This is a genomic window from Burkholderia sp. BCC1998 (assembly GCF_905339875.1).
Lineage (GTDB): Bacteria > Pseudomonadota > Gammaproteobacteria > Burkholderiales > Burkholderiaceae > Burkholderia.
Genome location: NZ_CAJPHE010000004.1, coordinates 340519 through 447180 on the forward strand (window position 1 = coordinate 340519; position 106662 = coordinate 447180).

Annotated in this window: 101 protein-coding genes (1 of these 101 only partly in view); 50 read left to right on the forward strand and 51 right to left on the reverse strand. The window is 68.7% G+C overall.

Translation table 11 applies throughout. The features are described 5' to 3' along the window. On the forward strand, positions 1 to 369 hold the 3' portion of the coding sequence (kdsB, locus tag U5A56_RS10165) for a 3-deoxy-manno-octulosonate cytidylyltransferase (RefSeq protein WP_044848576.1). 423 nt of this gene lie to the left of the window's left edge; the window shows 369 of its 792 coding nt (coding positions 424-792); its start codon lies off the left edge, out of view; the stop codon is at positions 367 to 369. Between the two features lie 208 nt (positions 370 to 577). After that, positions 578 to 1240 carry an adenylate kinase gene (gene adk, locus U5A56_RS10170; RefSeq protein WP_044848575.1) on the forward strand — a complete coding sequence of 221 codons (663 nt, stop codon included), beginning with the start codon at positions 578 to 580 and terminating at the stop codon, positions 1238 to 1240. A gap of 135 nt (positions 1241 to 1375) precedes the next feature. On the opposite strand, the gene U5A56_RS10175 is transcribed toward adk, so the two are convergent. Next, positions 1376 to 2227 (reverse strand): LysR substrate-binding domain-containing protein, encoded by an 852-nt coding sequence (locus U5A56_RS10175; RefSeq protein ID WP_044848574.1) that lies wholly within the window; start codon positions 2225 to 2227, stop codon positions 1376 to 1378. Positions 2228 to 2340: 113 nt separating this feature from the next. On the opposite strand from U5A56_RS10175, the gene U5A56_RS10180 reads away from it, so the two are divergent. Further along, positions 2341 to 2997, forward strand: coding sequence for an FMN-dependent NADH-azoreductase (locus U5A56_RS10180; RefSeq protein ID WP_124666029.1), 657 nt, complete (start codon positions 2341 to 2343; stop codon positions 2995 to 2997). A 237-nt stretch (positions 2998 to 3234) separates the two neighbouring features. Beyond that, entirely contained in the window at positions 3235 to 3993 is a 759-nt protein-coding gene (locus U5A56_RS10185) for an SDR family NAD(P)-dependent oxidoreductase (protein ID WP_321809397.1), read from the forward strand. A 79-nt stretch (positions 3994 to 4072) separates the two neighbouring features. Here the strand turns inward: U5A56_RS10185 and U5A56_RS10190 are convergent, their stop codons facing one another. Further along, complete coding sequence (locus U5A56_RS10190; protein WP_044848584.1) at positions 4073 to 4915, reverse strand: SirB1 family protein; 843 nt, start codon at positions 4913 to 4915, stop codon at positions 4073 to 4075. An 8-nt stretch (positions 4916 to 4923) separates the two neighbouring features. Continuing rightward, positions 4924 to 6474, reverse strand: coding sequence for a murein biosynthesis integral membrane protein MurJ (gene murJ, locus U5A56_RS10195; protein WP_044848571.1), 1551 nt, complete (start codon positions 6472 to 6474; stop codon positions 4924 to 4926). A gap of 304 nt (positions 6475 to 6778) precedes the next feature. On the opposite strand from murJ, the gene rpsT reads away from it, so the two are divergent. Further along, positions 6779 to 7051, forward strand: coding sequence for a 30S ribosomal protein S20 (rpsT, locus tag U5A56_RS10200; RefSeq protein WP_006482211.1), 273 nt, complete (start codon positions 6779 to 6781; stop codon positions 7049 to 7051). 147 nt (positions 7052 to 7198) lie between these two features. Here rpsT and U5A56_RS10205 read toward each other — a convergent pair whose 3' ends face one another. Next, complete coding sequence (locus U5A56_RS10205; RefSeq protein WP_321922099.1) at positions 7199 to 7519, reverse strand: DUF3579 domain-containing protein; 321 nt, start codon at positions 7517 to 7519, stop codon at positions 7199 to 7201. A gap of 415 nt (positions 7520 to 7934) precedes the next feature. On the opposite strand from U5A56_RS10205, the gene argF reads away from it, so the two are divergent. After that, positions 7935 to 8864: an ornithine carbamoyltransferase gene (argF, locus tag U5A56_RS10210; protein ID WP_124486968.1), complete on the forward strand. Its 930-nt coding sequence runs from the start codon at positions 7935 to 7937 to the stop codon at positions 8862 to 8864. A 129-nt stretch (positions 8865 to 8993) separates the two neighbouring features. On the opposite strand, the gene murB is transcribed toward argF, so the two are convergent. Next, on the reverse strand, positions 8994 to 10043 hold the full coding sequence (gene murB / locus U5A56_RS10215) for a UDP-N-acetylmuramate dehydrogenase (RefSeq protein WP_321922100.1): 1050 nt from the start codon (positions 10041 to 10043) through the stop codon (positions 8994 to 8996). Positions 10044 to 10179: 136 nt separating this feature from the next. Between murB and U5A56_RS10220 the strand changes: the two genes are divergently transcribed. Further along, positions 10180 to 10665, forward strand: a complete 486-nt coding sequence (locus U5A56_RS10220) for a YajQ family cyclic di-GMP-binding protein (protein WP_014896235.1) — start codon at positions 10180 to 10182, stop codon at positions 10663 to 10665. Between the two features lie 118 nt (positions 10666 to 10783). Here U5A56_RS10220 and plsY read toward each other — a convergent pair whose 3' ends face one another. From plsY to U5A56_RS10235, 3 genes are all read right to left on the reverse strand, one after another. Further along, positions 10784 to 11422: a glycerol-3-phosphate 1-O-acyltransferase PlsY gene (gene plsY, locus U5A56_RS10225; RefSeq protein ID WP_044848567.1), complete on the reverse strand. Its 639-nt coding sequence runs from the start codon at positions 11420 to 11422 to the stop codon at positions 10784 to 10786. 182 nt (positions 11423 to 11604) lie between these two features. Continuing rightward, positions 11605 to 12096 (reverse strand): Cys-tRNA(Pro) deacylase, encoded by a 492-nt coding sequence (ybaK, locus tag U5A56_RS10230; protein ID WP_124892273.1) that lies wholly within the window; start codon positions 12094 to 12096, stop codon positions 11605 to 11607. A gap of 9 nt (positions 12097 to 12105) precedes the next feature. After that, entirely contained in the window at positions 12106 to 12438 is a 333-nt protein-coding gene (locus U5A56_RS10235; protein ID WP_321922104.1) for a hypothetical protein, read from the reverse strand. On the opposite strand from U5A56_RS10235, the gene U5A56_RS10240 reads away from it, so the two are divergent. Beyond that, positions 12437 to 13999, forward strand: coding sequence for a class I adenylate-forming enzyme family protein (locus U5A56_RS10240; RefSeq protein WP_321922105.1), 1563 nt, complete (start codon positions 12437 to 12439; stop codon positions 13997 to 13999). The two genes, U5A56_RS10235 and U5A56_RS10240, sit on opposite strands and share 2 nt — an antisense overlap. Before the next feature lie 46 nt (positions 14000 to 14045). On the opposite strand, the gene xerD is transcribed toward U5A56_RS10240, so the two are convergent. The 3 genes from xerD to queG form a co-directional block, all read right to left on the reverse strand. Next, complete coding sequence (gene xerD, locus U5A56_RS10245; RefSeq protein ID WP_321922106.1) at positions 14046 to 15020, reverse strand: site-specific tyrosine recombinase XerD; 975 nt, start codon at positions 15018 to 15020, stop codon at positions 14046 to 14048. Then, positions 15020 to 15487, reverse strand: a complete 468-nt coding sequence (locus tag U5A56_RS10250) for a methylated-DNA--[protein]-cysteine S-methyltransferase (protein ID WP_321922108.1) — start codon at positions 15485 to 15487, stop codon at positions 15020 to 15022. Before U5A56_RS10250 ends, xerD begins: the two co-directional genes overlap by 1 nt. A gap of 63 nt (positions 15488 to 15550) precedes the next feature. Then, the gene (gene queG / locus U5A56_RS10255) at positions 15551 to 16786 is read right to left on the reverse strand and encodes a tRNA epoxyqueuosine(34) reductase QueG (RefSeq protein ID WP_321922110.1); all 1236 of its coding nucleotides are present in this window, start codon (positions 16784 to 16786) and stop codon (positions 15551 to 15553) included. A gap of 17 nt (positions 16787 to 16803) precedes the next feature. Here queG and tsaE point away from each other — a divergent pair, with 17 nt between their 5' ends. Both tsaE and U5A56_RS10265 read left to right on the forward strand, forming a co-directional pair. After that, a complete protein-coding gene (tsaE, locus tag U5A56_RS10260) occupies positions 16804 to 17355 on the forward strand; it encodes a tRNA (adenosine(37)-N6)-threonylcarbamoyltransferase complex ATPase subunit type 1 TsaE (protein WP_044848561.1) in 552 nt (183 codons plus the stop codon). Then, positions 17337 to 18872, forward strand: coding sequence for an N-acetylmuramoyl-L-alanine amidase (locus tag U5A56_RS10265; protein ID WP_044848560.1), 1536 nt, complete (start codon positions 17337 to 17339; stop codon positions 18870 to 18872). The genes tsaE and U5A56_RS10265 overlap by 19 nt, the downstream gene beginning before the upstream one ends. Positions 18873 to 18917: 45 nt before the next feature. Here U5A56_RS10265 and U5A56_RS10270 read toward each other — a convergent pair whose 3' ends face one another. Beyond that, the gene (locus U5A56_RS10270; RefSeq protein WP_185640843.1) at positions 18918 to 19796 is read right to left on the reverse strand and encodes an EamA family transporter; all 879 of its coding nucleotides are present in this window, start codon (positions 19794 to 19796) and stop codon (positions 18918 to 18920) included. Positions 19797 to 20048: 252 nt separating this feature from the next. On the opposite strand from U5A56_RS10270, the gene U5A56_RS10275 reads away from it, so the two are divergent. Both U5A56_RS10275 and trxA read left to right on the forward strand, forming a co-directional pair. Further along, positions 20049 to 20930: a pirin family protein gene (locus U5A56_RS10275; RefSeq protein WP_044848558.1), complete on the forward strand. Its 882-nt coding sequence runs from the start codon at positions 20049 to 20051 to the stop codon at positions 20928 to 20930. Positions 20931 to 20982: 52 nt separating this feature from the next. Continuing rightward, positions 20983 to 21831 (forward strand): thioredoxin, encoded by an 849-nt coding sequence (trxA, locus tag U5A56_RS10280; protein ID WP_044848557.1) that lies wholly within the window; start codon positions 20983 to 20985, stop codon positions 21829 to 21831. A 102-nt stretch (positions 21832 to 21933) separates the two neighbouring features. Here trxA and tcdA read toward each other — a convergent pair whose 3' ends face one another. Then, the gene (gene tcdA, locus U5A56_RS10285; RefSeq protein WP_044848556.1) at positions 21934 to 22791 is read right to left on the reverse strand and encodes a tRNA cyclic N6-threonylcarbamoyladenosine(37) synthase TcdA; all 858 of its coding nucleotides are present in this window, start codon (positions 22789 to 22791) and stop codon (positions 21934 to 21936) included. 128 nt (positions 22792 to 22919) lie between these two features. Here tcdA and pdxH point away from each other — a divergent pair, with 128 nt between their 5' ends. From pdxH to U5A56_RS10300, 3 genes are all read left to right on the forward strand, one after another. Next, complete coding sequence (gene pdxH, locus U5A56_RS10290; RefSeq protein WP_044848555.1) at positions 22920 to 23564, forward strand: pyridoxamine 5'-phosphate oxidase; 645 nt, start codon at positions 22920 to 22922, stop codon at positions 23562 to 23564. A 130-nt stretch (positions 23565 to 23694) separates the two neighbouring features. Continuing rightward, positions 23695 to 24915 (forward strand): SAM-dependent methyltransferase, encoded by a 1221-nt coding sequence (locus U5A56_RS10295; RefSeq protein WP_124486959.1) that lies wholly within the window; start codon positions 23695 to 23697, stop codon positions 24913 to 24915. 23 nt (positions 24916 to 24938) lie between these two features. Then, positions 24939 to 26264: a DUF72 domain-containing protein gene (locus U5A56_RS10300; RefSeq protein WP_321922114.1), complete on the forward strand. Its 1326-nt coding sequence runs from the start codon at positions 24939 to 24941 to the stop codon at positions 26262 to 26264. Positions 26265 to 26309: 45 nt separating this feature from the next. Here U5A56_RS10300 and msrA read toward each other — a convergent pair whose 3' ends face one another. Further along, positions 26310 to 26870: a peptide-methionine (S)-S-oxide reductase MsrA gene (gene msrA, locus U5A56_RS10305; RefSeq protein ID WP_044844456.1), complete on the reverse strand. Its 561-nt coding sequence runs from the start codon at positions 26868 to 26870 to the stop codon at positions 26310 to 26312. 563 nt (positions 26871 to 27433) lie between these two features. Between msrA and U5A56_RS10310 the strand changes: the two genes are divergently transcribed. The 3 genes from U5A56_RS10310 (at position 27434) to U5A56_RS10320 (ending at position 30340) form a co-directional block, all read left to right on the forward strand. Further along, positions 27434 to 28840, forward strand: coding sequence for a selenium-binding protein SBP56-related protein (locus U5A56_RS10310; RefSeq protein ID WP_321922116.1), 1407 nt, complete (start codon positions 27434 to 27436; stop codon positions 28838 to 28840). Continuing rightward, positions 28837 to 29502, forward strand: coding sequence for a hypothetical protein (locus U5A56_RS10315; RefSeq protein ID WP_321922119.1), 666 nt, complete (start codon positions 28837 to 28839; stop codon positions 29500 to 29502). The genes U5A56_RS10310 and U5A56_RS10315 overlap by 4 nt, the downstream gene beginning before the upstream one ends. Before the next feature lie 328 nt (positions 29503 to 29830). Beyond that, positions 29831 to 30340 (forward strand): flavin reductase family protein, encoded by a 510-nt coding sequence (locus U5A56_RS10320; protein WP_044844459.1) that lies wholly within the window; start codon positions 29831 to 29833, stop codon positions 30338 to 30340. On the opposite strand, the gene U5A56_RS10325 is transcribed toward U5A56_RS10320, so the two are convergent. Beyond that, the gene (locus U5A56_RS10325; RefSeq protein ID WP_044844460.1) at positions 30327 to 30827 is read right to left on the reverse strand and encodes an Lrp/AsnC family transcriptional regulator; all 501 of its coding nucleotides are present in this window, start codon (positions 30825 to 30827) and stop codon (positions 30327 to 30329) included. The two genes, U5A56_RS10320 and U5A56_RS10325, sit on opposite strands and share 14 nt — an antisense overlap. A gap of 130 nt (positions 30828 to 30957) precedes the next feature. Here U5A56_RS10325 and kynB point away from each other — a divergent pair, with 130 nt between their 5' ends. The 6 genes from kynB (at position 30958) to U5A56_RS10355 (ending at position 38641) form a co-directional block, all read left to right on the forward strand. After that, the gene (gene kynB / locus U5A56_RS10330) at positions 30958 to 31599 is read left to right on the forward strand and encodes an arylformamidase (protein ID WP_321922121.1); all 642 of its coding nucleotides are present in this window, start codon (positions 30958 to 30960) and stop codon (positions 31597 to 31599) included. A 55-nt stretch (positions 31600 to 31654) separates the two neighbouring features. Further along, positions 31655 to 32911, forward strand: a complete 1257-nt coding sequence (kynU, locus tag U5A56_RS10335; protein ID WP_415749112.1) for a kynureninase — start codon at positions 31655 to 31657, stop codon at positions 32909 to 32911. Positions 32912 to 33003: 92 nt separating this feature from the next. After that, entirely contained in the window at positions 33004 to 33930 is a 927-nt protein-coding gene (gene kynA / locus U5A56_RS10340) for a tryptophan 2,3-dioxygenase (protein WP_257775616.1), read from the forward strand. A gap of 634 nt (positions 33931 to 34564) precedes the next feature. Further along, positions 34565 to 35959: a D-arabinitol 4-dehydrogenase gene (gene dalD, locus U5A56_RS10345; protein ID WP_321922122.1), complete on the forward strand. Its 1395-nt coding sequence runs from the start codon at positions 34565 to 34567 to the stop codon at positions 35957 to 35959. A gap of 127 nt (positions 35960 to 36086) precedes the next feature. Next, on the forward strand, positions 36087 to 37568 hold the full coding sequence (gene xylB / locus U5A56_RS10350; RefSeq protein WP_044844465.1) for a xylulokinase: 1482 nt from the start codon (positions 36087 to 36089) through the stop codon (positions 37566 to 37568). Between the two features lie 116 nt (positions 37569 to 37684). Further along, positions 37685 to 38641: a sugar-binding transcriptional regulator gene (locus tag U5A56_RS10355; protein WP_044844466.1), complete on the forward strand. Its 957-nt coding sequence runs from the start codon at positions 37685 to 37687 to the stop codon at positions 38639 to 38641. A 13-nt stretch (positions 38642 to 38654) separates the two neighbouring features. On the opposite strand, the gene U5A56_RS10360 is transcribed toward U5A56_RS10355, so the two are convergent. Both U5A56_RS10360 and U5A56_RS10365 read right to left on the reverse strand, forming a co-directional pair. Beyond that, positions 38655 to 39893 carry an MFS transporter gene (locus U5A56_RS10360; protein WP_321922125.1) on the reverse strand — a complete coding sequence of 413 codons (1239 nt, stop codon included), beginning with the start codon at positions 39891 to 39893 and terminating at the stop codon, positions 38655 to 38657. Further along, a complete protein-coding gene (locus U5A56_RS10365; protein WP_321922127.1) occupies positions 39890 to 41092 on the reverse strand; it encodes a serine hydrolase domain-containing protein in 1203 nt (400 codons plus the stop codon). The genes U5A56_RS10360 and U5A56_RS10365 overlap by 4 nt, the downstream gene beginning before the upstream one ends. A gap of 113 nt (positions 41093 to 41205) precedes the next feature. Here U5A56_RS10365 and U5A56_RS10370 point away from each other — a divergent pair, with 113 nt between their 5' ends. Further along, complete coding sequence (locus U5A56_RS10370) at positions 41206 to 42090, forward strand: LysR family transcriptional regulator (protein WP_321922130.1); 885 nt, start codon at positions 41206 to 41208, stop codon at positions 42088 to 42090. Positions 42091 to 42103: 13 nt separating this feature from the next. Here U5A56_RS10370 and U5A56_RS10375 read toward each other — a convergent pair whose 3' ends face one another. The 8 genes from U5A56_RS10375 to U5A56_RS10410 all read right to left on the reverse strand — a co-directional run bounded on the left by U5A56_RS10375 (position 42104) and on the right by U5A56_RS10410 (position 50466). Continuing rightward, on the reverse strand, positions 42104 to 43213 hold the full coding sequence (locus U5A56_RS10375; protein ID WP_257773774.1) for an ABC transporter ATP-binding protein: 1110 nt from the start codon (positions 43211 to 43213) through the stop codon (positions 42104 to 42106). Positions 43214 to 43275: 62 nt separating this feature from the next. After that, on the reverse strand, positions 43276 to 44004 hold the full coding sequence (locus tag U5A56_RS10380; RefSeq protein ID WP_321820306.1) for an HAD family phosphatase: 729 nt from the start codon (positions 44002 to 44004) through the stop codon (positions 43276 to 43278). Next, positions 44001 to 44852 carry a carbohydrate ABC transporter permease gene (locus U5A56_RS10385; RefSeq protein WP_044844472.1) on the reverse strand — a complete coding sequence of 284 codons (852 nt, stop codon included), beginning with the start codon at positions 44850 to 44852 and terminating at the stop codon, positions 44001 to 44003. The genes U5A56_RS10380 and U5A56_RS10385 overlap by 4 nt, the downstream gene beginning before the upstream one ends. Beyond that, positions 44849 to 45796, reverse strand: a complete 948-nt coding sequence (locus U5A56_RS10390) for a carbohydrate ABC transporter permease (RefSeq protein ID WP_044844473.1) — start codon at positions 45794 to 45796, stop codon at positions 44849 to 44851. Before U5A56_RS10390 ends, U5A56_RS10385 begins: the two co-directional genes overlap by 4 nt. 102 nt (positions 45797 to 45898) lie before the next feature. Beyond that, positions 45899 to 47224 carry an ABC transporter substrate-binding protein gene (locus tag U5A56_RS10395; RefSeq protein WP_044844474.1) on the reverse strand — a complete coding sequence of 442 codons (1326 nt, stop codon included), beginning with the start codon at positions 47222 to 47224 and terminating at the stop codon, positions 45899 to 45901. 96 nt (positions 47225 to 47320) lie between these two features. Then, positions 47321 to 48673 (reverse strand): D-tagatose-bisphosphate aldolase, class II, non-catalytic subunit, encoded by a 1353-nt coding sequence (locus tag U5A56_RS10400; protein WP_321922133.1) that lies wholly within the window; start codon positions 48671 to 48673, stop codon positions 47321 to 47323. Next, positions 48661 to 49617: a sugar kinase gene (locus tag U5A56_RS10405; protein ID WP_321820342.1), complete on the reverse strand. Its 957-nt coding sequence runs from the start codon at positions 49615 to 49617 to the stop codon at positions 48661 to 48663. The genes U5A56_RS10400 and U5A56_RS10405 overlap by 13 nt, the downstream gene beginning before the upstream one ends. Before the next feature lie 72 nt (positions 49618 to 49689). After that, positions 49690 to 50466: an L-iditol 2-dehydrogenase gene (locus U5A56_RS10410; RefSeq protein ID WP_321809379.1), complete on the reverse strand. Its 777-nt coding sequence runs from the start codon at positions 50464 to 50466 to the stop codon at positions 49690 to 49692. Between the two features lie 328 nt (positions 50467 to 50794). On the opposite strand from U5A56_RS10410, the gene U5A56_RS10415 reads away from it, so the two are divergent. Genes U5A56_RS10415 through U5A56_RS10440 form a run of 6 tightly spaced genes read left to right on the forward strand, consistent with a single transcriptional unit; the run spans position 50795 to position 54372 of the window. Further along, positions 50795 to 51256 (forward strand): Fur family transcriptional regulator, encoded by a 462-nt coding sequence (locus U5A56_RS10415; protein ID WP_014896195.1) that lies wholly within the window; start codon positions 50795 to 50797, stop codon positions 51254 to 51256. A gap of 47 nt (positions 51257 to 51303) precedes the next feature. Next, positions 51304 to 52218 (forward strand): metal ABC transporter solute-binding protein, Zn/Mn family, encoded by a 915-nt coding sequence (locus U5A56_RS10420; protein WP_044844477.1) that lies wholly within the window; start codon positions 51304 to 51306, stop codon positions 52216 to 52218. A gap of 13 nt (positions 52219 to 52231) precedes the next feature. After that, complete coding sequence (locus U5A56_RS10425; protein WP_044844478.1) at positions 52232 to 53125, forward strand: ABC transporter ATP-binding protein; 894 nt, start codon at positions 52232 to 52234, stop codon at positions 53123 to 53125. Further along, positions 53118 to 53903 carry a metal ABC transporter permease gene (locus tag U5A56_RS10430; protein ID WP_044844479.1) on the forward strand — a complete coding sequence of 262 codons (786 nt, stop codon included), beginning with the start codon at positions 53118 to 53120 and terminating at the stop codon, positions 53901 to 53903. The genes U5A56_RS10425 and U5A56_RS10430 overlap by 8 nt, the downstream gene beginning before the upstream one ends. Continuing rightward, entirely contained in the window at positions 53900 to 54097 is a 198-nt protein-coding gene (locus U5A56_RS10435) for a hypothetical protein (RefSeq protein ID WP_321799179.1), read from the forward strand. Before U5A56_RS10430 ends, U5A56_RS10435 begins: the two co-directional genes overlap by 4 nt. After that, complete coding sequence (locus U5A56_RS10440) at positions 54094 to 54372, forward strand: hypothetical protein (protein ID WP_321922136.1); 279 nt, start codon at positions 54094 to 54096, stop codon at positions 54370 to 54372. The genes U5A56_RS10435 and U5A56_RS10440 overlap by 4 nt, the downstream gene beginning before the upstream one ends. 28 nt (positions 54373 to 54400) lie before the next feature. Here U5A56_RS10440 and fghA read toward each other — a convergent pair whose 3' ends face one another. Further along, a complete protein-coding gene (gene fghA, locus U5A56_RS10445) occupies positions 54401 to 55249 on the reverse strand; it encodes an S-formylglutathione hydrolase (RefSeq protein ID WP_321922138.1) in 849 nt (282 codons plus the stop codon). 257 nt (positions 55250 to 55506) lie between these two features. Next, complete coding sequence (locus tag U5A56_RS10450; protein ID WP_321922140.1) at positions 55507 to 56958, reverse strand: xylulokinase; 1452 nt, start codon at positions 56956 to 56958, stop codon at positions 55507 to 55509. Positions 56959 to 57406: 448 nt separating this feature from the next. Here U5A56_RS10450 and U5A56_RS10455 point away from each other — a divergent pair, with 448 nt between their 5' ends. Beyond that, on the forward strand, positions 57407 to 58783 hold the full coding sequence (locus tag U5A56_RS10455; RefSeq protein ID WP_185640842.1) for a nucleobase:cation symporter-2 family protein: 1377 nt from the start codon (positions 57407 to 57409) through the stop codon (positions 58781 to 58783). A gap of 262 nt (positions 58784 to 59045) precedes the next feature. Here the strand turns inward: U5A56_RS10455 and U5A56_RS10460 are convergent, their stop codons facing one another. Genes U5A56_RS10460 through U5A56_RS10470 form a run of 3 tightly spaced genes read right to left on the reverse strand, consistent with a single transcriptional unit; the run spans position 59046 to position 65044 of the window. Further along, on the reverse strand, positions 59046 to 60569 hold the full coding sequence (locus tag U5A56_RS10460; RefSeq protein ID WP_044844485.1) for an efflux transporter outer membrane subunit: 1524 nt from the start codon (positions 60567 to 60569) through the stop codon (positions 59046 to 59048). After that, on the reverse strand, positions 60569 to 63769 hold the full coding sequence (gene bpeB, locus U5A56_RS10465; protein ID WP_044844486.1) for an efflux RND transporter permease BpeB: 3201 nt from the start codon (positions 63767 to 63769) through the stop codon (positions 60569 to 60571). The genes U5A56_RS10460 and bpeB overlap by 1 nt, the downstream gene beginning before the upstream one ends. 15 nt (positions 63770 to 63784) lie before the next feature. Beyond that, positions 63785 to 65044, reverse strand: coding sequence for an efflux RND transporter periplasmic adaptor subunit (locus tag U5A56_RS10470; RefSeq protein WP_321922143.1), 1260 nt, complete (start codon positions 65042 to 65044; stop codon positions 63785 to 63787). A 398-nt stretch (positions 65045 to 65442) separates the two neighbouring features. Between U5A56_RS10470 and U5A56_RS10475 the strand changes: the two genes are divergently transcribed. After that, positions 65443 to 66084 (forward strand): TetR family transcriptional regulator, encoded by a 642-nt coding sequence (locus U5A56_RS10475; protein WP_124486934.1) that lies wholly within the window; start codon positions 65443 to 65445, stop codon positions 66082 to 66084. Between the two features lie 5 nt (positions 66085 to 66089). On the opposite strand, the gene U5A56_RS10480 is transcribed toward U5A56_RS10475, so the two are convergent. Then, on the reverse strand, positions 66090 to 66743 hold the full coding sequence (locus U5A56_RS10480; RefSeq protein WP_124666045.1) for a cysteine hydrolase family protein: 654 nt from the start codon (positions 66741 to 66743) through the stop codon (positions 66090 to 66092). A gap of 152 nt (positions 66744 to 66895) precedes the next feature. Here U5A56_RS10480 and U5A56_RS10485 point away from each other — a divergent pair, with 152 nt between their 5' ends. Then, positions 66896 to 67897 carry a helix-turn-helix domain-containing protein gene (locus U5A56_RS10485; protein WP_321922146.1) on the forward strand — a complete coding sequence of 334 codons (1002 nt, stop codon included), beginning with the start codon at positions 66896 to 66898 and terminating at the stop codon, positions 67895 to 67897. Positions 67898 to 67970: 73 nt separating this feature from the next. Here U5A56_RS10485 and U5A56_RS10490 read toward each other — a convergent pair whose 3' ends face one another. The 6 genes from U5A56_RS10490 to U5A56_RS10515 form a co-directional block, all read right to left on the reverse strand. Continuing rightward, the gene (locus U5A56_RS10490; protein ID WP_321922148.1) at positions 67971 to 68678 is read right to left on the reverse strand and encodes a CoxG family protein; all 708 of its coding nucleotides are present in this window, start codon (positions 68676 to 68678) and stop codon (positions 67971 to 67973) included. A gap of 28 nt (positions 68679 to 68706) precedes the next feature. Then, a complete protein-coding gene (locus U5A56_RS10495; RefSeq protein ID WP_321809371.1) occupies positions 68707 to 69066 on the reverse strand; it encodes a DUF427 domain-containing protein in 360 nt (119 codons plus the stop codon). A gap of 138 nt (positions 69067 to 69204) precedes the next feature. Beyond that, positions 69205 to 69642 carry a carboxypeptidase-like regulatory domain-containing protein gene (locus tag U5A56_RS10500; protein ID WP_124570685.1) on the reverse strand — a complete coding sequence of 146 codons (438 nt, stop codon included), beginning with the start codon at positions 69640 to 69642 and terminating at the stop codon, positions 69205 to 69207. 93 nt (positions 69643 to 69735) lie between these two features. Continuing rightward, entirely contained in the window at positions 69736 to 71220 is a 1485-nt protein-coding gene (locus U5A56_RS10505; RefSeq protein ID WP_044844493.1) for a DegQ family serine endoprotease, read from the reverse strand. Positions 71221 to 71340: 120 nt separating this feature from the next. Then, positions 71341 to 72687 carry an ATP-binding protein gene (locus tag U5A56_RS10510; protein ID WP_044844494.1) on the reverse strand — a complete coding sequence of 449 codons (1347 nt, stop codon included), beginning with the start codon at positions 72685 to 72687 and terminating at the stop codon, positions 71341 to 71343. 3 nt (positions 72688 to 72690) lie between these two features. Next, positions 72691 to 73353: a response regulator gene (locus tag U5A56_RS10515; protein WP_044844495.1), complete on the reverse strand. Its 663-nt coding sequence runs from the start codon at positions 73351 to 73353 to the stop codon at positions 72691 to 72693. Positions 73354 to 73536: 183 nt separating this feature from the next. Between U5A56_RS10515 and dacB the strand changes: the two genes are divergently transcribed. The 3 genes from dacB (at position 73537) to U5A56_RS10530 (ending at position 77669) form a co-directional block, all read left to right on the forward strand. Next, entirely contained in the window at positions 73537 to 75072 is a 1536-nt protein-coding gene (gene dacB / locus U5A56_RS10520) for a D-alanyl-D-alanine carboxypeptidase/D-alanyl-D-alanine-endopeptidase (protein WP_321922151.1), read from the forward strand. A 441-nt stretch (positions 75073 to 75513) separates the two neighbouring features. Next, entirely contained in the window at positions 75514 to 76428 is a 915-nt protein-coding gene (locus tag U5A56_RS10525) for a sterol desaturase family protein (RefSeq protein WP_321922153.1), read from the forward strand. A 95-nt stretch (positions 76429 to 76523) separates the two neighbouring features. Next, positions 76524 to 77669, forward strand: coding sequence for an SGNH/GDSL hydrolase family protein (locus U5A56_RS10530; RefSeq protein ID WP_321922155.1), 1146 nt, complete (start codon positions 76524 to 76526; stop codon positions 77667 to 77669). Positions 77670 to 77760: 91 nt separating this feature from the next. Here the strand turns inward: U5A56_RS10530 and U5A56_RS10535 are convergent, their stop codons facing one another. The 6 genes from U5A56_RS10535 to pyk all read right to left on the reverse strand — a co-directional run bounded on the left by U5A56_RS10535 (position 77761) and on the right by pyk (position 84557). Continuing rightward, positions 77761 to 78789, reverse strand: coding sequence for an L-threonylcarbamoyladenylate synthase (locus U5A56_RS10535; protein ID WP_044844499.1), 1029 nt, complete (start codon positions 78787 to 78789; stop codon positions 77761 to 77763). Between the two features lie 11 nt (positions 78790 to 78800). Beyond that, entirely contained in the window at positions 78801 to 79994 is a 1194-nt protein-coding gene (locus U5A56_RS10540) for a 5-(carboxyamino)imidazole ribonucleotide synthase (protein ID WP_044844500.1), read from the reverse strand. An 88-nt stretch (positions 79995 to 80082) separates the two neighbouring features. Continuing rightward, positions 80083 to 80604, reverse strand: coding sequence for a 5-(carboxyamino)imidazole ribonucleotide mutase (purE, locus tag U5A56_RS10545; protein ID WP_044844501.1), 522 nt, complete (start codon positions 80602 to 80604; stop codon positions 80083 to 80085). A gap of 17 nt (positions 80605 to 80621) precedes the next feature. Further along, positions 80622 to 81512: a phosphoribosylaminoimidazolesuccinocarboxamide synthase gene (locus U5A56_RS10550; RefSeq protein WP_321799213.1), complete on the reverse strand. Its 891-nt coding sequence runs from the start codon at positions 81510 to 81512 to the stop codon at positions 80622 to 80624. Between the two features lie 231 nt (positions 81513 to 81743). Further along, positions 81744 to 82808 carry a class II fructose-bisphosphate aldolase gene (gene fba, locus U5A56_RS10555; protein WP_044844503.1) on the reverse strand — a complete coding sequence of 355 codons (1065 nt, stop codon included), beginning with the start codon at positions 82806 to 82808 and terminating at the stop codon, positions 81744 to 81746. Between the two features lie 312 nt (positions 82809 to 83120). Further along, positions 83121 to 84557, reverse strand: coding sequence for a pyruvate kinase (gene pyk, locus U5A56_RS10560; protein WP_044844504.1), 1437 nt, complete (start codon positions 84555 to 84557; stop codon positions 83121 to 83123). On the opposite strand from pyk, the gene U5A56_RS10565 reads away from it, so the two are divergent. Further along, positions 84556 to 84684 (forward strand): hypothetical protein, encoded by a 129-nt coding sequence (locus tag U5A56_RS10565; protein WP_257773798.1) that lies wholly within the window; start codon positions 84556 to 84558, stop codon positions 84682 to 84684. The two genes, pyk and U5A56_RS10565, sit on opposite strands and share 2 nt — an antisense overlap. Positions 84685 to 84841: 157 nt before the next feature. Here U5A56_RS10565 and U5A56_RS10570 read toward each other — a convergent pair whose 3' ends face one another. From U5A56_RS10570 to U5A56_RS10580, 3 genes are all read right to left on the reverse strand, one after another. Beyond that, positions 84842 to 86038: a phosphoglycerate kinase gene (locus tag U5A56_RS10570; protein ID WP_124521091.1), complete on the reverse strand. Its 1197-nt coding sequence runs from the start codon at positions 86036 to 86038 to the stop codon at positions 84842 to 84844. A gap of 279 nt (positions 86039 to 86317) precedes the next feature. After that, positions 86318 to 86641: an AzlD domain-containing protein gene (locus U5A56_RS10575; protein WP_006761763.1), complete on the reverse strand. Its 324-nt coding sequence runs from the start codon at positions 86639 to 86641 to the stop codon at positions 86318 to 86320. Beyond that, complete coding sequence (locus tag U5A56_RS10580; protein ID WP_124486923.1) at positions 86638 to 87393, reverse strand: AzlC family ABC transporter permease; 756 nt, start codon at positions 87391 to 87393, stop codon at positions 86638 to 86640. Before U5A56_RS10580 ends, U5A56_RS10575 begins: the two co-directional genes overlap by 4 nt. A 207-nt stretch (positions 87394 to 87600) precedes the next feature. Here U5A56_RS10580 and U5A56_RS10585 point away from each other — a divergent pair, with 207 nt between their 5' ends. The 6 genes from U5A56_RS10585 (at position 87601) to U5A56_RS10610 (ending at position 92179) form a co-directional block, all read left to right on the forward strand. Next, a complete protein-coding gene (locus tag U5A56_RS10585; RefSeq protein WP_047898927.1) occupies positions 87601 to 88524 on the forward strand; it encodes a branched-chain amino acid transaminase in 924 nt (307 codons plus the stop codon). 50 nt (positions 88525 to 88574) lie between these two features. Beyond that, positions 88575 to 88769 carry a zinc-finger domain-containing protein gene (locus tag U5A56_RS10590; protein WP_006749970.1) on the forward strand — a complete coding sequence of 65 codons (195 nt, stop codon included), beginning with the start codon at positions 88575 to 88577 and terminating at the stop codon, positions 88767 to 88769. Positions 88770 to 88910: 141 nt separating this feature from the next. Continuing rightward, positions 88911 to 89948 carry a lipopolysaccharide heptosyltransferase II gene (waaF, locus tag U5A56_RS10595; protein WP_321922160.1) on the forward strand — a complete coding sequence of 346 codons (1038 nt, stop codon included), beginning with the start codon at positions 88911 to 88913 and terminating at the stop codon, positions 89946 to 89948. A gap of 115 nt (positions 89949 to 90063) precedes the next feature. Beyond that, positions 90064 to 90510, forward strand: a complete 447-nt coding sequence (locus U5A56_RS10600; protein ID WP_096507184.1) for a nuclear transport factor 2 family protein — start codon at positions 90064 to 90066, stop codon at positions 90508 to 90510. A 33-nt stretch (positions 90511 to 90543) separates the two neighbouring features. Then, positions 90544 to 91581, forward strand: a complete 1038-nt coding sequence (locus U5A56_RS10605) for a hydrolase (RefSeq protein ID WP_044844510.1) — start codon at positions 90544 to 90546, stop codon at positions 91579 to 91581. After that, on the forward strand, positions 91574 to 92179 hold the full coding sequence (locus U5A56_RS10610; protein ID WP_321922163.1) for a DUF2946 family protein: 606 nt from the start codon (positions 91574 to 91576) through the stop codon (positions 92177 to 92179). Before U5A56_RS10605 ends, U5A56_RS10610 begins: the two co-directional genes overlap by 8 nt. A 30-nt stretch (positions 92180 to 92209) precedes the next feature. Here U5A56_RS10610 and U5A56_RS10615 read toward each other — a convergent pair whose 3' ends face one another. Beyond that, a complete protein-coding gene (locus U5A56_RS10615) occupies positions 92210 to 93904 on the reverse strand; it encodes a M48 family metalloprotease (RefSeq protein ID WP_321922165.1) in 1695 nt (564 codons plus the stop codon). Positions 93905 to 94178: 274 nt separating this feature from the next. On the opposite strand from U5A56_RS10615, the gene moaC reads away from it, so the two are divergent. The 6 genes from moaC to U5A56_RS10645 all read left to right on the forward strand — a co-directional run bounded on the left by moaC (position 94179) and on the right by U5A56_RS10645 (position 102260). Then, the gene (gene moaC, locus U5A56_RS10620) at positions 94179 to 94667 is read left to right on the forward strand and encodes a cyclic pyranopterin monophosphate synthase MoaC (protein WP_044844513.1); all 489 of its coding nucleotides are present in this window, start codon (positions 94179 to 94181) and stop codon (positions 94665 to 94667) included. A gap of 215 nt (positions 94668 to 94882) precedes the next feature. Beyond that, on the forward strand, positions 94883 to 97570 hold the full coding sequence (locus U5A56_RS10625; protein WP_321922167.1) for a type VI secretion system Vgr family protein: 2688 nt from the start codon (positions 94883 to 94885) through the stop codon (positions 97568 to 97570). Beyond that, complete coding sequence (locus U5A56_RS10630; RefSeq protein WP_124521085.1) at positions 97563 to 98432, forward strand: hypothetical protein; 870 nt, start codon at positions 97563 to 97565, stop codon at positions 98430 to 98432. The genes U5A56_RS10625 and U5A56_RS10630 overlap by 8 nt, the downstream gene beginning before the upstream one ends. A 79-nt stretch (positions 98433 to 98511) precedes the next feature. Beyond that, a complete protein-coding gene (locus U5A56_RS10635) occupies positions 98512 to 99660 on the forward strand; it encodes a glycosyl hydrolase (protein ID WP_321922200.1) in 1149 nt (382 codons plus the stop codon). Positions 99661 to 99730: 70 nt separating this feature from the next. Next, entirely contained in the window at positions 99731 to 101029 is a 1299-nt protein-coding gene (locus U5A56_RS10640) for a glycosyl hydrolase (protein ID WP_321922169.1), read from the forward strand. Positions 101030 to 101060: 31 nt separating this feature from the next. Beyond that, a complete protein-coding gene (locus U5A56_RS10645) occupies positions 101061 to 102260 on the forward strand; it encodes a hypothetical protein (RefSeq protein WP_321799232.1) in 1200 nt (399 codons plus the stop codon). A gap of 84 nt (positions 102261 to 102344) precedes the next feature. Here the strand turns inward: U5A56_RS10645 and U5A56_RS10650 are convergent, their stop codons facing one another. From U5A56_RS10650 to U5A56_RS10665, 4 genes are all read right to left on the reverse strand, one after another. Beyond that, the gene (locus U5A56_RS10650; protein ID WP_321922172.1) at positions 102345 to 103052 is read right to left on the reverse strand and encodes a TonB family protein; all 708 of its coding nucleotides are present in this window, start codon (positions 103050 to 103052) and stop codon (positions 102345 to 102347) included. A gap of 62 nt (positions 103053 to 103114) precedes the next feature. Then, positions 103115 to 104893, reverse strand: coding sequence for a PglL family O-oligosaccharyltransferase (locus U5A56_RS10655; protein WP_321922174.1), 1779 nt, complete (start codon positions 104891 to 104893; stop codon positions 103115 to 103117). A 171-nt stretch (positions 104894 to 105064) separates the two neighbouring features. Next, on the reverse strand, positions 105065 to 105661 hold the full coding sequence (locus U5A56_RS10660) for a pilin (protein WP_321922176.1): 597 nt from the start codon (positions 105659 to 105661) through the stop codon (positions 105065 to 105067). Between the two features lie 97 nt (positions 105662 to 105758). Continuing rightward, on the reverse strand, positions 105759 to 106463 hold the full coding sequence (locus tag U5A56_RS10665; protein WP_321922178.1) for a TerC family protein: 705 nt from the start codon (positions 106461 to 106463) through the stop codon (positions 105759 to 105761). Between the last annotated feature and the right edge of the window lie 199 nt (positions 106464 to 106662).

A 106662-nucleotide genomic window follows, 5' to 3' on the forward strand; every position in this document is an offset into this window, starting at 1 on the left:
TTCAATCCGAACATCGTGAAGGTCGCGCTCGACGCGCGCAACGTCGCGATGTACTTCTCGCGCGCGCCGATTCCGTGGAGCCGCGATGCGTACCAGCCGCACTGGCCCGACGTCGCGGCCATGCCGGCACCGGCCTTTCCGGTCTATCGCCACATCGGACTCTACGCCTATCGCGCGCGTTTCCTGCGCACCTATCCGTCGCTCGCGCAGGCGCCGATCGAGCAGGCCGAGCAGCTCGAACAGCTGCGCGCGATGTGGCACGGCGAGCGCATCGCGGTGCTGATCACCGAGCATGCGCCCGAAGCCGGCATCGATACGCCGGCCGATCTCGCGCGCGTGCAGGCCCTTTTTCGGCCGGGTTCAAAATAACCCGTGGCATAATCAGGCGATTGTGCGAGCCGTCCGCGACCCGCGCGTCCTAGCTTGACCCCGCCACGGCCTGTCCCGGCAGCCGCGCGTCGCCTTTCGCCGACGCGCCGCATCAGACCGGTCCGCCGCGCGCAAGGCAAGCCCCGCGCACGCTGTCGCCGACGCTTTTGCGTCTCGCCACACGAATCTACATACCGGAGATATCACCATGCGTTTGATCCTGTTGGGTGCGCCCGGCGCGGGCAAGGGTACCCAGGCAAACTTCATCAAGGAAAAGTTCGGCATCCCGCAAATCTCGACGGGCGACATGCTGCGCGCGGCCGTCAAGGCCGGCTCGCCGCTCGGCGTCGAGGCGAAGGGCTACATGGACGCCGGCAAGCTCGTGCCGGACGCGCTGATCATCGGCCTCGTGAAGGAGCGCCTGAAGGAAGCCGACTGCGCGAACGGCTACCTGTTCGACGGCTTCCCGCGCACGATCGCGCAGGCTGACGCGATGAAGGAAGCCGGCGTCGCGATCGACTACGTGCTCGAAATCGACGTCCCGTTCTCGGAGATCGTCGAGCGCATGAGCGGCCGCCGCACGCACCCGGCATCGGGCCGCACGTACCACGTGAAGTTCAACCCGCCGAAGGTCGAGGGCAAGGACGACGTGACGGGCGAACCGCTGATCCAGCGCGACGACGACAAGGAAGAAACCGTCCTGAAGCGTCTCGAAGTGTACGAAGCGCAGACCAAGCCGCTGATCACGTACTACGGCGACTGGGCGCAGCGCGGCGAGGAAAACGGCCTGAAGGCCCCGCAGTATCGCAAGATCTCGGGCCTCGGCAGCGTGGACGAAATCCGCGAGCGTGCGTTCGACGCACTGAAGTAAGCACCGAGTCGTGCACCGCAAGCCGCCCTTTCGGGGCGGCTTTTTTTATGGTTCATCGTGGAATTTCGTGAACCGGCGACGATGCATGCGCCTCTGGCCGCGCAAATCCCAACGCTGTCGCCGCGATGAACGTGGTCACCCGTTGTGCGCGAATGCCAGCACGATCGCGTTGCCCAGTTCATCGACAACCCTGGCCGACGCGCCCGGCGCCGCGAACATCGTGAACTCGACATCGGGCAGGGCCGGCAGGCCGGCATCCGGCGGGATCGCACGCAAGCCGTGCGCAAGTTGTGTGTGCACGATCGGCGTCACCGCAAGGCCCGCGTGCGCGGCGGCGCACAGGCCGGCGCCGCTCGGGCACACGAGCACGATCCGGTAATCCACGCCCGCTCGGGCCAGTGCTGCCAGCGAGGCCTCGCGATACGGGCAGGGTTCCGGCAGCAGCGCAATCGGCACCGGTACGCCAGGCGTGAGCGACGCCCAATCCGCACCGGCCCACACGAGCGGCTCGCGCCAGAGCACGCGTCCGGCGGGCCCGCCGTGGCAGCGCCCGCCCATCACCACATCCAGTTCACCGTGATCCAGCGCCTGGAGCAGATCGCCCGGGATACCCACTCTGATGCTGAATGCGATGCGCGGGTACCGCCCGGCAAACGCCTTCATCACATGCATCAGCCTGACGTTGGCGAGGTCTTCCGACAGACCCACGCGGATCGTGCCCGCGCTCGGTTCGCGCAGCAGTTGCGCCCGCGCGTCCTGATTGAGCGCGAGGATGGCGCGCGCGTAACCCAGCAGCAGCTCGCCGTCCACCGTGAGCGCGACCGAGCGCGTGGTGCGCACGAGCAGGTCACGGCCGACCTGTTTTTCCAGGCGGCGCAGATGCGCGCTGACCGCGGACTGCGTCAGATTCAGACGGGCCGCGGCGTGCGTGAACCCGCCTTCCTGGACGACGGCCACGAAGGAGCGCAACAAAACGGTATCGAACATGAGATGTCCCGCAATACAGTGCGAATGCTACTGAGTAGCGTGATGATACTTCGTTTATATTTCGAATCGAACTATGTTCTGATGAGGGCCGTCAACCCGTCAGGAGTCGTTCCATGTCGACCTTGCTTCATATCGAATCGTCCCCGCGCAAGTCGCGGTCCGCATCACTCGACGTTGCGCACGCGTATCTGGAAGCCTGGCGCGACGCGCATCCGGTGCATCGGGTCGACGTGCTCGATCTGTGGGCGACGCAATTGCCGGAACTCGACGGCGATGCGCTCGATGCCAAATACGCGGACTTGAGCGGCACGCCGCTCAGCGAAGGCCAGCAGCAAGCGTGGGCGGATTTCCGGCAGCTGGCGCAGCGGATGCACGACGCGGATACGCTGCTGTTCTCCGTGCCGCTGTGGAATTTTTCCATCCCGTACAAGCTCAAGCATTTCATCGACGCCGTGTCCCACCGCGGCCTCCTCTTCTCATTCGACGAGCGTGGGTTGGCGGGATTGCTGAACGGCAAGAAAGCCGTCGTGATCTATGCGAGAGGCCTCGACTATTCAAGGCAATCGAGCACGCCCGCCGAGTCGTTCGACTATCAGCGGCCGTTTCTTGAGGCGTGGCTGCGCTTCATCGGTATCACCGACATCGAATCGATCGTCGTCGAGAAAACGCTGTTTGGACCCGAAATCGATCACGCGGGCAGGGAGGCTGCGCGCGAACAGGCAGTGACGCTGGTACACGCGGCTTCAGCATCAGCTTCGGTTGACGGCTGAACTGGCCAACGGCTGGAGACCGCCGAGCGCCGACGGTCTTCCACGTGTTCGCCGGCAATCTTCGATGAACCTTTTTTCCGCCTGCGCCATCCGTTTCGTCCGACCTCGCACGACCGCGCCGGTCTCGCCGGCATCCGGCGGCGCCCCGTACAATCGATCGAATACGTGCGCCGCACGAACCGGCGCGGCGGCCGTGCCTCCGATCGACCGGCATCGGACCCAACCAAGGAGACAGTGATGGAGATTCGCGACAACGTCTTTCTGATCACGGGCGGCGCATCGGGCCTCGGCGCCGGAACGGCCCGCATGCTCGCTCAGGCCGGCGGCAAGGTCGTGCTCGCCGACCTCAACGAAGCAGCCGGCGCGGCGCTCGCGGGCGACCTCGGCGGCGTATTCGTGCGCTGCGACGTATCGAGCGAGGCCGATGCGCAGGCGGCCGTCGACGCCGCGACGCGCGCGGGCACGCTGCGCGGCCTCGTGAATTGCGCGGGCATCGCGCCCGCCGCGAAAACCGTCGGCAAGGACGGCGCGCATCCGCTCGACGTGTTCGCGAAGACGATCAACGTCAACTTGGTCGGCACCTTCAACATGATCCGGCTCGCGGCCGCCGCGATGGCCGCGACCGCGACGAACGCCGGCGGCGAACGCGGCGTGATCGTCAGCACCGCGTCGGTCGCCGCGTACGACGGGCAGATCGGCCAGGCCGCGTATGCGGCGTCGAAGGCCGGTGTCGCTGGCATGACGCTGCCGATCGCGCGCGACCTGTCGCGCCACGGCATCCGCGTGATGACGATCGCGCCCGGGCTGTTCGAGACGCCGATGCTGCTCGGCATGCCGAAGGACGTGCAGGACGCGCTCGGCGCGATGGTGCCGTTCCCGCCGCGGCTCGGCAAACCGGACGAATACGCGATGCTGGTGCGCCAGATCGTCGAGAATCCGATGCTCAACGGCGAAGTGATCCGCCTCGACGGCGCGATCCGGATGCAGCCGAAGTAAGAGCAAGCAAGCAGCTGCAAAAAAAACGCCCGCGATGCGGGCGTGTCGACGTTCGGGGTGCCGGTGAGACTACGACGGCTCAGTCCTCGCCGTCGCGCTGCATCCGCTGCCGCAACTCGGTCACCTGCGACTCGACGACGGTCGCGTCCTCCGCATCGGGCCGCTCGCCGAGATACTGCTCGAGATCCTCGAGCGCGGGGCGCAGGTAGTCGAGCCGTGCATACGCGAAGCCGCGGTCGCGCACTTCGTCGAGCTGTTCCGGCAGCAGGATCACGAGCCGCTGCTGCACCGCGAGCAGCCGCTGCCAGCGTTCCGTCTGCAGATAGATCGTCTTCAGGTTGCGCAGCATCCGCGCGATGATCTCGCGGCTCGTGGCCGGCTGCAGCAGCGCGCGCAACGCGCTGTCGACCGCGCCCGCCGCACGCGCGACGTAGGGCTCGAGCATCTCGACCATCTCGGCCTCGGACAGCGAATGGCCGTTGGTCGGATCGATGATCAGGTCGCCGTCCGGCAGCGTCACGCGCAGCAGGAAGTGGCCGGGGAACGACACGCCGCGCGCCGGCACGCCGATCTGCTCGGCGAGCTCCAGGTACAGCACCGACAGCGAGATCGGAATCCCGCGCCGCCGCTTCAGCACCGCGTTCAGGTGGCTGTTATCGGGGTCGTAGTAATCGTTGTGATTGCATGCGAAGCCGAGTTCGCGGAAGAAGAACTCGTTGAGCGCGGCGACGCGGTCCTTCAGGTCCGCATCGTCGGCGAGCCGGCGGCTCAGCCGCGCGGCCAGGATGTCGAGTTCGGCCAGCGTACCCTGCAGGTCGAGGTCGGGATACGCGTCCTGCGCAAGCGACAGCGCGGTTTCCGTGACGGGCAGACTGTCGTCGTCCGCCACGAGCGTGCTGAAGTAGTCGAGGACGCGGGTCATTGCGGTCGTCACTTGGCGCGCCTTCTGAAGTAAGCGTATTTGAAGCCCATCACCCACAACATACCGAAATATAGTGCAGCGAACAGCACGAGGCACGCGGCCATCAGTGCAATGCGATCGAGCGGCTGCGCACGCATGCCGGCCCAGTCGAAGTTGATCGCGCACCAGTGCATCAGGCCGGCGAGCACGAGCGCCGCGCCGATCAGCTGCACGAAGAAGCGCAGCCAGCCGGGCGACGGCTGGTAGATGCCGCGCTTGCGCAGCCCGAGGAACAGCAGCAGCGAGTTCAGGCAGGCACCGACGCCGATGCTCAGCGTGAGGCCCGCATGGCCGATCAGCGGCACGAACACGTAGTTCGAGATCTGCGTGACGATCAGCACGCCGATCGCGATCTTCACCGGCGTCTTGATGTCCTGCTTCGCGTAGAAGCCCGGCGCGAGGATCTTGATCAGGATGATGCCGACGAGACCGATCCCGTAGGTCGCGAGCGCGCGCGCGACCATCGTGACCGTATGCGCGTCGAACTTGCCGTAGTTGAACAGCGTCGCGGTGAGCGGCGTCGCGAAGAAGAACAGCGCGAGCGCACTCGGCGCCGCGAGCAGGAACGTGACGCGCAGCCCCCAGTCGAGCAGCGCCGAATATTCATGCGAATCGGCGTCGACGTGCGCCTTCGACAGGCTCGGCAACAGGATCGTGCCGAGCGCGACGCCGAGCAGCGCGGTCGGGAACTCCATCAGGCGGTCGGCGTAGTTGATCCACGAGACCGCGCCCTGCCCGAGCCGCGACGCGATGTTGGTGTTGATGATCAGCGACAGCTGCGCGACCGACACCGCGAACGTCGCGGGCACCATCTTGGCGAGCACCCGCTTCACGCCGGGATGACGCAGCGCGCGCACCGGGTTGAGGCCGATCAGCGGCACCATGTCGATCTTCTTCAGCCCCGGCAGCTGCACGATGAACTGCAGCACGCCGCCCACGATGACGGCCCACGCGAGCGCGTAGACCGGCACCTTCAGGTGCGGCGCGACGAACACGGCCGCGGCGATGAACGCGACGTTGAGCAGCACCGGCGCGAACGCCGGCAGCGAGAAGCTCTTGTAGGTATTGAGCACGCCTGACGCGAGCGTCGTCAGCGAGATGAACACGATGTACGGGAACATGATTCGCGTCATCGTGACCGCGAGCGGGAACGCCTGCCCGTCGGTATGCAGGCCGGACGCGACCGCGAACACGACCCACGACGCGCCGGCGATCCCGACGACCGACAGCACGGCGAGCGCCCACGCGAGCACGGTCGACATCGCGTCGACGAGCGCCTTGGTCGCATCGTGCCCCTGCTGGTTCTTGAACTCGGCCAGGATCGGCACGAACGCCTGCGAGAACGCGCCTTCGGCAGACAGGCGGCGCAGCAGGTTCGGAATGCGGAAAGCGACGTAGAACGCGTCGGTGTATTGACTGGCGCCGAACGCACGGGCGATCAGCGTCTCGCGGGCCAGTCCGGTCACGCGCGACAGCAGCGTGAAGCCGCTGACCGTCAGCAGGGCTCGGAATAGATTCATGGGGCGCTTATTATACGGACGTTGCGTGGCCCGGCACGGACGGATGGCGAAAAGGGCGCGCGTCGCCGGCGCCCCCGTCCGGCCGACGTCACGTTGACCTTGCCACGCGCTTGATTTTGTTGCTATAATCGCCGGTTTCTGAGCCTGTTACATGCACGGCGCCTGTCGTTTTCATGTCTCGGCCTCGGTTAAAATCACCGTTTTTTATGCGCCCCTGGGCAATCGCTCTCAGGGGACGGATCGAAAAGCAGCGCTTGGCCGTCAGGCTCCAAGCTCTGGAAACAGGACAGGATAAGGAACCGTCATGGCTAACTCCGCACAAGCACGCAAGCGCGCCCGCCAAGCCGCGAAGGCAAATTCGCACAACTCGGCGCTGCGCTCGAAATTCCGTACCGCGATCAAGTCGGTTCGCAAGGCTGTTGAAGCCGGCGACCAGGCAAAGGCTGCCGAGCTGTTCAAGGCTGCCGTGAAGACGATCGACACGATCGCCGACAAGAAGATCGTTCACAAGAACAAGGCCGCTCGCAGCAAGAGCCGCCTCGCCGCAGCCGTCAAGGGTCTGCAGGCAGCAGCGTAAATCCGGCGTGCCCGCTTCGGCGGGCGCTCCTGTTTCCTGCGATCGCAAAAAAGCCCGCCTAGGCGGGCTTTTTTGCTGTGCGTCGCCCGCGCATCGCGCCGGGCGACCGCCAGGCAGGGGCGCGGCACGCGCCCTCGCCCGTCGAACTCACGTCTTCTCGTGGTAGTCCGGCAGCTCGCACGCCTCGGTGACGACGAGGTTGTTGTCCTTCGCGAAATTCAGCACGAAATCGAACGCCATCGGCTCGACGTCGCGCAGCCGGGAATCGAGGATCACGCATTTGAGGTCGCCGAGCATCGTCGGGCGCACGTACAGCGAATATTTCAGGCGCGCGTTCGGCCCGCTCGCACCGGGCCCGAAGCAGGCCATCACGCCGGCCAGACGCTCCGACCAGTCGCTCGGGCGAAACTTTTTCCCGTCTTTCGTAATGCCCTGGATGAAGAATTCGGTCGGAGGGGTTTCAGCCATGTGGTTACCCAAGTGACGGCCCGGCGATGTCCAGGCGACAGCGCCCGGATACGCGAACACAAAGCTCGAGCGGACAGCGGCACTCGCGCTCCGATATCCCGAAAAAACAGGCTGTCGAGGCGTGCCGCCGACGCGCCGCACCGGATTTGTGCAGCGCATGGCTTGTGTCCGGCAGAGCGCGAAGAGGCTTGCCTGCCGGGCTGGAGAAAACTTTTGGATTATACCGCAGCGCGGCATCGCGCGTCGTCTCGCCGCCCCTCTTCCGGCGCCTTCCAGCGTGCGCCACGATCCCAACCCGGTTTTCGTCGCGGCTCGTCAAAGCACAGAAAATCCTTTATGCTGCTTTGAGTTATCCACACCCGACGGCGGCGCCGTCCGGCCCCGCGGCCGGTTCAGACCCGCCGTATTTCGTTTCATGACCGCCAAAACCATTCGTCACTACCTGCAGTTCAAGGATTTCTCGCTGGAAGACTACGAGTACGTGCTCGAACGCACGGGTATCCTGAAGCGCAAGTTCAAGAACTACGAGACCTATCACCCGCTGCACGACCGCACGCTCGCGATGATCTTCGAGAAGAGCTCGACGCGCACGCGCCTGTCGTTCGAAGCCGGCATCTTCCAGCTCGGCGGCCACGCGGTGTTCATGAGCACGCGCGACACGCAGCTCGGCCGCGGCGAGCCGGTCGAGGATTCCGCGCAGGTCATCTCGCGGATGGTCGACATCATCATGATCCGCACGTTCGAGCAGGACGTGATCACGCGCTTCGCGGAAAACTCCCGCGTGCCGGTGATCAACGGCCTGACCAACGAATACCACCCGTGCCAGGTGCTCGCCGACATCTTCACGTACTACGAGCACCGCGGCCCGATCGCCGGCAAGACGGTCGCGTGGGTCGGCGATGCGAACAACATGCTGTACACGTGGATCGAAGCCGCGCAGATCCTCGGCTTCAAGCTGCGCCTGTCGACGCCGCCGGGCTATGCGCTCGACATGAAGCTGGTGGCGCCGGACAGCGCGCCGTTCTACGAGGTGTTCGACGATCCGAACGAAGCGTGCAAGGGCGCCGATCTCGTGACGACCGACGTGTGGACGAGCATGGGCTTCGAAGCCGAGAACGAAGCGCGCAAGCAGGCGTTTGCCGACTGGTGCGTCGATGAGGAAATGATGGGGCACGCGAATCCCGACGCGCTCTTCATGCACTGCCTGCCCGCGCACCGCGGCGAGGAAGTGACGGCCGGCGTGATCGACGGCCCGCAGAGCGTCGTGTGGGACGAGGCGGAAAACCGCCTGCACGTGCAGAAGGCGCTGATGGAGTTCCTGCTGCTCGGCCGCCTCAAGCACTGACCGCCGCGCGCATTATGCGCGCATCGCCGCCATCCGCGCGGCATGCGAAAAAAAGCGCCGATCGTCGTCGATCGGCGCTTTTTTGTTGGGTCGGACGAACGCGAATGAACCGCGCGGCGCAACACCGCGTTACAGGCACACGGGCTCGGGTTCGAGCTCGACGCCGAACCGTTCGCGCACGTCGTCCTGGATCGCGCGCGCCAGCGCGAGCACGTCGGCGCCCGTCGCGCCGCCGCGATTGACCAGCACGAGCGCCTGCCGGTCGTGCACGGCCGCCGCGCCGAGCGCGCGCCCTTTCCAGCCGCAGCGGTCGATCAGCCAGCCGGCCGCGAGCTTCACCTGCCCGTCCGGCTGCGGATACGACACGACTTCGGGGGCGCGCGCGCGCAGCGCGTCGAACTGCGCGACGTCGATCACCGGATTCTTGAAGAAACTGCCCGCGTTGCCGAGCACGAGCGGATCGGGCAGCTTCGCGCGGCGAATCGCGACAACGGCGTCGAACACGTCGCGCGGGGTCGCGGCGTCCGGCGCGATGCCGCGTGCGTCGAGCTCGCGCGTGACGTCCGCGTAGCCGAGCCGCGGCGTCCAGCGCTTGGGCAGCCGGAACGTCACGGCGACGATCGCGAAGCGGCCGCGCCCTTCCCGCTTGAAGAAGCTGTCGCGATAGCCGAACCCGCAGCGCGCGGCGTCGAAGCGCTCGTTGCGCCCCGTCGCGAGCTCGACGGCGACCAGCGAGTCGAAATAGGTCTTCATCTCGAGGCCGTACGCGCCGATGTTCTGGATCGGCGCGGCGCCGACGGTGCCCGGAATCAGTGCAAGGTTCTCGAGGCCCGGCATCCCGTGCTCGAGCGTCCACGCGACGAACGCGTGCCAGGTCTCGCCGCCGCCGGCCTCGACGTACCATGCGTCGTCGTCCTCGCGCACGACGCGACGGCCGGCGATCTCGTCGAGCAGCACGACGCCGTCGAAATCGCGCGTGAACACGACGTTGCTGCCGCCGCCGAGCACGAGCTGCGGCAGCGATGCGACGCGCGGGTCGCGGTGCAGCGCCTCGAACTGCGCCGCATGCGTGACGCGCGCGGCAAAGCGCGCCTTCGCGGCAATGCCGAACGTGTTGTGCGCGGCGAGCGGATGGTCGGGGAGCAGCGACAGGGCGGAATCGTCAGGAGGCATCGGCATTCGCGTTCACGTCCGCCGGGCGGGCAGACAGCCGGCCTTGGGCAAACGGAGGGGCATCGGTAAAATGGCAAACAGTCCGCAATTATAGCGAGTGCCCGCGCGCGAGCCGGGCGCCCGCATCTCAAGGGAGAATGCCATGCCATCGTTCGACGTCGTTTCCGAAGCGAACATGATCGAAGTGAAGAACGCCATCGAGCAGTCGAACAAGGAAATTTCGACGCGCTTCGACTTCAAGGGCTCCGACGCGCGCGTCGAGCAGAAGGAGCGCGAGCTGACGCTGTTCGCCGACGACGATTTCAAGCTCGGCCAGGTCAAGGACGTGCTGATCAACAAGCTCGCGAAGCGCAACGTCGACGTGCGCTTCCTCGACTACGGCAAGGTCGAGAAGATCGGCGGCGACAAGGTCAAGCAGGTCGTCACCGTGAAGAAGGGCGTGACGGGCGACCTCGCGAAGAAGATCGTCAGGCTCGTGAAAGACAGCAAGATCAAGGTGCAGGCGAGCATCCAGGGCGATGCGGTGCGCGTGGCCGGCACGAAGCGCGACGACCTGCAGAGCGTGATCGCGATGCTGCGCAAGGACGTGACCGACACCCCGCTCGACTTCAACAACTTCCGCGACTGATCGACGCGGTCGGCCGCGCCGTCAAGCGCGCCGTCGACCACGCCGTCGAACAGTCACGCCGCGCCGCCGGGCCCCGCATGCGGGGCGCCCCGGCGGGCGGCGGCGGCAATCCCCTTCCTCAGGCCTTCCCGCCGTCCTGCGCGCCGCCGTCGGACGCCGCCTTCTTCTTGTCGCCGATCCGGCTTTCCTGCCCCGCCAGCAGCTTCGAGATATTGCCGCGGTGACGCCACACGAGCAGCACGCTCATCGCGAGCACGGCCCACGCGACCGGGTTGTGGCCGGTGCCGAACAGGAACACGTCGAACACCGGTGCGAACACGGCCGCCACCAGCGCCGCGAGCGACGAATAGCGGAAGAAGAACGCGACGATCAGCCAGGTCAGCGCGGTCGCGAGGCCGAGCACCGGGTGCACGGCGAGCAACACGCCGGCCGCGGTCGCGACGCCCTTGCCGCCCTGGAAGCGGAAGAACACCGGATAGAGGTGGCCGAGGAACACGGCGATCGCGACCCACGCGACGGCGACGTCGGACAGCCCGAAGTGCCGCGCGAGCCAGACGGCGAACCAGCCCTTGAACGCGTCGCCGACGAGCGTCAGGATCGCGGCCTTCTTGTTGCCGCTGCGCAGCACGTTGGTCGCGCCGGGATTCTTCGACCCGTACGAACGGGGATCGGCCAGGCCCATCGCGGCGCTGACGACGACGGCGAACGACACCGAACCGATCAGGTAGGCAACAAGTGCGGCGAGCAGGATCTGCATGCGGAAAACTCTTCTTTCAACGTATCGGTAAAGGGACGGCCGGGCGCGGCGGGCCGGCCCGTCGGGGCAGGCGCCGCCGCGGCGAACCGCCGGCAGGCCGCGGCAGCCGGCCGTGCGGGCCGACCGGCCGAAACGGCGCCCATTCTACCGAACGAGCGCGGCCTGCCACGAAGGTGAAACCCTCAGTCGACGCTCGCGCACTGCACCGGAGTCGCGCCGAGCAGCGACGTGAGCACCGCCGGCGCGAGGCTGACGAGGTAGCCGCGGCGGCCGCCGTTCAGGTAGATCGTCGGCAATTCGAGGATGGTCGACTCGACGTACACGGGCATCGTCTTGCGCGTGCCGAACGGCGACGTGCCGCCGACCAGATAGCCGGAATGGCGGTTCGCGACGTCGGGCTTGCACGGCTCGACGCGCTTCGCGCCGATCTGCCGCGCGAGGTTCTTGGTCGACACCGTGCGGTCGCCGTGCATCAGCACGATCAGCGGCTTCGCGTGCTCGTCCTCCATCACGAGCGTCTTCACGACGCTGTGCTCGTCGACGCCGAGCTGGCGCGCCGACTCGCCGGTGCCGCCGTGCTCGACGTAATCGTACGGATGCTCGCCGAACGCGACGCCGTGGCGGCGCAGCAGCTGGGTCGCGGGTGTCTCGGACACGTGTCTGGATTTGCTCATGGCGGCATTTTAATGGCGAACGACCGGCGGGCGGGCGGCGTTGCGGCCATCGCATGCATCGCACGCCATTGCACACGAGCGCATCACGCCTTCGCCTTCGCCTTCGCCTTCGCCTTCGCCTTCGCGACAGCGTACCGGGCGCCGGCGGTATACTCGCGGCCCTTTTGTCCCAGGCGAGCGCAGCCGCAGCCGCGTCGAGCCGATCCGCGCCGCACCGGCATCATTGCGGACATCGCGAACCGCTATTGCCCGATTGACCGATTGTGGCGCGCCCGCCGTCATGGCACGATCGTTCGCAAAACTTGCCGCGCCGCCGCCCGGCCCTTCTTCTGGAGACGCCATGTCCTCGCCTGTCCGCTCATCCGCGCCGCTCGACGTCGCGGCACTGCTCGCCGCGCTGCCCGGCCGCATCGCCGACGTGCCCACCCGCTGGGCCGCGCAGGCGCCCGCGCATCCGGCGCTGATCGAGGACGCGCGCCGCGTGTCGTACGGCGAGCTGGCGCGGGCCGTCGATGCGGCCGCCGAGCGGCTCGCGCGCCTCGGCGTGCGCGGCGGCGATCGCGTGATGATCGTCGCGGAAAACAGCGTCGCGCAGATCGTGCTGCTGTTCGCGGCCGCGCGCGTCGACGCTTGGGCGCTCGTGTCGAACGCGCGGCTGTCGGCCGGCGAGCTCGATGCGATCGCCGCGCACGCGCGGCCGAAGCTGATCGCGTTCGCGACGGAAGCATCGCCCGATGCGCGCACGCACGCGGCACGCCACGGCGCGACGCCCGCCGACGCGCTGCCGGTCGACATCGGCGCGTGGTCGTACCGCGTCGACGCGAGCGCGCCCGACGAGCCGGTGTCACCCGATGGCGCCGCGCAGTGCGCGGCGCTGATCTACACGACCGGCACGACGGGTACGCCGAAAGGCGTGATGCTGTCGCACCGCAACCTGCTGTTCATTGCGGCGACGTCGAGCGCGCTGCGCGGCGTGTCGCCCGACGACGTCGTCTATACGGTGCTGCCCGTGTCGCACGTGTACGGGCTCGCGTCAGTCTGCCTCGGCAGCCTGTACGCGGGGGCGACGCTGCGGCTCGCGCCGCGCTTCGCGCCGGAGGCCGTGCGCGTCGCGCTCGCCGACGAAGGCGTGACGATCTTCCAGGGCGTGCCCGCGATGCACGCGAAACTGCTCGAGCACCTGCACACGCACGCGCACGCATCGCGCGCGCCGCGGCTGCGCTTCGCGTATTCGGGCGGCTCGCCGCTCGACGCCGACCTGAAGGCGCGCGTCGAGCGCGTGTACGGCGTGCCGCTGCACAACGGCTACGGCATGACCGAGAGCAGCCCGACGATCACGCAGACGCCGCTCGACGCACCGCGTACCGACTGCTCGGTCGGCGTGCCGATCCCGGGCGTCGAGATGCGGATCGTCGCACCGGACGGCACCGACCTGCCGCCGGGCGAAGTAGGCGAAATCCGCGTGCGCGGGCCGAACGTGATGCTCGGCTACTACCGCAACGCGGACGCGACGCGCGCGGCCGTGTCGCCGGACGGCTGGCTCAGCACCGGCGATCTCGCGCGCCAGGCAGCGGACGGCTCGGTGACGATCGCGGGCCGCAGCAAGGAGCTGATCATCCGCTCGGGCTTCAACGTGTATCCGGTCGAGGTCGAACAGGTGCTGAACGCGCACCCGGACGTCGTGCAGGCGGCCGTCGTCGGCCGTGCGGTCGAGGGCAACGAGGAAGTGCTCGCGTTCGTCGAGCTGGTGCCGCGCGCGGCCGCGACCGAGGCCGCGCTGCAGGCGTGGTGCGCGGAACGACTCGCGCCGTACAAGCGCCCCGCGCGCATCCGCGTGCTCGATGCGCTGCCCGCCGCATCGACGGGCAAAGTGCTGAAGCACAAGCTGCGCGAACTCGCGTGACGCGCGGCGCCGGCCGCATCCCGCGCGTGGGCCGGCGCCCGCCGCACTAGCCGCGCGGGTGGTGTTGCGCGTGCAGCGTCTTCAGCCGCTCGCGCGCGACGTGCGTGTAGATCTGCGTGGTCGAGATGTCGCTGTGGCCGAGCAGCAGCTGCACGACCCGCAGGTCGGCGCCGTGGTTCAGCAGGTGCGTCGCGAACGCGTGGCGCAGCGTATGCGGCGACAGGTGCGCGCGCACATCGGCCTGCTGCGCGTGGCGCTTGATGATGTTCCAGAACTGCTGGCGGGTCATCCCGTCGCCGCGCGCGGTCACGAACAGCGCGTCGGCCGCGCGCGCGCCGAGCAACGCGGGCCGCGCGTCGCGCAGATAGCGTTCGATCCAGCCGTGCGCGACTTCGCCGAACGGCACGAGCCGCTCCTTCGAACCCTTGCCCATCACACGCACGACACCCTCGTTGAGCCCGACCTCGACGGTCTTCAGCGTCACGAGCTCGCTCACGCGCAGCCCGCTCGCATACATCAGCTCGAGCATCGTGCGATCGCGCAGGCCGAGCGGCGTGCCGATGTCGGGCGCGCCGAGCAGCGCTTCGACCTGCGCCTCGGACAGCGTCGACGGAAACCGCGCGGCCTGCTTCGCCGACGTGATCCGCAGCGTCGGGTCCGCGCTCGCGTGACGCTCGCGCACGGCCCAGCCGTAATAGCGCCGGAACACCGACAACCGCCGGTTCGACGATGTTGCCTTGCCGTCGCTGCGCGCGGCGATGTAGCCCGTCACCATCGCTTCGTCGGCCGAGTCGAGCGACGTGCCGTGCGTCGCGGCCAGCCATTGCGAAAACAGCGCCAGGTCGCGCCGGTACGCATCGAGCGTGTTGCGCGCGAGCCCGTGCTCGAGCCACAGCGCATCGCAGAACACGTCGATCGACGCGCGGCTCGCGAGCAGCGCAGGCGATGCGGCGGCCGCGGCATCGCTGGCGTCGGACGCGGAATCGGAATCGGAGTCGGGGGAAAGCAACGGTTCGCTCATCAGTACGGCACGCCTTCATGCGCCAGCAGCCAGCGCTTCACTTTCTGGTAATAGCCATTGTCGTCGTGGTTCGCGAAACCGCCGAGGCCGCCGGCCGCGACGACGCGATGACACGGGATCACGAGCGGGAAATAGTTCGCGCCGCACGCCTGGCCGACCGCGCGCGGCGCGCTGCCGATCCGCTTCGCGACCTGCCCGTAGGTCAGCACCGTGCCCGGCGGAATGTCGCTGATCACGTTCCACACGCGGTGCTGGAATGCACTGCCGACGTCGGCGAGCGGCAGGTCGAAGCGCGCCGACGCGCGCTCGAAATAACGTTCGATCTGCTCGACCGCGCGCTTCGCGAGCGGCGAATCCGGATCGACCGACTTGACCGACTCGGGCAGATAGACGATCTCGCGCACCACCGCGCCATCGGTGCGGATGCCGACCTTGCCGAACGGCGCGTCGACGACTGCGTTGAACATGAACTTCTCCTGACCGGTGAAACACGCGGCGCCGCCGCGCGCCGACGACACTTTACGCCGCCTTCATGCGGCACGCAGCGCCCATTCGACATGCTCGCGCACGACCGGCGACGGATCGTCGGCCCGTGCGCGCAACGCGGCGACGATCGCGGTGCGCGCTTCGGGTGCGAGCCGATCGGCCGGCGCGCGCAACGCATTGCCGAGCCCGACCGCGAGATTGCGCAGCCAGCTTTCGTAACCGATGCGCCGGATCGCGCTGCCCTGCATCCGTGTGTCGAACGCATCGGCGTCCCACGCGAACAGCTCGACGAGCGTCGCGCGGTCGAGCCCGTGCCGCACGTCGAAATCGGCGACGGGCGCGGCCTGCGCGAACTTGTTCCACGGACACACGAGCTGGCAGTCGTCGCAACCGTACACGCGGTTGCCGATCAGCGGCCGCAGCGGCTCCGGAATGCTGCCTTTCAGTTCGATCGTCAGGTACGAGATACAGCGGCGCGCGTCGACGCGATACGGTTCGACGATCGCGCCCGTCGGGCACGCGCCGATGCAGCGCGTGCAGCTGCCGCAGTGCGCGCCGGGCGTCTCGGGCGCGCGCTCGGGCGCCGTTTGCGCGTCGGTCGGCAGCGGCACGTCGACGTAGATTTCGCCGAGGAAGAACAGCGAACCCGCGTCGCGCTGCAGCAACAGCGTGTGCTTGCCGCGCCAGCCGACCCCGGCCTTCTGCGCGAGCTCGACCTCGAGCACCGGCGCCGAATCGGTGAACACGCGGTAGCCGAATGCGCCGATCTCGCGCTCGATGCGCTCCGCGAGCGTCTGCAGCCGGTTGCGCAGCACCTTGTGATAGTCGCGGCCGCGTGCGTAGATCGACACGACGGCCGCCTGCGGATCGTCGAGACGCGCGCGCTCGCGGGCGCGCCAGTCGTGCGGCGCGAGCGCGCCGGATGACGCATCGGGCGCGTCGGCGGCGAGCGTTTCGGCCGGCAGATAGGCGAGCCGCGCGGAAATCACGCGTCGCGTACCGGCCACAAGTTCGGCCGGCCGCGCGCGTTTCGTCCCGTGTTTCGCCATATAATCCATTTCGCCGTGGCACCCGGCTTCCAGCCAGGCGGCGAGGCCTGCTTCGGCATCCGAGAGATCGGTATCGCTGATGCCTATCGCCCCGAAACCCAATTCGCGCCCCCACGCCCTGATGCGCGCGGCGAGCGCAGTCAACGTCGCATCATCGAGCGCGCACGGCGCCGCGCCTTCGGCACGAGTCGAAGGCCTGTCGGATGCGGCGAGTTCCGGTAATCGGTTCATCGCACTATTTTACGAGAATGCCAGCCACGTCCCATACGCCTCATGCCGACACGCTGCCCGCCCCGCTCGCGGAGCGCGTGATCGCACTCGCCGACGAAGCGGCGACCGAGGCCTTCGGCACCCGCTTCGCGCACGCGCTCGACGCGGCGCGCAGCGAACTCGCCCATGCACACGCGTTCAACGGGCTGCAGATCCAGCTGATCGGTGACCTCGGCGCGGGCAAGACGACCCTCGTGCGCGCGATCCTGCGCGGCCTCGGCCACCCGGGGCGCGTGCGCAGCCCGACCTACACGCTGGTCGAACCGTACGCGTTCGCGCGCGACGACGGGGAACTTGAGGTCTATCACTTCGATCTGTATCGATTCAACGATCCGGCCGAATGGTCCGATGCAGGCTTTCGCGAGTATTTCAATTCCAGCGCGATCTGCCTCGTCGAATGGCCGCAGCAGGCGGGCCCCCTGCTCGGCGTGCCCGATCTGGTTTTCTCGCTCGACGTGGATGGCGACGGCCGCGCCCTCACCGTCCGTGCGTACAGCGCTTCAGGAAAGGCATGTCTCGAAAGATGTTGATCAAACCGTTCCGCTCGATCGAATCGGCGGCCACCGCCACGCACAACTGGCGGCGCCGCCAGATCCTGTGCGCGGGCGCGTCGACGCTGGTGCTCGGCCTCGTCGCGCCGCGGCTCGCGCACGCGTCGTCGGTGCTCGGCGTGCGTGTATGGCCCGCGCGCGATTACACGCGCGTCACGATCGAATCCGACCAGCCGCTGCAGAATAGCCAACAGCTGCTGCAGGGTCCCGACCGGCTCGTCGTCGACCTGAACGGGCTCGATCTCGACCAGGCGCTGCGCGACCTCGTGTCGAAGATCGCGCCGAACGATCCGCAGATCCAGTCGGTGCGCGTCGGCCAGTATCAGCCGCACGTGGTGCGGATGGTGTTCGACCTGAAAGGCTCGGTGAAGCCGCAGGTGTTCACGCTGCCGCCGGTCGGCACCTACAAGTACCGGCTCGTGTTCGACCTGTATCCGGCCGTCGCGCCCGATCCGCTGACCGACCTGATCGCGCAGACGGAACGCAAGGAACAGGCGCTCAACGACACCGCGCGCGCGCAGCAGGTGCAGCCGCCGAGCGCGCTGAACGGGCCGGCGACGCCGCCCGTCGCGGGCAACGACAACAGCGACGCGTTCTTCCAGCGCTTCGCGCAGAACACGCCGGCCGCACCGCGCACGCCGCCGGCCGCCGCAACGCCGTCTTCGCCCGCCACGCCCGCGAAGCCGGCCGTCAAGCCGCCGCCCGTCATCGCGCGCCGCGACGACAGCGAGGACGACGGCGACACCTACAAGTTCACCGCGCCGAAATCCGGCAAGGGCGGCACCGTGCGCCTGCTGACGGTCGCGATCGACCCGGGCCACGGCGGCGAGGATCCGGGCGCGATCGGCGGCGGCGGCACGTACGAGAAGCACGTCGCGCTCGACATCGCGAAGAAGCTGCGCGCGAAGATCGACGGCGCGCCGAACATGCGCGCGATGATGACGCGCGACGCCGACTTCTTCGTGCCGCTGAACGTGCGCGTGCAGAAGGCGCGCCGCGTCGGCGCGGACCTGTTCGTGTCGATCCACGCCGATGCGTTCACGACGCCGTCCGCGCGCGGCTCGTCGGTGTTCGCGCTGTCCGACCACGGCGCGTCGAGCGCCGCGGCGCGCTGGCTCGCGAACAAGGAGAACTCGTCCGACCTGATCGGCGGCATCAACATCAAGACGCAGGACGCGGCAGTCAGCCGCGCGCTGTTCGACATGTCGACGACCGCGCAGATCCGCGATTCGCTGCGCTACGGCAACTACGTGCTGAAGGAAGTCGGCGGCATCAACAAGCTGCACAAGGGCTCGGTCGAGCAGGCCGGGTTCGCGGTGCTGAAGGCGCCCGACATTCCGTCGATCCTCGTCGAGACGGCGTTCATCAGCAATCCGGAAGAGGAAAGCCGGCTGAACGACGACAGCTATCGCGACCAGATGGCCGACGCGATCTTCCGCGGCATCAAGCGTTACTTCGCCGCGAATCCGCCGCTCGCGAAGAGCCGGATGGCCTGACCGGCCACCCTTCCCCGCCGCCGGCACGCGCTGCGTGCCGGCGCGTCACGACGCCGCGAAGCGGCGCGCGAGCTTCCCGCCGAACACGTTCACCGCGAGCCCGCCCATCACGAGCGCGGCGCCGATCAGCTGCGCGTCCGTCAGATGCTCGTCGAGCAGCAGCGCCGACGACGCGAGCCCGACGATCGGCACCAGCAGCGAGAACTGCGCGACCTGGGCGGCCGGATAACGCGACATCAGGCGGCTCCACAAGCCGTAGCCGAGCAGCGTCGCGACGAACGCGAGATAGACGACCGCGAAGATCGACGCGCCGTTCAGCCCGAGCAGCGCGGCCTCGATCCGCTGCGGCCCCTCGAACCACAGCGACAGCAGGAAGAACGGCACCGGCGGCACGAGGCTCGCCCACACGACGAGCGACACCAGGTTGGCCTTGCCCAGCTTCTTCGTGACGATATTGCCGAACGCCCACATCGCGGCCGAGCAGAGGGTCAGCAGGAAGCCCGCGAGCGTCATCGCGCGGCCGCCCTGCGCAGCGATCACGACGAGTCCGGCCGCGGCGACCGCGAGCCCGACCAGGCTCTGCACGCGCAGCCGCTCGCCGAGGAACAGCATCGCGAACACCAGCGTGAAGAATGCCTGCGACTGCAGCACGAGCGACGCGAGGCCGGCCGGCATGCCGACGTACATGCCGGTAAACAGGAGCACGAACTGGCCGAGCTGGATCGTCGCGCCGTACAGGATCAGCATGCGCCACGGAATCTGCGGCCGGCGCACGAAGAACACCGCGGGCACCGCGGCGAGCGTGAAGCGCAGCGCGCCGAGCAGCATCGGCGGCATGCCGTGCAGGCCGACCTTGATCACGACGAAGTTCACGCCCCACGCCAGGATCACGACCAGCGCGAGCAGCAAGTCCTTCGGGGCCATCATCGGCGTCTCCTCGATTTTGTCGGATGGTTTCCTGAACGCCGCTCAGTCTACCGAATTTCGCCACGCGACCCGATACCCGCGCGGCGCACATGGAATCGGCGCCAGGCACGGCGACGTGGCCGCGCCGCACGACGCGTGCCTGCCCCGCGGCCGCATCGCGCGGCGGACATCCGACTGCCCGTTGCACGCGTGGCCGCCGTGCCGCCAGTACAATGACCGGCATTCCTGCCGTTCCCCACGAGGCCCGCCATGACCGATCCGATCAAAGCCCTGCTGAAGCCGCACATCCGCGACATCGGCAACCTGCAGGTGCGCCGCACGCTGCCCGCGCTCGCCGCACGCCTCGTCGGCCCGTTCATCTTCTTCGATCACATGGGGCCCGCGACGCTGCCGGCCGGCACCGGGCTTGACGTGCGCCCGCACCCGCATATCGGGCTCGCCACCGTCACCTACCTGTTCGACGGCGCGATCCTGCACCGCGACAGCCTCGGCTCGCTGCAGGAGATCGTGCCGGGCGACGTGAACTGGATGACGGCCGGCCGCGGCATCGTCCACTCGGAGCGCACGCCCGACGCGCAGCGCGCGAGCGGCCACACGGTGCACGGGATCCAGACCTGGGTCGCGCTGCCGGTTGCCCACGAGACCACCGAGCCGTCGTTCGAGCACCATGCGGCCGACACGCTGCCCAAGCGCGACGAGAACGGCGTGTCGCTCACGGTGATCGCCGGCGACGCGTTCGGCCTGCGCTCGCCCGTCACGACGTTCTCGCGCACGCTGTACGTCGCCGCCGAATTCGCGGCCGGCGGCCGCCTCGAACTCGACGCATCGCACGAGGAACGCGCGGTCTACGTGGTCGACGGCGACCTGTCGATCGACGGCACGCCGGTGCCGGCCGAGCAGATGGCCGTGCTCGCACCGGGCGCCACCGTCACGCTCGCGAGCGGCAACGGCGCGCGCGCGATGCTGCTGGGCGGCGACAAGATCGACGGCGAGCGCTTCATCGAATGGAACTTCGTCGCCAGCAGCCGCGACGCGATCGAGCGCGCGAAACGGGCGTGGACGAACCAGGAAATGGGCAAGGTGCCCGGCGAAACCGAGTGGATTCCGCTGCCCGAGTCGAAGCCGCGTTGAAAAAGGGGCACGCCGCCCCCATCCTGACGACATTCGAACCGAAGAGAACGACATGGACACCACGCTTGCCACTTTCGAGAAAGACGTCATCGAGGCGTCGCTGGACACGCCCGTGCTGGTCGACTTCTGGGCGCCGTGGTGCGGCCCCTGCAAGACGCTCGGTCCGCTGCTCGAAAAGCTCGAAGCCGACTACGAAGGCCGCTGGAAGCTCGTGAAGGTGAACGTGGACGAGAACCAGGAGCTCGCCGCGCACTTCCAGACGCGCAGCATCCCGCACGTGATCGCGTTCGCCGACGGGCGCCCGGTCGACCAGTTCATCGGCGTGCTGCCGGAAGGCCAGTTGCGCGCGTTCCTCGACCGGCTGCTGCCCGCGCCCGACGAAGCCGAGCGCCGCGCCGCACAATACGCGATCGCCGAATCGCGCTACGACGATGCGATCACCCACCTCGAAGCGGCGCTCGCGCTGAACCCCGGCTTCGACGACGCGCGGCTCGACCTGATCGAACTGCTGCTCGCGAACAACCAGGTGGACGCCGCACGCGCCGAGGCCGAACGCCTGTCGCCGCAGACCGTGCAGGGCACCGATCCGCGCTACCAGGCGATCAAGACCCGTTTCGATGCGCTCGACGCGACGGCCGACCTGCCGCCGACCGACGCGCTCGAGGCGCGTATCGCGGCGAACCCCGCCGATCTCGACGCACGCTTCGACCTCGCGCAGAGCCTGATCGCGCGCCGCGCGTACGAAGGCGCGCTCGAGCAGTTGCTGGAAATCGTGCTGCGCGACCGCGCGTATGGCGACGACCTCGGCCGCCGTACGATGATCTCGGTGTTCGAGCTGGCGGGCGATCGCCCGGAACTCGTCGCCGCGTGGCGGCGCAAGCTGAGCATGGCGCTCAACTGACGAACCACCGGCCGGGCCGCGATGGCCTGGCCCACTCGCCTCGTCGCGCGCGGCCGGTCCGCCGCGCCGCAACATTCCTTGACGCGTCGCTCGACGCCCCGATCAACCCGCGGCCCGCGCCGCGATCGCCCGCAACGCATGCGCGGCGGCCGCGAAACCGAAGCTCGCGGTCACGCACACGCTCGAACCGAACCCCGCGCAGTTGAGCCCCGCGACATGCGCGGCGGTCGACGGCTCCGCGCCATCCTCGATGTCGCACGCGGCCGCTTCCGGATAGATCAGCGGCTCGTCCGAATACACGGCGCTGACCTTGAAGCGCGCCTTCGGCCCGCGCGGAAAGCCGTGCTGCTTGCGCAACTGCGCACGCACCTTCGACAGCAGCGGATCCTGGATCGTCAGCGCGAGATCGTCGATGCGGATGCGCGTCGGGTCAAGCTGCCCGCCTGCGCCGCCGACCGTGACGAGCGGCTGCCCTTTCGCGACGCACCACGCGATCAGCGCGACCTTCGTGCGCACGCTGTCGATCGCGTCGATCACGTAGTCGAAGCCGCCGCCGAGCAGCGCGTCGAAGTTGTCGGGTTCCGCGAAATCCTCGATCCGGTTCACGCGGCACGCGGGATCGATCAGCGCGATCCGCTCGGCCATCGCGTCGACCTTCGGCTTGCCGTAATTGCCGTCGAGCGCGTGGATCTGCCGGTTCGTATTGCTTTCGGCGACGTTGTCGAGATCGATCAGCGTCAGCGTGCCGATCGCGCTGCGCGCGAGCGCCTCGGCCGTCCACGACCCGACGCCGCCGATGCCGATCACGGCCACGTGCGCGCCCTCGAACGCGGCCAGCGCCGGGGCGCCGTACAGCCGCGCGATGCCGCCGAAGCGGCGCTCGCGATCCACGTCAAGCTGGATTGTCGGGGTCGGGGTAAGATCAGAGGAACTGAGCGGGGCGGTGTCGGCAGCGGACATGGCAGCAAGGAAAACGTAAGTCGAGCAGCCCTCTATTTTGCCTGAACTCCCCGCCGGCACGCGCCACTGTGCACGCACGATTCTCGCGCGTTCGCTATACTGGCCCCAGATTGAAGCGTTTGCATAACATGACGACTCTCGCCGATCTCCGCATCAACTATTCGCGTGCTTCGCTCGACGAAGCCGATGCCGCCCCCGACCCCTTCGCCCAGTTCGATCGCTGGTTCAAGGAGGCGCTCGCCGCCAAGCTCCCCGAGCCCAATACGATGACGCTCGCCACCGTCGGCGACGACGGCCGGCCGTCGGCACGCATCGTGCTCATCAAGGCTGTCGACGAACGCGGGTTCGTCTTCTTTACCAATTACGAAAGCCGCAAGGGGCGCGACCTCGCCGCCCATCCGTACGCGGCACTGCTGTTCTACTGGATCGAGCTCGAGCGCCAGGTGCGCATCGAGGGCCGGATCGAAAAGACCAGCGCCGACGAAAGCGACCGCTATTTCGCGTCGCGCCCGCTCGGCTCGCGCATCGGTGCGTGGGCGTCCGAGCAGAGCGCCGTGATCGACAGCCGCGCGACGCTCGAAGCGCGCGAGAAGGACGTGGCCGAACGCTACGGCGAGAACCCGCCGCGCCCGCCGCACTGGGGCGGCTATCGCGTCGTGCCCGACGCGATCGAGTTCTGGCAGGGCCGCCCGTCGCGGCTGCACGACCGCCTGCTCTATACGCGCGACGCCGCTGCGGCGTCGGGCTGGACGATCTCGCGCCTGTCGCCGTAAGCCGAACCGCGGCCGCGGTGCCGCTCGCCGGTCGTGTCTCGTGTTGCATCCGGGCGCCCGCCTCGCAGGAGGCGGGCGCCGGTCAAGATACTTGGCTGTATTCGATTCAACGAACAAACGGAGAATCCAAATGTTCTGGGAAAAGAAGCTGGCACAGTGGGCGGACGAAGTACGGGCGAAAGCGAACATACCGGCGCGCCTCGTGCTGTGGAACGGCGATCAACTCGATTTCGGCACCTTCAGCGCACCGCAGGTCACGCTGAAGGTCAACAGCGCGTCGGCGCTGCCGCTCTTGCTCGAACCGAGCCTCGACAATCTCGGCGAGGCGTACGTGAAGGGCAAGATCGACATCGAAGGCCGGCTGTCGGACATCATCAACATCAGCTATTCGCTCGCGCGCAGCACGGTCACGAGCGCGAGCAAGCTCGCGCGCGTGAAGCGCTACTTCAATCACACGAAGAACACCGACCGGAAGGCGATCCAGTATCACTACGACGTCTCGAACGAGTTCTACCAGCTGTGGCTCGACGAGAACATGGTGTACTCGTGCGCGTACTTCGAGAACGGCGACGAGGATCTCGCGACCGCGCAGATCAAGAAGATCGACCACATCCTGACCAAGATCCAGCTCGAGCCCGGCCAGCGCCTGCTCGACATCGGCTGCGGCTGGGGCGCGCTCGTGCTGCGCGCCGCGCAGAAGTTCGGCGCGACGTGCCTGGGCGTGACGCTGTCGCAGAACCAGTTCGATCTCGCGACCGCGCGCGTGAAGGCCGCGGGGCTCGAGGACAAGATCGAGATCCGCCTGCAGGACTACCGCGAGATCGACGGGCAGTTCGACCGCATCACGAGCGTCGGGATGTTCGAGCACGTCGGCCGCAAGAACCTGCCGCTCTATTTCTCGCGCGTGCACGACCTGCTGACCGACGACGGCATCGCGATGAACCACGGGATCACGTCGACCGACGCGGAAAGCGGCGAAACGGCGCTCGGCGGCGGCGAATTCATCGACCGCTACGTGTTCCCGGACGGCGAGCTGCCGCACATCAGCCTCGCGCTCGAAGCGGCGCAGCGCGGCGGTCTCGAGGCGATTGACGTCGAAAGCCTGCGGCGGCACTATGCGCGCACGCTCGACATCTGGACCGAGAACTTCGAGGCGAAGGCGGACCAGGCGCGCGCGCTCGTCGACGACGAGAAATTCCGCATCTGGCGCGTGTACCTCGCCGGTTGCGCGTATGCGTTCGAGCACGACGACGTGTCGATCTTCCAGATCGTGTGCCGCAAGGCCGGACGCAGCGCGAAAACGCTGCCGTGGTCGCGGCGCTACATGTACGAACACACGCTGCCGCGCTAGGCGGCACTTCACGCTGGGCATGCATGGGTGACGGCAGGACGCGGCGCAACACGCCGCCGCAACGACAGCAGCGCGACGAACCGGACGGATCGCACGCCGACGGGCAGTTCGACCTGTTCGGCGGCGCGTCGCCCGACGGCGCACGCGCGGCTGCGCCCGCGGACGCCGACAACGCTGCAGGCGCCGGCGAACGCGTGACGCCGGACGAGCACGACACTGCGCGGCCGGCAAAGTCGCCCGCGCGCCCCGGCCGTGCATCGCCCCGCCCTTGCGCCGACCAGGAACCGGCGGAAGCGCCCCCTGCCTCGGGCCTGCTGTGGGACGAACCGTCTCCACCGGCCGCGCCGCCGAAGAAAAGCCGGCGCCGGCGCGGCGTGCCGCCCGCCCCGGTTTCCGCGGAAGTCGCCGCCGCCGCGGCCGCGCTGCCGCCCAATGTGCGGCTCGGCACGTCGTCGTGGTATTTCCCCGGCTGGGACGGCATCGTCTACGACGGCGATTTCGCGCAGACGAAGCTGTCGCGCGAAGGGCTCGAGGCGTACGGCGCGCATCCGCTGCTGAAGAGCGTGAGCCTCGACCGCTCGTTCTACGGGCCGCTGTCGGTGGCCGATTACCTGCGCTACGCGCAACAGGTGCCGGACGACTTCCGCTTCGTCGTGAAGGCGCCGGCGTCCGTCACCGACGCGGTCGTGCGCGGCAGGCGCGGCGAGCCGTCGGGCCCGAACCCGACCTTCCTCGACGCGCAGCTCGCCACCCGGGAATTCGTGCAGCCGTGCCTCGAAGGGCTCGGCCGGAAGGCCGGCGTGCTGGTGTTCCAGTTCTCGCCGATGCCCGATCAACTGCTCGCCGAGCCGGCCGCGCTGATCGACCGGCTGTCGGCATTCTTCGCGGCATTGCCGCCGCTGCCGCCGGACGCCGACGGCACGCGCTACGCGATCGAGATCCGCGACGCGAGCCTGCTCACGCCGCGCTTCATCCGCGCGCTCGCGGCGCTCGGCGTGCGCTACTGCGTCGGCCTGCACGCGCGGATGCCCGACCCGCTGCGCCAGGCGGCCGCGCTCGCGCTGCTCGACGGCGATGCGCCGGGCCCGCTGATCGTGCGCTGGAGCCTGCATGGCGGGTTCAAGTACGAACAGGCGAAAGCGAAATACGAGCCGTTCGACAAGCTCGTCGACGAGGACCCGGCCACGCGCGCGGCGCTCGCCGAGCTGGCCGCGCGCTACGCGCTGGCCGGACAGCCGGTGATCATCACGATCAACAACAAGGCGGAAGGCTCCGCGCCGCTGTCGTGCCTCGCGCTCGCGCGCGAGATCGCCGCCGCGTGCGCGCACTGGCGCAGCGAGGCGGCGTAGGGGTCGCGGCGCGGGTGCCCGCGCCGCTTGCGGCTGACGCGTCGATTACGCGCCGCGCTGCGACTTCAGCCGGTGCGAGAACTTCTGGCGGAATTTCGCGAGCTTCGGCCCGATCACGACCGAGCAGTAGCCCTGCCCCGGATTGCGTGCGTAATAGTTCTGATGATAGTCCTCGGCCGGCCAGTAGTTGCCGTCGAGCGGCACGACCTGCGTGACGATCGGCTGCCCGAACACCTGCTCGCGCTCCAGTTCGCGGATCACGTCGAGCGCGACGTCGCGCTGCGCGTCGGAATGCGTAAACACGACCGACCGGTATTGCGTGCCGACGTCGTTGCCCTGCCGGTTCAGCTGGGTCGGATCGTGCGTCGCGAAGAAGATCTCTAGGATCTCGCGATAACCGATGCGCGCCGGATCGAACGTCACGTTCACGACCTCCGCGTGACCGGTGTCGCCGTCGCAGACGTCGCGATAGCCGGGATTGCGCGTATGGCCGCCCGCATAGCCCGACTGGACGGCCGTCACGCCGTCGACGTCCAGAAACACGGCCTCCGTGCACCAGAAGCACCCGCCGCCCACAGTCGCGGTTTCAAGCATCTCGTTCACCATGAAATCAGTACCTCGTTGAAGACGGCGGCCGGCACGCGGGCGCGTGCCGGCGCCGCCGGTCCTTATCGTCGCTGCCCGGTTGCCCGGCGCGCAGCGGCAGCGTTCAAGTATCTCACTCGCGCGCGAATCCGGCAGAACCGCATGCGCGCCGCGCGCCACCGGCTGCGCGTTTCTCGACTACACTTAGGCACGCTTCGCCGCGACGGCACACCGTCCGGCCGCACGCAGCGTCCGATGCATGCCCGCCCTGATGCCAACAACATCTGCCGGAACATCGATATGCACGCCTCAGCAGAAATCACCCGCATGACGGGCCTAACCGCCGGTGCCCCGCGCGCCGTCGCCTTCACCGCACCCTCGCGTCACCGTACGCCCGTTGCGCCGCCTGCGCGACGATCCGGCGCGCCGCGTTTCCCCGCTTTCTCGACCTGATGCACCGCACCGCGCGTCCTGCAATCGCGCGCCACCGCCTGTGCATTCCCGTCACGCAACCTGTTCGACCCGCACGCCCGCAGTGAACGGCCGTGCGCCCGTGATCCGATACAACCGAGAGAGGCACCACGATGAGCATGCGGCCTGACCCGACCTTTCACGCTTCGCCGGAACTTGCGATGCAGGCGCCGGCGGAGGAATTTGCCTATACGTTGTTGCTGAGCCCCGATTTTTCCAGGCCCGACGCGCTCGCCGTGATCGACGTGAAACCCGGCTCGGCGACCTACGGCAAGATCGTGCACACGGTGACGATGCCGAACACCGGCGACGAATTCCACCACTTCGGCTGGAATGCATGCTCGTCGTCGCTGTCGCCGCTGACCGGTCACGCGTTTCTCGAGCGCCGCTTCCTGATCATCCCGGGCCTGCGCTCGTCGCGGATCTACGTGATCGACACGAAGCCGCACCCGACGCAGGCGCGCATCCACAAGATCATCGAGCCCGGCGAGGTGTTCGCGAAGACCGGCTATTCGCGGCCGCACACGGTTCATTGCGGCCCCGAGGGCATCTACGTGAGCACGCTCGGCGGCGCGGGCGCGGACGGCACCGACGGCGCGCCCGGCATCTTCATCATGGACTGCGAGACCTTCGACGTGCTCGGCCGCTGGGAAATCGACCGCGGCCCGCAGGACAAGCATTACGACTTCTGGTGGAACCTGCCGCGCGACTACATGGTGTCGAGCGAATGGGCGCTGCCGCCGCAATTCGAGAACGGCATCGTGCCGGAAGACCTGCTCGCGAACCGCTACGGCCACCGGCTGCATTTCTGGGACCTGCGCGCGCGGCGCAACGTGCAGACGATCGATCTCGGCGCGCAGCACCAGATGGCGCTCGAAGTGCGGCCCGCGCACGATCCGGTGCGCGAATACGGGTTCGTCGGCGTCGTGGTCGACACGACCAATCTCGAAGGGTCGATCTGGACCTGGTGGCGCGAGGACGGCCAGTTCCATGTGGAGAAGACCGCGACGATTCCGCCCGAGCCGGCCGCCGCCGACGAACTGCCGCCGCTGCTCCAGGGATTCGGCGCGGTGCCGCCGCTCGTGACCGACATCGACCTGTCGCTCGACGACCGCTTCCTGTATGTGTCGTGCTGGGGCACGGGCGAGATGCGTCAGTACGACGTGTCGGATCCGCGTCACCCGGTGCTCGCCGGGTCGGTGCGCATCGGCGGGATCGTGCGCCGCGCGCCGCACTCGAACGGCCGCGCGTTCGCCGGCGGCCCGCAGATGGTGGAAATCAGCCGCGACGGCCGGCGCGTGTACTGGACCAACTCGCTCTACTCGACGTGGGACGACCAGTTCTATCCGGACGGCGTGCCGGCCGCGCAGGTGCTCGCGCATGCGGGGCCGGACGGCGGGCTGACGCTCGCCGACGACTACTGGGTCGAGTTCCCCGACGGCTATCGCGCGCACCAGATCCGGCTGGAAGGCGGCGACTGCTCGACCGACTCGTTCTGCTATCCGTCGGTCAAGCGTTGAGCGCCGGCCTCTCCGCGCCGCTCGCGCTGTGGGCGGCCGTGCTCGCGAGCGGCGTCTATCACGGGCTCAATCCGGCGATGGGCTGGCCGCTCGCGGTGTCGAACGCGTTGATGACGCGCCGCGGCGGCGCGCTCGTCGCGGCGCTCGGCTATCTCGCGCTCGGCCATGCGCTCGCGGTATTCATGGTGATGCTGCCGTTCGGGCTGCTCGCCGCGATGCTCGCGTGGCAGACGGCGATCCGGATCGGCGCGAGCGCGCTCGTGATCGGCTTCGGCGCGGTGCTGCTGATTCGGCGGCGCCACCCGCGTGCGCTCGCGCGGATTCCGCCCGCGCGGCTCGGGCTGTGGTCGTTCGCGGTCGCGCTCGCGCACGGCGCCGGGCTGATGCTGGTGCCGATCTATCTGGGGCTTTGCGGGCTCGACACGGACGCCGGCGATCGCGCGGCGGCCACGCTCGTCGACGCGCATCTCGGGATGGCGCTCGTCGTCGCGGCCGTGCACGCGGCCGCGATGATCGGCACGGGCGGCGTGCTCGCGTGGCTCGTGTACCGCTATCTCGGGCTGAAGTTCGTCGCGCGGAGCTGGTTCAACCTCGATGCGGTGTGGGCGTCGAGCCTGATCCTGACGGGTGCGCTGTCGCTCGGGCTGGCGGCGGCGCGGTAGCGCACGCGCGATGGCTGCCGCGGCGGTCGCGCGTGATGCATCGCATGGCGGATGGCCTGCCGCATGGGCGGGCCACCGACCGCGCGCGATAAAACACGCCTGAAACGCCGCCGCCGGCCCGATCGCGGCGCCGCGCGACTGTGTTCGCTACCTCACGCTGGCCCCGCAATGCACCGTCCGCACGGGCCCGGCGGTCGCGATTCCGCTAAAATCGCGCCATGCGCACCACTTCCCGACCGACCGCCCTGGCCTTGCCGCCTTTCGTCCGCCGCGCCTCCCGCACCCGCCGCGCGCCGCGCCTGTCCGTTTCGATCCGGATGGCCGCCCGATGAAGCATGCCACCCCGCCCGATTTCGACTCGGCCGCCTTTCGCCAGGCGCTCGGCCAGTTCGCGACCGGCGTCACGGTCATCACGACGCGTGCGCCGTCCGGGCAGCTGATCGGCATCACCGCGAGCTCGTTCAACTCGGTGTCGCTCGATCCGCCGCTCGTGCTGTGGAGCCTCGCGCACAAATCGGCGTCGACGCCGGTGTTCCGCAGCAACAGCCATTACGTGGTGAACGTGCTCGCGGCGTCGCAGCTCGACCTGTGCAAGCGCTTCTCGACCTACAAGGGCGACCGCTTCGAAGGGATCGCGCACGCGGCCGGCAACTCGGGCATGCCGGTGCTCGACGGTGCGCTCGCGTGGTTCGAATGCCACAACCGCAGCCGCTACGACGAAGGCGACCATGTGATCTTCGTCGGCGAAGTGGAACGCTGCGGCGTGCGTGCCGTGTCGGATGCCGCTCCGCCGCTCGTGTTCCACGGCGGCGGCTTCCACGGCCTCACACCGCTTTGATCGCCCCCATGCGGGCCAGCCCGACCGGCGCGCCCGCTTCGTCCTTCAGCGTCTGCAGCACGATGTTCGAACGGATGTCCATCACGCCCGGCGCCTTGTAGAGCCGGTTCAGCACGAAATCCGAATAGTGCTTGAGGTTGTGCGCGAGCACGCGCAGCAGGTAGTGGCTCTCGCCCGTCACGACGAACGCGCCGACCACCTCCGGCCATTCGCGCAGCGCCTCCGCGAAGCGCTCGTGCCATTGATTCTCTTCGTTGCGCATCGACACCTGCACGAACGCCTCGAGCTCGAAGCCGAGCTTCTCGCGGCTCAGGCACGCGCGATAGTGCTCGATCACGCCCTGCTCCTCGAGCAGGCGCATCCGGCGCAGACAGGCGGATGGCGAAAGCGAGATGCGCTCCGCCAGATCGAGATTGCTGATTCTGCCCTCTTCCTGCAGGACCGCCAGAATCCGGCAGTCGGTGGCATCGAGCGTGATCGCGTGCATTTTTGGTCCCCGTTTTCCCTCTGAGTCGAATTATCTGCCAATCGGGCGGATTGTCCATGTTTATTTCGCAAGCACTTTCTGCGAGCGTCCACCTATCATTCGAAGCATCGATTCACCGACTCGTCATGCCATGGACACACTCTGGGACATCTCGCCGCCCGTCAGCCCCGCCACCCCCGTGTGGCCGGGCGACACGCCGGTTTCCGTCGAACGCGTCTGGCGGATGGAGGCCGGCTCGCCGGTCAACGTCGCGCGCCTGACGCTGTCGCCGCATACCGGCGCGCACTGCGACGCGCCGCTCCACTACGACGCCGACGGCGCGCCGATCGGCGCGGTGCCGCTCGACACCTATCTCGGCCCGTGCCGCGTGATCCACTGCATCGGCGCGTCGCCGGTCGTGCGCCCGGCCGACCTCGAGACCGCGCTCGCCGGCGTGCCGCCGCGCGTGCTGCTGCGCACCTATGCGCGCGCCAGCGTCGCGCAATGGGACAGCGGCTTCTGCGCGGTCGCGCCCGAGACCGTCGACCTGCTCGCCGCGCACGGCGTCAAGCTGATCGGCATCGATACGCCGTCGCTCGACCCGCAGGAATCGAAGACCATGGATGCGCATCACCGCGTGCGCACGCACCGGATGGCGATCCTCGAAGGGATCGTGCTCGACGACGTGCCGCCCGGCGACTACGAACTGATCGCGCTGCCGCTGAAGTTCGCGACGCTCGACGCGAGCCCCGTGCGTGCGGTGCTGCGCGCGCTGCCCGGCCGGTCCTCCTGATTCATCCAACCATCGACCCGCGAACCACTCGTCCGCGAACTACTGACCCGACATCATGATCATCAAGACCCGTGAAGACGCGCTCGCCCTCGACCGCGACGACCCGCTCGCCGCGCTGCGCGACCAGTTCGCGCTGCCCGACGGCGTGATCTATCTCGACGGCAACTCGCTCGGCGCGCAGCCGCGCGCATCGGCCGCCCGCGCGCAGCAGGTGATCGGCGCCGAATGGGGCGAAGGCCTGATCCGCAGCTGGAACACCGCCGGCTGGTTCGCGCTGCCGCGCCGCCTCGGCGACAAGCTCGCGACGCTGATCGGCGGCGCGCCCGGCGAAACCGTCGTGACCGACACCATCTCGATCAACCTGTTCAAGCTGCTGTCGGCGATGCTGCGCCACCAGGCCGAACGCGCGCCGGAGCGCCGCGTGATCGTGTCGGAGCGCTCGAACTTCCCGACCGACCTGTACATCGCGCAAGGGCTGATCGAACAGCTCGGCGGCGACTACGAGCTGCGCCTGATCGACGATCCGGCGGACCTGCCCGACGCGCTCGGCGCGGACACGGCCGTCGCGATGATCACGCACGTGAACTACCGCACCGGCTACATGCACGACATGCCGGCCGTCACGCAGCTCGTGCACGATGCGGGCGCGCTGATGCTGTGGGATCTCGCGCATTCGGCCGGCGCGGTGCCGGTCGACCTGAACGGCGCGCACGCGGACGGCGCGGTCGGCTGCACGTACAAGTACCTGAACGGCGGCCCCGGTTCGCCGGCCTTCGTGTGGGTGCCGCAGCGCCATCTCGCGCATTTCTCGCAGCCGCTGTCGGGCTGGTGGGGCCACCGCGCGCCATTCGCGATGCAGCCGGGCTTCGCGCCCGATCCGGGCATCGCGCGCTTCCTGTGCGGCACGCAGCCGATCGTGTCGATGTCGATGGTCGAATGCGGGCTCGACGTGTTCCTGCAGACCGACATGCACGCGATCCGCCGCAAGTCGCTCGCGCTGACCGACGCGTTCATCGCGCTCGTCGAAACGCGCTGCGCGGGCCTGTCGCTGAAGCTCGTCACGCCGCGCGCGCATCACCAGCGCGGCTCGCAGGCGAGCTTCGAGCATCCGCACGGCTACGAGGTGATGCAGGCGCTGATCGCGCGCGGCGTGATTGGCGACTACCGCGAGCCTTACGTGCTGCGCTTCGGCTTCACGCCGCTCTATACGCGCTTCGTCGACGTGTGGGATGCCGTCGAGACGCTGCGCGACATCCTCGCCACCGACGCGTGGAAGGCGCCCGAGTTCGCCGAGCGCGGCGCGGTGACCTGACCGCTTCCAGCCCGGCGCGCGCCGCCGCGACGTGCGGATTGCGCGCCGCGCCCCGTCATTCAAATCTGGAGAAAGTCGTGAATTCTGGTCATATTCAGCCACCCGGCGACGACGCGCCGGCGGGCTGCCCGTTCTCGGGCGCACGCGCGGCCCAACCGGCTCATGAAGCGCCGCACGTGCCCGGCGAAGCCACTGCTCAAGCCGGCTGGCACGATGCGCAGCTCGATTTCTCGAAGTCGATGAGCTACGGCGACTACCTGTCGCTGAACGCGATCCTCGACGCGCAGCATCCGCTGTCGCCCGATCACAACGAGATGCTGTTCATCATCCAGCATCAGACGAGCGAGCTGTGGATGAAGCTCGCGCTGTTCGAGCTGCGCGGCGCACTCGACGCGGTGCGCGGCGACGCGCTGCCGCCCGCGTTCAAGATGCTCGCGCGCGTGTCGCGGATCCTCGAGCAGCTCGTGCAGGCGTGGAACGTGCTGTCGACGATGACGCCGTCCGAGTATTCGGCGATGCGGCCGTATCTCGGCCAGTCGTCGGGCTTCCAGTCGTACCAGTACCGGCAGCTCGAATTCCTGCTCGGCAACAAGAACGCGCAGATGCTGCAGCCGCATGCGCACCGGCCCGACATCCTCGAACAGGTGCGCGCGACGCTCGAGGCGCCGTCGTTCTACGACGAGGTCGTGCGCCTGCTCGCGCGGCGCGGTTTCCCGATCGCGCCCGAACGGCTCGAGCGCGACTGGACGCAGCCGATGCGTCACGACGAAACGGTCGAGGCCGCGTGGCTCGAGGTCTATCGTCACCCGCAGCAGCACTGGGAGCTCTACGAGATGGCCGAGGAACTCGTCGATCTCGAGGATGCGTTCCGCCAGTGGCGCTTCCGTCACGTGACGACCGTCGAGCGCATCATCGGCTTCAAGCAGGGCACCGGCGGCACGAGCGGCGCGCCGTATCTGCGCAAGATGCTCGACGTCGTGCTGTTCCCCGAGCTCTGGCACGTGCGCACCACGTTGTAACGCACGCCGCGCGCCCGCGCGTCATGACGACGTGCGGGCCGGCGCCTCCCCTTCGCGCGGCAACGCGCGTTCGTGCGCGAGCCGCGGAATGTGCCGCCTCAGCCTGCGCGGCCGGCTCGCACAAGGGCGGCCGGGCACGCACGGGATCGGTCTCGCGCCGTCCGCGCGCGGGATCCGATGCCGACGCGGTCGCCGCGTTTCCGACGGGCCGACGTACCGACGTACCGACATACCGACATACCGACGTATCGACGAACCGCCGTGCCGCCGTGCCGCCGTGCCGCCGTGCCGCCGGCATATCGCCATATCGTTGCGGCGCCGCACCATCCGCTGCGCATGCTCACCGCGTTCCGACAGCGCCTCGGTATCCTGTCGGGGCCGGTCGGCAAGCTCGCTGCTCGACGAATTCGTCACATCGATGCGCGACGGACGCTGACGCCTTCCGCCTTCCGCCTTCCGCCTTCCGCCTCCGCTTCCGCTTCCGCCCCGCCCACGCCCACGCCCCGCCGCAGCGCACCATCGAAATGCCGCGCCCGCGCCTTGACTTTCGCTCGCCCGAATACGATCATTCGCTCACACAAAGAGCAAATGATCGTATTCGACAGGAAAGACTGGCACGAACAGGAGACACCGGATGAGCGAATCGCCCTCCGCCCACGCGCCCGTGCTGCTGCACATCGGCGCAGGCTCGTTCCACCGCGCGCACCAGGCGTGGTATCTGCACCGCGTGAACGCGGCCGTGCCGGCCGACGAACGCTGGTCGCTGACCGTCGGCAACATCCGCGACGACATGCGCGCGACGATGGACGCGCTCGCGGCGCAGCACGGCGCCTACACGCTCGAGACCGTCACGCCGCAGGGCGAGCGCGCGTACGAGACGGTCCGCGCGATCTCGCGCGTGCTGCCGTGGTCGATCGATCTCGCCGCGCTGATCGACGCCGGCGCCGACCCCGCGTGCCGGATCGTGTCGTTCACCGTCACCGAAGGCGGCTACTACCTCGACGAACACAACCGGCTCGACCTCGCGAACGCCGATCTCGCGGCCGACCTGCAAGGCGCGCGCACGACGCTGTACGGCGCGCTCGCGGCGCTGCTCGCCGAACGCGCGAAACGCGGCGCGGGCCCGCTCACGCTGCAGAGCTGCGACAACCTGCGCAACAACGGCGCGCGCTTTCGCGCGGGCATGCGCGAATTCCTCGAACGGCGCGGCGAGGCCGATCTGCTCGCGTGGTTCGATGCGAACGTCGCGACGCCGAGCGCGATGGTCGACCGCATCACGCCGCGCCCGACCGCCGACGTGCGCGAACGGGTGCGCGCGGCAACCGGCGTCGACGACGCGTGTCCGGTGATGGGCGAGTCGTTCATCCAGTGGGTGATCGAGGACCGCTTCGCGGCGGGCCGGCCGCGCTGGGAGCTGGCCGGCGCGGAACTGGTCGACGACGTGCATCCGTACGAGGAAGCGAAGATCCGCATCCTCAACGCGACGCACAGCTGCATCGCGTGGGCCGGCACGCTCGCGGGCCACACGTACATCCACGAAGGCACGCACGACGCGGCGATCCGCCGCTTCGCGCACGACTACGTGACGCAAGACGTGATCCCGTGTCTCAGCCCGAGCCCGCTCGATCTCTGGCGCTACCGCGACGTCGTGCTCGAACGGTTCGGCAATCCGTACGTGCTGGACACGAACCAGCGCGTCGCGGCCGACGGCTTCTCGAAGATTCCCGGCTTCATCGCGCCGACGCTCGCCGAATCGCTCGCACGCGGCGCGGCGCCGGTCGCCACTGCCGTGCTGCCGGCGCTGTTCCTGCGCTTTCTCGAACGCTGGGCGCGCGGCTTGCTGCCGTATGCGTACCAGGACGGCGTGATGGACGACGGCGCCGCGCGGGCGATCGTCGAGGCCGACGACCCGGTCGTCGCGTTGTGCGCGAGCCGCGCGCTGTGGGGCTCGCTCGCCGGCAACGCGGCGTTGTTCGACGCGCTGCGCGCCGGGCTCGCACGCGTCGACGCATGGCTCGCGCAGCGCTGACGCACGGCGGCCCGCGGCCCCGCAGCCGGCCGCCCGCGAGCGGCCGCGCATTCGGGCGAACCTGCGTTGGCAGGCGCGCGCGCGTGCGGCTAAAGTAGCGGCTCCTCACTGACGGAACGGATCGCTCATGTATCTCGGCATCGACCTCGGCACCTCGGAAGTGAAGGTGCTGCTGCTTGCTCCGGACGGCACCGTGGTCGGCACCGCCGGCACGCCGTTCAGCGTGTCGCGGCCGCACCCGCGCTGGGCGGAACAGCATCCGGACGACTGGTGGCAAGGCACGCTCGCCGCACTCGCGGCGCTGCGCGAACGGCATCCGCAGGCCTTCGCGCAGGTGCGCGGGATCGGCCTGTCGGGCCAGATGCACGGCGCGGTGCTGCTCGGCCGCGACGACCGCGTGCTGCGCCCCGCGATCCTGTGGAACGACATGCGCAGCGCCGACGAATGCGCGCTGCTCACCGAACGCGCGCCCGATCTCCATGCGCTGGCCGGCAACCTCGCGATGCCCGGCTTCACCGCGCCGAAACTGCTGTGGGTCGCGAAGCACGAGCCCGACGTGTTCGCCGCAACGGCCTGCGTGCTGATGCCGAAGGACTACCTGCGCTTCCGGCTCACCGGCGCGAAGGTGTCCGATCCGTCCGACGCGGCCGGCACGTTGTGGCTCGACGTCGCGCGCCGCGACTGGTCCGACGCGCTGCTCGCCGCGTGCGACATGACGCGCGCCCAGATGCCGCGCATCGTCGAAGGCAATGCGCCGTCCGGCACGCTGCGCGCCGACGTCGCGCGCGAACTCGGGCTGTCGGAGGCCGTCGTGGTGGCGGGCGGCGGCGGCGACAACGCGACGAGCGCGCTCGGCATCGGCGCGATCCACGCGGGCGACGGCTTCGTGTCGCTCGGCACGTCGGGTGTGCTGAGCGTGGTCGGCGACCGCTTCATGCCGAATCCGGCATCGGCCGTGCATGCGTTCTGCCACGCGATTCCCGATCGCTGGCAACTGATGAGCGTCGTGCTGTCGGCCGCGAGCTGCCTGCGCTGGGTCTGCAAGCTGACGGGCACCGACGAGCCGGCGCTGCTCGCCGAAATCGCGGCGCTCGACGCGGACGCACTCGCGACGGCGCCGCTGTTCCTGCCCTACCTGTCCGGCGAACGCACGCCGCACAACGATCCGTATGCGCAGGGCGTGTTCTTCGGGATGACGCATGCGACCGAGCGCGCGCATCTCGGCTACGCGGTGCTCGAAGGCGTGACGCTCGGCCTCGCGGACGGCCTCGACGCGCTGCACGCGGCCGGCGTCGAAACCGACCGGCTGTCGCTGATCGGCGGCGGCGCGCGCAGCGCGTTCTGGGCGCAGCTGATCGCCGACGCGCTGGACGTGCGCACCTGCCAGCACGGCGGCGGCGAAACGGGTGCGGCACTGGGCGCCGCGCGGCTGGGCTGGCTCGCCGTCGGCGGCGATCCGCAAGTCGTGCTGACCAAGCCGCCGGTGCGCGCCGAATACGTGCCCGACGCCGCGCGTCATGCGCTGCTGCGCGAGCGCCTCGACGCGTTCCGCGCGCTGTATCGCCACGTGCGCCCGCTTTACGAACCGTCGCGCGCGCGGCTCGCGTAGGCGACGACGCAGGGCGGCCGTCGGCCGCCCGCCGCGCATGCGTTACAGTGGATGCCGTTGCGCCGCCCGACGGCCGGTCCGCGGGCGGCCCCCCAGATCCGAACCGAACCGCTATCGTGTCCAAGTCCTCAGAAAAACTCGATCTCGCCACGCGTGCCGCGTGGCTCTACTACGTCGCGGGCGACACGCAGAACGAAATCGCCGAGAAGCTGCAGGTGTCGCGCCCGGTCGCGCAGCGCCTCGTCGCGTTCGCGGTCGAGAAGAACCTGATCCGCGTGCGCGTCGATCACCAGCTCGCCGACTGCCTCGAGCTCGGCGCGCAGCTGTCGAAACGCTACGGGCTTACGATGTGCGAAGTCGTGCCCGTCGATGCCGATGCGGCCGAAGCGATCGACCGCAAGCTCGCGGTCGCCGGCGCGCAGGTGATGGAGCGCTACCTGAACGAGACGCGGCCGATGGTGATCGCCGTCAGCAGCGGCCGGACGCTGAAGGCGGCGGTCGCGCAGATCGCGCAGATCGAGCGGCCGCAGCACCGGCTCGTGTCGATGGTCGGCGCGATCGCCGCCGACGGCTCGTCGAACCGCTACGACGTCGCGCAGTACATCTCCGAGAAGACCGGCGGCAAGCACTTCCTGCTGCCCGCGCCGCTGTTCGCCGACAGCGACGCCGAGCGCGCGCAATGGTGCAATCACCGGCTGTACCGGATCGTCGACGCGCTGTCGGCGCAGGCCGACGTCGCGTTCGTCGGGATCGGCAACATCGGCCCGCACTGCCCGCTCTATGAAGACGGCTTCATCACCGAACAGGAACGCGACGAGATGACCGCGCTCGGCGCGGTGGCCGAACTGCTCGGCGTGCCGATCGATGCGCAGGGCCGGCTCGTCGACGTGTCGACGAGCGCGCGCGTGACGAGCGTCGCGCTCGACGCGCCGCCGAAGCGCCCGACGATCGCGTTCGCGGGCGGCCCGAAGAAGCGCGACGCGGTGATCGCCGCGCTGCGCGGCGGCTGGCTGTCGGGGCTCGTCACCGACGAAACCTGCGCACGCGCGGCGCTCGACGCGAAGGCGGCCTGACGCCGCCGCACGCTCACGCGGCCGCGCGCGGCGCCGGAAACGCATGCCGGCGCGCGCGCCATGCGCCGAGCCACGCCGCCGCCAGCAGCGCGACCAGCACCCACGGAATCGCACCCGCGCCCGTCGCGCCGAGCAGCATCCCGCCCGCGATGCCGCCGCCCGCGATCGCGAGGTTCCACACCGTCACGAGCATCGACTGCGCGACGTCGGCCGCATCGCCCGCCGCGTTCGCGGTGGCCGTCTGGAACAGCGTCGGCGCGCCGCCGAACGCGAGCCCCCACAGCGCGACACCCGCATAAACGATCGTCATCCCGGACCCGGCACCGAGCATCGCCGCCGCAAGCGCGAACAGCGCGATGCTCGCGAGCGTCAGCCGCCGCTGCGCGGCGCCGATCCATGCGCCCGTCAGCGCGATGCCGACCAGCGACGCGATACCGAACACGAACAGCACCGCATCGACCTGCGCGCCCATCCGCACGCCGGCAAGGAACGGCGCAACGTACGTGTACAGCATGTTGTGCGCGAGCACATAGGCGAACATCACGACCAGCACCGGCCGCACGCCGGGCAGTGCGATCACGCCGAGCACCGGCTCGCGGGCGCCGGCGGGCTGCCCCGGATAGTCGGGCACGCGCAGCCGGATCCAGCCGATCAGCGCGAGCGCCGCGACCGTGATGCCCGCGAACGCGATGCGCCAGCCGAACATCGCGCCGAGCGCGGTGCCGGCCGGGATGCCGATCGACATCGCGACCGGCGCGCCGAGCATCGCGACCGCGATCGCCCGGCCGCGCAGCGATGCGTCGACCATCCGGCTCGCATAGCCGGCCAACAGCGCCCACAACAGCCCGGCCGACATGCCCGCGACGAAGCGCGCAGCGAGCGTGAGCGCGTAATACGGCGACGCGGCCGTCAACGCATTCGACACGACGAACCCGGCAAGCGCCGCGAGCAGCAGCCGGCGCCTGCGCATCGCGCGCGTCGCGGCGACGAGCGGGATCGCCGCGACGATCGAGCCGAGCGCGTAGACGGTCACGAGCTGGCCGATCAGCGCCTCGGTCACGCGCAGGTCGATGCTCATCAACGGGAGCAAGCCGGCCGGCAACGCTTCGGTGAGGATCGTGATGAAACCGGCGGTCGCGAGCGCCAGCAGGTTCGCGACCGGCAGGCGTTCGCGCACCGGTGCGGACAGAGCGGACGCAGGGTCGGAGACGCGGTCGGAAGCGCGGTCGGGAACGGATACGCACTCGCTCATGCCGCGCCCCGGTCGTCGACGCCATACACCGCATCGCGCACGTCGGTGACGATCTGCCCGTGCATCCCTTCGTACAACGTATTGGTCAGCGCGACGACCGTCAGCCCGGCCGCGCGGTCGACGAACCACGCATGCCCGTACGCACCGCCCCAGCGCCACGTGCCGATCGACTCCGGCGACTGCGCGGCCGCCGGATCGCGCAGCACCGAAAAACCGAGCCCGAAACCGAATCCCGGCGCGTCCGGCAGGTCGTGCGCGCCCGGCTGCACGCGCGACATCTCGTCGATCCAGCGGCGCGCGAGCCAGCCGTCGCGGCCGGTGCGCAACGCATCGAGCAGCGCCATGCAGTCGCGCGCGGTGCCCACCATACCCGCGCCGCCCGACGGCCACGCGGCCGCGTCGAACGCGCGCGCCGGCGCGAAGCGGATGCCGACCGTGCCGTCGTACACCGGCGCGAGATCGTCGTCGGCCATCCGGCGCGGCGCGCCCGGCGTGCTGACGTACGGCGTCGCGAAGCGCGCGGCGTCATTCGAGTAGAACGCGGTGCCGGTCATCCCGAGCGGCGTCGTGACGAGCGCGGCCACGGCTTCGGCGAGCGGCCGGCCGTCGACCGCCTCGATCAGCGCGCCGACCACGTCGGTCGCGAGCGAGTAGTCCCACGACGTGCCGGGCGCGAACCGCAGCGGCACGCCGGCGATGCGCCGCACGTTCTCCGCGAGCGACAGGTCCGCGCGGTCCATCCCGTCGGACACGCCGGCACGCGCATACGGGCCGTCGGCGTCGGCTTCGAGGAAGCGGTAGCCGAGCCCGGCCGTATGCGACAGCAGATGACGCAACGTGATGTCGGCCGGCGTGCCGTCGGGCAGCGTCGGCCGGAACGCAGGCAGCCAGCGCGCGACCGGCTCGTCGAGCCCGATGCGCCCCGCCGCGACCAGCCGCATCGCGGCGGCCGTCACGATCGGCTTCGACACCGATGCGAGCCGGAACAGCGCGTCCTCGCGCATCGGCGTGCCGGCCTCGCGATCGGCGAGACCGGCCGCGCGCGCATAGCGAAGTTGGCCGTCGCGGGCGACCAGCACGACCGCGCCGACCACGCGCGCATCGGCCAGCGCGCGATCGAGCGCGGCGTCGAGGCGCTCGGGCAGCGCGGCGTCGGCGTCCGGTTCGGCGCGGTGGGCGGTGACAGGCAGGGATGACATGGCGTGACCTCGAACAGTGAAGGAACGCCCATCGTAGGGAGCCGGCGCGAGAAGAAAAACCGGGTTAGAGTTCCGGACACTCAGGACATCGGTGTCCGCAATCGAGAACCAGCATGGAAAATCTTGGCGGCTTCGTCGTGTTCGTCCAGGTCGCGGAAACGCGCAGTTTCGTCGCGGCCGGCCGCGCGCTCGGGCTGTCGGCGTCGGCGATCGGCAAGCGCATCGCGCGGCTCGAGGCGCGGCTGAACGTGCGCCTCTTTCACCGCAGCACGCGCAGCATCACGCTGACCGCGGAAGGCACGCGCCTCCTGGAACGGTGCCGGCGCGTGATCGCCGAGATCGACGCGGCCGAGCAGGAACTGACGCACAGCGCCGAAGCGCCGCGCGGGCGCCTGCGCGTGAGCCTGCCGACGATCGGCACGCTGCTGCTGCCGCTGCTCGCCGATTTCATGGCCGCGTATCCGGAGATCGAACTCGACATCGATTTCAGCGACCGCCTCGTCGACGTCGTCGAAGAAGGTTTCGACGCGGTGCTGCGCACCGGCCAGCCGACGGATTCGCGGCTGTCGTCGCGGCTGCTGCGCCATTTCCGCCAGCACCTCGTCGCGGCGCCCGACTATCTCGCGCGGCACGGCACGCCGCGCACGCCGGCCGATCTCGCGCAGCATCGCTGCCTGCACTACCGCTTTCCGAGCAGCGGCAAGCTCGAGACCTGGCCGCTGCGCGTGCCGCACGCGAGTACGCCGCCCGAGGTGCCGGTCGCGATGGTCAGCAACAGCGCGGAAGCGCGCCTCTGCTTCACGCTGCGCGGGCTCGGCATCGCGTGCCTGCCCGAGTTCTTCGTGCGCGACGCGCTCGACGACGGCACGCTGTGCGCGGTGCTCGACGAACACGTCGCGAGCTGCACGCCGATCTACGTCCTGTGGCCGTCAGGCCGCCATCCGACGCCGAAACTGCGCGCCTTCGTCGATTACATGGCCGAGCATCTGCGGCTCTGACCGGCGCGCGTCCTCACGCCGCCTTCGCGTGCGCGCTCAAGCGCCGGAACGCCTGGCCGTGCTCGTCGAACAGGTGGCAGTGCTCGGCCTGCGCATGCACGTGCAGCGCCTCGCCGGTGCGGTACGTATCGAGCGGCGGAATCCGCGCGATCAGCCCGTCCGGCGCGACGGCCGACTCCGCATACAGGTACGCGGCATCGCCGAGCGATTCGACGGCCATCGTCCGCGCGGCCACGCCGGTCTCCGCCTGCCCCACCATCAGATGCTCGGGCCGCACGCCGACGGTCACCGCCGCGCCGCGCAGCAGCCCGGCCGCCTCGACCGCGACGCGCTGCGTCTCGCCGCTGCCGAAGCGCACCAGCACGCCGGCCGCGTCGACCGACTCGACGGTGCCTTTCAGGAAGTTCATCTTCGGCGAGCCGATGAAACCCGCGACGAACTGGTTGGCCGGCGCGTGGTACAGCGCGTTCGGCGTGCCGACCTGCTGCACCGCGCCGCCCGACAGCACGACGATCTTGTCGGCGAGCGTCATCGCCTCGACCTGGTCGTGCGTCACGTAGATCATCGTGGTCTTCAGCTCGTCGTGCAGCCGCGCGAATTCCAGCCGCATCTTCACGCGCAGCGCCGCGTCGAGGTTCGACAACGGCTCGTCGAACAGGAACACCTTCGGCTTGCGCGTGATCGCGCGGCCGATCGCGACACGCTGCCGCTGGCCGCCCGACAGCTGCTTCGGCTTGCGGTCGAGCAGATGGTCGATGTGCAGGATCTTCGCGGCCTGCTTCACCGCCTGGTCGATCTCGGGCTTCTTCGCGCCGGCGAGCTTCAGGCCGAACGCCATGTTGTCGTACAGCGTCATGTGCGGGTACAGCGCATACGACTGGAACACCATCGCAATGCCGCGCTTGGCGCTCGGCACGTCGTTGACCTTCGCGCCGTCGATCAGCAGCTCGCCGCTCGAGATGTCCTCGAGCCCGGCGATCATCCGCATCAGCGTGGATTTGCCGCAGCCGCTCGGCCCGACGAACACGACGAATTCGCCGTCGGCGATGTCGAGGTTCACGTTGCGCAGCACTTCGGTGTCGTCGTAGCGCTTCGCGATGTTGCGCAGGAGCACGCTTGCCATGGTCTGTCTCCGTTCGTTCGTGATGCGCCGCGTTGAAGGCGGCGCGCATTCGTTCCTGGTTGCTAGTTCGGCAGCACCGCGCCGGTCGCCTGCCAGCGCGCGACGTAGCCGGGCAGCTCGTGCATGTCGTCGAATACGTGACGCGCGCCGATCCCGCGCAACGCGTCGATCTGCGCGGCCGACGCGTGCCCGCCGCCGACGAAGCCGAGCACGGTCATGCCGGCCGCGGCGGCCGCGGTGATGCCGGTCACGCTGTCCTCGACGACGAGGCATTGCGCGGGCACCGCGCCGAGCGCACGCGCGGCCGCGAGATACACGTCGGGCGCCGGCTTCGGCCTCGCCACGGCGTCCGCGCAGAACAGCCGGTCGCCGAAGAAGCGCGCGAGGCCCGTGCGCGCGAGCGCCGCCTCGACGTACGCGCGGTAGCTGTTGCTCGCGCACGCGGTCGTCAGGTTGAGCGCCGCGAGGGCCTTGTCGATGCCGTCGACCATCGGCGCGTTGACGGCCGCCGCCTCGACCGCGCGGCGGATCGCGTCGACGTCGCCGGCCGACAGCGTGCGGCCGACGGCCTCGCCCGCGCCGGCCAGCACGCGCTCGATGCGCAGCCCGAGCAGCGGCATCACCGCCGGCCGCGCGTCGACACCCGGCCAGCGCGCATCGAGCTCGCGCACGATCACGTCGGCGGCGACGGCCTCGCTGTCGATCAGCACGCCGTCGCAGTCGCAGATCAGCACGTTCATCCCGTGACCGAACGCGCGTTCGCCGGTAGCAGCTTCGCCGGTAGCACTCATTTGACCGCCCCGAACGTGAGCCCGCGCACGAGCTGCTTCTGCGACAGCCAGCCGACGATCAGGATCGGCGCGACCGCGAGCAGGGAAGCCGCGGACAGCTTCGCCCAGAACAGCCCCTCGGGGCTCGAGTACGACGCGATGAACACGGTCAGCGGCGCGGCGTTCGAGCTCGACAGGTTGATGCTCCAGAACGCCTCGTTCCACGACAGGATCACGAGCAGCAGCGCGGTGGACGCGAGCCCCGGCAGCGCCATCGGCATCAGCAGGTAGACGATCTCCTGCCACGTCGACGCGCCGTCGATGCGCCCCGCTTCGAGGATGTCCTTCGGGATCTCGTTGAAGTACGTGAAGGTCATCCACACCGCGATCGGGAGGTTGATCAGCGTGTACACGATCACGAGGCCCGACACGGTATCGAGCAGCCCCGCGTTCTTCCACAGCAGGTAGATCGGCACGAGCACGCCGACCGACGGCATCATCTTGGTCGACAGCATCCACAGCAGCACCTTCTGCGTGCGGTGGTTCGGGAAGAACGCCATCGCGTAGGCCGCCGGCACCGCGAGCAGCAGCGAGATCACCGTGACGCCCGCCGAGATCAGCACCGAGTTCCACGCGAACGCGAAGTAGTTGCTGCGCGCGAACACCTCGCGGAAGCTGTCGAGCGTCGGCATGAAGAACAGCGTCGACGCGTACGCCTGCTGCTCGGTCTTGAACGCGGTGATCGCCATCCAGAAGATCGGGAAGAACAGCAGCAGCGCGAGCAGCCATGCGAGCGCGCCGGGCAGCGCGCGCCGCACGAGGTCGAATGCAGCCGGCGCGCGCCGGCCTTCCAAAGTCAGGTCGCTCATTTCTCGTACTCTCCCTTCAGGTTGCGCGCGAGCATCCGCACCAGGAAGAACGACACGACGTTCGCGACCACGACGGCGATGATCCCGCCCGCGGATGCGAGGCCGACGTCGAACTGCTGCAGGCCGAGCGCATAGATCAGGTACGACAGGTTGGTCGTCGCATCGCCGGGGCCGCCGCCCGTCGTCGTGTAGATCTCCGCGAAGATCGACAGCAGGAAGATCGTCTCCATCATCACGACCACCGCGATCGCGCGCTTCAGGTGCGGCAGTGTGATGTAGAAGAACATCGCGATCGGGCCCGCGCCGTCGATGCGCGCGGCTTCCTTCTGCTCCTGGTCGAGCGACTGGATCGCGGTGAACAGGATCAGGAACGCGAACGGCAGCCACTGCCACGCGACGATGATGATCACGGCGGTGAGCGGGTAATCGGCGAACCAGTCGATCGGCGTCATCCCGAGCGCGCGCATCGCGTTCGCGACGAGCCCGTACACCGGATGCAGGATCATGTTCTTCCAGATCAGCGCGGCGACCGTCGGCATCACGAAGAACGGCGCGATCGCGAGCAGGCGGGCCACGCCTTGCCCGTAGAACTTGCGGTCGAACAGCACGGCCATCAGCACGCCGCCGACCACGGTGATCGCGAGCACCGCGCCGATCAGCACGAGCGTGTGCCAGATCGCGGGCAGGAACGACGGATCGGTCGCGAGGAAGCGGTAGTTGTCGATCCCGGCGAAGCCCTTCACGTCCGGGTTCAGCAGGTTGTAGCGCGAGAACGAATACCAGATCGTCATCGCGAGCGGGATCGACATCCACAGCAGCAGCACCGCGACGGACGGCGACACGAGCCAGCTGGCGCCGCCGCGCGCGCGGCGCGGCGCGCCCGGCGGCGACGATGCGTCGCCGACCGGCGACGCATGGCTCAGGGGAAGACGCAAATGACGCATGATCGGAGTCCCTCCGGTTGAGACGCGGGCACGAACGGCCGGCCCGCCTTTCTGCATCGGCGACGCGCACCGTGCGCGGCAGCGCGCACGGTGCCAGCCGCGTTACTTCTTGTAGCCGGCCTGCCGGACCGCACGGTCGGCCGCCGCCTGCCCGGCGGCGAGCGCCTGGTCGACCGTCATCTGGCCGGCCACCGCACCCGCGATCGCCTGCCCGACCACCGTGCCGAACGACTGGAATTCAGGAATCCCGACGTACTGCACGCCCGTGTACGGCACCTTCTTCAGCGACGGATCGTTCGGGTCGGCCGTCTCGATCGCCTTCAGCACGAAGTCCGAGAACGGCGCGGCGGCCTTGTACTCGGCGCGCTGGTAGGTCGACGTGCGGGTGCCCGGCGGCACCGACGCCCAGCCTTCGTCCTTGCCGACCATCTCGATGTACTGCTTCGACGTCGCCCACGCGATGAACTTGCGCGCGGCGTCCTGCTGCTTCGACGTCTTCGGCACGGCCAGCGCCCACGCCCACAGCCAGTGCGAGCCCTTCGGCGTGGCGGCGACCGGCGCGGCGGCGAAGCCGATCCGGTCGGCGACCTGCGACTGCTGTTTGTTATAGAGCATCCCGGCCGCGACCGTCGCGTCGATCCACATCGCGCACTTGCCCGACGCGGTCAGGGTCAGGTTTTCGTTGAAGCCGTTCGAGCTCGCCCCCGGCGGGCCGTCTTTCTTCAGCAGGTTCACGTAGAAGCCGATCGCCTTCTTCCATTCCGGCGACGTGAGCTGCGCGTTCCAGTTCTCGTCGAACCAGCGCCCGCCGAACGTGTTCACGACCGTCGACACGTACGCCATGTTCTCGCCCCACCCGGCCTTGCCGCGCAAGCAGATCCCGTAGGTGCCCTTCGCCTTGTCGGTGAGCTTGTCCGCGAACTCGGCGATCTGGTCGTAGGTCGGCTGGTCGGGCATCTTGAGCCCCTTCGCCGCGAACAGGTCCTTGCGGTAGAACGTCATCGAGCTCTCGACGTAGAACGGCAGCGCATACAGCTGGCCGTTGTACGACAGGCTGTCGCGCGCGGTCTTCACGATGTCGTTCAGGTCGTAGTCGGCGGGCAGCCCCGTGATCGGCGCGAGCCAGCCGCGCTTGCCCCACTGCGGCGTCTCGTAGGTGCCGATCGCCATCACGTCGAACTGGCCGCTGCCGGTCGTGATGTCGGTGGTCGCGCGCTGGCGCAGCACGTTCTCCTCGAGGATCACCCAGTTCAGCTTGATGTCAGGGTTCGCCTTCTCGAACGCCGGCGACAGCTTCTTCAACTCGATCATGTCCGGGTTGTTCAGCGTCGCGATCGTCAGCGTGCCGGCGGACGCCGCGCACGCGGCCGTCGCGAGCGCGGCCCCGGCGAAGCAGCGTACGGCGGCATCGAGCATCTTTCGTTGCATGGCATGTCTCCTGTGATTGTTCGAACTGTCGTCGGTGTTGCGTATTGCGTATTGCGTATTGCGTATGTCGCGTTGCTGCACTTCCTTCGCGGCCCGTCACGCCGGCCGCTGCATCCCGCACGCGCGCGCATAGTGCGCGATCACGTCGCGTATCCGGTGGCGCACCCATGCGCGCGGCTCCTTCGCGAGGCCGCCCGCGCGGCACGCCGCGTACACGTCCGGCAGCCACTGCGCGACGAGCGTTTCGGGCACCGGCTGCCGCGCGAGGTTGTCGAACAACTGCTCGACCGCCGCCGCGACGGCCGGCTGCAGCCAGTAGTAGCGGATCCGGTCGCTGTAGCTGAACTGGCGCGCGAGCCGCTGCTCGGTCTCGTCGCCGCGGTAGTATGGCGCCCAGTGCTCGGGCTGCGCGCGCATCGCGGCGTCGACCACGTCGCGCAGCTGCGAGCGCTGCGCGCCGTCGCCGATCAGCGCGTCCTCGATGAAGGTGAGCGCGAACAGCGCCTCGCGCAGCGCGAAGGTCAGCGCGGGGCCGACCTTCAGCACCGCGAAGTGGTCGCGCACGAGCGCGGCGAGCGCGCCTTCGGTCTGATAGTCGGTCGAATGCGCTTCGAACACGAGGCGCGGCGTGCGCAGGATGCTTGCACCGAGCGATGCGGCCTTCGCGCTGTCGTAGTCGAGCACGTGGCGATCGTCGAAATCGACGCCCGGTTGCGCGACGATCGCGACCACGCGCGTCCATGCGTCGTCGAGCCCGGCCGCCGCGAATGCGCTGCGATGCGCGTCGAGCGTCGCCGCGATGCTGTCGCTGCGCGTGACCGCGATCCGCGCGATCGCATCGCCGGCTGCGTCGCCGGCCACTTCGCCGCCCGGCGTCGGCACCTCGGTGCCGATCACGTAGACGGGCGCGACGCCGGTGCGCGCCGCCGCGTCTTCGGCCGCGCGGCACAGCCCGGCCGCGCGCGCGGCGATCGTCCGGTCGTCGAGCCGCGCCGGATCGTCCGCACACGCCATGCTCGCATCGAGGTGGATCTTCTCGAACCCGGCTTCGACATACGCGGCGACCATCGCCGCCGCTTCGCGCATCGCGTCGGCCGCGCGGCGGTGCCGCCACGGGTTCGGTCCCAGATGGTCGCCGCCGAGCACCAGCGCCGACGGCGCGAGCCCGCAGCGCTGCGCGATCGCATCGACGTCGCGCCGGAAATCGGCGGGCGTCATGCCCGTGTAGCCGCCGAGATGGTTCACCTGGTTGCAGGTCGCCTCGATCAGGAGCGGCGAGCCGTCCGCGCGCGCGGCCTCGCACGCGGCCTCCAGCACGAGCCGGTGCGCGCTGCAGACCGAATAGATGCCGCGCTGCGCCTGCGCGCGGTTCGCGTCGAAGATCATCCGCAGCACGGCGCCGGCGTGCGCGCTGCGCGGGCGTTCGGCAGTGGAAGTCAGGCCGGGCATGCGACACCTCGTTCGGTCAGGAAGCGGTCGATCTCGGCCGCGCTGCTGTTGCCCTCCATCGGGCCGCGCCGCGTGACCGCGATCGCGCCGGCCGCGTTCGCGCGGCGCAACGCGACGTCGATCGGCAGGCCGGCGACGAGACTCGCGACCAGCGTGCCGCCGAAGCAGTCGCCGGCGCCGGTCGGATCGCGTTCGTCGACGGGATAAGCCGGCGCGTCGACACGGCTCGCACGGTCGAACGCGACGCTGCCGGCCGCGCCGCGCTTGAGCACGACGCGTTCGAGCAGCGGATGCGTCGCGAGCAGCCCGGCGATCGCGCGCTCGGCCGGCTGCGGCCCGCAGAAGAACGGCAGGTCGGCCTCGCTCGGCAGGAACAGGTGGCACGCGGCGAGCAGCGTGTCGAGCGCCGCGCGCATCGGGCGGAAGCTCAGCATCTCGGGCCGCACGTTCGGGTCGAACGACACCTTCGCGCCGGCGCGCGCCGCCTCGATCACGCCGCGCTGGACCGCCGCGATCGCCGATTCGCTCGTCAGCGACGAGCCCATCACGTGGAAGTAGCGGCAGCCGTCGAACATCGCGGTGTCGACGTCGGATGCGTCGACGCACGCAGCCGCGCTGGTCGACAGGCTGAACACGAAGCTGCGCGAACCGTCGTCGCGATACGCGACGAACGCGGTGCCGGTCGGACGTGCGACGCGACGGATGCGCGCGACGTCGACGCCGTCCCGCTCGAGCCGCGCGACGATCGCGTCGCCGAACGCGTCGCGGCCGACGCAGCCCGCATACGCGACGCGCACGCCGAGCCGCGCGGCCTGGTCGGCGAAGATCGCCGGCGCGCCGCTCGGGAACGGGCCCGCGAACAGGCCAGGCACGTCGAAGCCCTGGCCGCGCTCGGCGGCGACGAATTCGGCCAGCAGTTCGCCGGCGACCACGATCTCCGCCATCATGCGTGTCCTCGTGCGGCGGCGGCCGCGCGCGGCACGAACGCCAGGGGTAAGCGTGCGAGCGGCGCCACTTCAGCTCATCCAGTTGCCGCCGTCGACGTTCAGCGTCTGGGCGGTGATGTAGTCGGCGTCGGCCGACGCGAGGAACAGCGCAGCGCCCGTCAGGTCGCCCGGCACGCCCATCCGGCCGAGCGGCACGGCAACGCCGACGAGCCGCTTCTTCTCGCCGAGCGGCCGGTTCTCGTAGCGCGCGAACAGCGCATCGACCTGCTCCCACATCGGCGTGTCGACCACGCCCGGCGCGATGCCGTTCACGTTGATCCGGTGCGGTGCGAGCGCGAGCGCGGCCGACTGCGTATAGCTGATCACCGCGGCCTTGGTCGCGCAGTAGTGCGAAACGAGTGCCTCGCCGCGACGCCCCGCCTGCGACGACATGTTGACGATCTTGCCGCCGCGGCCCTGCTCGACCATCCGCTGCGCGACCGCCTGCATCAGGAAGAACAGCCCTTTCACGTTGACCGCGAACAGCCGGTCGAACACGTCCCAGGATTCGTCGAGGAGCGGGCGCATGTCGAACAGCGCCGCGTTGTTGAACAGGATGTCGACGCCGCCGAAGCGCTCGACCGCGGTCGCGACGATGCGCGCGATGTCGTCGCGGCGCGTGACGTCCGCGGTAACGGCCACCGCCCGGCCGGGATTGTCCTCGATCAGCCGCGCGAGCGAGCCGCTCGGCGGCTTCACGTCGACCAGCACGCAGCGCGCGCCCTCGTCCAGATAGCGTTGCGCGACCGCTTCGCCGATGCCGCTTGCCGCGCCCGTCAGGATCGCGACCTTGTCTGCCAGTCTCACTGGTTGTCTCCGGTTCGTTCTGCTGCACGAAGGCCGCGAGGTGAGCGAACGCTCGCCGGCCGATCAATTGCTCTGTTGTTGATCGAATGATCGGATACGCGATTCGTGCTGTCAAGGCGACACGGCGGCTTTCGATGATGCGCTGCGGCACGGCCGCGCCGTGCGCCGGCCGGCGACCCGCGCCCGGCAAGGCGCGGCGGGCTGGGTGCGGCGCGGCTGAAACGGCGCTGAAGGGGACGGAGCGCGTGCATCGGCAGGAATTCGGGCTGCACGGCATGGAGATACGTTATATCATCGCGATACTTCGTTTCACTGCCTGCTTCACGCCATGGCCACCTCATCGCCCATCGACGCCCGGCTGTCCCGGGCCGACGCATTCGCCGCCGAGCACGGGCTCGCGTGGACGCCGCTGCGCCGCCAGGTCTACGAACGCGTGCTGGCCGCGCAGCGCCCGATCGGCGCGTACGACCTGCTCGCCGAGCTCGAGCCGCAACGCGGCCGCGTGCCGCCCACGACCGTCTATCGCGCGCTGGATTTCCTCGTCGAGCACGGCTTCATCCACCGGATCGAATCGAAGAACGCATTCTTCGCGTGCTGCGAGATCGGCGTGCCGCACGAAGGCCAGTTCCTGATCTGCGACTCGTGCGGCGAGACCGTCGAGATCCCGGGCAGCGACCTCGCGAAACAGTTGTCCGCGAGCGAGCCCGCGCACGGGTTCGAAGTCCACCATCAGGTCGTCGAGCTGAACGGCCTGTGCGGGCACTGCAAGGGCAAGCCCGCGCAACGCTGACACCGCACCGCGCGGCGCACCCGCCGCCCCTTCCAACGAGGAGTTTCATGTCCATTGCCCTGAAGCGCGCGCCGCGGCGCGCCCTGCCGCTTGCCCGCCTGCTGGCCGCCGCTGCTGCCGCGCTGTCGATCGCGGCGCCCGCGTTCGCGCAGGCCGCGACCGTCAACGTGGTCGCCGCCGAGAATTTCTATGGCGACGTCGCGTCGCAGATCGGCGGCCGCCATGTCGCGGTAACCAGCATCCTCAGCAGTCCCGACCAGGATCCGCACCTGTTCGAAGCGAGCCCGAAGACCGCGCGCGCGCTGCAGCACGCGCAGGTCGTGATCTACAACGGGGCGAACTACGACCCGTGGATGGCCAAGCTGCTGTCCGCATCGAAGCAGGCGAAGCGCGCGACGATCGTCGTCGCGGATCTCGTCGGCAAGAAGGCCGGCGACAACCCGCACCTGTGGTACGACCCGGCAACCATGCCGGCCGCGGCGCGCGCGATCGCGGCCGAGCTCGGCCGGGCCGACCCGGCGAACAAGGCCGACTACGACGCGAACCTGCAGAAGTTCGTCGCGTCGCTGAAGCCGATCGACGACAAGGTCGCCGCGCTGCGCGCGCAGTACAAGGGCGTGCCGGTGACGGCCACCGAGCCGGTATTCGGCTACATGTCGGATGCGATCGGCCTCGACATGCGCAACCAGCGCTTCCAGCTCGCGACGATGAACGACACCGAAGCCAGCGCGCAGGACGTCGCCGCGTTCGAGAACGACCTGCGCAAGAAGCAGGTGCGCGTGCTGATCTACAACAGCCAGGCCGAAGCGCCGATGACCAAGCGCCTGCTGAAGGTCGCGCGCGACGGCGGCGTGCCGAGCGTCAGCGTCACCGAGACGCAGCCGGCCGGCAAGACCTTCCAGCAATGGATGGCCGGCCAGCTCGACGCGCTCGCGGCCGCGCTTTCCGCCAGCAAGAAATGATTCACGCTACGACATGACCGCCACTCCCCACGCACTCGCACTCGATCGCGTCACGCTCGAACTGGGCGGACGCACGATCCTGCGCGACGTGAGCTTCTCGATCGAACCCGGCGAATTCGTCGGCGTGCTCGGGCCGAACGGCGCGGGCAAGACGACGCTGATGCGCGCGGTGCTCGGCCTCGTGCCCGTCACGGGCGGCACGCTGTCGGTCGGCGGCGTGCCGGTCGTGCGCGGCAACGCGTCGATCGGCTACATGCCGCAGATCAGAAGCGGCCTCGCGAATCGCCGGATGCGCGGCTACGACTTCGTCGCGATGGCCGCCGACGGCCACCGCTGGGGGCTGCCGCATACGAACGCCGCGACGCGGCGCGACGTCGACCGCGTGCTCGACCTCGTCGGCGGCCCGACGCTCGCGCGCCGGCCGCTGTCGGAACTGTCGGGCGGCGAGCGGCAGCGCCTGCTGCTCGCGCAGTGCCTGCTCGGCAGCCCGAAGCTGCTGCTGCTCGACGAGCCGCTGATCAGCCTCGATCCGAACCACCAGCGCGGCGTCGTCGAACTCGTGCGCAACGTCCAGCGCGAGCTCGGCATCACCGTGCTGTTTTCCGCGCACGAACTGAATCCGCTGCTGAACGCGCTCGACCGCGTGCTGTATCTCGGCAACGGCGTCGCGGCGCTCGGCACCGTCGACGAGGTGATCACGAAACCCGTGCTGTCGCGCCTGTACGGCTCGCCGATCGACGTGATGCGCGTGAACGGCAGGATCTTCGTGATGTCGGGCGACGTCGAAATCGAGAAGCACGATCACGAACACGAGGACGACGACGGCCACTCGCACGGCGGCGGCGGTCACGATCACGGTCACCACCACCACGGACACGCTCATCCCGGGCATTCGCACGATGTTTGAATACGACTTCATGATCAACGCGTTCGCCGCGTCGGGGATCGTCGCGGTGCTCGCGGGCATCGTCGGCTACTTCCTGGTGCTGCGCGGACAAACCTTCGCCGGCCACGCGCTGTCGCACGTCGGCTTCACCGGCGCGACCGGCGCGGTGCTGCTCGGCATCTCGCCGATCTGGGGGATGGTCGGCTTCACGCTCGCGGCCGGGATCGGGATGGGCGCGCTCGGCGAACGGCTCGCGGGCCGCGACGTCGCGATCGGCGTGATCCTGTCGGGCGCGCTCGGCTTCGGGCTGCTGTTCCTGCACTTCTACACGTCGTTCGCGACGCAGGTCACCGCGCTGCTGTTCGGCAACGTGCTCGCGGTCAGCCACGATACGCTCGCGGTGCTGGCCGGCATCGGCGCGGTGAGCCTCGTCGCGCTCGCGCTGATCGCGCGGCCGCTGCTGTTCGCGTCGCTGCAGCCCGAGCTGGCCGAAGCCAAGGGCGTGTCGCTGCGCACGGTGTCGATGCTGTTCCTCGCGGTGTGCGCGCTCGCGGTGGCCGCGGCGACGCAGATCGTCGGCGTGCTGCTCGTGTTCACGCTGCTGGTCGGGCCGGCCGCGGCCGCGCAGAACGTGTCGACGCGGCTGTCGACCGGCGTGCTGCTCGCCGCGCTGTTCGCGCTGTTCGAAGCGTGGGCCGGGATCGCGCTTGCGTATCACACCGACTGGCCGACGAGTTTCTGGATCACCGCGCTGTCCGCGCTCGTGTATGGGGCGAGCCTGTTGCGGCGACGCACATGACGTTCAGCGGGCGCTCGACAGGGCGCCGCGCATGTCGCACGCACTCCAAAGGCGTGCATGGAATCAGCGGGGAATGCGTGACCATCGAATCGACGATCGATTACGCGCGACTGAGAAACTTGCTGATCGCGCAGAAGCCGGTTCCGATCCCCGGCTCCTCCGTGCGTGCGTACGGCACGATTACCGTCAAATGAAGCGAGTCGCGTACCGAGCCGCGGTGACCGCGTGGGTACTCGTGGCATCCGTGTCGCTTGCACGGCTGTGCCTCACTCACGAATCGTTCGCACTACCGATACCCGAGCGCGCGTGGGCTTGGCTCGTCACGCATGTTCCCGGGTTCTGGGATGGCGAGTCGGGCGATGATCTCGTCATCGTCGTGCATTTGCTGATAGCGCTTGCGGTCGTGATACCGGTGACCTGGCTCGCCTTGCGCATGCTGCGAAGGTGGAAGCGCCGCGCCACTCGCTGATGGCGGATGGCGCGGCCGGTTTATCGCACTAACGTGCCAGCACCCGTGCATGATGCGCGACGTGATCGGCGATGAACGTCGAGATGAAGTAGTAACCGTGGTCGTAGCCCGCATGTCGGCGCAGCGTCAGCGGCTGGCCGGCCTTCGCGCACGCCGCTTCGAACACGTCGGGGTTCAGCTGGTTCGCGAGGAACTGGTCGGCGAGGCCCTGGTCGACGAGAATGCCGTCCGCGAACTTCGGCGCATCCGCGCGCGCGACGAGCTCGCTTGCGTCGTGCTGTTTCCACGCTTCGCGATCGTCGCCCAGATAACCCGAGAACGCCTTCTCGCCCCACGGGCAGCGCGTCGGCGCGGCGATCGGCGCGAACGCCGACACCGACCGGTACAGGTCGGGGTGACGCAGCGCGAGCGTCAGCGCGCCGTGCCCGCCCATCGAGTGGCCGAAGATCCCGAGCCGCGCGCCGTCGATCGGCAGCTCGGCCGCGACGAGTTCGCGCAGCTCGCCCGTCACGTAGGACTCCATCCGGTAATGCGTCGACCACGGCGCTTGCGTCGCGTCGACATAGAAACCCGCGCCGACGCCGAAATCCCACGCCTCGGACTCGCCCGGCACACCCGCGCCGCGCGGGCTCGTGTCGGGCATCACGAGCGCGAGGCCGTGTTGCGCCGCGTACTGCTGCGCGCCGCCCTTGATCGCGAACGTCTCCTCGGTGCAGGTGAGCCCCGCGAGATAGAACAGCGCCGGCACGCGGCCGTGCGCCGCCTGCGGCGGCAGGTACACCGAGAACTTCATCGGCAGGCCGATCGCCTTCGAATCGTGGCGATAAAAGCGTTGCTCGCCACCGTGGCAAGCATGCGAAGAAACGAGTTCGAGCATGGGGTTCCCTTCCGTTCAATACAGCACGATCGGGCGAATCGATTCGCCCTTCTTCATCGGGTCGACGCCGTCGTCGAGCATCTCGCGCGGCAGCGCATGTGTGATCAGGTCGAGCCGTGCCGCGCGACACGGCAAAGCCGTATCGTGTCCGGCATGATCTCCGATCCCGCTGCCCGTCGCGCGCGGGAAACGGCCGTCGGCTTGCCGCGAGGCGTCACCGCTGTCGCAACAGGACAATCCAGGACAAGTGCCCGAGTTTAAACGCCGCTCGTGAACCACGCATCCGTTCGCGCATACAGATCGATGAAACGCGCATGACGGGCGGCCAGCGCGCGATCGTCGCGCGGCGCGGCGACGGGCGACGCAGCCGGCGCCAGCGTGCGCAGCGCGTCGTCGCGCCAGTGTCCGATCGCGACGCCGGCGAGCAGCGCGGCACCGCGCGTCGCGGCGTTCGGGCAATCGACCGCGTCCAGCGACGCGCCGAGCGCATCCGCGAGCAACTGGCGCCAGCGCGGATCGACCGAGCCGCCGCCGGCGAGGCGCAGCGTCGTCACCGGATCGGCCGGGTTCGCAGCGCGGATCGCATCGAGCCCCGCGCGCAGCGCGAACGCGACGCCTTCGAATGCGGCGCGCATCATCGCGCCGCGCGTGTCGCCGAGCCCGAGCCCGAGCCAGCCGCCGCGCGCGTCGGGATTCATCCACGGCGAGCGCTCGCCCGTCAGGTACGGCAGGAAGCACAGCCGCTCGGACGCCGGCTGCGCGAACGCGTCGTCGTACGCATCCGCCCAGCCCGGATAGCCGAGCCAGCCGCGCACGGCTTCGAGCGCGAGCCCGACGTTCTGCATCGCGGCCATCGTGTAATAACCGTCGCCGGCTGCCGCGCGATAGCGGTGCAGCCCGCGCCGCGCGGGCGGCAGCGCATCCGCGAGCACGACGATCTGGCCGCCGCTGCCGGTGGTCAGCAGCGCGTCGCCGGCCGCGACGAGCCCGCTGCCGAGCGCCGCGCACGCGGTATCGGCCGCCCCCGTCGCCAGCGGCACGCCGGCCGGCAGCCCGAGTACCACCGCGGCCTTCGCATCGAGCACGCCGCAGCGCGCGCCCGACGCCCGCACCGGCGCGAACCGGTCGGCCGGCAAGCCCAGCGACTCGATCAGCGCCGTATCCCATGCGCCGTCCGGCGTCGCGAGCGCGGTCGCGCACGCGTCGCTCGGATCGGCCACGACCTCGCCGCCCAGCGCGACGCGCAGCCAGTCCTTCGGCTGCACGGCCCAGCGTGCGGCCCGCAGCGCCTGCGGTTCGTGTGCGGCCAGCCAGCGCAACAGCGGGCCCGCCATGCCGGGCGCGACGGGATTCGGTGCGACGGGCAAACCGGCGGCGGGCCAATCCGCCGCGTCCGCTTCGCGCACCGCGCGCGTATCGGGCCACAACAGCGCGGGCCGCACCGGCTGTCCGGCCGCGTCGATCAGCACGACGCCGTGCATCTGGCCGGAGAAGCCGATCGCGGCGACCTGCGCGCGCTCGCCGGCCGGCAGCCGCGCGGCGGCCTGCACGAGCGCCTGCCACCAGACATCGGGCGCGATTTCGGCCCAGCCGGGCTGCGGCGACGACAACGCATAGGGTTCGCTCGCGACCGCGCGCTCGACGCCATCGGCATCGAGCGTGACGAGTTTGACGGAGCCGGTGCCGAGGTCGATTCCGAGCAGGCGCATGACGGGATGGCGTAGTCGAGTGAACGGATATCGATGATAGCGGGATCGCGCCATGCGCCCCGATTTTTGCGACGCTTTCGGCCGCGCGGCGACGCGAAAACACGGCCGTGCACGACCGCCAAGGCGGGCTGCACCTTGCCCGCCAAAACAGCCGCTCGCGGGTTAACCCGGCGCGATTTTTCGCCGGTCGTTTTTGCCACTATGCCGCGCTCGCGATACACACCATAAAGCGGCCGATATTTGACACGGGGGTCCGCGCTATTTTGTAGGGCTATAAAACCGGGGAACCTCACTCCAGCGGCAGTTTCCCGATGATCGACACCCTGTTTCATGCCGACCAGGCATATCGAACCAGCAAAGAACGGAATAGAACCCAGCGCTCTTGTTGCGATGTGGCATTCCGCATAACTTCGTACCACCCCGAAAACAAGATCATGGAGTGAGACAGATGCAATCGAACACGGTCCATCCGTGCGATGAGGTGCTGCCGACCGGCAAGCTTGTAACGCTTGGTCTCCAGCACGTCCTCGTCATGTACGCCGGCGCCGTCGCCGTGCCGCTTATCGTCGGCGGCGCGCTGAAGCTGCCGAAAGACCAGATCGCGTTCCTGATCAGCGCCGATCTGTTTTCGTGCGGCATCGCCACGCTGATCCAGACGCTCGGCCTGTGGATCTTCGGGATCCGCCTGCCCGTCATCATGGGCTGCACGTTCGCGGCCGTCGGCCCGATGATCGCGATCGGCACCAACCCCGGCCTCGGCATTCTCGACATCTTCGGCTCGACCATCGCGGCCGGCATCATCGGCATCGTGCTCGCGCCGATGATCGGCAAGCTGTTGCGGTTCTTCCCGCCGGTCGTGGTCGGCACCGTGATCGCGGTGATCGGGCTGTCGCTGATGGAAGTCGGGATCAACTGGGCAGCCGGCGGCGTCGGCAACCCCGAATACGGCAGCCCCGTCTACCTCGGCCTGTCGCTGCTCGTGCTCACGCTGATCCTGCTGATCAACAAGTACGGCCGCGGCTTCCTCGCGAACATCTCGGTGCTGCTCGGCATCGTCGCCGGCTTCGTGATCGCGTTCGCGATCGGCCGCGTGAATACCGACGGCGTCGCGCACGCACCGTGGGTCGGCTTCGTGATGCCGTTCCACTTCGGCCTGCCGCACTTCGACCCGCTGTCGATCGCGACGATGGTCACGGTGATGTTCGTCACGTTCATCGAATCGACCGGCATGTTCCTCGCGGTCGGCGACATGGTCGATCGTCCGGTCAACCAGGACCGCCTCGTGCGCGGCCTGCGCGTCGACGGCCTCGGCACGCTGATCGGCGGCATCTTCAACTCGTTCCCGCATACGTCGTTCTCGCAGAACGTCGGCCTGATCGGCGTGACGGGCGTGAAGAGCCGGTTCGTCTGCGCGACGGGCGGCGTGATCCTGGTGCTGCTCGGCCTGTTCCCGAAGATGGCGCAGGTCGTCGCGTCGGTGCCGCCGTTCGTGCTCGGCGGCGCGGGTATCGTGATGTTCGGGATGGTGGCCGCGAACGGCATCAAGGTGCTGTCGAAGGTCGACTTCGTGAACAACTCGCACAACCTGTTCATCGTCGCCGTGAGCGTCGGCATGGGCCTCGTGCCGGTCGTGTCGCCGCACTTCTTCTCGAAGCTGCCGCCCGCGCTCGCCCCGATCCTGCATAGCGGCATCCTGCTCGCGTCGGCCACCGCCGTGATCCTGAACGTCGTGTTCAACGGCGTGAAGGGCGAGAAAGACGCGCGTTGCGAGATCCGCCGCGCAGGGCACGACTTCGACGGACGCCCGGCCGACGTGCATCACTGATCGGTCCGACCCGGACGCGCCGAAGGACGGCGCGATACGGTAAAGGAAAAACGCCACGGCTTGCCGTGGCTTTTTGCTTTGCGGCGGCCGGCCGGGCGACGGTCGTGGTGACGCCGGCGATCGCCGCGATGGCGATCCGCCGTCGCAACAAACCGGCCGCACAAAAAAACGCCACGGACCTTCGTCCGTGGCGTTGTCTCATCCCGGGGACCGCGACTTCGGCGAACCGGGCGCGGTCGCCCGCCCCTGCCCGCCATCGTGCTTACCCGTTCGTCGCTGCCGCCGACGCAGCGGCCGGAGCAGCCGCCTTGTCGTAGTCGACCGTCTCGTCCGGTGCGCGCGGCGTCTCGCCCGCGTGCTGGATCCAGCCGCCGCCCAGTGCGCGGTACAGCGTGACGAGGTTCGTCCAGCGTGCCAGGCGCGCGCTGATCAGCGACTGCTGTGCCGAGTACAGGTCGGTTTGCGCGGTCAGCACCGACAGGTAGCTGTCGACACCGTTCTTGTAGCGCAGGTCCGACAGGTCGAAGCGACGCTGCTGCGCGTGCTCGTTGCGCTCGAGCGCGGCGATCTGCTGGTCGTACGTGCCGCGTGCGGCCAGCCCGTCCGACACTTCGCGGAACGCCGACTGGATCGCCTTCTCGTAGTTGGCGATCTCGATGCGCTTCTGCACGTTCGCGAGGTTCAGGTTCGCGATGTTCTGCCCGCCTTCGAAGATCGGCATCGTGATCTGCGGCGCGAACGACCACGCCGCGGTGCCGGCCTTGAACAGGCCGCCGAGCGTCGGGCTGCCGGTGCCGAACGCGCCCGTCAGCGAGATGCGCGGGAAGAACGCCGCACGCGCCGCGCCGATGTTCGCGTTCGCGGCCAGCAGCGTCTGCTCGGCCTGCATCACGTCCGGACGACGCGTCAGCAGGTCGGACGGCAGACCGGCCGGCACGTCCGTCAGCAGGTTCTGCGCGTCGAGCGGCATGCCCGCCGGCAGATCGTCCGGCAGCGGCTCGCCGATCAGCAGCACCAGCGCGTTCAGCGCCTGCGCACGCGCACGCGCCTGCGCCTGCTGGTTCGCGAGCGCCGTCTCGACGACCGTCTGCGCCTGACGCAGCTCGAGCTCGGAGCCCGTGCCGTTGTCGAACTGCAGCTTGGTCAGGTCGTAGGACGCCTGGGCCGACTTCAGCGTGTTTTCCGTGACCTGCAGCAGGTCGTCGGTCGACAGCAGCGTCAGGTACTGATCCGCCACCTGCGACACCAGCGAGATCTCGGCAGCCTGCCGTGCGTACGACGTCGACAGGTACTGCGCGAGCGCCTGGTCCTTCAGGCTCTGCACGCGACCGAACAGGTCGAGTTCCCACGACGCGGAAACGCCGACGTTGTAGGCCCGCGAGATATACGGCGCACCCGTCTGCGACAGGCCCTGCGGCACGCGCTGGATGCTGCCCGTGCCCGTGCCGTCGAGCGTCGGGAACAGGCCCGCGCGCGTGATCTGGTACTGCGCGCGCGCCGCCTCGATGTTCAGCACCGACACGCGCAGGTCGCGGTTGTTCTTCAGCGCGATCTCGATCAGCCGCTGCAGGCGCGGATCGACGAAGAATTCGCGCCAGCCGATGGCGGTCGCCGCCTGGCCGTTCGCGCTGCGCGCGCCGGCAGCACCCGGCTGCGTCGCATAGACGCCGCCGGCCGGGTACGCCTGCGCGACGGGCGCGTCGGGCCGCGTGTAGTGCGGCGCCATCGTGCAGCCCGTGGCAAGGAGCGCGACCGCGATTGCAGTCAAAGCGTGTTTTTGCATCATCACTGTCCCTTGTTGCCTTCGTCGCCGTTGCCCGGCTTCTCTTCGTGGTGCGAGTGCTCCTGAGCCAGACGCAGCGCCTGGTCGACGTCTTCCTTCTCGCCGCTGAAGATCGCGCGGATCTTCACGAAGAACATCGGGATCATGAAGATCGCGAGGAACGTCGCCGTGATCATCCCGCCGATCACGCCGGTACCGATCGCGTGCTGGCTCGCCGAACCCGCGCCGTTGCTGATCGCGAGCGGCATCACGCCGAGAATGAACGCGAGCGACGTCATCAGGATCGGACGCAGCCGCAGGCGCGCCGCTTCCAGCGCAGCCTCGATCGGCCCCATCTTCTCCGTCATCTGCAGTTCGCGCGCGAACTCGACGATCAGGATCGCGTTCTTCGCGGACAAGCCCACCGTGGTCAGCAGGCCGACCTGGAAGAACACGTCGTTCTCGAGGCCGCGCATCGTCGCCGCGAGCAGTGCGCCGACCACGCCGAGCGGCACCACCATGATCACCGAGAACGGGATCGACCAGCTTTCATACAGTGCCGCGAGACACAGGAACACGACGAGGATCGAGATCGCGTACAGGATCGGCGCCTGCGAGCCGGACTGGATTTCCTGGAACGACAGGCCGGTCCACGAATAGCCGATACCGACCGGCAGCTTCTTCGCGAGCCCTTCCATCGCGGTCATCGCCTGACCGGTCGACTTGCCCGGTGCGGCCTGACCCTGGATTTCCATCGCCGACACGCCGTTGTAACGCTCGAGCTTCGGCGAACCGTACGTCCAGTGACCGGTCGCGAACGCGCTGAACGGCACCATCCCGCCCGACCCGTTGCGCACGTACCAGATGTTCATGTCCTCCGGCGTCATCCGGAACGGCGCATCCGACTGCACGTACACCTTCTTGATCCGGCCGTCGGTGTCGAGGAAGTTGTTCACGTACTTCGACGCCCACGCGATCGAGAACGTCTGGTCGATCGCATCCGCCGTCACGCCGAGCGCATTCGCCTTCTCGCGATCGATGTCGACCTTGTACTGCGGCGTATCGTTCAGCCCGTTCGGACGCACGCCCTGCAGCGTCGGATCCTTCGAGGCCATCCCGAGCAGCTGGTTACGTGCGGCCATCAGCGCGTCGTGGCCGAGACCGGCGTTGTCCGTCAGCTCGAAGTCGAAGCCGGCGGCAGTGCCGAGTTCCGGAATCGACGGCGGGTTGAACGGGATCACGATCGCGTCCTTGTAGCCCGAATAGCGCCCGAACATCCGGCCGATCAACGCCTGGACCTTCTGGTTCGCGTGCTGGCGCTGCGAGTAGTCCTTCAGGCGCACGAACACGAGACCCGAGTTCTGGCCGCGGCCGGCGAAGCTGAAGCCGTTGACCGTGAACGCCGATTCGACGATTTCCTTCTCGTCCTTCAGCAGGTAGTCGGAAATGTTCGCGAGCGTCTTCGCGGTCGTTTCCTGCGTCGAGCCCGACGGCGTCTGCACGATCACGAACATCAGGCCCTGGTCTTCATCGGGCAGGAACGACTTCGGCAGGCGCACGAACAGCAGGCCGACCGCGACGATCACGACCAGGTAGATGATGAGCCAGCGACCCGAGCGCTTGATCACGTGGTGCACGCCGACGTGGTACTTGTCGCGGCTGTTGTTGAACGTGCGGTTGAACCAGCCGAAGAAGCCCTTCTTCTCTTCGTGATGGCCCTGCGGGATCGGCTTGAGGATCGTCGCGCACAGGGCGGGCGTCAGAATCAACGCGACCAGCACCGACAGCACCATCGCCGACACGATCGTCAGCGAGAACTGACGATAGATCGCGCCGACCGACCCGCCGGAGAACGCGACCGGCACGAACACCGCCGACAGCACGAGCGCCACGCCGACGAGTGCGCCGGTGATCTGGCCCATCGCCTTGCGGGTCGCCTCCTTCGGTGACAGCCCCTCTTCCGCCATCACGCGCTCGACGTTCTCGACCACCACGATCGCATCGTCCACCAGCAGGCCGATCGCGAGCACGAGGCCGAACATCGACAGCGTGTTGATCGAGAAGCCCACCAGCGACATGATCGCGAACGTGCCGAGCAGCACGACCGGCACCGCGATCGTCGGGATGATCGTCGCCCGCAGGTTCTGCAGGAACAGATACATCACGAGGAACACGAGCACGATACCTTCGAGCAGCGTCTTGACCACTTCCTCGATCGACAGCTTCACGAACGGCGTCGTGTCGTACGGATACTTCACGACGAGACCGTGCGGGAAGAACGGTGCGAGCTCGTCGATCTTCGCGCGCACGGCCTTCGCGGTCGCGAGCGCGTTCGCGTTGGTCGCGAGCTGGATACCGAGTGCCGCGGTCGGCTGACCGTTGTACTTCGTGTCGAAGTTGTAGTTTTCGCCGCCGAGGCCGATTTGCGCGACGTCCTTCAGGCGCACCTGCGAGCCGTCCTGGTTGACCTTCAGCAGGATGTTGCCGAACTGCTCGGGCGTCTGCAGCAGCGTCGATTCGGTGATCGTCGCCTGCAGCACGGTGCCCGGCTTGGCCGGCGTGCCGCCGATCTGGCCGCCCGCGATCTGCACGTTCTGCGCGGTGATCGCGCTCGTCACGTCGACCGGCGTGAGGCCGTAGTTCGTCAGGCGGGTCGGGTCGAGCCAGATCCGCATCGCGTACTGCGAGCCGAACAGCGTGACGGTACCGACGCCGTTCAACCGGCTGATCGGATCCTTCACATGCGACGCCACGAAGTTCGCGAGGTCGTACTTGTTCATGCTGCCGTCTTCGGAGTTGAAGGCGAGCACCAGCAGGAAGCTGCTGCTCGACTTCGTGACCGACAGACCGAGCTGCTGCACGACCTGCGGCAGAACCGGCGTCGCGAGCGACAGCTTGTTCTGCACCTGGACCTGTGCGATGTCGGCGTTGGTGCCCGGCGCGAACGTCAGCGTGATCGTGGCGTTGCCCGAGTCGTCACTCGTCGACGACATGTACAGGAAGTTGTCGAGACCGCTCATCTGCTGCTCGATCACCTGCGTCACCGTGTCTTCCACCGTCTTCGCGGAAGCGCCCGGGTAGTTCGCGGTGATCTGGATCGATGGCGGCGCGATCGTCGGATACTGCGCGATCGGCAGCGTGAAGATCGCCGCAACCCCGGCCAGCATCAGGATGATGGCGATCACCCACGCGAAGATCGGGCGATCGATAAAAAACTTTGCCATGAAACAGGCTCCCTGTTATTGCGCGCTCGAAGCAGCGGCGGCGCTCGCCGGCGCTGCGCCCGATGCGGCGGCGCCGGAACCGGCGGCAGCCGGAGCGGCGGTGGCAGCGGCGACACCCGATGCGGCACCGGCCGCCGGTGCGAGTTGTGCCTCCACCGACTTCACGGTCGCGCCCGGACGCACCTTCTCGCCCCCCTGCACGATCACGTGGTCGCCCGCCTGCAGACCGCCTTCGACGATCCAGTCCTGGCCGCGCATGCCCGCCGTCTTCAGCGGACGCGGCTCGACCTTGTTGCTCGCGTTCACCACCATCGCGATCGCCTGGCCCTTCTGGTCATGCGTGACGCCGATCTGCGGCACCAGGAACGCGTTCTCGTTCACGCCTTCCTCGATCCGTGCGCGCACGAACATCCCCGGCAGCAGCACGCGGCCCGGGTTCGGGAAGACCGCGCGGATCGTCACCGAGCCGGTGGCCTGGTCGACCGTCACGTCGGAGAACTGCAGCTTGCCGGCTTCGGAGTACGTCTTGCCGTCTTCCAGGATCAGCGACACCTTCGCCGCGCCCGGGCCGCTCGTCTTCAGGCGGCCGCTCTGCACGTCCTGGCGCAGCTTCAGCCCGTCGAGGCTTGACTGCGTCAGGTCGACATAGACCGGATCGAGCTGCTGCACCGTCGACATCAGCGTCGCCTGGCTCGCCTGCACGTACGCGCCCGGCGTCACCTGCGAAATGCCGACGCGGCCGGTGATCGGCGAGACCACATCCGTGTAGCCGAGATTGATCTGCGCGGTGTCGACCGCCGCCTTGCCGGCCGCGACGTCCGCCGCGGCCTGCCCTTGGGTGGCCACCGCGTTGTCGTAGTCCTGCTTGCTGACCGCGTTCGCGGCCACCAGCACCTTGTAGCGCGCGACCAGCGCGTTCTGCGTGACGAGGTTCGCCTGCGCCTTCGCGAGCGTCGCCTTCGCGCTGTTCAATGCAGCGAGGTACGGCGCCGGATCGATCTTGTACAGACGCTGGCCGGCCTTGACGTCGGTGCCTTCGGTGAATTCACGGCGCAGCACGATGCCGTCGACCCGCGCGCGGACCTGCGCGACGAGGAATGCGCTGGTACGGCCCGGCAGTTCGCTGTAGACCGGCACGGCTTGCGGCTGGACGGTGACGACGCCGACTTCCGGCGTTTGCGGCGGCGGTGCCGATTCTTTTTTTCCGCATGCAGCCAGGAAAACCGCGGCTGCCGCGACAGTGATCAAGCGGTATGGAACCCGTTCGACGCGCATGGAGCGACCTCTGTGTGTAACCAATGGAATGAGTGCGGCGCACGGACGGAGCGCCACACGGATGCGCCTCGCGGCGCAGATCGAACACCTGAATTACTGGACTACTGGATACAGCAAGTCGGCACGAGACCTCCATGCCGACGAGATGCCGCGAACTGCGGACTGGTACTTTGGCGGGAATCAGCAGAGTGGGATATTAACTGATTGCCACTTTGGTCATTCGATCGTAGGGTGGTATTGTATATACATTCACGAATGTATGTAAAAAGCCCGCTCGTCCGTCGCCAACCGCCAAGTCTTACGAATTATTACCAGTCGCAAGCATAGCCCGTCCGCACAGCCGCGACGAGGGTTACGGACCCTATATTCACCTACGATCGATCCATTCAGGCCTGCACATGGTCAGACGCACCAAGGAGGAGGCGCTCGAGACGCGCAACCGCATTCTCGACGCCGCCGAACACGTGTTCTTCGAGAAGGGCGTGTCGCACACGTCGCTCGCGGACATCGCCCATCACGCCGGCGTGACGCGCGGCGCGATCTACTGGCATTTCGCGAACAAGAGCGAGCTGTTCGACGCGATGTTCGACCGCGTGTTCCTGCCGATCGACGAACTCAAGCGGATGCCGCTCGATGCGCCCGGCGGCAATCCGCTGGAGAAGATCCGCAAGATCCTGATCTGGTGCCTGCTCGGCGTGCAGCGCGACTCGCAGTTGCGGCGCGTGTTCAGCATCCTGTTCATGAAGTGCGAGTACGTCGCGGACATGGAACCGCTGCTGCAGCGCAACCGCGCGGGGATGAGCGAGGCGCTGCACGCGATCGATGCCGATCTCGCGGGCGCCGTGCGGCTCAAGCTGCTGCCCGAGCGGCTCGACACGTGGCGCGCGACGCTGATGCTGCACACGCTCGTCAGCGGTTTCGTGCGCGACATGCTGATGCTGCCCGACGAGATCGACGCCGAGCAGCATGCGGAACAGCTCGTCGACGGCTGCTTCGACATGATGCGTTACAGCCCGGCGATGCTGAAGACGGGCGACTGACCGGCTCAGGCCGCCTTCGCGCGTTGCGCGCGGGCCCGCCGGTTCGACGCGGCCACCGAATCGCGCGTCGGCATCGCCGCGCCGCCGAGTCCCGCGATCCATGCGTCGGTCGACATCACGGCCGCGAAATTCGACTGGAACACCACCGTGTACGCGCGGTGAATCTCTTCGGCGCTCGCCGCGCCCGCTTCGTTCTCGTACGGCAACGCGCCGGTCGCGTCCGCCAGGTATTCGACGGCGAGCCCCGCGTGGGCCGCGTGATAGACCGTCGACGCATTGCAGTTGTGCGTCATGTAGCCGGCGACCGCGAGCGTATCGATGCCGTGCGCGTCGAGCCACGCGGCGAGATCGGTGCCGGCGAACGAACTGGCCTGCGCCTTCACGATGAGGTGCGCATACGGCCGGTCGGCGACGACCGGATGCAGCGCGACACCGTCGGTGCCCGGTGCGAAGATCGGCGCGCCCGCCGGCGCGACGTGCTGGACGACGATCACCGGCACGCCGGCCGCGTGCGCGGCGTCGATCGCGCGGCCGATGTTCGCCAGCGACGCGTCGACGGGCGGATATTCGATCGGCAGGTTGCCCGTCACGTATTCGTTCTGGACATCGATCACGATCAGGGCACGGCGGGAAGCGGAAGACGATACGGCGTTCGACATGGCAGGCTCCGGGTTCGGCCGCGCCGCCCCGCTCCGGAACGGGGCGGACAGCAGCGCGATGCGATGCATTGTCGGATTGCATCGCGCCGGCGGACAGTGGCCCGATAGCCATTCTTCGATAGAATCGGGCCATCGCCACCCCGGAGCCCGTCATGCGCGCCGCTGCGTCGTCCGTTGCCCCCGCCCCGACCGTCGTCGCCGTGATCGCGTACGACGGCATCAGCCCGTTCCACCTGTCGGTGCCGTCCGTCGTGTTCGGCAAGGAGCGCGATGCGGCCGCGATGCCCGCGTTCGAGTGCCGCGTGTGCTCGGCCGAGCGCGGCCCGCTGTCGACGACGGGCGGCTTCACGATCACCGCGCCGTACGGGCTCGACGCGCTCGACGACGCGGACATCGTCATCGTGCCGGCATGGCGCGATCCCGACGAAGCGCCGCCGGACGCGCTGGTCGATGCGGTACGCGCGGCCGCCGCGCGCGGCGCGCAGGTGGTCGGCCTGTGCCTCGGCGCGTACGTGCTCGCCGCGGCCGGGCTGCTCGACGGGCGCCCGGCCACGACACACTGGGCGTGGGCCGACGACTTCGCGCAGCGCTTTCCGCGCGTGAAGCTCGACCCCGACGTGCTGTACGTCGACGACGGCAACCTGATGACGTCGGCCGGCACGGCCGCGGGGCTCGACTGCTGCCTGCACGTCGTGCGGCGGCGCTTCGGCTCGGACGCCGCGAACCAGATCGCGCGGCGTCTCGTGATCCCGCCGCACCGCCAGGGCGGCCAGGCGCAATACGTGCCGCAGCCGGTCGCCGCGCATCCGCGCGACGCGCGCCTCGCGGGCCTGCTCGACTGGGTGCGCGCGCATCTCGACGTCGCGCACAGTGTGGATTCGCTCGCCGAACGCGTGCTGATGAGCCGGCGCACCTTCACGCGCCACTTCCGCCAGGCGACGGGCACGACCGTCACCGCGTGGCTGCAGGCCGAGCGGCTCACGCGTGCGCAGCATCTGCTGGAAACCACCGGACAATCGATCGACGCGATCGCGCAGGCGGCCGGCTACGGCTCGAGCGTGTCGCTGCGCCAGCATTTCGCGGGCGCGCTCGGCACGTCGCCGTCGGCATATCGGAAGGAATTTCGGGGCGCCGGGCCCGACGCCCGACGCTAGCGGCGGCCGCGCCGCCGACGAACGGCCGGCGATCGGCCGGACAATGAGGCAGCGCGGCGGCGCGCGCAGGCGCTCAGGTGCCGTTGATCCAGCGCGCCGCGTACAGCAGCAACGCCACGAACACGACGATCGCGGCCCACGCCCAGACGGGCAGCGGGCCCGATTCGCGATGATGCACGGCGCTCGCGGCGCGGCCGCCGAGCGCGCCGCCGAGGTGCGGCAGCGGACGCTTCGCCGCGGCCATCAGCGACGCCGGCCGCAGGAACACGTGCTGGCGACGCTGCGGGCTCGAGCGCGCGCGGTTCGGCACGAGACCGTGCTTCGCCTGCACGACCGCGCAGAATTCGCGGAAGAAATCGTCCGTCCACTCGTGCAGCGCGTTCTCGATCTGCCGCGCCGGCAGTTCGGCGAGCGGCCCGCTCGCCGTCGCCCACACCACGTATTCGATGCACGTCGCAGCCGTGTCGTCATCGTCCGGCCGCAGCACGAGCTCGACCTGCCCGCGCAGCGCGCCGAGGCCGTCGGCCCGCGCCTTGAAGTTGAGCACGCGGCGCGGCTGCCCTTCCGCGTCGCCCTGCTCGCTCGCCGAATGCGCACGCACGTCGTAGCGCGCGCGCAGCGGGCCGAGCGGCACCGTGATGGTCAGCGCGAACTCGCCGCGCGCGAGCTTCACGAACGATTCGCAATGATCGAAGCTCGCCCGCAGCAGCGCGAGATCCTCGAGCGCCGCCCGCACGACGGCCGGCGCGAGCGGTACGCGTAACGTGTCGTTCAGTTCCATGATGCCTCCCCGATGAACACGCGCCGCATCAGGACGTCTCGACGAGACTGTCGACCCGTGCGACGTCGAAGGCGACGTAGTGCGCAAGCGCGGACGCGGTCGCCCCCGGTTCCTCGTAACTCCATGCGGCGCTCTCGATCACGCCGTCTTCGGTCTGCAGGTCGAAATACACGGCCCGGCCCCTCAGCGGACAGTCCGTCGTGACGCTCGACTTCACGAGCCGGTGCATGTTCACGTCGCCGCGCGGCAGGTAATGGATATCCGGCAGGCCAGTTTCGCGCACGGTCAGCGCGCCGTGCGAATCGGCATACGTGATGCCGCGATGGATCACGCGCACGCGATGGCGGTTCGGCACGATTTCGAGGCGAGGGTCGGCGGCATCGGACATCGTTTCTCCTCCGGGCGGCGGTCCCGGCGCGCAAGCCGCGGGCCGGAAACGAAAAAGCCACGGCACAAGTGCCGTGGCCTTCATTATGGGCGAAACTGGGCCCGATTGTGCGGTCCGGCCGGGCCTGCGCGCGACGCGCTACTGCGCACTCCACTGGAACGCGACCTTCGCGCCGCCCTTCGCGCCGACCGTGACCGCGCGCGATTCGTCGCTGCCCTGGTACGACGCGTGCACGGTGTAGCGCCCCGGCGGCAGCTTCACGAGCATGTACGGCCCGCGCGCGTCCGTCGCCAGCAGCTCGGTGCCCTTGCCGTCGACGATCCGCACATGGACGTCGGCCAGGTATTCGCCGCCCTTGCCGGTGAACCGCAGCGCCAGCGGCCACGCCGCCTCGTTGCTCTCGAATGCCGTCGATTGATCCTTGCCGATGCCGCCCGACACGTAGCTGACATCGCCCTGCTGGCTCGCCGCGGGCAAGCCGTCCGATTGCGCGTACGCGCCGGGCGCGGCGGCGGCGAAGCCGGCGGCCAGCGCCGCCGCGACGGCAAATCGGGACACGTTGCGTAGATATTGCATGGCTCCCTCCTTTCGGGTCGGAACACAGCACCACGGGCCGAACGCCGGCGGCGCCCGTCGGGGCCGGCCAGGCCGGCCCGCAACGGCCGCCGGTCAGCTCAGGTCGACCGGCACGAAGATCTGTGCATTATCCCGCTGGATCAGGAGAGCAAGACTGTTGCCTGCTCCCTTGACCGCGTCGCGCAACTGCTCGGGGCTCGTGACCGGGCGGCCGTTGACCGCGAGGATCACGTCGCCGGGCTGGATGCCCGCGCTGGCTGCCGGGCCGCCGGCCTGCTGCACGATGAGCCCGTGCGACAGGTTGGCGGCACTGCGCTCCTGCGGCGTGAGCGGGCGCACCGCGACGCCGAGGCGCCCCTGCTCGACCGGGCCACCGTCGTTCGATGCCAGCTTCGCGTCGGTCATCGCGCCGAGCGTCACGCTGATCGACTTCGTCGACTTGTCGCGCCACACCTGCAGGTCGGCCTTCGAGCCCGGCTTCAGGTTCGCGATCTGCGCGGGCAGCGACGTGGAGTCGGCCACCGGCGAGCCGTTGACCGCGAGGATCACGTCGCCCGGCTGCAGGCCGGCCTTCGCGGCCGGGCCATTCGGGTCGACCGAGCTGACGAGCGCGCCGTCCGGCTTCTGCAGCCCGAACGAGCTCGCGAGCGTCTGGTTCAGCCCCTGCACGGCGACGCCGAGGCGGCCGCGGCTCACGTGGCCGGTCTTCACGAGCTCGTCCTTGACCTTGATCGCCTCGTTGATCGGGATCGCGAACGACAGGCCCTGGAAGCCGCCCGTCTGCGAGTAGATCATCGAGTTGATGCCGATCACCTCGCCCTGCAGGTTGAACAGCGGGCCGCCCGAGTTGCCGGGGTTCACCGGCACGTCGGTCTGGATGAACGGCGTGTAGTTCTCGTCGGGCAGCGCACGCGATTTCGCGCTGATGATGCCGGACGTGACCGTGTTGTCGAAGCCGTACGGCGAACCGATCGCGACGACCCACTGGCCGACCTTGCTCTGTGCCGGGTCGCCGATCTTCACGGTCGGCAGGCCGCTCGCGTCGATCTTCAGCACCGCCACGTCGGACTGCTTGTCGGCGCCGACGACCTTCGCCTTGTACTCGCGCTTGTCGGTCAGCTTGACCGTGACGACGTTCGCGCCGTCGATCACGTGCGCATTGGTGAGGATGTACCCGTCCGAGCTGACGATGAATCCCGACCCGAGGCTCGCGCTCGGCTGGTCGTCCGGCTGCGTGTCGCCGCCCATGCCCGGCACCTGGCCGTAGAAGTGCTTGAAGAACTGGTAGAACGGATCGCTCGGATCCATCGGCAGCTGCGGCTGCGGCACGCGCCGCGACACCTGCTTCACGACGTGCTTCGCGCTGATGTTCACGACCGCCGGGCCGTAGGTTTCGACCAGCCCGGAGAAATCGGGAATGCCGGTCTTCGCCGCGGCCTCGGCCGGCATCAGCGCGGCGGCCTGCGCGGGCGTGATGATCTGCGGATCGGCGCGGCGGGTGCCCGCGACATAGCCGGCGGACAGGGCGGCCGCCACGGCGACCGCGACGGCGCCGCGCGCAAGGAATCGGGTGTTCATCGTAGGACCTCCTCGTTGTTAGGACGCAGCGTAACGACGCTGACTTAAAGGAGGCTTAATCGACCTTAAGCGGGGCTTAGGCCGCCGCTACCGCCCGGCGCGCGCGCGGTGTGCCGTTCGTCATACGGATTCGGACGCCTGCGGCGCCGGCTGCGGCAGCCCGGCATCGCGGAACACGACGCTCACGAGCAGGCCGCCCGCGGCCGCGTCGCCGAGCGTCACGGTCGCGCCCTGCTGCGCCGCCACGCGCTTGACGATCGCGAGCCCCAGCCCGCTGCCCGACACGTCGGCCCGCGCCCGCGCGGAGCTGTCGCGGTAGAAGCGGTCGAACACGCGCTCGCGCTCTTCGGCCGGGATGCCGGGGCCGCTGTCGCCGATCTGCACGCACGCGCGGCCGGCCGCGTCGCGCGTCAGCGACACGTCGATGCGGCCGCCGTCCGGCGTGTACTTCACCGCGTTGTCGAGCAGGTTGCCGAACATCACGCGCAGCGCGCCGACGTCCGCGACGACGGTCGCCGCGCGCGTCTCCTCGAAGCCGAGATCGATGCTGTGCCGTTGCGCGAGCGGTGCATGCGCGGCCACGCATTCGACCAGCAGCGCCTGCAGGTCGACCGGCTCGCGCATCGTCGCGCCGTCCGGTTCGGCACGCGCGAGCGCGAGCAATTGCTCGGCGAGGCGCGTCGCGCGCGTGACGCCGTCCTGCAGATCGGCGAGCGCCTCGCGGCGCGACGTGTCGTCCTTCGCGCGCGCGACGAGCTGCGCCTGGATCTGCACGGCCGCGAGCGGCGTGCGCAGCTCGTGCGCGGCATCGGCGACGAAAGCCTTCTGCGTGTCGAGCGCGGCCGCGAGCCGCGCGAGCAGCCCGTTCAGCGCGCGCACGAGCGGCTGCACCTCGAGCGGCAGGCGCGCATCGGGCAACGGATCGAGCGCTTCCGGCCGGCGCGCCTCGACCGCGCGCGTGAGGCGCTCGAGCGGCGCGAGCCCTTGCCCGACGATCATCCAGACCGCCGCGCCGAGAAACGGCAGCAGCACGATCAGCGGCCACAGCGTGCGCAGCGCGACGTTCGCCGCGAGCCGGTTGCGCACCGACAGCGGCTGCGCGAGCTGCACGACGTTGTCGCCGACGATCGCGCCGTACACGCGCCATTCGCCGCGATCGGTGCGCTCGGTCGAGAAGCCGAGTTCCGCGCGCGGTGCGATCGGCGCGCGCGGATGCGAGAAGTACATCAGCACGCCGTTGCGGTTCCAGATCTGGATCACGATGCCTTCGTCGCCGTTGGTGCGCGAACCGAACACCTGCGAAAACGGCTCGGACGGCAGCGCCGCGGCGATTTCCTGCAGCTGGTAGTCGAACAGCTCGTTCGCTTCGGCGAGCGCCTGCCGGTAGATCAGCCAGCCCGCGGCGCCCACGCCCGCGACGACGATCGCGAGCAGCCAGATCAGTAGTTGATGACGAATCGACCGCACGCGTCAGCTTTCCTTGACGACCATGTAGCCGAGCCCGCGCACGTTGCGGATCAGGTCCGAGCCGAGCTTCTTGCGCAGCGCGTGGATGTAGACCTCGACCGTGTTGCTGCCGATCTCCTCGCCCCAGCCGTACATCTTTTCCTCGAGCTGGCTTTTCGACAGCACCGCGCCGGGCCGCGCGAGCAGCGCCTCGAGCAGCGCGAACTCGCGCGCGGACAGCGCGACGGGCGCGCCGTCGAGCGTCACCTGGTGCGACGCGGGATCGAGCGTCAGCGCGCCGTGGCGGATCAGCGACTCGCTGCGCCCCGCCTGGCGGCGGATCAGCGCGCGCATCCGCGCGCCCAGTTCGTCGAGGTCGAACGGCTTGACGAGGTAGTCGTCGGCGCCCGCGTCGAGCCCCTTCACGCGATCGGCCACCGCATCGCGCGCGGTGACGATCAGCACCGGCAGCGACTGTCCGCGCGCACGCAGCGTGCGCAGCACGTCGATGCCGTCGCGCTTCGGCAGGCCGAGGTCGAGCAGCAGCAGGTCGTACGTCTCGCCGCCGAGCGCCGTGAGCGCGGCGTCGCCGTCCTGCACCCAGTCGACCGCGAAGCCGTCGGCGCGCAACGCCTTGCGTACGCCCTCGGCGATCATTCGATCGTCTTCAACAAGCAGAATCCGCATCGGAACCGGAACCCATCTGACGAGTAAGACATGGCGACCATTGTAGCGCCGCGAATCGCGTGCGCCGCCTGCAATGCAACAGAAAGGCGGATTGCAAGGGGTGCGTGCGCACTTGTCTCTACAATGTGCGCTCCGGCGCCGCGCGCGCCCTGCCCGAGCCCGATGCTTTTCCCGTATTCGCCCATGCCGATTTCCGATTTTTCCGCCCGGTTCGCCCCCCGCGCCCGCCCCTTCCTGCGGGCGGCCGCCGTCGTCGCCACCTGCACGGCCCTTGCGTTCGCACCGTCCGCGCAGGCCCGCAAGAAGTCCCACAAGGAAGCGCGCAAGACCGTCGTGGTGTCGCCCGCCGCGCGGGCGGCCGGCCTGCCGGCGTCCGTGCTCGTCGCACTGCAGCGCGCGAAGGTGCCGGCCTCGGCGATGAGCGTCGTCGTCGAGCGCGTCGGCGATCCCGAGCCGCTGATCGCGTGGAACGCGAGCCGGCCGATGATGCCGGCGTCGACGATGAAGCTCGTCACGACCTTCTCGGGGCTGTCGATCCTCGGCCCCGACTTCCGCTGGCGCACCACCGCGTATGCGGACGGCCCGGTCGATCCGGACGGCACGTTGCAGGGCAACCTCTACATCAAGGGCACCGGCGATCCGAAGCTCGTACCCGAGGAACTGATCGACCTCGTCGACAAGTTGCGCAAGGCCGGCATCAAGCGCGTGGCCGGCGGCCTCGTGCTCGACAAGAGCTATTTCGCCGCGTCGACGCGCGACCTGCCGTCGTTCGACGACGACGTGAGCGCGCCGTACAACGTCGGCCCCGATCCGCTGCTGTATGCGTTCAAGGCCGTGTCGTTCACGGTGACGCCGGGCGACGACGGCAAGATCGCCGTCGACGTGCTGCCGCCGCTCGCGAACCTGTCGATCGACAACCAGCTGGTCGAAGGCACCGGGTCGTGCGGCGCGGCGGCCGCGGCCGCGCGTCCGACGTTGTCGGCCGGCGGCGGCGGCATCATGACCGCCTCGTTCGCCGGCGACTATCCGCTGCGCTGCGGCGCGCACACCACGAACCTCGCGATCCTCGATCACACGACGTTCTTCGCACGCGGCTTCCTCGCGCTGTGGCAGCAGGACGGCGGCACGATCGCGGGCCCCGTCAGCGAAGGCAAGGTGCCGACCACCGCACGGCCGCTCGCGGTCCATCACAGCCCCGTGCTCGGCAGCATCGTCTACGACATCAACAAGTTCAGCAACAACGTGATGGCGCGCAACCTGTTCCTGACGATCGGCGCGGTCGCCGGCAAGCCGCCCGCGACGCCCGAGCAGTCGAGCCGCGCGATTCGCGCGTTCCTGCAGAAGAGCGGGATCGCGATGCCCGACCTCGACCTCGAGAACGGCTCGGGCCTGTCGCGCGAAGAACACGTGAGCGCGCAGTCGCTCGCCGCGCTGCTGCAGGCCGCGAACGCAAGCCCCGTCGCGCAGGCGTTCATCGATTCGCTGCCGATCGCCGGCATCGACGGCACGATGAAGAACCGTCTCACCAACGCGGGCGTGCTCGGCAACGCGCACATCAAGACCGGCACGCTGCGCGACGTGCGCGCGATCGCGGGCTACGTCGCGGGCGCCGACGGGCAGAGCTACATCGTCGTCAGCTTCATCAACGACGATCGCGCCGAAGGCGCGCGTGCCGCGCACGACACGCTGCTCGAATGGATCTACGCGGGCGCGCACTGACGACGCACGCGCCGCGACGCGGCGCACGCATGCCGCACTGCCGGCTTGAGTCGATCGCGGGCGGCGCCACATGTCGGGGCGCCCCGCACCCCGGGCGTTCTCGCCGCGCGGTTTGAAACGGTCCCGGCCGCCGGCGCGCCGCGCAGCGCCCGCCAGCCGTGCCCATGAAACGGGGCCGCACCGCGCGGCCCCGTTCCGCATGGCTTCCGTAGAAACCCAGTCCTCAAGAAAACGCCGGGCCGCCCCCAGGTTTTCCGCCCCGCAGGACGCCCCCTCGGCGGCCTGGCGCGAAGCGACCGGTTTGGGCCGCTCAGAGGGAACCCTCTACGCTGCCCCCTCGCCTAGCGCGTGCCGATTGCGTAGGCTGTTGGCCTGACCGATATCTACAACGGGCCATACGCCCGGCCTCACGGCTTGCAGGGGAAAGGAGGAGACACGTCCATGCGATTCGACGTCGAATTGCTTCTGCTCGCGCTGGCGCCCGTCTTCCTGCTCTGCATCGCGTGGGAGGCCTGGCACCTCGCCCGCACGCGCGCGCAGGATCATCTCTATGCGTGGCGCGACACGCTGTGCAATGCGGCGCTCGCGCTGATGCACCAGGCCGCCGACAAGCTCGCGTGGCTGTTCGTGATCCCCGTTTATGCGTACTGCTACGCACATTTCCGGCTGTTCACGTGGCACGACGGCTGGCTGTCGTTCGCCGTGCTGTTCGTCGGCCAGGATCTCCTCTACTACGGGTTCCATCGCGCGAGCCATCGCGTGCGCTGGCTGTGGGCCGCGCACGTCGTGCACCACTCGTCCGAGCGGATGAATTTCTCGACCGCGTTCCGGCAGAGCCTGATGTATCCCGTCGCGGGCATGTGGGCGTTCTGGCTGCCGCTCGCGTTCCTCGGCTTTCCGCCGCAGCAGATCGTCGGCGTCGTGCTGATCAACCTCGCGTTCCAGTTCTTCGTGCACACGCAGGCGATCGGCAAGCTCGGCTGGCTCGAATACGTGCTCAACACGCCGTCGATCCATCGCGCGCACCATGCACGCAACCCGCGCTACATCGACCGCAATTACGCAGGTGTGCTCGTGATCTGGGATCGCCTGTTCGGCAGCTACGTCGAGGAGTCGCCCGACGATCCGCCGCAATTCGGAATCGTCGAGCCGCTCGGCTCGAACAACCCGCTCGTCGCGACGTTTCACGAGTGGGTGTCGATGGCGGACGACGCGTTGCGCGTCCGTGGATGGCGCAACAAGCTGCGCGCGATTTTCGGCCCGCCCGAATGGGCGAGCGCTTATCATGCGCAGATCGCCGAGGCCGCAAACCACGATCCGCGCACCATGCCGCTCGCGGCCGTGCGCGACCAATAAACCGCTTCAGCCAACGGCCGCCGCGCAGCCAGTACCTGAGGAGACGCGCGGCAGATGAGAAATACATCGGGCCATATCTACGAGGAGATCGAACGATGCAGTCACAACGACAATTCCCGTCGCGCAACCGTCAACGCCTGCTGCGCACCGCGCAGGTCGCGATCGCGGGCGCCGCGCTCGCCCTGCTCGCCGCGTGCGGCGGCGGTGACGACAACAACAGCAGCAGCGCGTCGAACACACCGCCGTCCGGCGTGAAGATGCAGGTCGTGTCGTTCGGCGACAGCCTGTCGGACGCCGGCACCTACTCGCAGATCAAGCTCGGCTTCGGCGGCGGCCGCTTCACGACCAACCCCGGCCAGGTGTGGACCCAGGACGTCGCGCAGTACTACGGCGACACGCTGCAGCCCGCGAACCAGGGCGGCTTCGGCATTCCGCTGCAGGCGACGGGCGGCCTCGGCTATGCACAGGGCGGCTCGCGCGTGACGCTGCAGCCGGGCATCGGCCACGCGGACGCGAGCGTGCCGAACGCCGACTACGCGCAGGCGACCACGACGCCGATCGCCGATCAGGTCAAGCAGTACCTGACGCAGCACGGCAGCTTCAACGCCGGCCAGATCGTGCTGGTCAACGGCGGCGCGAACGACATCTTCTACCAGGCGCAGGTCGCGCAGGCGCAAGGCAACACGCCGGCCGCGCAACTCGCGGCGGCGCAGGCGATCGGCCTGGCCGCGCAGCAGCTCGGCGGGATCGTCCAGCAGATCGTCGCGGCGGGCGCGGCGCACGTGTACGTGTCGAACGTGCCGGACATCGGCGGCACACCGCTCGCGCTGCAGGGCGGCGCGCAGACGCAGGCCGCGTTCACGCAACTGTCGGGGCTGTTCAACCAGACGCTCGCCGGCACGCTGGCTGCGCTGAAGGTCGACACGACGAAGGTCGCGTTGCTCGACACGTTCACGTGGCAGGACGGCATCGCGGCCAACTACCAGGCGAACGGCTTCAGCGTGTCGAACACCGACACCGCGTGCAACCTGAAGGCGATGGTCGCCGCAGCGACGCAGTACGGCGTCGCGAACCCATCGGCATTCGGCCAGTCGCTGTTCTGCTCGCCGCAGACCTACACGACCGCCAACGCGGACCAGACCTACATGTTCGCCGACATGGTCCACCCGACGACGCGCCTGCACGCGCTGTTCGCACAGTTCGTGGAGAAGCAGATCGCGGCTTCGGGCGTCGGCAAATAAGCCGCCCGCCACGCGCGCAAACAAGAACGCCCGACCGGTTCGCCGGTCGGGCGTTATTTCATTCCGGAGCGGACGGCGTCGGAAAGCCGCGTCAGTCGCGCGCTTCGAACGCCGCGGCCGCACGACCGAGACGATCGTTGACCGCGATCCACTCGACGGTCTCGGGCAGCTTCTCGACGAGAATGCGGGCGACCTGCGCACGATCGAGCGCGCGCAGCATCCCGTACAGATCGCGCGCATACGCCTGCGGATCTTCCGGCGCCGCGACGAAATGCACGCCGTCGGCCTGCGCCCAGCGTCCCGCGCGCGACGCGCGCGCGACGAGCGCGACGCGTTCGCCGTCGGTCTGCGCGGCCGCGAGCAGCGGCTCGAGCGCGTCGAACGGCAGCAGCGCGAGCGGCGTGCGCGGCGCGTAATGCGCCTTCAGCGTGCCGGACGCACGCGGCGCGGTCGCATCGCTGCCGTCGGGCAGGCGCGGCGCGCGGCCGAGCACGTCGGCGATCTGCTGCGGCGTCACGTGGCCCGGGCGCAGCAGCGCCGGAAAGCCGCGCGACAGGTCGAGGATCGTCGATTCGATGCCGACTTCCGACGGACCGCCGTCGAGCACGTGCACGGTGTCGCCGAATTCTTCGCGCACATGTTGAGCGGTAGTCGGGCTCACGTGGCCGAAGCGGTTCGCGGACGGTGCGGCGACGCCGCCGTGGCCGCCGCGCCGCGCGCTGAACGCGGCCAGCAGCGCCTGCGCGACCGGATGCGACGGACAGCGCAGGCCGACCGAATCCTGGCCGCCGCTCACGGCATCCGGAATGCGCGCATGACGCTTCAGGATCAGCGTCAGCGGGCCCGGCCAGAATGCATCGATCAGCGCCTGCGCATCGGCCGGCAGGTCGTCGGCCCAGTAGCCCGGGTCGCCGCCGGGCGGCAGATGCACGATCACCGGATGGTTCGCCGGCCGCCCTTTCGCCGCATAGATGCGCGCGACGGCCTCGGGATTCGCCGCGTCGCCGCCGAGCCCGTACACGGTTTCGGTCGGGAATGCGACGAGTTGCCCCGCGTCGAGCAGCGCGGCAGCCGCGTCGATCTGCGCGGGCGTCACGGTGTTCGGGAGATCGATGGACATCGGCCGGTGCCTCAGTCGAGCGGCACGCGCAGCAGCTGCGCGCACGCGGTGGCCGCGGCAACCGCGTCGTCGCGCGTCTCGGCCGTGAAGTTCACGTGACCCATCTTGCGGCCGACGCGCGCTTCTTCCTTGCCGTACAGGTGCAGGTGCGCGGCCGGCATCGCGGCGACCGTGTCCCACGGCGGCGTGACGGCCTCGGCCGCACCGTTCGGGAACCACACGTCGCCGAGGATGTTCAGCATCGCCGCCGGCGAGTGCTGGCGCGGGTTGCCGAGCGGCATGCGCGTCATCGCGCGCACCTGCTGCTCGAACTGGCTCGTTGCGCACGCATCGACCGTGTAGTGGCCGGAGTTGTGCGGGCGCGGCGCCATTTCGTTCGCGACGAACGAGCCGTCTTCCAGCACGAAGAATTCGACGCACAGCACGCCGACGTAGCCGAGCGTATCGGCGATCCGCACGGCTGCCTGCTGCGCCTCCTCGACGCGCGCGGCATCGGCGGCCGGCGCCGGCACGACCGTCAGCGCGAGGATGCCGTTGTGATGCACGTTCTGCGCGAGCGGGAACGCGGCCGAGCGGCCGTCCGCGCCGCGCGCGATCAGCGCGGACACTTCGTATTTCAGCGGCAGGCGCTTCTCGAGCACGCACGGCACGCCGCCGAGCGACGCATGCGCGTCGCGCGCTTCCCGCGCGGTGCTCACGCGCACCTGGCCCTTGCCGTCGTAGCCGAGGCGCGCCGTCTTCAGGATGCCCGGCAGCACCGCGTCGAGCGCGGCATCGTCGAGCGCGGCGAGCGCCGCCGCCGATTCGATCACGACGTGCGGCGCGACCGGCACGCCCGACGCCTCGATGAAACGCTTCTCCGCGATCCGGTCCTGTGCGACCGCGACGCAGCGGCCGGCCGGCGCGACGAACGTCGTGCGCGCGAGGAAATCGAGGCTCGCGGCCGGCACGTTCTCGAATTCCGTCGACACGGCATCGCACAGTTCGGCCAGTTCGGCGAGCGCGGCTTCGTCATCGTAGGCCGCGCGCAGGTGACGGTCGGCGACCGCGCCGGCGGGGCTCGTCGGATCGGGATCCAGCACGGCGACGCGATAGCCCATCGACTGGGCGGCAAAGCAGAACATGCGGCCGAGCTGGCCGCCGCCGACCATGCCCAGCCACGCGCCGGGCAGGATCGGGGAAACGGAATCAGGAGTTGCGGTCATGTCAGTGGTCGGTCGCGGCGAGCAACGCCCGCCGCAGTGGGGAGGATCAGGCGGCCGCTGGCATCGCAGTGCGGCCGCCGGTGCGCCGTCACGCGAGCGGCGGCAGCACCATCGCGTGCGCGGCTTCGTTCTGGCGCACGCGGAACGCGGCGAGCCGGTTCGCGTAGTCGACCGAGTTGCCGGACAGGATCGACACCGCGAACAGCGCGGCATTCGCGGCGCCGGCCTCGCCGATCGCGAACGTCGCGACCGGCACGCCCTTCGGCATCTGCACGATCGAGTGCAGCGAATCGACGCCCTTCAGGTACTTGCTCGCGACCGGTACGCCGAGCACCGGCACCGTGGTTTTCGCGGCCAGCATGCCGGGCAGGTGCGCGGCACCGCCGGCGCCCGCGATGATCGCGCGCAGCCCGCGCTCGCGCGCCTTCTCCGCGTAGTCGAACATCTCGTCGGGCATCCGGTGCGCGGACACGACCTTCGCTTCGTACGGCACGCCGAATTCCTGCAGGATCGCGACCGCGTTCTTCATCACGTCCCAGTCGGAACTCGAACCCATCAGCACGCCGACGAGCGGCGCGCTGTGCGTGTGGGCAGTCTGGACTTCACTCATTTCGTGCGTTCCTTCGTTCAGGCGAGCGGCTGGCCGGTGATGCGCTCGAGCGCTTCCTGGTACTTCGCGGCCGTCTTCTCGACGACGTCGGCCGGCAGTGCCGGTGCCGGCGCGGTCTTGCCCCACGGCTGCGCCTCGAGCCAGTCGCGCACGAACTGCTTGTCGAACGACGGCGGGTTGGTGCCGACCTGGTACTGGTCGGCCGGCCAGAAGCGCGACGAATCGGCGGTCAGCACTTCGTCCATCAGGTACAGCTTGCCGTGGTTGTCGAGGCCGAATTCGAACTTCGTGTCGGCGATGATGATGCCGCGCGTCGCCGCGTAGTCGGCTGCTTCCTTGTACAGGCGGATCGAGATGTCGCGGATCGTCGCGGCCAGCTCGGTGCCGATGCGGCGCTCGGTTTCCTCGAACGTGATGTTCTCGTCGTGCTCGCCGAGCTCGGCCTTCGCGGCCGGCGTGAAGATCGGCTCGGGCAGCTTCTGCGCGTTCTGCAGGCCTTCCGGCAGCTTGACGCCGCACACGGCGCCCGACGCCTGGTATTCCTTCCAGCCGCTGCCGGCCAGGTAGCCGCGCACGACAGCCTCGATCATGATCGGCTCGAGGCGCTTGACGACCGCGGCGCGGCCCTTGACCTGCTCGACCTCGTCGGCCGCAACGACCGCTTCCGGCGCGTCGCCCGTCAGGTGGTTCGGCACGATGTGCGCGAGCTTGTCGAACCAGAAGTTCGCCATCTGGTTCAGCACGCGGCCCTTGTTCGGAATCGGCTCGCCCATGATCACGTCGAATGCCGACAGGCGGTCGGTCGTGACGATCAGGAGCTTGTCGTTGCCGACCGCGTAGTTGTCGCGGACCTTGCCGCGACCGAGGAGCGGCAGCGAGCGGAGCGTGGATTCGTAAAGGGTAGACATCGTCTTTTCGCAGATAAGGAGCCAAACAAAAAGGGAAACGCCGTTCCCCGCGGCAGGCGGGAACGGCGGTCTTGCAATGCGTCGGCGAACCGCCGGGAGATCACGCCCGTCGGTTGCCGGCCGGCCCTTGTTCGGCCGGACGGAACGGCTGCCGGAGCCGGATCCGATCCGGCCCCAAGGCAGTCAGCCCCGGCCCGGCGCGAAACCGGGCGGGGCAATCGTACTACAGTCTCAGCGCACGACCTGCGCGAGCGCGCCGGACTTGTACTGTTCGGCGATCTTGTCGAGCGACACCGGCTTGATCTTCGCGGCCTGGCCTTCGCAGCCGAACGCGAGGTAGCGGTCGACGCAGACCTGCTTCGCCGCTTCGCGCGCGGGCTTCAGGTAGTCGCGCGGATCGAACTTGCCCGGGTTCTCGAACAGGTAGCGGCGGATCGCGCCGGTGATCGCGAGACGCAGGTCGGTGTCGATGTTGATCTTGCGCACGCCGTGCTTGATGCCTTCCTGGATTTCCTCGACCGGCACGCCGTAGGTTTCCTTCATGTCGCCGCCGAATTCGCGGATCTCGGCCAGCAGTTCCTGCGGCACCGACGACGAACCGTGCATCACCAGGTGCGTGTTCGGGATGCGTGCGTGGATTTCCTTGATGCGCTGGATCGACAGGATGTCGCCCGTCGGCTTCTTCGAGAACTTGTACGCGCCGTGCGAGGTACCGATCGCGATCGCGAGTGCGTCGCACTGCGTGAGCTTCACGAAGTCGGCGGCCTGCTCCGGATCGGTCAGCAGCTGCTCGCGGGTCATCGTGCCTTCCGCGCCGTGGCCGTCTTCCTTGTCGCCCTTCATCGTCTCGAGCGAGCCGAGCACGCCGAGTTCGGCTTCGACCGTCACGCCGATCGAGTGCGCCATCTCGACGACCTTGCGCGACACGTCGACGTTGTATTCGTACGAGGCGACCGTCTTGCCGTCGGCTTCGAGCGAACCGTCCATCATCACGCTGGTGAAACCGCTGCGGATCGCGGCCGTACAGACGGCCGGCGACTGGCCGTGATCCTGGTGCATCACGACCGGGATGTGCGGATACGACTCGACCGCCGCTTCGATCAGGTGGCGCAGGAACGGCTCGCCCGCGTACTTACGCGCACCGGCCGATGCCTGCATGATCACGGGCGCGCCGACCTGGTCCGCTGCCGCCATGATCGCCTGGACCTGCTCCAGGTTGTTCACGTTGAAGGCCGGCAGGCCGTAACCGTGCTCTGCCGCGTGGTCCAGCAATTGACGCATTGATACGAGAGGCATTGTGGAACTCCTTGGAATGAAAACCGGTGCGCCCTGACGCCGGCGCGGCGCTCGCTCCCCGTCGAATCCGGGGCGGCACGGCGCGGCTGAGCGTCGAATAGCCGCATTTTATCGCGAAGCGCCTCCGATTCCGACCGCCCGGTGGCGCGTACTCGCATTTTGTTACCTTCGCACGGCACAATGCGGGCAAAAAACAGAAAAAAAGCCGCGCGGGGCATCGGACCCCGCGCGGCTTTCGTCGAATAAACGGTGCCCGATCAGTTCGGGCGGCCGTCGGACCGGTCGGCGGACCGGCCCGGTGCATGCCGGCGCTCAATAATGTTCGCCGACCCGCACGATCTTCAGCGTGTTGGTGCCGCCCGCCTGCCCCATCGGCTCGCCGACGGTCAGCACGACCATGTCGCCGTGCTGCACGTAGCCCTGCTTGACGACGATCTCGAGCGCCGCCTGCAGCGCCGAGTCGCGATCGCTGTTGAAGTCGACGTGCAGCGGCGTCACGTTGCGGTACAGCGCCATCGTGCGCTCGCTGCCGACGCGCGGCGTCAGCGCGAAGATCGGCACGTGCGTGTAGTGACGCGACATCCACAGCGCGGTCGCGCCCGATTCGGTCAGCGCGACGATCGCCTTCGCACCCAGGTGATAGGCGGTAAACAACGCGCCCATCGCGATCGACTGGTCGATCCGCGTGAACGTGCGGTCGAGGAAATCCTTGTCGAGTTCGACGTGTTCCGACTTTTCCGCCTCGACGCACACGGCCGCCATCGTCTCGATCGTGACGACCGGGTACTTGCCGGCGGCCGTCTCGGCCGACAGCATCACCGCGTCGGTGCCGTCGAGCACCGCGTTCGCGACGTCCGACACTTCCGCGCGGGTCGGCACGGGCGCGTGGATCATCGATTCCATCATCTGCGTCGCGGTGATCACGAGCTTGTTCGACTCGCGCGCCATCCGGATCATGCGCTTCTGCAGCGCCGGCACGGCTGCGTTGCCGACTTCCACCGCGAGGTCGCCGCGCGCGACCATGATGCCGTCGGACGCGTCGAGGATGCTCTGCAGCGCCGGAATCGCCTCCGCGCGCTCGATCTTCGCGATCATCTTCGGCTTGATGCCGTACGGCGCGCCCGCGATGTTCGCGAGCTGGCGCGCCATTTCCATGTCAGTCGCGTTCTTCGGGAACGACACCGCGACGAGATCCGCGCCGAGCGACATCGCCGTGCGGATGTCTTCCATGTCCTTCGCGGTCAGCGCGGGCGCCGACAGGCCGCCGCCCTGGCGGTTGATCCCCTTGTTGTTCGACAGCTCGCCGCCCACCTTGACGATCGTGTGAATCTCGTCGCCGAGCACGCGCTCGACGGTCAGCACGATCAGGCCGTCGTTCAGCAGCAGCAGGTCGCCCGGCTTCAGGTCGCGCGGCAGTTCCTTGTAGTCGAGGCCGACCCGCTCGTCGTTACCGAGCTCGCAGCCCGCGTCGAGGATGAAGGCCTGGCCCGGCACGAGCGTCGTCTTGCCGTTCTCGAACTTGCCGACGCGGATCTTCGGGCCCTGGAGGTCGGCCATGATCGCGATCTCGCGGCCGACCCTGCGGGCGGCCTCGCGCACCATCTCGGCGCGCTGGCGGTGATCGTCGGCCGTGCCGTGCGAAAAATTGAGCCGCACGACGTCGAGGCCCGCCTGCATCATCTGCAGCAGAATCTCCGGCGAACTGGAAGCCGGGCCGATCGTGGCGACTATCTTGGTGGCGCGCTGCATGAAACTCCTCATCTGGATCAAGGTGGATGCGCTGGGTGAAACGCTGCGAGAGCCGGAATCGGCGAGCCCAGCGGCGGCCGTTCCGGGGGGCGTGCCGGTGCTTGCGCCCGGCATCGCTTTGTTCTGAATCTCGTGGTGCTGCATGGCCGCGTCGCCGGCGGCCGCCGGTGCGCGCGGGGTTGAGTTCGCCCGCGCGGGCGCGCGTTTGCGCTTGCCCGCGCCGGCCGGCTGCTCCGCTTTCGCGGAGCGCGCGGCCTTCGTCACCCCTGCGCGCGCCGCCACGCTCAGGCCGCCCGCGTTTCGAGCACTTCCACCGCCGGCAGCTTCTTCCCCTCGAGGAACTCGAGGAAGGCGCCGCCGCCCGTCGAGATGTAGCTGACCTGGTCGTGGATGCCGTACTTCGCGATGGCCGCGAGCGTGTCGCCGCCGCCCGCGATCGAGAACGCGGACGATTTGGCGATCGCTTCGGCGAGCGTCTTGGTGCCGTTGCCGAACTGGTCGAACTCGAACACGCCGACCGGGCCGTTCCACACGATCGTGCCGGCCTTCTCGAGCTGGCTGGCGAGCGCGCGGGCCGTATCCGGGCCGATGTCGAGGATCATGTCGTCCGCTTCGATGTCGGCGACCTGCTTCACCGTGGCTGCTGCCGTCGGCGAGAATTCCTTGGCGGTGACGACGTCGCTCGGGATCGGCACCGACGCGCCGCGCTCGCGCGCCTCGTCGATGATCGCCTTCGCCTCGGCGACGAGATCGGCTTCCGCGAGCGACTTGCCGATCGACAGGCCGGCCGCGAGCATGAACGTGTTCGCGATGCCGCCGCCGACGATCAGCTGGTCGACCTTGCCGGCCAGCGACTTGAGAATGGTCAGCTTGGTCGACACCTTGGAACCGGCGACGATCGCGACCAGCGGACGCGCCGGATTGCCGAGCGCCTTGCCGAGCGCGTCGAGTTCGGCGGCCAGCAGCGGGCCCGCGCACGCGACGGGCGCGTACTTCGCGATCCCGTGGGTGGTCGCTTCCGCGCGGTGCGCGGTGCCGAACGCGTCGTTCACGTACACGTCGCAGAGCTTCGCCATCTTCTGGGCGAGCTCGTCCGAATTCTTCTTCTCGCCCTTGTTCACGCGGCAGTTCTCGAGCAGCACGACCTGGCCCGGCGCGACGTTCACGCCGTTCTCGACCCAGTTCGAGACGAGCGGCACGTCGCGGCCGAGCAGTTCGGCGAGACGCTTCGCGACCGGCGCGAGCGAGTCTTCCGGCTTGAATTCGCCTTCGGTCGGACGACCGAGGTGCGACGTGACCATCACGGCCGCGCCGGCGTCGAGCGCGGCCTGGATGGCCGGCACGGACGCGCGCACGCGCGTGTCTTCGGTGATGTTGCCTTGATCGTCCTGCGGGACGTTCAGGTCGGCGCGGATGAACACCCGCTTGCCGGCGAGCTGGCCGGCGGCGATCAGGTCGGTAAGACGCTTGACTTGGCTCATGTTGAACAGATTGAAGTAGTGGATGGGGAAAGGGGGTTCACGCTGGACGTGCGCGGGCTGCCGCGAAAGGGCGCCGGATGCGGCCGTGGCTGGCGGTTCGCATGACGCGCACGGGTAAAAAATCTCGAACGGGCATTCTAGCCGATCCATCCGGCAGACTGACCCGTGCGGCGGCGAATTCCGCCTATTTGGGATCGCGCGTGGCCGTCGACACATTGCCGCAACGCAGCAATGTGCGCGCGCCAGCGGCCGGCCCCGGCCGGCCGGCGCGGCGATTCGTCAGAAGATCAGGCGCAGTACGGTGAAGACGAGCATCCCGATGACGATCGTACCGAGCATGCTGCGCCGCCACAAGAACCAGCCGAGGCCGGCGAGCGCCGCGTAGAACGGATGGTTGGACAGCGCGAACGACAGCCCGGCCGGCGTTTCGAGCACGTCGGGCAGCACGACCGCGACGAGCGCGGCGGCCGGCGCATAGCGCAGCGCGCGCTGGGCGCGCTCGGGCAGCACGGTGCGTTCGCCGCCGAGCAGGAACAGCGCGCGCGTGACGGCCGTGACGATCGTCATCCCGACGATCACGATCCAGATCTCGGTCGCGCTCATTCGATCTCCTTCTCGTGCACGGTTTCGGTACGGATGCGCCGCCAGTCGGCCCGTTCGACGAAGAAATCGGCCATGCTGCCCGCCGCGAGCGCGGCCAGCACCGCGATCGGCAGCGCGAGCCGGTACGGCAGGTCGAACGCGACGAGCGACACGATGCCGGCGACCGCGACGGCCGCGAGCGTCGAGCGGTTCGCGACCGCCGACACCATGATCGGGATCAGCGCGAGCGTGCCGGCCAGCTCCAGCCCCCAGCTCGCGGGAACGAAGCTCGCGAGCAGGATGCCGGCGAGCGACGACGCCTGCCACGACGCCCAGCTCGCGAGCGCCATCCCCCAGAAATACGCCTCCTTGCCCGGCACGTGGCCGTTCGCGAAGCCCTGTTTCTGGAACAGCAGGTAGATCACGTCGCCGTTGAAATAGCCGATCGCGAGGCGCCGCCACAGCGGCAGGTAGGAAAAATGGGGAGCAAGCCCGGCGCTGAAGATCACGAAGCGCAGGTTGACCATCGTGGCCGTGAGCAGGATCGTCCAGATCGGCAGCTTCGCGACGAGGAGCGGCAGCACCGCGAGCTGCGACGAGCCCGCGTAGACGAAGATCGACATCGCGCTCGCCTGCCCGAGCGTCATCACCGACTTGCTCATCGCGACGCCGGTGACGAGCCCCCAGGACAGGATCGCCATCAGGGTCGGGGAATAGTCGCGCGCGCCCTGGATCAGCGCGAAGCGGTCGGTGGCGGACAATCGAGCGAGCATGGGAAAGCGGGCCGCAGCGGGCGGTTCGTCCGGGCTCCGGCGTCTCCCGCCGGCACGGCCCGTCGTCATTGGAATCGGTGCCGGACGATTATAGCCCCGGCCCTCGGCCGACCGACCGGCTCGACGCCAAATGACGCTAAAATATGCGTCTTTCCGGCTCAACGCTGCACACAACCCGCAGCACCTCACCGCTTCCAGGAGAATCCTATGTCAATGGCCGACCGCGACGGCAAGATCTGGATGGACGGCAAGCTGATCGACTGGCGCGACGCCAAGATCCACGTCCTGACCCATACGCTGCACTACGGCATGGGCGTCTTCGAGGGCGTGCGTGCGTACAAGACGGCCGACGGCAGCACCGCGATCTTCCGTCTGCGCGAGCACACCAAACGTCTGCTGAATTCGGCGAAGATCTTCCAGATGGACGTGCCGTTCGACCGGGAAACGCTCGAAGCCGCGCAGCTCGAAGTCGTGCGCGAGAACAAGCTCGAGTCGTGCTACCTGCGCCCGATCATCTGGGTCGGCTCGGAAAAGCTCGGCGTGTCGGCGAAGGGCAACACGATCCACGTCGCGATCGCCGCATGGCCGTGGGGCGCGTACCTCGGCGAGGAAGGCCTCGCGAAGGGCATCCGCGTGAAGACGTCGTCGTTCACGCGCCACCACGTGAACGTGTCGATGGTGCGCGCGAAGGCGTCGGGCTGGTACGTGAACTCGATCCTCGCGAACCAGGAAGCGACCGCCGACGGCTACGACGAAGCGCTGCTGCTCGACGTCGACGGCTACGTGTCGGAAGGCTCCGGCGAGAACTTCTTCCTGGTGAACAACGGCAAGCTGTACACGCCCGACCTGTCGTCGTGCCTCGACGGCATCACGCGCGACACGGTCATCACGCTCGCGAAGGACGCCGGCATCGAGGTGATCGAGAAGCGCATCACGCGCGACGAGGTCTACACGGCCGACGAGGCGTTCTTCACGGGCACGGCCGCCGAAGTCACGCCGATCCGCGAACTCGACAACCGCACGATCGGCAGCGGCGCGCGCGGCCCGGTCACGGAAAAGCTCCAGTCGGCGTTTTTCGATATCGTGTCGGGCAAGAACGCGAAGTACGCGCACTGGCTGACGAAGGTCTGAGTGCGCTGCGCCACCGACCGCCCCACAATAGAGTGATAAGAGAAAGTCTCATGAGCGAAATCAAGGAAATGCCGCTGGTCGAGCTGACGGCCAAGGATCTCCCCGCCTACTGCCCGAACCCGGCCATGGCGCGCTGGAGCGCGCACCCGCGCGTGTTCATCGACGTGTCGCACGGCGAGGCGCGCTGCCCGTACTGCGGCACGCGCTACAAGCTGCGCGACGGCGAGGTGGTCAAGGGCCACTGAGCCCCGGCCGGCCGGGCCCGCGGGCCCGCCGCACGCAAGGCGGCGCAGCCGGAATCCCGGCGCGCCGCCCTTTTCCTGTTCTGACAACCCGAACGCGGTGCCTGTGCGCCGCGCTTCATTACGACATCGGAAGTCGACCTGATGCGTCGAGCGCTGGTTATCGCACCGAACTGGATCGGTGACGCATTGATGGCGCAGCCGCTTTTTGCGCTGCTGAAGAAGCTCCATCCCCGCATCGCGATCGATGCCGTCGCGCCCACCTGGGTCGCGCCCGTGCTCGAGCGGATGCCCGAGATCCACGATGTCTACGCGACCGACCTCGCGCACGGCAAGCTGCAGCTGCTGCGCCGCTGGCAGCTCGCGAGCGACCTGCGCGACGTCGGCTACGACGCGGCGTACGTGCTGCCGAATTCGCTGAAGTCCGCGGTGATCCCGTGGCTCGCGAACATCCCGCTGCGGATCGGCTACACGGGCGAGCACCGCTACGGCCTGCTGAACGTGCGGCACGCGAACCCGGACAAGTCGGCCGAGCGAGCGCCGATGACGACCCACTACGCGGCGCTCGCGTATGCGCCGGGCGCGAAGCTGCCCGAGTCGATGAAGACGCTGCCCGCGCCGCGCCTCGACACCGACCTGAACGAGACGGCGCGCGTGTCCGCGCGTTTCAATCTCGATACGCGCAAGCCGCTCGTCGTGTTCTGCCCCGGCGCGGAATACGGCCCGGCCAAGCGCTGGCCGCCCGAGCATTTCGCGACGCTCGCGACGATCGTCCACCAGTCGTTCCCGTACACGCAGATCGTCGCGCTCGGCTCGCAGAAGGATGCCGCCGCCGCGCAGGCGATCGCCGACCACGCGCCGAACGTGCGCAACCTGTGCGGGCAGACGTCGCTGTCCGAGGCATGTGCGCTGATCGCGCGCGCGAACGCGGTCGTGACCAACGATTCGGGGCTGATGCACGTCGCGGCCGCCTTGCGCCGGCCGCTCGTCGCGCTGTACGGATCGACCGATCCGCGCCACACTCCTCCGCTGTCTGACCTGGCGAAGGTACAATGGCTGCATCTCGAATGCAGTCCCTGCTTCGAACGCGAGTGCCCGCTCGGCCATCTGAAGTGCCTGCGCGAACTCGGTCCCGAGCAGGTATTCGGCGATTTGCGCGGCATGCTCGTCGGGCAGCGCTGACCCTGGCCGGCAGCGTCGCACGACGCGCCGGGCAATCCGATTCACCGGTGTACGGCGGCTCCATCCGGGCCGCCGTGCTGAATACGGCGCGCGACGCGCGCGAGAGATAACCCCGATGCCACGTTTTGCCCGCCTTTTCGAAGCCGCTGCCGATACGCTGAACGCCTACTACCAGGCCGTCGCCGATGCCAATCTCGACGCGCTGCTGGGGTTGTGGATCGACGAGGACTTCGCCAGCTGCGTCTGGGCCGACGGCGAGCATCTGCACGGCCTCGACCAGATCCGCAGCGGGCTGGCCAACCGGCTCGCGACGCGCCCGGTGACGATCGAACCGCTCGACATCCGCGTATACGACAGCCTCGGCACCGTCGTCTACACGATCGCCGAAGCGCATCAGCAGGCCGACCTGACGGCCGATCCCGACATGGTTTTTGCCACGTACGTGATGATTCACGAACGCGGCGAGTGGCGCATCGCGCATATCCACGCGAGCCCGATTCCTGAACAGGCGGCCGGACAATTCGCCGCGAAGATCCGTCACGGGCAGGGTCCGCTGCACTGACGAAGAACGAAGCAACGCATTAGCGGGGCGATCATGAGTACGGCTTCTCCGCCCACCTCGCCGCTGACCGGGGCCCCGGCCCCCGACGACGATTCACTGCGCTATCGCGCACCGCGCTGGCTGCCGAACAGCCATGCCCAAACCATCGTGCCCGCGCTGTTCGCACGGCGTCCGGCGGTCGCGTACCGACGCGAGCGATGGGAAACCCCCGACCACGACTTCATCGATCTCGATTGGGTCGCGCATCTCGACAGTGCCGCGCCGCCGCCCGACGCGCCGCTGTTCGTGCTGTTCCACGGCCTCGAAGGCAGTTCCGGCTCGCACTACGCGCTGGCAATGATGGCCGCCGCGCGCGCGAAGGGCTGGCACGCGGTCGTCCCGCACTTTCGCAGCTGCAGCGGCGAACTCAACCGGCAGCCGCGCTTCTACCATCTCGCGGACAGCGCCGAGGTCGACTGGATCCTGCGCCGGCTCGCCGCGCGGCATCGCGGGCCGATCGTCGCGGCCGGCGTGTCGCTCGGCGGCAACGTGCTGCTGCGCTGGCTCGGCGAGCACCGCAGCGACACGTCGATCGTGCACGCGGCCGCCGCGATCTCGACGCCGATCGACGTGCACGCGGGCGGCCGCGCGCTGTCGCAGGGCTTCGCGATGGTCTATACGCGCAGCTTCCTGAAGACGCTGAAACGCAAGGCGCTCGCGAAGCTCGACCAGTATCCGGGGCTGTTCGACCGCGACGCGATGCTGCGGGCCGTGACGATGCGCGACTTCGACGAAGTCGTGACCGCACCGCTGCACGGCTTCGCCGACGCCGACGACTACTGGACCCAGGCCACGACGCGCCCGCTGCTGCCCGCGATCGACGTGCCCACCTTGATCCTCAACGCCCGCAACGATCCGTTCCTGCCCGAATCCGCGCTGCCGAGCGCCGCCGACGTGTCGCCGGCCGTCGAGCTCGACCAGCCGGCGGACGGCGGCCATGCGGGATTCATGACCGGGCCGTTCCCCGGCCGTCTCGACTGGCTGTCGGCGCGGGTGTTCGGCTATTGCTCGAAATTCGTCGACCATGGATGACATCGTCAGGCAGGCCCTCGCCAAGTGGCCGAACGTGCCGCACTGCACCGGCTGGCTGCTGCTCGACCGGCGCGGCGAATGGCGGCTGCGCGACGACGCCGCGCAGGCCGCCGGCGAGCTCGGCTCGCCGGTCCGGCATGCGGCGCTGAACGCGTTCATCGGACGCAACTACGAATGCGATGCGCACGGCCAGTGGTTCTTCCAGAACGGGCCGCAACGCGTGTACGTCGAGCTCGCCTATACGCCGTGGGTCGTGCGCCTGGCCGAGCGCGACGGGCAGCTCACGCTGGCCGACCAGACCGGCGCGCCGTTCGAGCCGGACGCCGCATGGCTCGACGATGCGGGCGGCGTGCTGTTGCGCGCGCCCGGCACGCCGCCGCGCATCGCGGCGCTGCACGACCACGACCTCGGCCTGTTCGCCGATCACGCGGACCTCGACGCGACGCCGCCCGTGCTGCGCTGGCGCGACGGGCGCACGCTGCCGCTCGGCAGTCTCGCCCGTGCCGACGTGCCGGCGACGTTCGGCTTCGTCGCGAGTCCCGCGCAGCGGGCGCACGATACGTCGGGCGCGCCGAACGGCGGCAGCACCGGAAGCTGAAGCGCAAGCGCCCTGCCCGCCTGACGGCCGTCATCCGCGGCCGTTCTTCTCGTCCTCGCGCTCTTCCTTGTAGCGCGCCTCGAATTCCAGCAGCCGCGCGCCGATGATCGACTGGTCGTAGAACGACACGTCCTTCGCGTCGCGCGCCTCCTTCAGCTGGCGAATCGCCGACGGCCACGCGCCGTCGAGCGCCAGCTTCTCCGCGAGCGCGCGGCGCCGCGCGAGCACGTCGCCACGGCCGTCGCTCGCCTTCGCGAGGTAATCCCACCAGTCCGGCTGCTCGGGGTCCGCCCGCGTCTGGGTGCGCGCGAGCGCCTGCGCGTCGGCGAAGCGGCGCGCGGCGATCAGCGCCTGCAGGTGCGCGACGATCGCCGCATGCGACGCCGGCCAGCGCCGCTGCGCGAGCGCCGCGAGCCGCACCGCGTCGTCGGTCCGTCCCGCGCGGCGGGCGATGTCGGCCGCAAGCACGTCGAGGCTCGGCGAACTCGTCGCCGGATCGTCCGCGCGCCGCTCGCGCGCGTCGAACGCGGCGCGCGCCGACGCGAGCGCCTTGTCGGCCGCATCGTACTGGCCGAGCAGCGTGTTCGCGAGCGCGATCCCGTACGCGTTCGCCGCTACGTTCGGTGCCGTCCGATCGTCGAGCTCGAGCTGCATCCGGCGCGCCTCGGCCGCGATGTCGTTCGGCGCGCGGTTCTGCAGAATGCGCAACCGCGCGCGCACGAAGCCATATTCGGCCGACTGGTGCGGCTGCCGATACGGCGCGCGGCGTGCGCGATCCTCCATGTCGGCGATCCGCTCGCCCGTCAGCGGGTGCGTGCGCGCATAGGCCGGCACGCCTGCGTCGCCCATCGACGTGCGCTCGAGCCGTTCGAAGAAGCCCGGCATCCCGTACGGGTCGTAGCCGGCACCGGCGAGCAGCTGGAATCCGACGCGGTCGGCTTCGCGCTCGGCCGACCGCGAGAAGCGCAGCTGGTTGTCGACCGCATAGGCCTGCCCGCCCATCGCGATCGCGCTGCCGAGATCGCCGCTGCGCGCGAGCACGCCTGCCAGCACGCCGAGCAGCATCGTCGCGAGCGCGGTGTAGCCGGTCTTCTCGTTCGCGCCGATCATCCGCGCGATGTGCCGCTGCAGCACGTGGCCCATCTCGTGGCCGACCACCGATGCGAGTTCGGATTCCGTCTGCGTCGTGACGACCAGCCCGCTGTTGATGCCGATGAAGCCGCCCGGCATCGAGAACGCGTTGATCTGCGGATCGCGCACCGGGAACAGTTCGAAGTCCGGCATGTAGCCGCCGATGTAGCGCGCCGCCGCAGCCGCCGCGAGCCGCTTCGCGATCGCGTTCAGGTAATCGCGTGCGAGCCAGTCGTCGAGATAGTCCGGATCGCGCCGCACCTCGCGCATCACGCGCTCGCCGAGACGGCGTTCGGCCTGCGGCGTGAGCGAACCGCCGGAGCCGTCGCCGAGGTCGGGCAGCTCCAGCGTGCGCAGCGGCGCGCGCAGGCTCGCGCCGGGCGCGGACGCGCCGTCGGCGCCGGCAAACCGGCTTTCCGCGCCGCCGTAGGTGCCGAACACGCCGGTCGCGATGCCCGACGGCACCGTGGAGATCGACGGCGAGGCGCCGGTCGCCGGCTCGAGCGGCTGCGCGGAGGTGCGCTGTGCATGGCCGCTCGGCGGCAGCACGAGCGCCGCCGACAGCAACACGGCAAGCAACTGTTTGACACGCATGGCAGGATGAAAGCGACGCCGCACCGCGCGCCGGGCGCGCATTGCGGCGTGTGGTCTGAATATTCGGGTCATTGTACCGGCGACCTCGCAACTGTCCCGTGTGGCAAGTGCGCCATCTGCGCGCCCGGTGCCGCGAAGGCCACTGCTATGATAGGCGCCCGTTGAAACGTTGGATCGGATCGGGGTGCGGATACGGGATTCGGCGCCCCGGCCGGTCACGAAGCAGGATCGAGTGACGTGCTCGCGCGCGCACGCCGTTCCACTGGAGCAAGACATGTCAGGACTGACCCATTTCGACGCTGCCGGCCACGCACACATGGTCGACGTCGGCGGCAAGCAGGAAACGCAACGCATCGCGATCGCGCGCGGCACGATCCGGATGCTGCCGGCGACCTTCGCGCTGATCCGCGACGGCAAGGCGAAGAAAGGCGACGTGCTCGGCGTTGCGCGCATCGCCGCGATCCAGGGCGCGAAGCGCACCGCCGACCTCATTCCGCTGTGTCACCCGCTCGCGCTGACGCGCGTGGCCGTCGACTTCGAACTCGACGATGCGCTGCCGGGCGTGCACTGCGTCGCGCAGGTCGAGACGTTCGGGCGGACCGGCGTCGAGATGGAAGCGCTGACAGCCGTGCAGGTCGGGTTGCTCACCGTGTACGACATGTGCAAGGCGGTGGATCGCGGGATGGTGATCACCGAGGTGAGCGTGCGGGAAAAGCGCGGCGGGAAGTCGGGGGACTGGAAGGCGGAGGATGTCGCGGGCTGAGCGGCCCGGGCCTGGTCGATCCGGCCTGAACCACCCACGCCCGACCATTGCCCGACCGGATGGCGTGCGCACCCTGCCCCGTCAGGCCGACGCGCCGACCGCATTTGAAATGTCGTTGAAAGGCAAATTCGAGATAGCTGGCGTTTATCTCATACAATTGGCGGATTCCGCACGGGAGAGCGTGCGACCCAGCACAAAAAAAGCGAGCACGGGTGATGAATTCGCAAGCATTGAGAAACGCACGTCTGGCCGGGCCGATCCAGGACGAACGACTTGTCCAGCTAGAGACGCCGCTCGGCCCTGACGTCCTGCTGCCCCATCGCGTCAAGGGACGCTCCCGGCTCGGGCGTCATTTCGAGTTCACCGTCGACGCCGTGTCGGTGTCCGACGACATCGAGCTCAAGAAGCTGATCGCGCAGCCCGTCACGCTGCGAATCCAGCAGCCCGACAAGTCGTACGCGCCGCACCACGGGTACGTGCACGCTGCGCGCCGGCTCGGGTCGGACAGCGGCCTCACGCACTACCAGATCGTCTTCGCGTCGTTCCTGCACTTCCTGAAGTTCCGCCGCGACCAGCGCATCTGGCAGGACAAACCCGCCGACGAGATCATCGCCGACGTCCTGAACCAGCACCCGCAAGCCAGGGGCTGCTTCGACTTCAGGCTCTACCAGCCGCTGCCGTCCCGCTCGTTCTGCATGCAATACGAGGACGACTGGAACTTCGTGCACCGCCTGCTGGAATCGGAAGGCCTGTACGGTTTCTGGGAGCAGGCGCAAGACGGCAAGTCGCACACGCTCGTCGTCGTCGACCGGATCGACGCGCTGCCCGCGCTGTCGCCGCAGACCGTGCGCTTTCATCACGCCGGCGCACGCGACGAGGCCGACACGCTCGTCCAGTTCTCCGGCACGCGCACGCTGCGCAGCGTCGAGCGTACGACGCGCACGTTCGACTACAAGCAGCCGCCCACCGCATCGAATCCGAAGGCGACTCATCTGCCGACGATCGCGAACCAGGGCGACTTGCCGCAGCAGCTCGAAGTCTACGAATACACCGGCGCCTACACGTACCCCGAACAGTCTCGCGGCGACCATCTGTCGAAGCTCTGGATGGAACAGCAGGAGTCGCTTGCGAAGCGTTTTCACGGCATCGGCGGCGTCCGGCGCATGGATGCGGGACGCACGTTCGAGCTCGCCGATCACCCCGAACACGACAAGGACGACGCGGGCCAGCGCCGGTTCGCGGTGATCGAGACGGCCTGGCTGATCGCCAACAACCTGCCCGTCGCCGACCGACAGGCCGCGTTCCCGCACAGCCTGCAGGCCGACATCGGCGCGCTCGTGCGGGCCGACGTCGCGGACCTGTCGTACGTCCGGCATCCGGACGGCAGCGAGGGTATTTTCCAGGTCAGCATCGAGGCGCAGCGCACGACGGTGCCGTTCCGCAGCCCGTTCGAGCACGCGAAACCGCCGATGCATCTGCAATCCGCGATCGTCGTCGCACCGCAGGGCGAAGAAGTCCACACCGACGCGCTCAACCGGGTCAAGGTCCGATTCCATTGGGACCGCCTGAACGACGGCGACGAGAAGGCGTCGTGCTGGCTGCGTGCCACGGCATCGGATTCCGGAAACGGCTATGGTGCCGTTCATCCGCATCGCAGCGGCGAGGAAGTGCTGGTCGACTTCCTCGGCGGCGACTGCGATCGTCCGATCATCGTCGGCAAGGTCTACAACGGTGCGACGAGCCCGCAATGGCACAGCAACGGCATCCTGTCCGGTTACCGGTCGAAGGAATATGCGGGTGCCGGCTACAACCAGCTGGTGCTCGACGACGCGACGTCGCAGAACCGCGTACACCTGTACAGCAGCCAGGCCAACACGCACCTGCACCTGGGCTACCTGATCGACCACACGGGCAACGATCGCGGCGGCTATCTCGGCAGCGGCTTCGACCTGCGCTCGGATGCATACGGCGCGGTGCGCGCGAGCCGCGGGCTGTACGTCACGACGCACCCGAAGCAGCCGGCAAGCCAGCCGCTCGACGTGAAGGAAACGCAACAGCAGCTCGTCCGCGCGGAAGGCCTGATGGAAACGATGTCGGAGGTCAGCGCGCAGCATCAGGGGGAGTCGCTCGACTCCGGCCACACGGCGCTGAAGCAGTTCAGCGATGCGACGCAGAACAGCGTGAGCGGCAGCACCGCGGGCGGCAGGACCGCCGGCGGCGGCACCGGCACGGCCAACGCGTTCAAGGAGCCCGTGATGCTGTTCGGCAGCCCGGCCGGCATCGCGCTGTCGACGCAGCAGTCCGTGCAGTTCGCCGCGGACCGGCACGTCAACCTGGTCAGCGGACAAAGCACGCACGTCGCGGCCGGCAAGTCGCTGATCGCGAGCGTCCTCGACCGGATCAGCCTGTTCGCGCAGAACGCAGGCATGAAGCTGTTCGCCGGCAAGGGCAAGGTGGAAATCCAGGCGCAGGCGGACAACATCGAACTGACCGCGCAGAAGGCGCTGAAACTGGTGGCGGCCACGCAGTCGATCGAAGGCGCGGCAGCGAAGGAAATCCTGCTGACTTCCGGCGGCGCCTACATCCGCATCGCGGACGGCAACATCGAGGTGCACGCGCCCGGCAAGATCGACATCAAGGGTGCGCAGCACCTGTTCAACGGCCCCACGCACCTGTCGCAAACCATGCCGACGCTGCCGAACTCGAGCGGCAACTACGACCAGGCGTTCATCGCGCACTGGGCCGGCACCGACATTCCGGTCGCGAATACGCGATACCAGATGTTCTCGAACGGCACGCTGATCTCGGAAGGCGTCACCAACGCGGCAGGCGAGACCGGGCTCACGCAGAGCCACGTGCCGCACGACGTCGTCGTCAAGTTCTTGGGGAAATCGAATGGCTGACGTGCAACAGAAGGACAACGTGCTGGGTACCGGCGCGGGGATGCTGACGCCGACGGGGTACAAGGATCGGCCGAAGGTGGCGATCAATATCTGCGACAAGCATGTGACGCCGGCACCGAAATGGATCGTCGGCACATGTCCGTTCTACTATCGGCCACTTCACGGGGCCTATATGGAGACGGTCGAGAAGGTCAGCATGTCGAGCATCTGGTCGACCATCAAGGGTTTCGCGCTGTCGTGGGATCCGTGGACCGACTCGAACGTGGCGCACCGACTCCTGCACCGGCGCGAGGAACTGATCAAGATAGACAGCACGAATTCCGACTGGTCTCGTCACGGCAACTTCATGATGCGTCACGTCGGATGCGGACATAAGCCGCCGGATTACTACATCAGCTACGGCTACTACTATTGCTCCGACTATGGCAAGAATCTTTACCCTCGACTCAGCCCCCAGGGAAAAGCGTGGTTGAACAAAGCGCGAAAACTGCTTCAGGTCAACATGGAAGACGGCCTGAATCAAAACATGGTGGGCAACACGATCCAGATGGCCAGCCCGACGCCAGGAAACGGTAGCGTCGATATGACGTGGCCACAGTTCGAGTTGGAAATGGACACCGAAAAGTTCAAGGAATTCGCATTCAAGACGCACCCGATGGCCTACCTCGACGGCGGCTTGGCGGATCTGCCGATCATGGATCTCGTCAGGATCGGAATGCGCCCGAACATTCAGGAATGGGGCGACGGAAGAACGTGGGGACAGGCGCGCGACTCGGCCATCCCCGTTCTGAGGAACAAGGCCGAGGAATGGGACGTCGATGATCCGGTCGGCAAGGCACTCGGAAGACTGCTGGTGAAGTGACATGCGAAAAAGCAAACGATGGCTTTTGATCGCGGGATGCGTTCTTGTTCTGCCGATCGCTATTTACGGATATACGGAAATGACTTCAGGGTGGGAAACGGTATCGACCGAATTCATGCGCAACGACAAGCCGTACGGCGCAGGCGCATTTCGCGTACAGCGCAACGACTTCATGTCGTTGAAGGTTGCAAGACCGGAACTCACGTTCAAGCCGGAAAGCGAGCAGAAGAACCCGGACGTCGCGGAGTTCGCCGAACCGTGGATGGACGATTCAAACGAGCGGCTGAACCGGTCCACCGTCAGTTTCCTGCGCGGCACGCTGGGCGGCAGCGTCGTGCGCCACTTCCAGCAACCGGGCCAGACCGCGTCATGGTGGTACTCGCCCGACTGGCGGGTCCTGTACGTCAGTACCGGCTGGATGGACTACAACGCACCTCGCCCCGACGACGGCGCGGTCCTTCAGACTACGAGGCTTTGGAAATCGAGCGACGGCGGCCAGCACTGGTCCCAACTCCAATGGCCTGCGGATCACAACATCGGCCGATTGCTGTTCATCGATGCCCAGCGTGGTTACGCGATCGGCTGGGGACCGCGCGTCTGGCGAACGACAGACGGCGGCCAATCGTGGCAGGAAATCAAGGCGCCTCCGGGCGCAATCATCCCAGGCAAGCCGCGCAGATCATTCGATGGAGTCGCCCTCGGCCCGGACGGTACATTGCGCGTCGCCTATCTGGCCAACGAGCCCGGTTATCCGCAACCGACCAGCATCGTCAGCAGGCTCGACTGGGATCAGCCGGACTTCGCCCATGAAGCCGAGCTACCCGGCCACGTCGTCGGCCTCGAAGCACCGCCAGCACCGTATCGAGACTACCCGCTGTATGTGCTGTCACGCGCGGCCAATGCATCCGGCGACAACCGCGATACAGGAGGCATTTCGACCTGGACCAGCGAGCATCCTGATCGCATCCGGCAGTTGCACACGTTCGAGGACCGCTTGACGCTCAACGGGCTGAGTGTCGGGCGCAACGGCGTTCTGCTTGTTCACGCAACCGATCCAAACACCGCAAACGGCGGCGGCTCGCCCATCGACCTGACCATCAGCAGCACCGATGGCGGCAAGACCTGGCAGCAAACCACCGACAAGGCCTCGCAGGGCGGTTACTTCGACCCGGAAACGAATACGCTCTATTCGGTGTTCGCCTACACGCTGCGGAAACGACAATTCTGATCGCCGCCTGGCACGCGTGCCGCGGGCCGCGTCCGCAGAATCGGACAACGCCCGCGGCACAACCGGCCTCATGCCCTCTCCGTCGACTTCAATGCGCAATCGATCCCGGCTGAAGCGGCTGGCCGCCATCACGATCGGCAGCATCGTACTGATTCTGCTGTACGAAAACACCGGCCCCCGATGGCAAACCGTTTCGTCGCAGATCACATGGCCCGACCCGCCGACAGGCATCGGTGATTTCTACATCACCGGCAACGAAATCATGTCGCTCACGGTCGCCGATCCCGTGGTGGCGCTGAAGCCTGCCGACGAGTGGAAGAATCCGACGGTTGCCGAGCCCACCGAAGCATGGATGAACAACGCGGGAGAAACCCTCAATCGGCGGACCGCGAATTTCTTCCGCGGCACGCTCGATCGCGGACTGCAGCGCAGCTTGCAAGCGCCCGGCCAACACATCGCGTGGTGGCATTCGCGAGACGGTCATGTCCACTTGATCAGTGCCGGCTGGATGAGCTACACATCGCCGCGTCGCGCGGACGACCTCAACCCGCAGCAAACCCGTGTCTGGAAATCGCTCGATGGCGGCCGCCGCTGGTCGCAGCTCGAATGGCCCGAGCACGAAGATATCGATCAGCTCCTCTTCATCGACGCGCAGCGCGGCTACGCGATCGGCCGGGGCCCGGCCGTCCGGCGAACATCCGACGGCGGCGACTCCTGGCAGCGGATTGCACTACCGCCGAATGCAGTCGTCCCCGGTCTGCCCCCGCGCAACTTCGAAGCGGTGAACCTCGGCCCCGACGGCACCCTGCGAGTGGCTTACCATGTCGATCGGTCGGCGACGGCCCCCGCTCGCAGCGTCGTATATCGGCTCGCGCCGGATCAGCAGACGTTCGTTCCCGACGCCGTCCTGCCGAACCAGACCGTCACCCGACTCGCGTCAACACCGGCCACGACCGGCGGTTACACGCTTTACGCGCTGTCCCTCCTCGACAACGGGAGCGGTGACGATACTGCGCCGGACGGCGCACACCGGACCGGCGTGCTTTCGACGTGGGCGGCCACGCACCCCGAGCGCGTCCGGCAAGTGACCACGTTTGACAGGAAGCTCATCGTGAGCGACCTCGACGTGGGCCGCGACGGCCTGTTGCTCGTCTATGCGACCGATCCCGGGCAGGCAACCGACGATCCACCGATCCCCCTGATGGTCAGCAGCATTGACGCAGGTAGGACCTGGAAACAGAAGGTCGACGAGATCGTCCATAACAGCCGGTACTTCGATCAGGATACGAACACGCTCTATTCGCTGCTCGATGAAAGACTGGAGAAGCTGTCGTTCCCTGTCCGAAATGCCACGGCCTCACAGGACTGAATCCCCTCGCTACGCCCGGAGACTCCATTCGATGAACAACTCGATACATCGCGCCGCACTCGCGCTGTGCGTTGTCGTATCGCCCGTCGCCTTCGCCGCCAGCCCCTGCCCCGCCGCCGACACAGCCGCGCGCGCCGCCGTCGACGCGCAACACCGCGTGCAGCAAGTGCGTAATCCGCAAGGCGACGGCGGTGGCACCGTCGACGTGTCGCCGCCCTTGCGCGATGCGCTTCGCGCGTACAAGCAGGCGCTCGTCGGCGCGATCGACGCGCGGCTCGCGTGCAGCGGTGAACTCGTTGAACCGGCGGCGCTGAAACGCGCGCTCGCGGCAACGCTCGGCGTACCCGCCCAACCCGCCCAGCCGAAAACCGGCGAATCGGCGTTCGGCCGCAACGCGGACGTCGACGTCGCGCGCGACGGCACGTCCCGTCCGCTGCTCTTCGTGCGCGCCGGCTTCGACATCGCGTGCGGCGACGATAACCTGCTCACCGCGTACGCGTGGGAAAACGGCGGCTGGCGGCGCGTGCTGCGCTGGCAAGCCGACGACTACAAGGACATCGGCGGCGCCTACGGCGGCGGTTTCTGGTTCGGTGCGTTGCCCGGCGGCCAGGTGGCGATCGTCCATGGCACGCCGTGGTGCTCGTCGCGCTGGAGCCGGTTCGGCGCGGACGTGGTCGCGCCAGCCAACGGCACGGCCGCGCAACGCACGCTGTTCCATACGGATCACGGCTACGTGCTCGACGACGACGCGCTCCGCTTCAAGGTGCGCCCCGACGGCTTCGAGATGCGCACGACGGTCGGCTCGCGCGACAGCGACGTGATGACGCGGCCGGGCATCTTCCGCTACCGCGTCGACGGCGACACCGTGCAGCGCGTGCAGCCCGTCGCGCTCAACGGACGCGATTTCGTCGACGAATGGCTGAACGTGGACGATGCGCTCGCGCGCGAGTGGAGCGAACCGGCGGCCGCTGCGGTGGCGCTGAAGGCCCGGCAAGCGTTCAATGCCGAAAGCAAGGCGCCCGATGTCGGGTTCGCGTACGGTCCGGTACGCGGCTGCTCGGACGGCAAGGATCGCTTCCAGGTCGAACTGGACCTGACCGGCAAGGATGGAAACACGGTGGCGCGGCGCTACGCGCTGATCCGCCAGGAGCGCAACGGGTTCACGATGCTCGGGCTACGCAACGCGGCCGCCCCGGCTTGCCATGGCGCAAACCTGATGCCGCGGCACTGAACCGCAGCGGCATGGCGGCACCGGAGAGGAAACGACGGCACGCGGCTGGCGCGACACGGCATGACCAGCCGCGTGGCCCGCCCATCACTCGCCGCGACGCGGCTCGAACACGAACGGTTGCGTGAGCAGGAACGGATTCGCGGTGGCGCCGGTCTGCGCGCACGTCGCATGCGTCATCGCGTCGACGGCCGCGCGGTCTGCCGCGGCATTGCGGCTGCTCGTGGTCACGGTGACGTTCTGGGCTTCGCCCGAGGTCGTCATCAGCGCGCGCACGAGCACGGTGACGGGACGCGTGAGCGGCTTCGCGCCATCCGGGTAGACGGCGCGCGGAATGCGGCAGGTCAGCTTGCTTTCCTGCGACGACGACAGCATCGCGCAGCCGGAAAACAGCACGGCGACGGCAGGCAGGATCAGGATGGTCGAGCGAAGAGCCATGGTCGAATATCGTTCTTGAGTACTGTTGTTGCGGAAGATTGCCGCGCCGGCCGACATCGTCCGGCCGCATCGCGTGCATCGCCCCGCGCCGCGGCCATCGGACCGGCGCCCCGTTGCGGCCGCACGACCGATGGTTGCCCGGTCGCGATCCTGCTTGGCGGGTTCCCGGAGATCCGGGGGCAGCGTTCGTGCCGGCAGCCCGCTCCGGGCGACCATGCACGCGAACGCTTTCGCGCATTGTGCACGCGCCGCCTCGCGCGTGGCGGCGATTTGACAATGGTTGACGCGAATCGCGCCGTATCCGGCGGGCATCCATTCTTCGCGGGAAGCAATCGCCGCACCGTCCCGGGCCGCCATCGCTCCCCTGCTTCACCGCAATCCGACCGACGCCGGGATTCCCCGCCCGGCGCCGCGCGGCGTCACTCCGAATCGTCGTCCGAGTCGTCGTCGTCCGCGTCGGCCGGGACTTCCCCGTACTTCGCGACCACCGCCGCCTTGAACGCCTTCAGCGCCGGCTGCTGGTCGCACAGCTTGTACAGCAACGCAAGCTGCTGCGGCCAATCCTTCAACTCCTTCGCGAACACATGCAGGCGCGCAACCGTATCGAGCGCGTCGGCGTCGCGGCCGGCCAGCGCCTGCAGCGCCGCATAGCGGCGCAGCACCGTCTCGCCGGGCAGCAGCGCGATCGCGCGCTCGTGCGCGACGAGCTTGAGCGGCAGGTTGTCCGGCGAAATCGTCAGCAGCGTGGCCGCGCCGTAATCGCCCCACGCGCCGAACAGCCGCGACGGCGCGTCGCGGTACTGCGCGGCCGGTTCGCTGCCGTAGTACAGCACTTCCGCGCGCTGGTAGTCGCGCAGCACGGGCACTGCCGCCAGCACGCCGCCGACCGACAGCACCGCGAACAGCCCGAACGCCACGCGGCCCGGCAGGATACGCAGCGGCTTCACGTCGAGCAGGCCGATCACGAACATCGCCGGCAGCAGGAAGAACATGTATTGCTGCGGATATTCGACGAGCGCATGCATCAGCAGGATGCCGATCAGCGCGAGGCCGAACACGCGCGTGCTCGACTGCGGCGCGCGCACCGCGCGCACGAACCATGTGACGAGCGCGACGACGAGCACGCCGAGGCCGACGAGGCCGGACTTCGCGAGCAGGTCGATGAAGATGTCGTGCGAGTTGTTCGCGATCTCGACACCGCCGAGCGTACGCACGAGCGCGAACTGATGCGACGGGAATTCGCCCCAGCCGACGCCGAGCAACGGATGCTCGCGGAACATCGCAAGCCCGTACTTCCACAGCGCGAGGCGCGGCGCGATCTGCCCCGCGTCGCGCATCCGGTCGGCCGCCGACTCGGCGAGCCCCAGGTGGAAGTGCACGTTGGCCCAGCGCACCGCGACGTTCACCGCGACGAAGATCACCGCGAGCGCGACCGGCATCAGCCATGCGCGGCGGTTGCCCGGCGCGCGGCGCGACTCGATCCATGCCATCCAGAAACCCGCGACGACCAGCACCGCGACCTGCAGCCACGGGCCGCGCGACACCGTCAGCGCGAGCCCGACCGACAGCGCGATCGACAGCGCGAGCCACGCCCATGCCGCGAGCCGGCGCGTCTGCGCCAGATACAGCGCGCCCGCGAGCGCGAACGCGATGTAGGTCGCCAGGTGGTTCGCCTGCGCCATGTTGCCGTACGGGCGGCGATCGACCGCGATGTTGTACACGACGACGAACGGCGACACCGCGGACTCGAGATGGAACAGCTGAACGATCTGGCTCGCGACCGCGAACACCCCGCCGACGAGCAGCGCGCCGGACATCATTCGCGCGACGGCTTCGGCGAGCCCCTCGCGCCCGAGCGTGTAGCCGGCCTGCATCGCGACCAGCGCGGCGGCCAGATAGCCGACCGCCAGCCAGTTCATCGACGGCACCTTCAGCGGCATCAGCGCGACCTGCGCGATCAGCACCGCCGCGAACCCGAGCGGCGCGACGAACGCGGCCGGCGCGGCGAACGGCTCGGCCGGGCGGCCCGTGCGCGCGAGCAGGACGACGGAGAGCCCCACCAGCAGATACAGCACCAGCGCGGCAAATTCTGAATAGAAGGTTGGAATCGGATACGTGTGATTCGTGATCGAGTACGGCACGATCAGGGCGACAGCCAGCGCAACGAGCGGCAACGAACGGGAAAAAGTAGAAGGCATGAGCGAACCGGATGTCAGCAACCGGCGCACTATACAAAACTTTCCCCGCTCTGTGCGGGCCCGTCGCACCGTCACCCGACGCGGCGCGACCGGTGCGACCGGCGCAACCCGCCGGCACGGCGGGCGCCGTGCCGTGCGGGCGGCCCCGCACTGGCCGGCATGCCCCCGCCCCTACGCGCGGCATTCCGCCGGCGCATATTTCGCGGGCAACGTCGCGGCCTCCGCCGGTAGCGGGCCCGCGCCCGGCGCCGGGAGCGACGACGCAGCCTTGCCGGCGGCAAAGCACTCCCATGCGATCGCGCCGGCCTGCATCGAGCCCTTTTTCAGCGGTACGCGCGCGGTCGGCGTATCGGCCTTGTCCGGCGCGGACGGCACCAGGACGAGCGTATTCGCGCCGGCCGCGGCGACGCGGGCGGTAAACGCCACCGTGATCTGGCCCGTGTCGCCGTCGATGACGACGGATTCGACGTTGCGGGTGCCGGCCGGCGGGCTGTAGCCGCCATCGAGGCCCGCGCCGCTCGCGGCATTGTCCGCGACCGCGAGCCGCGCGGACGACGCGAGCGCGAGCCCCTCGCCGACGCGCGAGCGCGCGAGGTAATCCTGGTACGCGGGAATCGCGTAGGCCGCGATCACGCCGACGATCGCGAGCACGATCATCAGCTCGATCAGCGTGAAGCCGGCCGGCCGCCAGCGCGGCGCCGGCCGGCGCGCGCGCCGCAGATTGGCGGCGATGCGACGGAACAGGGAAACGGAAAAGGCTTCGAACATGACTGGCTCCGGAAACGAAAAACGCCTGCCGGATCAGGCAGGCGTTTCGATCGTAGCCAGCGGGCCGCGGCCCCGGCAGTCGGCCGGGCGGCCAACGTCAATGCGCGCGCGGGACGCCGCGGTGGCGCCGGAGCGCGTAACCCGCGGTGACGACGAACAGCGCGCCGGCGATGCTCGCGCCGTAGATCGCGGCCTGCGTATCGAGTACCGGCCAGCGGTCGCCGACCGGGTCGTGCACCATCAGCCCGCCGGCGATCCAGCCCAGTAGCCCGGCGCCCAGCGCGACGACGACCGGAAAGCGGTCGAGCAGCTTCAGCACGAGCGTGCTGCCCCACACGATGATCGGCACGCTGACGACGAGCCCGAAGATCACCAGCGCCAGCCGGTGCGACGGATCGGCCTGCTCGGCCGCGCCGGCGATCGCGATCACGTTGTCGAGGCTCATCACTGCGTCGGCGATCACGATCGTCTTCACCGCGTCCCACAGCCGGTCGGCCGGCTTCACGTTGTCGTGCGCATCGGCGTCCGGCGCCATCAGCTTGACGCCGATCCACAGCAGCAGCAGGCCGCCGCCGAACTTCAGGAACGGCACGTCGAGCAGCACGACCGCGAATGCGATCAGCGCGACCCGCAGCAGGATCGCGCCGGCCGTGCCCCACACGACGCCGCGCAGCCGCTGGTTGGCGGGCAGGTTGCGGCATGCGAGCGCGATCACGACCGCGTTGTCGCCGCCGAGGAGAATGTCGATGATGACGATCTGAAACACCGCGCCCCAGTGGAGCGACGTCAGGAATTCAAGCATGAGCAGTATCGGGTGATCGGGTGCGGGGCAACGGCTGTCGAACAGGCGGCCCGGGTCAATGCCGGGACATGCATCGCGCAGCCCCGGGGCTTACAAATTCATTGCGCGAGCATAACAAAAAACGCCGGCGAAGCCGGCGTTTTCTGCAGGACGAACCCAGGGGAAATATTACAGCGCCTTCTTCAGCAGACGGCCCATC

Excerpts from the sequence above, each read along its gene's own strand:
- U5A56_RS10295 (WP_124486959.1), top strand. The coding sequence starts at position 23,695 with ATGTTCTGGGAAAAGAAGCTGGCACAGTGGGCGGACGAAGTACGGGCG.
- U5A56_RS10495 (WP_321809371.1), bottom strand. The coding sequence starts at position 69,066 with ATGTCCGATGCCGCCGACCCTCGCCTCGAAATCGTGCCGAACCGCCAT.
- U5A56_RS10500 (WP_124570685.1), bottom strand. The coding sequence starts at position 69,642 with ATGCAATATCTACGCAACGTGTCCCGATTTGCCGTCGCGGCGGCGCTG.
- U5A56_RS10650 (WP_321922172.1), bottom strand. The coding sequence starts at position 103,052 with ATGGCGGCCCGGGACGGTGCGGCGATTGCTTCCCGCGAAGAATGGATG.
- U5A56_RS10425 (WP_044844478.1), top strand. The coding sequence starts at position 52,232 with ATGACCGCCACTCCCCACGCACTCGCACTCGATCGCGTCACGCTCGAA.
- dacB (WP_321922151.1), top strand. The coding sequence starts at position 73,537 with ATGCCGATTTCCGATTTTTCCGCCCGGTTCGCCCCCCGCGCCCGCCCC.
- tcdA (WP_044848556.1), bottom strand. The coding sequence starts at position 22,791 with ATGTCCGCTGCCGACACCGCCCCGCTCAGTTCCTCTGATCTTACCCCG.
- U5A56_RS10525 (WP_321922153.1), top strand. The coding sequence starts at position 75,514 with ATGCGATTCGACGTCGAATTGCTTCTGCTCGCGCTGGCGCCCGTCTTC.
- fghA (WP_321922138.1), bottom strand. The coding sequence starts at position 55,249 with ATGCTCGAACTCGTTTCTTCGCATGCTTGCCACGGTGGCGAGCAACGC.
- U5A56_RS10645 (WP_321799232.1), top strand. The coding sequence starts at position 101,061 with ATGAACAACTCGATACATCGCGCCGCACTCGCGCTGTGCGTTGTCGTA.
- U5A56_RS10490 (WP_321922148.1), bottom strand. The coding sequence starts at position 68,678 with ATGGAACTGAACGACACGTTACGCGTACCGCTCGCGCCGGCCGTCGTG.
- U5A56_RS10395 (WP_044844474.1), bottom strand. The coding sequence starts at position 47,224 with ATGCAACGAAAGATGCTCGATGCCGCCGTACGCTGCTTCGCCGGGGCC.
- queG (WP_321922110.1), bottom strand. The coding sequence starts at position 16,786 with ATGAACCGATTACCGGAACTCGCCGCATCCGACAGGCCTTCGACTCGT.
- U5A56_RS10180 (WP_124666029.1), top strand. The coding sequence starts at position 2,341 with ATGTCGACCTTGCTTCATATCGAATCGTCCCCGCGCAAGTCGCGGTCC.
- U5A56_RS10475 (WP_124486934.1), top strand. The coding sequence starts at position 65,443 with ATGGTCAGACGCACCAAGGAGGAGGCGCTCGAGACGCGCAACCGCATT.
- U5A56_RS10190 (WP_044848584.1), bottom strand. The coding sequence starts at position 4,915 with ATGACCCGCGTCCTCGACTACTTCAGCACGCTCGTGGCGGACGACGAC.
- U5A56_RS10400 (WP_321922133.1), bottom strand. The coding sequence starts at position 48,673 with ATGCCCGGCCTGACTTCCACTGCCGAACGCCCGCGCAGCGCGCACGCC.
- U5A56_RS10480 (WP_124666045.1), bottom strand. The coding sequence starts at position 66,743 with ATGTCGAACGCCGTATCGTCTTCCGCTTCCCGCCGTGCCCTGATCGTG.
- U5A56_RS10240 (WP_321922105.1), top strand. The coding sequence starts at position 12,437 with ATGTCCTCGCCTGTCCGCTCATCCGCGCCGCTCGACGTCGCGGCACTG.
- pyk (WP_044844504.1), bottom strand. The coding sequence starts at position 84,557 with ATGCAGCGCGCCACCAAGATAGTCGCCACGATCGGCCCGGCTTCCAGT.
- ybaK (WP_124892273.1), bottom strand. The coding sequence starts at position 12,096 with ATGAGCAAATCCAGACACGTGTCCGAGACACCCGCGACCCAGCTGCTG.
- U5A56_RS10570 (WP_124521091.1), bottom strand. The coding sequence starts at position 86,038 with ATGAGCCAAGTCAAGCGTCTTACCGACCTGATCGCCGCCGGCCAGCTC.
- bpeB (WP_044844486.1), bottom strand. The coding sequence starts at position 63,769 with ATGGCAAAGTTTTTTATCGATCGCCCGATCTTCGCGTGGGTGATCGCC.
- U5A56_RS10175 (WP_044848574.1), bottom strand. The coding sequence starts at position 2,227 with ATGTTCGATACCGTTTTGTTGCGCTCCTTCGTGGCCGTCGTCCAGGAA.
- U5A56_RS10505 (WP_044844493.1), bottom strand. The coding sequence starts at position 71,220 with ATGAACACCCGATTCCTTGCGCGCGGCGCCGTCGCGGTCGCCGTGGCG.
- U5A56_RS10300 (WP_321922114.1), top strand. The coding sequence starts at position 24,939 with ATGGGTGACGGCAGGACGCGGCGCAACACGCCGCCGCAACGACAGCAG.
- murB (WP_321922100.1), bottom strand. The coding sequence starts at position 10,043 with ATGCCGATGCCTCCTGACGATTCCGCCCTGTCGCTGCTCCCCGACCAT.
- moaC (WP_044844513.1), top strand. The coding sequence starts at position 94,179 with ATGTCAGGACTGACCCATTTCGACGCTGCCGGCCACGCACACATGGTC.
- U5A56_RS10325 (WP_044844460.1), bottom strand. The coding sequence starts at position 30,827 with ATGCACGCGATCACGCTCGATGCCACCGACTGCCGGATTCTGGCGGTC.
- waaF (WP_321922160.1), top strand. The coding sequence starts at position 88,911 with ATGCGTCGAGCGCTGGTTATCGCACCGAACTGGATCGGTGACGCATTG.
- trxA (WP_044848557.1), top strand. The coding sequence starts at position 20,983 with ATGGACACCACGCTTGCCACTTTCGAGAAAGACGTCATCGAGGCGTCG.
- rpsT (WP_006482211.1), top strand. The coding sequence starts at position 6,779 with ATGGCTAACTCCGCACAAGCACGCAAGCGCGCCCGCCAAGCCGCGAAG.
- U5A56_RS10550 (WP_321799213.1), bottom strand. The coding sequence starts at position 81,512 with ATGTCTACCCTTTACGAATCCACGCTCCGCTCGCTGCCGCTCCTCGGT.
- U5A56_RS10310 (WP_321922116.1), top strand. The coding sequence starts at position 27,434 with ATGAGCATGCGGCCTGACCCGACCTTTCACGCTTCGCCGGAACTTGCG.
- U5A56_RS10450 (WP_321922140.1), bottom strand. The coding sequence starts at position 56,958 with ATGCGCCTGCTCGGAATCGACCTCGGCACCGGCTCCGTCAAACTCGTC.
- xerD (WP_321922106.1), bottom strand. The coding sequence starts at position 15,020 with ATGAGCGAACCGTTGCTTTCCCCCGACTCCGATTCCGATTCCGCGTCC.
- U5A56_RS10600 (WP_096507184.1), top strand. The coding sequence starts at position 90,064 with ATGCCACGTTTTGCCCGCCTTTTCGAAGCCGCTGCCGATACGCTGAAC.
- U5A56_RS10575 (WP_006761763.1), bottom strand. The coding sequence starts at position 86,641 with ATGAGCGCGACCGAGATCTGGATCGTGATCGTCGGGATGACGATCGTC.
- U5A56_RS10485 (WP_321922146.1), top strand. The coding sequence starts at position 66,896 with ATGCGCGCCGCTGCGTCGTCCGTTGCCCCCGCCCCGACCGTCGTCGCC.
- pdxH (WP_044848555.1), top strand. The coding sequence starts at position 22,920 with ATGACGACTCTCGCCGATCTCCGCATCAACTATTCGCGTGCTTCGCTC.
- U5A56_RS10250 (WP_321922108.1), bottom strand. The coding sequence starts at position 15,487 with ATGTTCAACGCAGTCGTCGACGCGCCGTTCGGCAAGGTCGGCATCCGC.
- U5A56_RS10205 (WP_321922099.1), bottom strand. The coding sequence starts at position 7,519 with ATGGCTGAAACCCCTCCGACCGAATTCTTCATCCAGGGCATTACGAAA.
- U5A56_RS10460 (WP_044844485.1), bottom strand. The coding sequence starts at position 60,569 with ATGATGCAAAAACACGCTTTGACTGCAATCGCGGTCGCGCTCCTTGCC.
- U5A56_RS10655 (WP_321922174.1), bottom strand. The coding sequence starts at position 104,893 with ATGCCTTCTACTTTTTCCCGTTCGTTGCCGCTCGTTGCGCTGGCTGTC.
- U5A56_RS10605 (WP_044844510.1), top strand. The coding sequence starts at position 90,544 with ATGAGTACGGCTTCTCCGCCCACCTCGCCGCTGACCGGGGCCCCGGCC.
- U5A56_RS10415 (WP_014896195.1), top strand. The coding sequence starts at position 50,795 with ATGGCCACCTCATCGCCCATCGACGCCCGGCTGTCCCGGGCCGACGCA.
- murJ (WP_044848571.1), bottom strand. The coding sequence starts at position 6,474 with ATGAATCTATTCCGAGCCCTGCTGACGGTCAGCGGCTTCACGCTGCTG.
- kynU (WP_415749112.1), top strand. The coding sequence starts at position 31,655 with ATGATCATCAAGACCCGTGAAGACGCGCTCGCCCTCGACCGCGACGAC.
- U5A56_RS10585 (WP_047898927.1), top strand. The coding sequence starts at position 87,601 with ATGTCAATGGCCGACCGCGACGGCAAGATCTGGATGGACGGCAAGCTG.
- U5A56_RS10440 (WP_321922136.1), top strand. The coding sequence starts at position 54,094 with ATGAAGCGAGTCGCGTACCGAGCCGCGGTGACCGCGTGGGTACTCGTG.
- U5A56_RS10530 (WP_321922155.1), top strand. The coding sequence starts at position 76,524 with ATGCAGTCACAACGACAATTCCCGTCGCGCAACCGTCAACGCCTGCTG.
- U5A56_RS10405 (WP_321820342.1), bottom strand. The coding sequence starts at position 49,617 with ATGGCGGAGATCGTGGTCGCCGGCGAACTGCTGGCCGAATTCGTCGCC.
- tsaE (WP_044848561.1), top strand. The coding sequence starts at position 16,804 with ATGCCAGCCACGTCCCATACGCCTCATGCCGACACGCTGCCCGCCCCG.
- plsY (WP_044848567.1), bottom strand. The coding sequence starts at position 11,422 with ATGCAGATCCTGCTCGCCGCACTTGTTGCCTACCTGATCGGTTCGGTG.
- U5A56_RS10615 (WP_321922165.1), bottom strand. The coding sequence starts at position 93,904 with ATGCGTGTCAAACAGTTGCTTGCCGTGTTGCTGTCGGCGGCGCTCGTG.
- U5A56_RS10470 (WP_321922143.1), bottom strand. The coding sequence starts at position 65,044 with ATGCGCGTCGAACGGGTTCCATACCGCTTGATCACTGTCGCGGCAGCC.
- U5A56_RS10435 (WP_321799179.1), top strand. The coding sequence starts at position 53,900 with ATGACGTTCAGCGGGCGCTCGACAGGGCGCCGCGCATGTCGCACGCAC.
- U5A56_RS10380 (WP_321820306.1), bottom strand. The coding sequence starts at position 44,004 with ATGAGTGCTACCGGCGAAGCTGCTACCGGCGAACGCGCGTTCGGTCAC.
- U5A56_RS10365 (WP_321922127.1), bottom strand. The coding sequence starts at position 41,092 with ATGTCATCCCTGCCTGTCACCGCCCACCGCGCCGAACCGGACGCCGAC.
- U5A56_RS10385 (WP_044844472.1), bottom strand. The coding sequence starts at position 44,852 with ATGAGCGACCTGACTTTGGAAGGCCGGCGCGCGCCGGCTGCATTCGAC.
- U5A56_RS10275 (WP_044848558.1), top strand. The coding sequence starts at position 20,049 with ATGACCGATCCGATCAAAGCCCTGCTGAAGCCGCACATCCGCGACATC.
- U5A56_RS10430 (WP_044844479.1), top strand. The coding sequence starts at position 53,118 with ATGTTTGAATACGACTTCATGATCAACGCGTTCGCCGCGTCGGGGATC.
- U5A56_RS10360 (WP_321922125.1), bottom strand. The coding sequence starts at position 39,893 with ATGAGCGAGTGCGTATCCGTTCCCGACCGCGCTTCCGACCGCGTCTCC.
- U5A56_RS10515 (WP_044844495.1), bottom strand. The coding sequence starts at position 73,353 with ATGCGGATTCTGCTTGTTGAAGACGATCGAATGATCGCCGAGGGCGTA.
- U5A56_RS10625 (WP_321922167.1), top strand. The coding sequence starts at position 94,883 with ATGAATTCGCAAGCATTGAGAAACGCACGTCTGGCCGGGCCGATCCAG.
- purE (WP_044844501.1), bottom strand. The coding sequence starts at position 80,604 with ATGAGTGAAGTCCAGACTGCCCACACGCACAGCGCGCCGCTCGTCGGC.
- U5A56_RS10630 (WP_124521085.1), top strand. The coding sequence starts at position 97,563 with ATGGCTGACGTGCAACAGAAGGACAACGTGCTGGGTACCGGCGCGGGG.
- U5A56_RS10375 (WP_257773774.1), bottom strand. The coding sequence starts at position 43,213 with ATGGCAAGCGTGCTCCTGCGCAACATCGCGAAGCGCTACGACGACACC.
- dalD (WP_321922122.1), top strand. The coding sequence starts at position 34,565 with ATGAGCGAATCGCCCTCCGCCCACGCGCCCGTGCTGCTGCACATCGGC.
- xylB (WP_044844465.1), top strand. The coding sequence starts at position 36,087 with ATGTATCTCGGCATCGACCTCGGCACCTCGGAAGTGAAGGTGCTGCTG.
- U5A56_RS10390 (WP_044844473.1), bottom strand. The coding sequence starts at position 45,796 with ATGCGTCATTTGCGTCTTCCCCTGAGCCATGCGTCGCCGGTCGGCGAC.
- U5A56_RS10565 (WP_257773798.1), top strand. The coding sequence starts at position 84,556 with ATGAAACTCCTCATCTGGATCAAGGTGGATGCGCTGGGTGAAACGCTG.
- U5A56_RS10220 (WP_014896235.1), top strand. The coding sequence starts at position 10,180 with ATGCCATCGTTCGACGTCGTTTCCGAAGCGAACATGATCGAAGTGAAG.
- U5A56_RS10660 (WP_321922176.1), bottom strand. The coding sequence starts at position 105,661 with ATGTTCGAAGCCTTTTCCGTTTCCCTGTTCCGTCGCATCGCCGCCAAT.
- U5A56_RS10640 (WP_321922169.1), top strand. The coding sequence starts at position 99,731 with ATGCCCTCTCCGTCGACTTCAATGCGCAATCGATCCCGGCTGAAGCGG.
- U5A56_RS10235 (WP_321922104.1), bottom strand. The coding sequence starts at position 12,438 with ATGGCGTCTCCAGAAGAAGGGCCGGGCGGCGGCGCGGCAAGTTTTGCG.
- U5A56_RS10265 (WP_044848560.1), top strand. The coding sequence starts at position 17,337 with ATGTCTCGAAAGATGTTGATCAAACCGTTCCGCTCGATCGAATCGGCG.
- U5A56_RS10540 (WP_044844500.1), bottom strand. The coding sequence starts at position 79,994 with ATGACCGCAACTCCTGATTCCGTTTCCCCGATCCTGCCCGGCGCGTGG.
- U5A56_RS10455 (WP_185640842.1), top strand. The coding sequence starts at position 57,407 with ATGCAATCGAACACGGTCCATCCGTGCGATGAGGTGCTGCCGACCGGC.
- U5A56_RS10665 (WP_321922178.1), bottom strand. The coding sequence starts at position 106,463 with ATGCTTGAATTCCTGACGTCGCTCCACTGGGGCGCGGTGTTTCAGATC.
- U5A56_RS10270 (WP_185640843.1), bottom strand. The coding sequence starts at position 19,796 with ATGGCCCCGAAGGACTTGCTGCTCGCGCTGGTCGTGATCCTGGCGTGG.
- U5A56_RS10320 (WP_044844459.1), top strand. The coding sequence starts at position 29,831 with ATGAAGCATGCCACCCCGCCCGATTTCGACTCGGCCGCCTTTCGCCAG.
- msrA (WP_044844456.1), bottom strand. The coding sequence starts at position 26,870 with ATGGTGAACGAGATGCTTGAAACCGCGACTGTGGGCGGCGGGTGCTTC.
- U5A56_RS10370 (WP_321922130.1), top strand. The coding sequence starts at position 41,206 with ATGGAAAATCTTGGCGGCTTCGTCGTGTTCGTCCAGGTCGCGGAAACG.
- U5A56_RS10420 (WP_044844477.1), top strand. The coding sequence starts at position 51,304 with ATGTCCATTGCCCTGAAGCGCGCGCCGCGGCGCGCCCTGCCGCTTGCC.
- U5A56_RS10185 (WP_321809397.1), top strand. The coding sequence starts at position 3,235 with ATGGAGATTCGCGACAACGTCTTTCTGATCACGGGCGGCGCATCGGGC.
- U5A56_RS10610 (WP_321922163.1), top strand. The coding sequence starts at position 91,574 with ATGGATGACATCGTCAGGCAGGCCCTCGCCAAGTGGCCGAACGTGCCG.
- U5A56_RS10580 (WP_124486923.1), bottom strand. The coding sequence starts at position 87,393 with ATGCTCGCTCGATTGTCCGCCACCGACCGCTTCGCGCTGATCCAGGGC.
- argF (WP_124486968.1), top strand. The coding sequence starts at position 7,935 with ATGACCGCCAAAACCATTCGTCACTACCTGCAGTTCAAGGATTTCTCG.
- U5A56_RS10590 (WP_006749970.1), top strand. The coding sequence starts at position 88,575 with ATGAGCGAAATCAAGGAAATGCCGCTGGTCGAGCTGACGGCCAAGGAT.
- fba (WP_044844503.1), bottom strand. The coding sequence starts at position 82,808 with ATGCCTCTCGTATCAATGCGTCAATTGCTGGACCACGCGGCAGAGCAC.
- adk (WP_044848575.1), top strand. The coding sequence starts at position 578 with ATGCGTTTGATCCTGTTGGGTGCGCCCGGCGCGGGCAAGGGTACCCAG.
- kynB (WP_321922121.1), top strand. The coding sequence starts at position 30,958 with ATGGACACACTCTGGGACATCTCGCCGCCCGTCAGCCCCGCCACCCCC.
- U5A56_RS10535 (WP_044844499.1), bottom strand. The coding sequence starts at position 78,789 with ATGTCCATCGATCTCCCGAACACCGTGACGCCCGCGCAGATCGACGCG.
- U5A56_RS10635 (WP_321922200.1), top strand. The coding sequence starts at position 98,512 with ATGACTTCAGGGTGGGAAACGGTATCGACCGAATTCATGCGCAACGAC.